The following is a 111,441-nucleotide window of genomic DNA, read 5'->3' on the forward strand; positions in this document are numbered from 1 at the left end:
CCCTTGGCCCACCCCGCCCAACGCCGCTGGTACCTGCCGGTCTTCAGCGTCGCCGCCCTGGTGCTGCTGCCCCTGAGCGTGCTGTTGCTGTCCTGGCAAAGCATCGACGCGCAAATCTGGTCCCACCTGTGGGAAACCCAGATGCCGCGGTTGCTGGGCAACACCCTGACCCTGGTGCTGGGGGTCGGCGTCGGTGTAACCCTGTTGGGGGTCAGCCTCGCCTGGCTCACCAGCCTCTGCGAATTCCCCGGCCGGCGTTGGCTCGACTGGGCGTTGATGCTGCCCTTTGCCATTCCCGCCTATGTGCTGGCTTTCGTGTTTGTGGGCCTGCTGGATTTTTCAGGCCCCGTGCAGACCCTGCTGCGCGAAGGGTTCGGCACCGGCTTGCGTCTGCCACGGGTGCGCTCCACCAGCGGCGTGATCATTGTGCTGGTGCTGGTGTTCTATCCCTACGTGTACCTGTTGGCGCGCAGCGCATTCCTCGCCCAGGGCAAGGGCCTGATGGAGGCGGCACGGGTGCTGGGACAGTCGCCCTTGCAGGCATTCTGGCATGTGGCCCTGCCCATGGCGCGGCCGGCGATAGGGGCCGGGGTGGCGTTGGCACTGATGGAGACCCTGGCGGATTTCGGTGCGGTGTCGGTGTTCAACTTCGATACCTTCACCACCGCTATCTACAAGACCTGGTACGGCTTTTTCAGTCTGTCCAGCGCGGCCCAACTGGCCAGCCTGTTGCTGTTGGTGGTGATGCTGGTGCTGTATGGCGAACGGCGTGCCCGGGGCGCCAGTCGGGCTAGCAATGAACGGCCACGGGGCAAGGCGCTGTACCACTTGCGCGGGTTCAAGGCGGCGGCTGCCACTGCCTGGTGTGGATTGGTGTTTGCCTGTGCCTTTGTCATCCCGATGCTGCAATTGGTCGCCTGGTTCTGGCAGCGCGGCCGGTTCGACCTGGATGAGCGCTATTCGGGCCTGATCGTCCATACCCTTTACCTGGGCGGCATTGCCGCGCTGATCACGGTCAGCGTGGCGCTGGTACTGGCCTTCGCCAACCGCCTGGCGCCGACCCGGGCGATTCGCTCCGGTATCAGCCTGGCCAATGTCGGCTATGCCTTGCCGGGCTCGGTGCTGGCGGTGTCGATCATGCTGGCGTTCAGTTACCTGGACCGTGAGCTGGTGGTACCGCTGTCCGGCTGGCTCGGCGGGGCGGGCAAGCCATTGTTGCTGGGCAGTCTGTCGGCGCTGGTGCTGGCGTATCTGGTGCGCTTTCTGGCCGTGGCCTACGGGCCGCTGGAAAACAGCCTGGCGCGCATCCGGCCTTCGTTGCCGGAAGCAGCGCGTAGTTTGGGCGTGAGTGGGCCGCGACTGTTTTGCAAAGTGTATCTGCCGCTGTTGCTGCCCGGCACCCTGAGTGCAGCACTGCTGGTGTTCGTAGACGTGCTCAAGGAAATGCCCGCAACCCTGCTGATGCGCCCGTTCGGCTGGGACACCCTGGCGGTGCGGATCTTTGAAATGACCAGCGAAGGCGAGTGGGCGCGGGCTTCTCTGCCAGCGTTGACGCTGGTGCTGGTGGGGCTGCTGCCGGTCATCGGGCTGATCCGACGCTCCGCCCGACCAATCGGTTAGGTGCCAGTCCTACGGCTTGCGGCTACAATGCGCGGCATTCGGTGCGGTCCGTCCTTCGGATCGAGTCGCTGTACGTGGCTGCAGGCCTTGTCATTCAAGGTGTCCGGCACGGGCAACGACGCTGCGCACCTTCGCCAAGCCCGGAAGGAGAAACCCATGGGACAGCGTACGCCTCTGTATGACCTGCATCTCGCCCTCGGCGCGAAAATGGTCGATTTTGGCGGTTGGGATATGCCTTTGCACTACGGCTCGCAAGTTGAGGAGCACCATCAGGTGCGGCGCGACTGCGGGGTGTTCGATGTATCTCATATGACCGTGATCGATGTCACCGGCCCCCAGGCCAAGGATTGGCTCCAGCACCTGCTGGCCAATGATGTCGAGCGTTTGCACGGCTGTGGCCGTGCGTTGTACAGCGCCATGCTCAACGAGCAGGGCGGCGTGGTGGACGACATGATCGTCTACCGCACCGAGACCGGATACCGGCTGGTGGTCAACGCCGCCACCCGAGACCAGGACATGGCCTGGATCCAGGCGCAACTTGGCAGCTATCAGGTGCACCTGCATGAGCGGCCCGAGTTGGCCATGCTCGCCATTCAAGGTCCCCACGCCCGGCAGAAGATTGCCGAGTTGGTCACCCAGTCTCGCGGTACCCTGATCCACCAGCTCAAGCCCTTTGAAGGGCATGCCGACGGCGATTGGTTTATCGCACGCACGGGTTACACCGGTGAAGACGGCCTGGAAATTGTCCTGCCTGCCGATCAGGCGCCGGGTTTTTTCAACGATCTGGTCGGTGCGGGGATTTCCCCCATAGGCCTCGGCGCGCGGGACACCCTGCGGCTGGAAGCCGGCATGAACCTGTACGGCCAGGACATCCATCAGAACGTTTCGCCCCTGGCGGCCAACATGGCCTGGAGCATCGCCTGGGAACCTGCCGAGCGCAATTTCATCGGGCGTGCGGCGCTGGAAGCAGAGTTGGCCGCCGGTGTGCAGTTCAAACTGGTCGGGCTGGTACTGGAAGAACGTGGGGTTTTACGTGCTCACCAGGTGGTTCGCATCGCCAATGTTGGCGAAGGGGAGATCACCAGTGGTAGTTTCTCACCTACGCTGAGCAAATCCATTGCCCTGGCGCGTGTACCGACGGCGACTGCCGATCGGGCCGAAGTGGAAATCCGCGGCAAGTGGTACCCGGTTCGAGTGGTCAAACCGACCTTCGTGCGCCATGGCAAAACCTTGATCTAACTATTTCCGGCAGGCCAATGGCTGCTGACATTTCTTCTTGAGGACACAGACTATGAGCGATATCCCTGCCGACCTGCGTTTTGCCGAAAGTCACGAATGGGCCCGTCTGGAAGCTGACGGTACGGTGACCGTCGGGATCTCCGACCATGCTCAGGAAGCTTTGGGTGATGTGGTGTTTGTTGAGTTGGCCGAAGTCGGCGCTACGTTTGAAGCCGAAGGCCAGGCGGGTGTGGTTGAGTCGGTGAAGGCTGCTTCGGATATCTACGCCCCGGTTGCCGGTGAAGTGATTGCCGTCAACGAGGAGCTGGGTGGCAGCCCTGAGCTGCTGAACTCCGACCCTTACGGCGCGTGGATCTTCAAGCTCAAGCCAAGCAACCCGGCTGATCTGGAAAAACTGCTGGATGCGGCTGGCTACAAAGCCGCCATCGGCGAGTAACCGCAAGACCCATGTGGGAGGGAGCAAGCTCCCTCCCACATTCAATCGTCGTGAGCCGTGAGTGTTCAGTTCGCTTTCAGGACTGCCTTTACCGCCGCCACCGACCGCTCCACATCTGTCTCTGTCATCGCCGTGAACATCGGCAACGACACGATCAAACGTCCAACCTTTTCCGCTACCGGGAACATCCCTTCCTTGAACCCCTGTGCCCGATAAAGGCTCAGCAGGTGAATCGGCGGGTAGTGATAGCCAATGCCAACACCCTGTGCCTGCATTTTCTCCATGAAGGTTGCGCGGGCCGGCAGGCCATCGTGACGCTCCGGCAGCACCAACTGGAACAGGTGCCAGTTGCTGTTTTCGAAGTCGGCCGGCGGCAGTTGCGCGCCGTACTTTTCCTCGAAATCGCTGCCGAAACACTTGAAGTAGTGCCGGGCCAGGTGCTGGCGATGGGCGGTGATCTTCTCGATCTGGGCAAACTGCCCCAGGCCGATGGCTGCTGCGATGTCGGTCATGTTGAACTTGCCGCCCAGTACATCCACGTCCAGGCCGTCGAAGCCGGTGCGGGTGACGCCCTGCAGGCGGTATTTTTCCGCCAGGCGGGCTTCTTCGGCATTGTTCAACACCAGGCAACCGCCCTCGGAAGAGGTGATGTTCTTGTTGGCCTGGAAGCTGAACGATACAAAGTCCCCGGTGGAACCGATGCGTTCGCCATCCCAGCTGGAGCCCAGGGCCTGGGCGGCGTCTTCGACGATGCGCAGGTTGTACTTGTTGGCCAGTGCGTACAGCATCGGCATGTCCAGGGGCAGGCCGGCCAGGTACACCGGGATGATCGCCTTGGTGCGCGGGGTGATTGCGGCTTCCACCTGGGCCAGGTCGATATTGCGGGTGACCGGGTCGATGTCGGCGAACACCGGCGTGGCACCTACTTCCAGGATCACGTTGGCTGTTGCGACCCAGGAGATTGGTGTGGTGATGACTTCATCGCCGGGCCCGATACCGGCGATACGCAAGGCGATCTCCATGGTGCAAGTGCCCGAGTTGAAGGTGCGCACCGGCCGGCCGCCAAAGTATTCCGACAGCTGTGCTTCGAACGCCTGCACTTTCGGCCCGCTGGTGATCCAGCCCGAGCGCAGTACATCGCCGACCGCCGAGATGGTGGCTTCATCGATGGTAGGTTTGGAGAACGGCAGAAAGGGCTGTTGGCTCATGACGACGAAGGCATCCGTTTCAGATTGGCGATGAGTAAGCGAGGGTTCAGTCCCGGCATGGTGGCACGGTTAGACTGAATATAGCCTGTCGCCTGTGAATGAATCGTCATGCCACGGACACGGAAGTGCCGCTTGAACGGCGGCATTTCCTGTTGCCGGTCAGAAGTACACACGGGTTTCAAAGAACACACTCTGCTCCTTGAGCTTGCCCTTGAGCTGTTCATCACGAGCGTTTATCCGGTTGGTGAAGGTGTTGTAGCCGGTCTCGATACGGCCCATGTCCACGTAGCGCCAACCTGTGCCAAAGGAAATGCGGTCGTTGACCTTGGCATCCAGGCCCAAGCCTACGCTGTAGGCAAAATTATATTGGCGGTGGCTGGCAAAGCGACGGGTGTCATTGCTCTGAAAACCCTCGGCATCAATTTGTGCGACGCCCATCCCCGCCATGCCGTAGAACGACAGCCAATGGGTGAGCGGTATGTTTTTATAGCCGTTGACCATCACGCGCTGACTGTCCGCTTCAAGACGGTTGACGTTGGCATTGAAGGGCGACCAGAAGGAGTCGAAGGTCGAGCTGCCGGAGAGGGTGTATTCCCCTTCCGCGCGCCAGCCATTGGCGAAGGCATAACCTACTGCGTAGGATCCGGTGAATGTTTTAGTGCTATCAGGCGCTTCCACTCGTTCGGTGACGCGCGGGCTGGTCAACAGTGCACTGGATAGATTCTGGCGTGCACTGTTAAATTTTGCCGAGCCGTACCAGGCCTCTGCCTGTGCATAAGGCGTTGCAATAGCAGTGAGGAACAGAAAGGAAGATAGTTTTCGCATGGTTATCGATTCACTGAGGGGAAGGGTGGAATCGATAGCTTGTCGCCGGGTGAGCGCAGTGATCGAGAGGACTTCTCCTGTTCAATCGTCAACTCATCAGTCTTTGCTGTAGGAAGAAAAGCGGCACAAAAAAGCCGCTCCCAGGGAGCGGCTGTTTTAACCGGCGGTTTTACTCGGCGGCGATAGCGTTTTTCGCCAGGATAGCGTTGGCCAGCTCCATATCCGTGGCCTGCAGGCCAGGGTTGTCGGCGCGGACTTTCTGCATGGCGGCTTCCAGGTACGGGCCGCGGATACCGCCATCGCTGGCAACGAAGCTGCCTGCGTCGTCTTGTGCGGCAACCACCAGCTTGTGGTCCTTGAAGGTCAGGTAGGTCGAGCCGGTAGTGGCGCCCGACGAGATGACATTGCGCCAGAAACTGTCGGCCATGGCTGAACCGACAGGAAGGGAAAGCACAGCGAGGGTAGCGACAGCATATTTAAGACGCATGATGGGTGACTCCGGGTGGGTGATCTGTACCGTTTGATTGCAGTTAGCCCAGCCGAGTTCCATCACTGACTAAACAGTTTCTACCTTCAAGATCACGCCATCCAGGCCCACCACACGCACTTGAGCGCCTACTGGGCTGTCAGGCCCGGTCACCATCCAGACGCCATCACCGACTTTTACCTTGCCCCGACCCTCCACAATCGCCTGATGCACCACGAACACACGGCCGATCAGCTCCGAGCCACGCTCGTTGAGCCCCGGCTGGTCACTGGCTTTGGCGCTGCTGCGCTGGCGTTTCCACCAGTACACCGCCGTCAGTATCGACAGCACAGCGAACAGCAACAGTTGCCACTCCAGCCCGAGCGGCGGCACCAGAAACTTGATCACGCCCACGGCTGCCGCAGCTATGCCCATCCACAGCAGGTAGCCACCGGCGCCGAATACTTCAAGAATCAATAGCACTGTACCCAGTGCGAGCCAATCCCAGAACGAAAGATGCTGCAGGAAATCCCACATGGCGATCGCCTCAGGCTTTCTTGTTGTCGAAGGTTGCCTTGACGATTTCGCCGATGCCGCCGACAGCGCCGATCACCTGGCTGGCTTCCAGCGGCATCAGGATCACTTTGCTGTTATTGGCCGACGCCAATTTGCCAAGGGCATCGATGTATTTCTGCGCGACGAAGTAGTTGATGGCCTGTACGTTGCCGGTGGCAATCGCTTCGGAAACCACCTGGGTCGCGCGGGCCTCAGCCTCTGCCTGACGCTCACGGGCTTCAGACTCCAGGAACGCGGCCTGGCGTCCACCTTCGGCTTCAAGAATCTGTGCCTGCTTCTTGCCTTCGGCCGTCAGGATCGCCGACGCCCGCAGACCTTCGGCTTCCAGGATCTGTGCGCGCTTGATCCGCTCGGCTTTCATCTGGCCGGACATGGCGGCCATCAGGTCGGCGGGCGGGCTGATGTCCTTGATTTCGATCCGGGTGATCTTGATGCCCCACGGCGCCGTGGCTTCATCGACGGTGCGCAGCAGTTTTTCGTTGATGCCGTCGCGCTGGCTGAGCATGGCATCCAGCTCCATGGAGCCGAGCACGGTACGGATATTGGTTTGCAGCAGGTTGCGGATAGCGTGTTCGAGGTTGTTGACCTCGTAGGCGGCCTGGGCGGTATTGACCACCTGGAAGAAGCACACGGCGTCGATCTGCACGGTGGCGTTGTCGGCGGTGATGACTTCCTGGGGCGGGATATCCAGCACGCTTTCCATCACGTTGATCTTGCGGCCGATGCGGTCCATGACCGGGATGATGATGTTCAGACCCGGCTTGAGGGTGTTGGTGTACCGGCCGAAGCGCTCGACGGTCCACTGATAGCCCTGGGGTACCACCTTGAAGCCCATGAACAGGATGGCGATGGCCAGGCCCACGAAAAGAAGCAGTACGGTTCCGATCTGCATAGCGATTCCCTATCTGTTGGTGTCAGTTAAACGACGTTCGGCGGATTGTAACGGTCTTGTCACCGATAAGGACGGTTTCAGCACGGGGTAATCAACGCATTTGTTACCGAATCCCCAGGCGTCACTCGCAATACCTCGGCCATTGTGGTCAGCCCCGCCTTGACTTTACCCACGCCGGCCATGCGCAGGCCGCACATGCCTTGCGCCACCGCCTCCCTGCGCAGGGACTGCGCGTCGGCGCCTGGCGTGATCAGCGCCTTGAGCGAGTCATTCAGCACCATGATCTCGTAGACCCCGGCGCGCCCGCGAAACCCGCTGTTTCGGCATTCTGCACACCCTACCGCTTCGTGAGCATCGCCCGCCACCCGCTTGCAATGAGGGCACAGCAAGCGCACCAAGCGCTGCGCCATTACGCCCAATAACGTGGCCTTGATCAAATAATGAGCAATGCCCAGTTCCTGCAAGCGGCTGATGGCGCTGGGCGCATCGTTGGTGTGCAGCGTCGAGAGCACCAAATGCCCGGTCAATGCGGCCTGGATCGCCATCTCGGCGGTTTCCTGGTCGCGGATCTCGCCGATCATGATGATGTCCGGGTCCTGGCGAAGCAGGGCTCGGATGCCGTTGGCGAACGTCAGGTCGATATTGGGCTGTACCTGCATTTGGTTAAACGCCGGCTCGACCATCTCGATCGGGTCTTCCACGGTGCAAAGATTAACCTCCCGGGTCGCCAAGTGTTTGAGCGTGGTGTAGAGGGTGCTGGTCTTGCCTGAACCGGTAGGCCCCGTGACCAGGATGATGCCGTTGGTGTGGCGCGTCATGTCGTGCCATCGCTGCTGGTCCTCGGCCGACAAGCCCAGCTCGTCAAAGTCCTTGAGCAGCACCTGCGGGTCGAAAATCCGCATCACCAGTTTCTCGCCAAAGGCGGTGGGCAAGGTCGACAGCCGCAACTCGACTTCTGTGCCGGCAGGGCTTTTGGTCTTGACCCGACCATCCTGGGGTTTGCGTTTTTCCGCCACGTTCATCCGCCCGAGGCTTTTCAGGCGGCTGACCACCGCCATCGTCACTTGGGGTGGAAATTGATAGACGTCGTGCAGCAGCCCATCAATGCGAAAGCGCACGCGTCCTTGCTCACGGCACGGCTCGATATGAATATCACTGGCCCGCTGGGCGAACGCGTATTGCAACAGCCAGTCGACGATATTGACGATATGCGCGTCGTTGGCGTCCGGCTCCTGGTCGCTGGCGCCGAGGTTGAGCAACTCGACGTTGCCAGGCCCCGCCACCTTTTGATCCGCACCGCTGACGGACTTCGCCAGCCGGTAGAATTCGCTGATACAACGCTGAATGTCCTGGGGGTTGGCAACCACGCGCCTGATCGAGCGCTGGAGCACTTGTGCCAGTCCCGATTCCCAGCTGGTGACATGGGGCTGGGCGCTGGCAACGGTGACGGTCTGCGCGTCCACGGCTACCGCAAGGATGGCGTGGCATTGGGCAAACGCGTGGGACATCAGCGGCACGACCGTTGCGACATCGATCTTCAGCGGGTCGATACGCCAATAAGGTTGCCCCACATGTTGGGCAAGCCACTGGGTCAGGGTTTCCAGGGAAGGCCCATGGGCGGCGATGCACTCCAACGGATGCTGGGCGTTGCCGGCGGGCAGCGCTGATAAGCGCTTCGCGATGTCGGGAGCAATCACCCCTCCCTCGACCAGCGCCGGGAGCAACTGATGCAGTTCCAATCGGTGATCAGCAGGCATGAAGGTGTTCCTGGGTAGCCTCGGACGACATTTCAGGCTAGCCAGCCGCCGAATATCTTCCTCCCAGCGTATGTTGCAGGCCTTTACCGAGCTGCTGCCGCCACGGCCGCAGGCCCCACGGAATCAGCGCGCCACACATGCAGCGTGCACACGCTGATCAGGTTTCGAATCTTTTCGGCGATCACTTGGGCGCGATGCCAGCTCAGGCTATCCATCACGATATCGATGTTCAGCAGGTCTTCCTGGCGGCTCACGTTGACCTGGCTCGGTGTCAGGAACTGCAACGCAAAATAGTTGAGTACCCGACACAACACATCGGGCTCCGCCTCGGCGACGATCCGGTAATGCGCCTGGCAATGGGCGCTGCTGGCAGCCCACGCATCGACGCGGGTCATGGGGTAGGTGGTTTCGACGGCATGCATGCTGACTCTCCAGATTCGACTGGAGAAATTTTTACATTCGCTTCGGGAGATTTCTTATCTAAGATGAGCCTGATTTGCGTTTTATTGAATCAATCAATTCATAAAGTCCATACATAAAGGTATTTTTATGCACAGCGAATTGGACGTCTACGACCGCCGCATCCTGGCCCTGCTGCAAGAGGACGCCTCGCTGTCCAGCGCGCAGATCGCCGAACAGGTCGGACTGTCCCAGTCGCCGTGCTGGCGACGCATCCAGCGGCTCAAGGAGGAAGGAGTGATTCGCGGCCAGGTCACTCTGCTGGATCGCAAGAAGATCGGCCTGAATACGCAGATCTTTGCCGAGGTCAAACTCAACGCCCACGGCCGATCCAACTTCACCGAGTTCACCGACGCGATTCGTGGGTTTCCGGAAGTGCTGGAGTGCTATGTGCTGATGGGGGCGGTGGATTTTCTGCTGCGCATCGTGACGTCGGACATTGAGGCGTACGAGCGGTTTTTCTTCGAGAAGTTATCGATGGTGCCGGGGATTCAGGAGGTCAACTCGATCGTGGCGCTGTCCGAGATCAAGTCGACCACCAGCCTGCCAGTATTGCGCTGACAGGATCGGCCTCATCGGGGGCTAGGCCCCCGATGGCGATATTACAGGCGCAGCAGGGTCTTCCAGGCACGGTTCTGATACACCGCAATCGCCTGATGCATGCGCGCATCCAGCGACTCGTCGGTGATCGGCTGGTTGGCCAGTTGCGCCAGCTTGTTCAGCTCGCCGTACAAACGATCCAGTTCCGCAATGTCCACCACGTTACGCGCATGGTGCAGCCAGGCCTGGATGCGTTCGATGCGCGGCAGTTGCTCGGCCAGGTCTTCCGGTTGCTGCTGGTAGCGCGGCAGTTGCAGGGCGACGGCATCGTCGGCCAGCAGGCGCGGCAGCCAGTTGGTGATTTGCGCGGCGCCCTGGCGGTTACCGCGCACGTTGCGGTCGGCAGTCCAGGTGCGGGCCATCAGCCAGCGTGACATGCTCAGCGAGAACAAGCCCCAGCGCACGTCGTCCAATTCTTCGGCAAACTGCTCGGGTGCGGCTTTGCGGATGTCTTCGTCGTCGTCACCGGCCTGGACCAGCGGGCGCCAGTCTTCCAGCAGTGCATCGAGTGCGCTGCGCAGTTCGCTGGTGGATTGACGCGGCGCGGCCTGGCCGAGGCTGCCGATCAGGGCGCGCAGTTCGCCGAGGTTGTCGACCCAGTCCTGCAGCAGACGCCAGTGGCCATTGAAGCGGTATTGCTCGGCCAGGCGCTGGCTGCTGCCGAGCAGGTGCCACATGATTGCGGCGAAGGCGTCGTCCAGCGGCATTTCGGCGTGGATCTGCGGCGCCGGCAGGCTCAGGGAGTAGCTGCTGGCGTCGTACAGGCGGTAGCCGCGCTCGGCCTTGCTGATGTCACACGGCATCAGTGCGAGGGTGGCGGCCAGCTCGGCGGCCAACTCCAGCAGCGCAGCCGGCTCGCCTTCGCGCAGTTCCAGTTCCAGCTCGCAGATTTCTTCTTTCTGCTTACCCACGACCACATGGCCCAGGTCCAGGGCGGCTTCGATCACCACCTTGGCCTTGCCACGGCCCCAGGCGATTTCGGCGCGCTCGCGCACGAAGTCGGTGGTGAAGATCGGCTTGAGGGTCTTTTTGTCCAGATCGGCCAGTTGCTCGGGCCAGCAGTCGCCGTCGAGTTTCTTCACGTCGAGCTTGGACTTGGGCAGGTCCCAGTTGTACTCATTGCGTTCCGATAGGCCGGCGACGCTTTGGCCACGGGTCTTGAGGGTCTGGATAATGTCGTCACCGTCCTTGCGCAGGCGCAGGGCGACTTTGGCCTGGGCCAGGTCACGCTCGGGGGTGTCGAAGTACTGGTTCATCAACTCACGGCGTTCCCAGCCACTTTTGTTGCGTTTTTTCAGTAGCGGGTGCTCACGCAGCGCGGCGAGTGTTTCGCGGCTGACGCGGAGCTTGATTTCGGTTTCTTTCTGCATGGCCGGAAAATCCAGGATCGGGAGCGCAGCCGGGGAAAAGAGTGGCTGCCAAGGTCGTGCAGTGTACAGGACTGAGCCCGGCAACGCGCCGCAACGGTTTATTGTCTCGTGCAGATGCCTCTATAGTGGGGCTCATCCGGGAAGTAGGGAGACCGCGTATGCCGTTACCGTCCATGAAAGAGCAGTTCGCCGCGCTGATTGCCGCGCCTTCGGTGAGTTGCACCCAAGTGTCTCTCGACCAGACCAACCGCCCGGTGATCGATTTGCTCGCCGGTTGGTTGGGCGACCTGGGGTTCTCCATTGACATCCAACCGGTCAGCCCCGGCAAATTCAACCTGCTGGCCAGCTTTGGCACAGGCCCCGGCGGCCTGGTATTGGCCGGCCATAGCGACACCGTTCCTTATGACGCTGCGTTGTGGAAGACCGATCCGCTCAAGCTGACGGAAGTCGACGGCCGCTGGGTAGGATTGGGCAGTTGCGACATGAAGGGTTTTTTCGCGCTGGCGATTGAAGCGGTGTTGCCGTTGCTGGACCAACCGTTCAAGCAACCGTTGCTGATCCTCGCCACCTGCGATGAAGAAAGCTCCATGTCCGGTGCCCGGGCATTGGCCGAAGCCGGGCGCCCGTTGGGCCGCGCGGCGGTGATCGGTGAACCGACCGGCCTCAAGCCGATCCGCCTGCACAAAGGCGTGATGATGGAGCGTATCGACATTCTGGGCCAAAGCGGCCATTCGTCGGACCCAAGCCTGGGACACAGCGCCCTGGAAGCCATGCATGACGCCATCGGCGAGCTGCGCGGCCTGCGCCTGGCCTGGCAGCGCGAGTACCGCAACCCGCAATTCAGCGTGCCGCAACCGACCATGAACTTCGGCTGTATCCATGGTGGCGACAACCCCAACCGTATCTGCGGCCAGTGCTCCCTGGAATTCGACCTGCGGCCCTTGCCGGGCATGGATCCCGAAGTGCTGCGTGCGGCTATCCGGCAAAAGCTCGGACCCCTGGCCGAGCGCCATAAGGTCAAGATCGACTACGCGCCGTTATTCCCCGCAGTGCCGCCGTTCGAGCAGGTCGAAGACGCCGAGTTGGTGCGGGTCGCGGAACGATTGACCGGGCATCGTGCCGAAGCAGTAGCGTTCGGCACCGAAGCGCCTTATCTTCAGCGCCTTGGTTGTGAAACCCTGGTGCTCGGCCCTGGCGACATCGCCTGTGCCCATCAACCGGGCGAGTACCTCGAAATGTCACGCTTGACGCCTACAGTGCGTCTATTGCGGGAACTGATCGAACATTACTGCCTGAAACCTGCGTAAATTAACCCCTGTCCATTCGTACATAAGGAGAGCGAGCGTGTCGCCAAGCCTGTTCCGACGATAACCATCAGCCCGCTGTGCGTTTTCACGACTCATCCTTTTTCGGCTGCTTCTTATTACAGGCCCAGGTTCCATGCCCGACTACGTTAATTGGCTTCGTCACGCTTCGCCCTACATCAACGCCCACCGCGACTGCACCTTTGTGGTCATGTTGCCCGGCGACGGTGTGGATCATCCGAACTTCGGCAATATCGTCCACGACCTGGTGCTGCTTCACAGCCTGGGCGTGCGCCTGGTGCTGGTGCACGGTTCGCGTCCACAGATCGAAGCGCGCCTTGAAGCGCGCGGCCTGGTCCCGACTTACCATGAAGGCATGCGCATCACCGATGCCGCGACGCTGGAGTGTGTGATCGACGCGGTCGGCCACCTGCGTATCGCCATCGAAGCGCGCCTGTCGATGGACATGGCCTCGTCGCCGATGCAGGGCTCGCGCCTGCGGGTGGCCAGCGGCAACCTGGTGACGGCGCGGCCTATCGGTGTGCTTGAAGGCGTGGATTACCACCACACCGGCGAAGTGCGCCGGGTCGATCGCAAGGGCATCAATCGCCTGCTGGATGAGCGCTCCATTGTGCTGCTGTCGCCCCTGGGCTATTCGCCGACGGGGGAGATCTTCAACCTGGCCTGCGAAGACGTCGCCACCCGCGCCGCCATCGACCTGGGGGCGGACAAGCTGCTGCTGTTCGGCGCTGATCTCGGCCTGATCGATGAAAATGGCCGCCTCGTCCGCGAACTGCGCCCGCAACAAGTACCGGCACACCTGCAACGCCTGGGCAGCAGCAACTACCAGTCCGAATTGCTCGATGCGGCGGCCGAGGCCTGTCGTGGCGGGGTAGGGCGCAGCCACATCGTCAGCTACGCCGAAGACGGCGCCTTGCTCACCGAACTGTTCACCCGCGATGGCGGCGGCACGCTGGTAGCCCAGGAGCAATTCGAACGGGTGCGCGAGGCGGCGATTGAAGACGTCGGCGGCTTGCTCGACCTGATCAGCCCCCTGGAAGAACAGGGCATCCTGGTGCGCCGTTCGCGGGAAGTGCTCGAGCGTGAGATCGAGCAGTTCAGCGTGGTGGAGCGCGAAGGCATGATCATCGCGTGTGCGGCGTTGTATCAGATCGCCGATTCGGACGCGGGTGAACTGGCTTGCCTGGCGGTGAACCCGGAGTACCGCCACGGCGGGCGGGGTGACGAGCTGCTGGAGCGTATCGAAACCCGTGCCCGGGCCCAGGGGTTGAAGACGCTGTTCGTACTTACCACGCGGACTGCCCACTGGTTCCGTGAGCGTGGCTTCGTGCCGAGCAGCGTGGATCGCCTGCCATCGGCACGGGCCTCGCTGTACAACTACCAGCGCAACTCGAAGATTTTCGAGAAGGCCTTGTAGAGCCCTACCCCCAAGTCACCGGGCAGGCTCGTGCAAGAGCCTGCCGTCACGCACGACTAAAGTTTAAGCATTCTTGATCTGACGCCGATAACAGGTGGGCGGCTATGGATAGAGTGTGGACGCTCGCAACACCTGAACCTTCGAATGGGCGGCTTGGACAGCAAAAGAAACGATTAGTGACACAAAAACTGTAACAAATTGACGGGAGGATGTGCCTTTGGCCATGATGGCGTCGCCTTTTTGATCGTGGGTGACGTATGCAACAGCGCGGCCACACTAATCGATCTAAAAAAGCTCTAACAAATACCCTTTAGGAATTAGCTTGTGTGGCGAGTGGTCTATGCTGGCCTGCCCACGTCACGGAAAGTCTTATTCCTGAATCGTATGAAAAAGAATGAAATAATTCTTTTTGGGTGTATGAAAAACTCATTACCCTGCAGGGGCCAAATCAACGGTGGTTAGACGAAGGTAGTAGACACACAAGGTTACGATTGACTTGTCAGTCACTATCCGGTGCTAATCGCGCATCTGTGGATCGAGGGCGTCAGACCCGAGACCAAAGAAATACAAAAATTAGAAACGAGAGGAGCGGTACATGAAGAAGTCCACCTTGGCACTGTCTGTAGCTTTGGGCGTAATCGCTCAGCAAGCAGGCGCTGCCGGTTTCATCGAAGACAGTAAAGTAACACTGGGTCTGCGTAACTTTTACATCAACACCGACAACCGTGACTCGGCCGCCGGCACGGCAGCCAACAAGCGCGCTGGTGTTCAGAGCAAGCAAGAAGAATGGGGCCAAGGCTTTGACCTGCGCTTCATCTCCGGTTACACCCAAGGCACTGTAGGCTTCGGTCTTGACGCTATCGGCCTGCTGGGCGTTCGTCTGGATTCCGGCGGCGGCACCAACGGCGCTACTGCCTCGTCCTACGGCGGCACTGTGTTCCCGAGCAAGTCCAATGGCGAAGCTGTTGATAACTACTCGAGCCTGGGCCTGACTGCCAAAGCCAAGATCTCCCAGACCGAACTGAAGCTGGGTACCCTGCAGCCTAAGCTGCCGGTTATCGTGACCAACGACGGTCGTCTGCTGCCGCAGACTTTCCAAGGTGGCCAGATCACTACCAACGACATCAAAGACCTGACGCTGGTTGCCGGTCAGATCGAAAAAGCCAAGGGTCGTAACTCCAGCAACGTCGACAACCTGTCGATCTCGGGTGCCAACTCCCGTGGCGCCAACTGGCGTGACAGCAACAAGTTCTACTACGCCGGTGGTGACTACAAGATCACCAAGGACCTGACTGCCCAGTACTACTACGGCAACCTGGAAGACTTCTACAAGCAGCACTTCCTGGGTCTGACCCACAACTGGGCCATCGGTCCAGGCGTATTGAAGTCTGACTTGCGTTATTTCCACAGCACCGATGACGGTAAGAACGGCAACGAGTCGGCTTACTTCTCCTCGGGCAACTACAGCGGCGTCAACTCCGGTCGCGGCAAGGTGGATAACAACCTGTACAGCGGCCTGTTCCTGTATACCTTGGGCGGCCACACCTTCGGTGGTGGTTACCAGGTCAGCAACGGTAGCAGCGACTTCCCTTGGTTGAACCAGGGCGACGGTTCGTCGGCTTACCTGACCACTGACATGCAGATCGCTAAGTTCGCCCGTGCCGGCGAACGTACCTGGCAAGCTCGCTACGCTTATGACTTCGCCAAGGTTGGCGTGCCTGGCTTGACCGCTGGTGTTGTGTACCTCAAGGGTACTGACATCGACACCGTCAACGGTAGCCGTGCCGAGTTCACCGGCCAGTCCGAGTGGGAGCGCGATATCACTGTTGCCTACGTAGTGCCAGAAGGCCTGTTCAAAAACGTCGGCGTCGCCTGGAAAAACGCTATGTGGCGCAACGATGTCGCTGCCGCGCGCGATCAAGACGAAAACCGTGTAATCGTCAGCTACACCTACGCATTCAAGTAACTGCGTAAAACCTTGCCCGGCGCACGCCGGGCAAGGTGTCTTGCTTTTCAAGTCGGGCTAAACCCCCCGCAAGCCCTTCCTGAACCCCTCTTTGTACAGCGTCTTAAGGCCTTCTCGAACCTTGGAACCGATGGTGCGCCTCCCCATTTCCCACGTCCAATGAACACATTTTTAATATTCCTTTATCGTCTAGATAAATCGATATTTATTCTTTTTAAATAATCCGCAATCCATGCACAGTGGGCTCCATAAGCACTCACCAGGAGCCACACCATGAGCCTAAGACTGGGCGATATCGCCCCCGACTTCGAACAGGATTCCAGCGCCGGCAAGATTCGTTTCCACGAATGGCTGGGCGACAGCTGGGGTGTGTTGTTTTCCCACCCGGCGGACTTTACCCCGGTGTGCACCACGGAGCTGGGCTTCACCGCCAAGCTCAAGGACGAGTTCGCCAAGCGAGGCGTCAAGGCCATTGCCCTGTCGGTGGACCCGGTGGACTCGCACCACAAGTGGATCGAGGACATCAACGAAACCCAGGCCACCATCGTCAACTTCCCGATCCTGGCTGACGCCGACCGCAAGGTTTCGGACCTCTACGACCTGATCCACCCGAACGCCAGTGACACCCTCACCGTGCGTTCCTTGTTCGTGATCGACCCGAACAAGAAGATCCGCCTGACCATCACCTACCCGGCCAGCACCGGCCGTAACTTCCACGAAATCCTGCGGGTCATCGACTCGCTGCAACTGACCGACAACTACAAAGTCGCCACCCCCGCCAACTGGCAGGACGGTGATGAAGTGGTGATCGTGCCGTCGCTCAAGGATGAGGAAGAAATCAAGAAGCGCTTTCCGAAGGGGTATCGGGCGGTGAAGCCGTATTTGCGGCTTACTCCACAGCCTAATCGTTGAAACTGAATCACAGCAGGGGTTTTCAGGCCGTTTCTACGGCCTTTTTTTTATAAATCTCATATGCATTTAAAGAATAAACAAATGAAAAAATAAGATTTATAGATATATGAATCTGCTGATAAGGTCTGTTCCATCTTGGCGCCATCGCCACACAGCGAACCGCCGGCACTTGCTCAAGGAATTCCTGCATGTTGGTCGTAACACTTGGAGGCAGTCCCAGCCAGCGTTCCCGCTCCGGGGTCTTGCTGGAAAAAACCCGTCAGTGGTTGCAAGACAAAGGCGTTGAAGTGGTGAGTTACCAGATACGGGACTTCCCGGCTGAAGACTTGCTGCATGCACGCTTCGACAGCCCCAAGGTCATTGACCTGCTGCAACAGGTGGCTAACGCGGATGGCCTGGTGATCGCCACGCCGGTGTACAAGGCTTCGTTCTCCGGGGCGTTGAAAACCGTGCTCGACCTGCTGCCCGAGCGCGCCCTGGCCCACAAGGTTGTGCTGCCGATGGCGACCGGCGGCAGCATCGCCCACATGCTGGCGGTGGATTACGCCCTGAAGCCGGTATTGTCGGCCCTCAAAGCCCAGGAGCTGCTCCACGGCATCTTTGCCGAAGACAGCCAGATCGCCTACGGCGAAGGCAGTGCCCAGGCACAACTGGTACCGGTCCTCGAACACCGTTTGCACGAGGCCCTGGAGACGCTTTATGGCGCCATGGCCCGTCGCCCGAAACCGCTGGACCCGCATGTGTTGAATGAACGTTTGTTGAGTGCTCGCTGGAGCATTTAAGTCAGCCTCACCGTTATAGAGATGTACTCACCTTACTCAGCCGCCAACGGCCAAGCAGGTGCAGCCAACCCCCTCATCGCATTATTTGGAGAGAGCGCCATGCGCACTGTCATCTTGCGTCGTGGTCTGGTCGCACTGTTTGCTGCGGCTGTGTCCTTCGGCGCCATTGTTCAGGCTCAAGCTGCCGAGACCCTGCGGATCGGTTACCAGAAATACGGCACCCTGGTGCTGCTCAAGGCCAAGGGTACCCTGGAAAAACGCCTGGCCGCCCAAGGTGTGCAGGTGCAATGGACCGAGTTTCCCGGCGGTCCGCAACTGCTCGAAGGCCTGAACGTGGGTTCCATCGACTTCGGTGTCACCGGCGAAACCCCGCCGGTCTTCGCCCAGGCCGCCGGTGCCGACCTGCTCTACGTGGCCTACGAACCGCCAGCGCCCACCAGTGAAGCGATCCTGGTGCCGAAAGACTCGACGATCAAATCGGTGGCCGAGCTCAAGGGCAAGAAAGTCGTGCTCAACAAAGGCTCCAACGTGCACTACCTGCTGGTGCGTGCCCTGGAAGACGCCGGCCTGAAATACACCGACGTGCAGACCGTGTTCCTGCCGCCCGCCGATGCCCGTGCCGCCTTCGAGCGTGGCAGTGTGGATGCGTGGGTGATCTGGGACCCGTACCAGGCCGCCGCCGAGACGCAACTGCAAGCGCGCACCCTGCGTGACGGCACCGGCATCGCCGACAACCACCAGTTCTACCTGGCCACCAAGCCGTACGCCGAAAAACACCCTGAAGTGGTCAAGGCGCTGATCGAAGAAGTGCGCGCGGTGGGCGAGTGGTCCAAGGCCAACCCCCAGGAAGTGACCGAACAGGTCGCGCCGCTGCTGGGCCTGCCGGCAGACATCACCCTGACCTCGGTAAAACGCCAGGGCTACGGCGCGCTGTTCCTGACCCCGGACGTGGTGGCGGCCCAGCAGAAAATCGCCGACAGCTTCTACCAACTCAAATTGATCCCCAAGCCCTTGAACATCAAGGACGTGATCTGGACGCCACCGGCTGCCGTGGCTAAAGCGCCGTAATCCGATTTCTTCAGGAGACAACTCCATGAGCCTCACTATTTTCTGGTTCCTGCCTACCCACGGCGACGGCCATTACCTTGGCACCGCCGAAGGCGCTCGCGCCGTTGATCACGGTTATCTGCAGCAAGTGGCCCAGGCCGCTGACCGCCTGGGATTCGGCGGGGTGCTGATCCCCACCGGTCGCTCCTGCGAAGACTCGTGGCTGGTGGCCGCCTCGCTGATCCCGGTGACCCAGCGTTTGAAATTCCTTGTCGCGCTGCGCCCCGGGATCATTTCCCCGACGGTGGCCGCGCGCCAGGCCGCGACCCTGGATCGCCTGTCCGGCGGCCGTGCGTTGTTCAACCTGGTAACCGGTGGTGACCCGGAAGAGCTGGCCGGCGATGGCTTGTTCCTCAGTCACGAGGAGCGTTATCAGGCTTCGGTGGAATTCACCCGCATCTGGCGTCGTGTGCTGGAAGGCGAAACCGTGGATTACGACGGCGAGCACATCAGCGTCAAAGGCGCCAAGTTGCTCTACCCGCCGATCCAGCAACCGCGCCCGCCGCTGTACTTCGGCGGTTCCTCCGAAGCGGCCCAGGACCTCGCCGCCGAACAAGTGGAGATGGTGCTGACCTGGGGCGAGCCACCGGCCGCGGTCGCCGAGAAGATCGAGCAGGTGCGGGCCAAGGCGGCGAAACTCGGGCGCACCGTGCGCTTCGGCATTCGTCTGCATGTGATCGTGCGCGAAACCAACGAAGAAGCCTGGAAAGCCGCCGACAAACTGATCTCCCATCTCGACGACGACACCATCGCCCGTGCCCAGGCTTCCCTGGCGCGCTTCGATTCCGTCGGCCAGCAGCGCATGGCGGCCTTGCATGGCGGCAACCGCGACAACCTGGAAGTCAGCCCCAACCTGTGGGCCGGCGTCGGCCTGGTGCGTGGCGGTGCGGGCACCGCGCTGGTGGGCGATGGCCCGACGGTTGCAGAACGGGTCAAGGAGTACGCCGCGCTGGGCATCGACACCTTTATCTTCTCCGGTTATCCACACCTGGAAGAGTCCTATCGGGTCGCCGAGCTGCTGTTCCCGCACCTGGATATCGAACGTCCGGAGTTGCCGAAAAGCGCCGGTTACGTGAGCCCGTTCGGTGAGATGGTCGCCAACGACATCCTTCCCAAAGCTGCGTCACAGAGCTGAGGCGGCGCCATGACTTTTGAAAAATTGAGCCATCGCGTGGCGCCCTGGGTGCTGCCGATTCTATTGCTGGCGGTGTGGCAGTTGTCGGTGTCGGCGGGCTGGTTGTCGACACGCATCCTGCCGGCGCCCAGTGCGGTGATTGAGGCTGGGGTCAACCTGGTGCGCAGCGGCGAAATCTGGACGCACCTGGCCATCAGTGGCTGGCGTGCCGGCCTGGGCTTTGTGATCGGTGGCAGCATCGGCCTGGCGCTGGGGTTTATCACCGGCCTGTCGACGTGGGGCGAACGCCTGCTGGACAGCTCGGTGCAGATGATCCGCAACGTGCCGCACCTGGCGCTGATTCCGCTGGTGATCCTATGGTTTGGCATCGACGAGACCGCGAAGATTTTCCTGGTCGCCCTCGGCACGCTGTTCCCGATCTACCTCAACACCTACCACGGCATCCGCAACGTCGACCCGGCGCTGGTAGAAATGTCGCGCAGCTATGGCTTGTCCGGTTTCAGCCTGTTCTGGCAAGTGATCCTGCCGGGCGCGCTGCCATCGATCCTGGTGGGCGTGCGCTTTGCCCTGGGCTTTATGTGGCTGACGCTGATCGTGGCGGAAACCATCTCTGCCAGCTCCGGCATTGGTTACCTGGCGATGAACGCCCGCGAATTCCTGCAAACCGACGTGGTGGTGTTGGCCATCGTGATGTACGCGATTCTCGGCAAACTGGCCGACCTGGCTGCGCGTGGCCTGGAGCGGGTTTGGCTGCGCTGGCATCCGGCGTATCAAGTGAATAAAGGCGGTGCGGCATGACGGCTCAACAACCTCCGCGCCTGCTCAAGGGGATCCCCCTGGCGGTGCGCAAATTGCGCAAATCCTTTGGCGCACGGGAAGTGCTCAAAGAGATTGACCTGCACATTCCGGCGGGCCAGTTCGTCGCCGTGGTGGGTCGCAGCGGTTGCGGCAAAAGTACCTTGCTGCGTCTGCTGGCCGGTCTGGACAAGGCCAGCGGCGGCGAGCTGCTGGCCGGTTCCGCACCGCTGAGCGAAGCGATTGAAGACACGCGGCTGATGTTCCAGGAAGCACGTTTGCTGCCCTGGAAAAAGATCATCGACAACGTGGGCCTGGGCCTTAAAGGCAACTGGCGTCCCAAGGCGCTGGAGGCCCTGGAAGCGGTCGGCCTGGCCGAGCGCGCCGATGAATGGCCGGCGGCGTTGTCCGGTGGCCAGAAACAACGTGTTGCCCTGGCCCGCGCGCTGATCCACCAACCGCGCCTGCTGTTGCTCGACGAGCCGCTGGGCGCACTGGATGCCCTGACCCGCATCGAGATGCAGCAACTGATCGAAAACCTGTGGCAGAAGCACGGTTTCACCGTGTTGCTGGTCACTCATGACGTCAGCGAAGCCGTGGCGATTGCCGACCGGGTGATCCTGATCGAAGACGGCGAAATCGGCCTCGACCTGATCGTCGACCTGCCGCGCCCACGGGCCCGAGGTTCACATCGCCTGGCGGCGTTGGAAGCCGAAGTGCTCAACCGTGTGCTGTCGTTGCCCGGCACACCGCCGGAACCCGAACCTGTTTCACCGCTGCCTACGCAACTGCGTTGGGCTCAATAACTCATAGAGGAACACCATCATGACTATCAAAGCCATCAACGTGCGTAACCAGTTCAAAGGCACCATCAAGGAAATCGTGGTCGGCGACGTGCTGTCGGAAATCGATGTGCAGACCGCCTCCGGTATCGTCACTTCCGTGATCACCACGCGCTCCGTCAAAGAGCTGGAGCTGGTGATTGGCAGTGAAGTGATTGCCTTTGTGAAGTCGACTGAGGTGTCGATCGCCAAGTTGTGATTTGCGTCACTCTTGAGGCCGTCATCGGGGGCTTGCCCCCGATGAGGCCAGTCCGGCCAGCACAAAACTCAGCGCTTGGGCAGGTAAGCCGGCAAATACAGCCCCACATACGCATCAAAAACCCGCATCCCTTCCTCCGCCATACGCGGCGTAATCAGCCCATGCTGATGCACCGAACGCGCATACACGCGATCACTCAATTCCAACGCCAGCGCAAACACATCCACATCGGTTGGCAAACTCGGCACTTCAAAGTGGCGGTCGAACACCTCCAGCATCAAATCCCCCAACTCCAGATCATGCTGGCGGTCCGCCTGGGTCACTTCGGTCAGCCCGTGCTGGGCCAGGATCAACTGGCGCGCGGCGGCGTCGTTGCTGTAGATGGTCAGCATGCGCTGTTCGACGATGTAGGACAGGTCGCGCCAATGCTTGAGTGAAACATGCTCGATGGGGGCCTGGATGGCGCAGCGGAAGGCTGCATGTATATCGGCGGTCAGTGCCTCCAGCAGCGCCGGCACACTGGCGAAAAAGTGATACACCGACGACGGCGGAATCTGCGCGCGCTCGGCCACGCTGTAGATCGACAAACTCGCCACGCCTTCGGCGGCCAGCAAGGTGCGGGCGGCATCGAGAATCGCGTCGATCCGTGCCTGGCTGCGGGCGCGGGGTTTGCGAGGGGCGGCGGGGCGGGTGGGCATGGAAGTCTCCTACAAGGCAGCGGGCATTGTACGCAGAGCCTGGGGATGATCCATACCGCTTGTTGTGGTGAGCGGGCTTGCCCCGCGCTGGGCTGCGAAGCGGCCCCAATAAAAACGCCGCATTCTGACAGGCAGAATGCGGCGTCTGGTTTTAGGGCGGCTTCGCCACCCAGCGCGGGACAAGCCCGCTCACCACAGCAAGCCCGCTCACCACATTTAATGCAGCCGCCGGTTAAACGGTATGCAGGTACCAGTTGTACTCAAGGTCGGAGATGGAGTGTTCGAACTCTTCCAGCTCACTTTCCTTACAGGCGACGAAGATATCGATGTATTTAGGATCGATGTACTTGGCCATCACCTCGCTGTCGTCCAACTCGCGCAGGGCATCGCGCAGGTTGTTCGGCAGGCTCTGTTCGTTCTGCTCGTAGCTGTTGCCTTCCACGGGTGCGCCCGGTTCGATCTTGTTGGTCAGGCCGTGGTGCACGCCTGCCAGGACCGAAGCCATCAGCAGGTAAGGGTTGGCGTCGGCACCGGCCACACGGTGTTCGATACGTACGGCGTCGGACGAGCCGGTCGGTACGCGAATCGCCACGGTGCGGTTGTCCAGGCCCCAGCACGGCGAGTTCGGCACGTAGAACTGTGCGCCGAAACGACGGTAGGAGTTGACGTTAGGGCACAGGAACGCCATTTGGGCGGGTAGGGTCTCGAGCACACCGCCGATCGCGTGACGCAATGCGGCGTTCTGCTCGGGATCCTCGCTGGCAAAGATGTTCTTGCCGTCCTTGTCCAGGATCGAGATGTGTACGTGCAAACCGTTGCCAGCCTGGCCTGGGTAAGGCTTGGCCATGAAGGTGGTGTCCATCTCATGGTCGTAGGCGATGTTCTTGATCAGGCGCTTGAGCAACACTGCGTAGTCGCAGGCCTTGATCGGGTCGGCCACGTGGTGCAGGTTCACTTCGAACTGCGCCGGGGCACTTTCCTTGACGATGGCGTCGGCCGGGATGCCTTGCTCTTTGGCACCTTCCAGGATGTCCTGGAGGCAATCGACGTATTCGTCGAGGTCGTCGATCAGGTAGACCTGTGTCGAGTGCGGGCGTTTGCCGGAGATCGGCGAGCGGGGCGGTTGTGGGCGGCCGTTCACGTTCTCCTGGTCGATCAGGTAGAACTCAAGCTCGAAGGCGGCGCAGATGGTCAGACCGAGGTCGTCAAACTTGCTTACAACTTGGCGGAGCACTTCGCGCGGATCGGCGAAGAAAGGTTCACCTTCAAGTTCGTGCATGGTCATCAGCAATTGCGCGGTAGGGCGCTTTTGCCAAGGTTCATTGCACAGGGTGTCAGGGATCGGATAACAGATTCGGTCAGCATCACCGATGTCCAGGCCCAGGCCGGTGCTTTCCACCGTCGAGCCATTGATATCCAGGGCAAATAAAGAGGCAGGCAGGTTAATGCCCTTCTCGTAAACCTTGTGGAGGCTGGTGCGTTCGATGCGCTTACCGCGCACCACACCATTCATATCCGCAATTAGAAGGTCTACGTACAGAACCTCAGGATGATCCTTAAGGAACGCGTTCGCTTCGTTAAGCTGAACGGCACGCGGGGGTACCGACATGATGCAACACCTTTGTTGTTAAAAATATCAATCATTGATCTTTTCTGGTTTCAGTCAACCCGAACGGCATGCCGAAGTCAAGCGAGGCCTTTTTTGCCCTAAAAAAGCGCCGTGACCGCACTTTTGGGGCTTTTTGGGGCGGTTTTTTCGGTTTGACCGGCTTGGGACTCGCAGGCTTGAGCGGGCCGTGTTGTATTTTTTACGGGGGTGTTGTGTAAAAAAATGAACAAGGCTAAGCTCGATTCAAACCCATAACAGCAATAATACCGGGGTGCTTCATGTCTCGCCTGCCGCCACTCGGCGTCTCAGCCTGCTTCAGCCAGGCTTTGTCCGCAGTCCGTTCGTCCCGCGTGAATGCCCACGCACCGGCCAATATTCTTGACGGCCCATCCGCTCTCTTTTTTGCCTCCTCGACTGTCACTGACCGGCTCCCCTCTGCGCGGCCGCTCATGATTCTGCACGACTTTGGCTTGAGGAATGCAACGCTGCAGCAAATGGCAGGTAAGCTCCTACCCTGAACGAAAAAACGACGCGGATGCTGCGTCAACCAACGCCTGGCCTTTAATGGATGCCAGGAAACCCAGCCCAGAGGCATTTATGAGTAACAACCTCGACCAGCTCACCGATTGGTTGAAAGACCACAAGATCACAGAAGTCGAATGCATGATTGGCGACCTGACCGGTATCACCCGGGGCAAGATCTCGCCGACCAACAAGTTCATCGCCGAAAAAGGCATGCGCCTGCCCGAGAGCGTTCTGTTGCAGACCGTGACCGGCGACTATGTCGAAGACGACATCTATTACGAATTGCTCGACCCGGCAGACATCGACATGATCTGCCGCCCCGACAAGAACGCGGTGTTCCTGGTGCCCTGGGCCATCGAGCCGACCGCCCAGGTGATCCACGACACCTACGACAAGCAAGGCAACCCGATCGAGCTGTCGCCGCGCAACGTGCTCAAGAAAGTCCTCAAGCTCTACGCCGACAAAGGCTGGCAGCCCATCGTGGCGCCGGAGATGGAGTTCTACCTGACCAAACGCTGCGAAGACCCGGACTTCCCGCTGCAACCGCCGATCGGTCGGTCCGGGCGCCCGGAGACCGGCCGCCAATCCTTCTCTATAGAAGCCGCCAACGAATTCGACCCGCTGTTCGAAGACGTCTACGACTGGTGCGAGCTGCAGGAGCTGGACCTCGACACCCTGATCCATGAAGACGGCACGGCGCAGATGGAAATCAACTTCCGTCACGGCGATGCCCTGTCCCTGGCCGACCAGATCCTGGTATTCAAGCGCACCATGCGTGAAGCCGCGCTCAAGCACGACGTGGCGGCCACCTTCATGGCCAAGCCGATGACCGGCGAGCCCGGCAGCGCCATGCACCTGCACCAGAGCATCATCGACATCGCCACCGGCAAGAACGTCTTCTCCAATGAAGACGGGACCATGAGCCAGCTGTTCCTCAACCACATTGGCGGCCTGCAGAAGTTCATCCCTGAGTTGCTGCCGCTGTTTGCCCCCAACGTGAACTCGTTCCGTCGCTTCCTGCCGGACACCTCGGCGCCGGTGAACGTGGAGTGGGGCGAAGAAAACCGCACCGTCGGCCTGCGCGTACCGGATGCCGGCCCGCAGAACCGTCGCGTGGAAAACCGCCTGCCGGGCGCCGACGCCAACCCGTACTTGGCGATTGCCGCCAGCCTGCTGTGTGGCTACATCGGCATGGTCGAAGGCCATAACCCCAGCGCCCCGGTAGTGGGTCGTGGTTACGAGCGCCGCAACCTGCGCCTGCCGTTGACCATCGAAGACGCCCTGGAGCGCATGGAAAACAGCAAGACCATCGAGAAATACCTGGGTCAGAAATTCATCACAGGCTACGTCGCGGTCAAGCGGGCCGAGCATGAAAACTTCAAGCGCGTGATCAGTTCGTGGGAGCGGGAATTCCTGCTCTTCGCCGTCTGATGCGCCGGGCGCACGGGGCAACCCGCGCGCCCTTCACTGAAAAGTCTAGGAGATTGGTATGTCCAGCAACAACCCGCAAACCCGTGAATGGCAAGCCTTGAGCAGTGATCACCACCTGGCGCCGTTCAGCGACTTCAAGCAATTGAAAGAGAAAGGCCCACGGATCATCACCAAAGCCCACGGCGTTTACCTGTGGGACAGCGAAGGCAACAAGATCCTCGACGGCATGGCCGGCCTGTGGTGCGTGGCGATCGGTTACGGTCGCGATGAACTGGCCGACGCCGCCGCCAGGCAAATGAAAGAACTGCCGTACTACAACCTGTTCTTCCAGACCGCTCACCCGCCGGTGCTGGAGCTGGCCAAGGCGATTTCCGACATCGCGCCTGCCGGCATGAACCACGTGTTCTTCACCGGCTCCGGCTCCGAAGGCAACGACACTATGTTGCGCATGGTCCGCCACTATTGGGCGATCAAGGGCCAGCCGAACAAGAAAACCATCATCAGCCGCAAGAATGGCTACCACGGCTCCACCGTGGCTGGCGCCAGCCTGGGCGGCATGACCTATATGCATGAACAGGGCGACTTGCCGATCCCGGGCATCGTCCATATCGCCCAGCCGTACTGGTTCGGCGAAGGCGGCGACATGAGCCCCGAAGAGTTCGGGGTCTGGGCCGCCAACCAACTGGAAGAGAAGATCCTGGAACTGGGTGTGGACAACGTCGGTGCCTTTATTGCCGAGCCGATCCAGGGCGCCGGTGGCGTGATCGTGCCGCCGGACAGCTACTGGCCGCGCATCAAGGAAATCCTCGCCAAGTACGACATCCTGTTTGTGGCCGACGAAGTGATTTGCGGTTTCGGCCGTACCGGTGAGTGGTTCGGTAGCGATTTCTACGACCTCAAGCCCCACATGATGACCATCGCCAAGGGCCTGACCTCGGGCTACATCCCCATGGGTGGCCTGATCGTGCGCGACGACGTGGTGGCCGTGCTCAACGAAGGCGGTGATTTCAACCACGGTTTCACCTACTCCGGTCACCCGGTGGCCGCGGCCGTGGCCCTGGAAAACATCCGCATCATGCGCGATGAAACAATCGTTAACCGCGTCCACGACGAAACGGCACCGTATTTGCAGAAACGTCTGCGGGAGCTGGCGGATCACCCGTTGGTGGGTGAGGTGCGCGGTGTCGGCATGCTCGGTGCAATTGAGCTGGTTCAGGACAAGGCGACGCGCAAGCGTTACGAGGGCCGTGGTGTCGGCATGATCTGCCGAACCTTCTGCTTCGAGAATGGCCTGATCATGCGCGCCGTGGGCGACACCATGATCATTTCACCGCCTCTGGTGATCAGCAAGGCTGAAATCGACGAGCTGGTGACCAAGGCTCGTCATTGCCTGGACCTGACTTTGGCGGCATTGCAGGGCTAAGTGCTAGGCTCAGTGCGCAGCGCACTGGGCAGTTATAAATGTGGGGGGCTTTGGTTGAAAGCCGGCCCCTGAACTTGCCAGACTGTCGCCCTGTTTTGTTGCCCTCTGCAAGGGCCGCGAAACGAAAAAAGAACGTGGCCCAAAAAAGAAAAAATTGGAGCATCACCAAATGAAGGCATTAGGTTTGAAGAACGCTGGCAAGACCCTCCTTGCCTTGTCCCTGATGGGCGCAATGGCGGGCGCGGTCCAGGCAGACGATAAAGTGCTGCACGTCTACAACTGGTCCGACTACATTGCACCGGACACCATCGCCAACTTTGAAAAAGAGTCGGGCATCAAGGTGGTGTACGACGTTTTTGACAGCAACGAGACACTTGAAGCCAAGCTGCTGGCAGGCAAGTCCGGCTACGACATCGTCGTACCGTCGAACAACTTCCTCGCCAAGCAGATCAAGGCCGGTGTCTACCAGGAGCTGGACAAGTCCAAGCTGCCCAATTACGGCAACCTGAACACCTCCCTGCTTAAAGCCGTGTCGGTCAGCGACCCGGACAACAAGCACGCTTTCCCGTACATGTGGGGTTCGATCGGCATCGGCTACAACCCGGACAAGGTCAAGGCCGCGCTGGGCGTGGACAAGATCGATTCGTGGGACGTGCTGCTCAAGCCTGAAAACATCGCCAAGCTCAAAAGCTGCGGCGTGAGCTTCCTCGACTCGCCGACCGAAATGCTGCCGATCGCGCTGCATTACCTGGGCCTGCCAACCGACAGCCAGAAGAAGGCAGACCTCAAGCAAGCCGAAGACCTGTTCCTGAAAATCCGTCCTTCGATTGGCTACTTCCACTCGTCCAAGTACATCTCCGACCTGGCCAACGGCAACATCTGCGTCGCCGTGGGTTACTCGGGTGACATCCAGCAGGCCAAGTCCCGCGCGGCTGAAGCCGGTGGCAAGGTGAAAGTTGCCTACGACATTCCGAAAGAAGGCGCCGGTAGCTTCTTCGACATGGTCGCCATCCCTAAAGATGCCGAAAACGTCGACGCCGCTTATAAGTTCATGAACTACCTGCTCAAGCCGGAAGTCATGGCTTCGATCACCAACAGCGTGCGTTTCCCGAACGGTAACGAGAAGGCCACCGCACTGGTCGACAAAGACATCACCAATGACCCGGGCATCTACCCGCCAGCGGATGTGCAAGCCAAGCTCTACGCCATTGCGGACTTGCCGGCTGCCACCCAGCGTGAAATGACACGCAGCTGGACCAAGATCAAATCCGGTAAATAAACCGGCCTTCATTAACCACCGCGCGCCCCGCGGTGGTTAATGAAACAAATAAATGACAGAAAGTTTTGCCGGATCGGTTTATCGAGGGTAAGTTGCGCGCCGGTTTTGTTGCCGGGCAACAACTTTGGGCCCAACTATTTAAGAGGACCTCCACTTGCCAATTTCTTTGTTTCGCCAAGCCTTGCTGGTAGGTGCAGGTCTCACGCTGGCTGTCAGCGTGCAGGCCGCACCGACCGTGCATATTTATAACTGGTCGGATTACATCGGTCCCGACACCCTGGCCAACTTCGAAAAGGCCACCGGCATCAAACCCGTGTATGACGTGTTTGATTCCAACGAAACCCTGGAAGGCAAGTTACTGGCCGGGCGTACCGGCTATGACGTGGTAGTGCCGTCCAACCACTTCCTTGGCAAGCAGATCAAGGCCGGGGCGTTCCAGAAACTCGATAAGTCGCTGCTGACTCATTACGCCAACCTGGACCCTGTGCTGCTCAAGCGCCTGGAGAAGAACGACCCGGGTAACCAGTACGCCGTGCCGTACCTGTGGGGTACCAACGGCATCGGTTACAACGTCGACAAAGTGAAGGAAGTGCTGGGTGTCGACAAGATCGACTCCTGGGCCGTGCTGTTCGAACCGGAAAACATGAAGAAGCTGGCCACCTGTGGTGTGTCGTTCATGGACTCGGCGGATGAAATGCTGCCGGCGGTGCTCAACTACATGGGCCTGGACCCTAACAGCACCAACCCTGAAGACTACAAGAAGGCCGAGGAAAAGCTGCTCAAAGTGCGGCCCTACGTGACCTATTTCCATTCTTCCAAATACATCTCGGACCTGGCCAACGGCAACATCTGCGTGGCCGCCGGGTTCTCCGGCGACGTGTTCCAGGCCAAGGCTCGCGCAAGCGAAGCGGGCAAAGGCGTGAACATCGCCTACGCAATTCCGAAGGAAGGCGGCAACCTGTGGTTTGACGTGCTGGCGATTCCCAAGGACGCCACCAACATCAAGGAAGCCCACGCCTTCATCAACTATTTACTGCAATCTGAGGTGATCGCCCAGGTCAGTGACACCGTCGGTTACGCCAACCCTAACCCAGGGGCGGACAAACTGATGGAGCAATCGATACGCACCGACGAAGCGGTTTACCCACCGCAGGCGGTTCTCGACCGGACATTCGTCAACTTCGAGCTACCCCCGAAAGTGCAACGTTTAATGACCCGTAGTTGGACCAAGGTCAAGACGGGCAAGTAAGGCTCAAACTATCCAAGGTTCGCCCGCCTCGGGCGAACTGCACTCTTTTTTTTGGGAGTTTCGTAAATGGCAGTTGCCTCCGGCGCCTATAAGAAAGCCCTCGAGGGCGACCAGACACCGAAAAAGGTGCTGGTCAAAATCGACCGGGTCACGAAGAAGTTCGACGAGACGATTGCCGTGGACGATGTGTCCCTGGAAATCAAGAAAGGCGAGATCTTCGCCTTGCTCGGCGGTTCGGGTTCGGGCAAGTCCACCCTGCTGCGCATGCTCGCAGGCTTCGAGCGCCCGACAGAAGGTCGGATTTACCTCGACGGCGTGGACATCACCGATATGCCGCCCTACGAGCGGCCGATCAACATGATGTTCCAGTCCTACGCCTTGTTCCCACACATGACCGTGGCGCAGAACATTGCGTTCGGCCTGCAACAGGACAAGATCCCCAAGGCCGAAGTCGATGCCCGCGTGGCCGAAATGCTCAAGCTGGTCCAGATGAGCCAGTACGCCAAGCGCAAGCCGCACCAGTTGTCCGGTGGCCAGCGTCAGCGGGTGGCGCTGGCCCGCTCCCTGGCCAAGCGCCCGAAACTGCTGCTGCTCGATGAGCCCATGGGCGCCCTCGACAAGAAGCTGCGTTCGCAGATGCAACTGGAACTGGTGGAGATCATCGAGCGCGTCGGCGTGACCTGCGTGATGGTGACGCACGACCAGGAAGAGGCCATGACCATGGCCGAGCGCATCGCGATCATGCACCTGGGCTGGATCGCCCAGATCGGCAGCCCGATCGACATCTACGAGACGCCGACCAGCCGCCTGGTGTGCGAATTCATCGGTAACGTCAACATCTTCGACACCCAGGTGGTGGATGACGCCGAAGGTCACGCGGTGCTCAAGTGCCCGGACCTGGACCGTGACATCTACGTGGGCTACGGCATCGCCACCTCGGTGGAAGACAAGTCGGTGACCTACGCCATCCGCCCGGAAAAACTGCTGGTCACCACCGAAATGCCGACCTGCGAACACAACTGGTCCAGCGGCAAGGTGCACGACATCGCCTACCTGGGCGGCCACTCGGTGTTCTACGTCGAGCTGCCAAGCGGCAAGCTGGTGCAGTCCTTCGTCGCCAACGCCGAACGCCGTGGCCAGCGCCCAACCTGGGGTGACCAGGTGTACGTGTGGTGGGAAGACGATAGCGGCGTGGTACTGCGCACATGAACATGAAGAAGCTCAAGCGGCGCTTGCACCGCATCGTCCCCAGCGGCAAGCAGGTGGTCATCGGGATTCCGTTCCTGTGGCTGTTCCTGTTTTTCGCCCTGCCGTTCTTCATCGTCCTGAAAATCAGCTTCGCCGAAGCCGACGTGGCGATCCCGCCGTACACCGAGATCTACACCTACGTCGAGCAGAAGCTGCAGGTGGTGCTGAACCTGGCCAACTACAGTTTGCTGGCAGGTGATGAGCTGTACATCGCGGCTTACCTGGGCTCGCTGAAGATGGCGTTCTTCAGCACACTGTTGTGCCTGCTGATCGGCTATCCGATGGCCTATGCCATTGCCACCGCGCGCAAAGAGATGCAGACCGTGCTGGTGCTGCTGATCATGATGCCGACCTGGACCGCGATCCTGATCCGCGTGTATGCGTGGATGGGCATCCTCAGCAACAACGGCCTGCTCAATGGCTTCCTGATGTCCATGGGGCTGATCAACGAACCGCTGCAGATCCTCAACACCAACATCGCGGTGTATATCGGCGTGGTCTATTCGTACCTGCCGTTCATGATCCTGCCGCTGTACGCCAACCTGGTGAAGCATGACCAGAGCCTGCTGGAAGCCGCATCGGACCTGGGTTCGAGCACCTTCAACAGCTTCTGGAAAATCACCGTGCCGCTGTCCAAGAACGGCATCATCGCCGGCTGCATGCTGGTGTTTATCCCGGTGGTGGGCGAGTTCGTGATCCCGGAACTGCTCGGCGGCCCGGAAACCCTGATGATCGGTAAAGTGTTGTGGCAAGAATTCTTCAACAACCGTGACTGGCCGGTGGCGTCTGCCCTGGCGGTGGTGATGCTGGCGATCCTGATCGTGCCCATCATTCTGTTTAACCGCAGCCAAGCCAAAGAGATGGAGGGCAAGATATGAAGCGCGTCAGTTTCTCAAGCTTCATGCTGGTGGCGGGGTTGTTGTTCATCTACCTGCCGATGCTGATCCTGGTGATCTACTCGTTCAACGAATCCAAGCTGGTGACGGTGTGGGGCGGTTGGTCGATCAAGTGGTACGTGGGCCTGCTGGACAACACCCAGTTGATGGGCTCGGTGGCACGTTCCCTGGAAATCGCCTGCTACACGGCGGTGGCCGCCGTGGCGCTGGGTACGTTGGCGGCGTTTGTGCTGACGCGCATCAGCCAGTTCAAGGGCCGCACGCTGTTCGGCGGCCTGGTGACCGCGCCGTTGGTGATGCCGGAAGTGATCACCGGTCTGTCGCTGCTGCTGCTGTTCGTGGCCATGGCGCAGATGATCGGCTGGCCCCAGGAGCGTGGCATCGTCACCATCTGGATCGCCCACACCACGTTCTGTGCCGCTTATGTGGCGGTGGTGGTATCGGCGCGCCTGCGTGAGCTGGACCTGTCGATCGAAGAAGCGGCGATGGACCTGGGTGCACGGCCGTGGAAGGTGTTCTTCCTGATCACCATCCCGATGATCGCGCCGTCGCTGGCGGCGGGCGGCATGATGTCGTTCGCACTGTCCCTGGATGACCTGGTACTGGCCAGCTTCGTCTCGGGACCGGGTTCGACGACGTTGCCGATGGAAGTGTTCTCGGCCGTGCGCCTTGGGGTTAAACCCGAGATCAACGCCGTGGCCAGCCTGATTCTGCTGGCAGTGTCGTTGGTGACCTTCCTGGTGTGGTTCTTCAGCCGGCGTGCCGAAGAGATGCGCAAGAAGGCCATCCAGCAGGCGATTGAAGAAGCCGCCGCCGATGGCTGGCAGCAGCCGGACAAGCGTCGGGCTCCAGCGCCGGTCTAAATGTGGGAGGGGGCTTGCTCCCGATGGCGGTGGGTCAGTCAATAGATGCAGTGACTGACACTCAGCTATCGGGGGCAAGCCCTTCCCACATTTGATCGCATTTCAACTCCGCTACGCCAACCACGGCGACTTGCGAATCACCTCGACAAAATTCATTGGCTTGAACCCCGGTTCCTGATCCACCAGCACATCGGTCTTCACGTTGCCGAACGTGGTCTGCGGGCGATGGCGCAAGCCGTCGGCAAACGCGCAGATGATGCACTCCTTGAACCCTTCACCGCGTGGATGCGCATGCACCACGGCTTCGCGCTGCACGCTGCTGAACGCGGCGTAGTCCATGCCCAGCACGTCCATTTCCACACCGGCGGTCACCAGTGCCACGGTCGGGCGCAGGTGTTGCGGCACGCCCGGCGTGGTGTGCAGGGCGATGGACAGCCACACCTGTTCGATATCGTCGTCGCTCAGCCCGTAAGGCTTGAGGAAGGCCGCGGCGGCGTTGGCGCCGTCCACTTCGAAGCGCTGGTCATCACTGCGATGGCCTGCCACCAGGCCCAGGTCATGGAACATGGCGCCGACGTAGAGCAGCTCCGGGTTGTAGGCCAGTTGCTTGCGCTCACCGCTCAATGCGCCGAACAGGAACACCCGGCGGGAGTGGTGGTAGAGCAGGTCGGATTCGATGTCGCGGATGTAGTCGGTGGTGGCTTTGGCCAGGGCGCTGTCCGGGATCTTGATACCGGCGATGGTGGTGGTCATGGTGGTTCTCCTCTGGAAAGCAGTCAGTTTGGTCGCTGGTCGGTGCAGCGAACATCGCGGTGAGGGCGCGATCCCGGCCAATGTGCCGACACATCGTGCCAAGCAGAAATCGACTAGGGTGTAGCGGGCGATATCACTCTGGAAGCCTGCGAAAATCCCAGTGTGGGAGGGGGCTTGCTCCCGATTGCTGAGTACCAGGCACTGCATCTGCTGACTGATACAGCGCCATCGGGAGCAAACCCCCTCCCACAGGGTTTGCATTTTATTCCGCTAGAAAAAGGTGTCTGTGAGCATGCACAAGACCGTCGCGATCCTGATCTTCCCCGGCGTCCAGTCACTGGATGTGACCGGTCCCATGGACGTGTTCTACGAGGCCAACCGCTTTCTGGTGCCCGAAGATCATTACCAGTTGGAAGTGATAGGTTTAGGCCACGGCACGATGGCGGCTTCCAATGGCCTGTCACTCCAGGCCCATAATCATTACAGCGAAGCCCTGCAGGCCTATGACCTGCTGCTGGTCGCGGGCGGCCCGCAGTTACCCTTCGAGGACTTCGGCGCTCCGTTCGATGATTGGCTGCGTGGCGCCACCGCCCGGGCGCGACGGTTTGGCTCAATCTGCAACGGGGCCTTCATGCTGGCGCGCGCCGGATTGCTGGACGGAAAAACCGTCACCACCCATTGGAACGACGCCGCCGACCTGGCGCGTCTGTGCCCCTCGGCCCAGATCGAAGCCGACCGCCTCTACGTACAGGATGGCAATCTCTACACCTCGGCGGGCGTCACGGCAGGCATCGACCTGTCGCTGTACCTGCTGGCCCAGGACCACGGCCCGGAAGTGGCGTTGAGCGTGGCCAAGCGCCTGGTGGTGTTCACCCAGCGCTCGGGTGGGCAGTCGCAGTTCAGCCCGTTCCTCACGCCCCACGCCGAAACCACCTCGGCGGTGGCGCTGGTGCAGTTATACGTATTGGCGAACCTGACGGGTGACCTGACCATCGCCGACCTGGCCAAGGCCGCCAACATGAGCGCGCGCAACTTCTCCCGGGTGTTTGCCCGTGAGGCGAGGATTACGCCAGCGGAGTTTGTCGAACGGGCGCGGGTGGATGCGGCGCGGGTGATGCTCGAAAGCACGCATGCGCCGCTGAAGACCGTGGCCTACCAATGCGGGTTTCGCGATGCCCAGCACATGCGCAGCGTGTTCAACCGCCGGCTGGGCGTGACGCCGCAACAGTTCCGGCTCAATTTTGCGGCACCGGTCTAAGCCCCTTCCACAGGTTGACCGATTTCCAAGGGGCTATCGCGCCGGCAGCAGTTTCAGCGTGCTGCGGGTATTGGCCGTGACTTCCTCATCACTGAAATGCGCCTGCTCGTAACCCCCTTCGATATAGGTCTCGGCCTGGTCGCCATAGTGCTTGTCGAACGGCACGCCGCTTTGCCCCACCGGATTGATGGTGAGGGCGTGGGCCACGTCGGCAAAGTCGATCAGGCGGCGAGTGGACGGGCCGTAGGTCACTGGCCACGGCGCGGGGCCGATGACGGCCGACTGGTTGTTCGGCACTTCGTGGGTGCCGGGTGCCGGGAACGGGCCGACGTTGACGATCAGGTCCAAGGGTTTCTGTGAGCCCAGCGGATGACCGTGGGTCAGGGTATGAGCCTTGCCCCACTGCCATTGCGTCGGGTCATCGCCGAAGGTGGTCTTGAGGTGCGCGAGGCTGTTGTCCCAGGCCCGCTTGACGGTGTCGGCGCGCTTGCCGTCCCACCAGGGCGAGGCCGGGTCGGCAGCCAGGCGGGGCAGGGCGGCGTCGATCACGCGGGTGGTGAGTAGGGTCTTGAACATCCCGTCACCCAGCTTCGGGTGGAAGGCCGCGTCGGCGAGGTTGAACAGGAACTGGTTGAACAGCGTGGCGCTGGTGGAATCCAGTGGGTAGTCACCCTTCCAGCTGGCAAGCTGTTCCACCAGCTTCAACTGTGCCGGGTCCGTGACCACCTCACGCAGCACCGGTAACAGAGGCGCCAGCAGGCGCGGGCCGAAGGCGGTGGTGGTGCCCAGTTGCAGGGCCTGGCTGTTGATCACATCCCACTTCACGCTCTTGTCGCTCAACTGCGCGTTCAACTGCTGGCCACGGTCGGCGAGGTTGTAATAACCGGGGATTTCCATGCCGGTGGGCGACACCGGCTGGGCATTGGCCGAGACCACATAGCCACGCGCCGGGTTTTCTTCCTGGGGGTTGGCGCTGAAGGGGTAGAAGCCCAGCTTGTCGGCTTCGGCGGTGCTGCCGTCGAGGATAAACCCTGGGTTGGCACCTGCCGGGCGAATCGGCAACTGTGCCGCCGCCCACCAGCCGATATCGCCCCTGGCATTGGCCCACACGATATTCAGCCCCGGTGCCGACACTTTGGACGCCGCCGTACGGGCCTTGGCCAACGTGTCGGCGCGGTTGAGCTGGTAGAAACCTTCGAGGATCGGGTTCTGGGTGTCGAGGAACGCCCACCACATGGCAATTGGCGTCTTGCCGCCGTTGTCGCCGAGCACGTCATTGACGATCGGGCCGTGGGGTGACTGGCGCAGGGTGAGGCTGACCGGTGCCTGGCCTTTTACGGCGATCTGTTGCTCGCTGCGGGTCATGTCGACCCACTGGCCGTGGTACCAGACCTGGTTGGCGTTGTCCGGGTTGACCTTTTCGGCGATCAGGTCGAGGTCGTCGTTCTGGAACATGGTCAGGCTCCAGCCGAAATCCAGGTTGTGCCCCAGGAACGCCACGGGTACCAGCGCGTTGTGATAGCCATACAGCTCGAAGCCCGGCGCCGACAGCTGCGCCTCGTACCACACCGACGGCACCGAGAAGCGAATATGCGGGTCACCCGCCAGCAGCGGTTTGCCGCTCTTGGTGCGACTGCCACTGATGGCCCAGGCGTTGCTGCCCTCGAATTGCGGCAAGCCGTTGTCGGCCAACGCCTGCTCGCTCAGGGCGGCGAGGGCGCCGAGGGTTTTCCAGTCACTGTCGGCCAGGTTGAGGGCGCCCTTGGGTTGCCAGTCGAGGTCGAAGACGTTCAGGTAGTCGCTGCCCAGTTGGTCGCGGACGTAAGTCAGCAAGGGCTCGGTACGAAACGCAGCGGCAAAGCTGTAGGCCATGTACCCGGCGACGCTGATGGTGTCCTCGGCGGTAAACGCGCGCCTGGGGATGCCCAGTACGTCGAACTCCATCGGGCGGGCGTGGCTGTCCTGATACTGGTTGATCCCGTCCAGATAGGCTTGCAGGGCCTTCCAGTGCGCCGACTCATGGTCCTGCTGGGCCACGTAGGTGGCGGCGCGGTCACGAATGCGCAGGCTGCGGAACAACTTGTCGGTCTCCAGCAGCTTCGGTCCGAGCACCTCGGCCAGTTCGCCACGGGCCAGGCGGCGCATGATCTCCATCTGGAACAGGCGGTCCTGGGCATGCACGTAGCCCAGGGCGCGATACAGGTCGGTCTCGTTCTCGGCGCGAATATGCGGCACGCCACGGTCGTCGTAGCGCACGGTGACCGAGCCTTGCAGGTTGGCCAGTTCAACCGTGCCCTGGCGGGTGGGTTGCTTGCTGTAGACGTACCAGCCCGCACCGAGGCCGATCAGCACCAGCAGAACCGCAAGAACCTGCAGGACGCGCTTCATGAACATTCCTTACCAAGAGTGGGGTGGCGGGCTACTCATCTTTCGACCACGAACAATAGCAGCCCACCGCCAGGGTGTGCGTGGCGTTCACGTCTCGGCCGGCTTCAAGGGCTTTCAGGATCGGCTCGATAAAACTGTTATTGGAATTACACGTCAGCCCTTCGCTGTAGGGCCCGAAATACGCGAGCTTGCCGGTGCGGTCCCAGATGCCCACGGCGGGGCTGGCCGGCACCTCGCCGGCGCCGGGCAGGGCGGTGAGGGTTTTCATCTTGCGCAGGTTATCGGGCAACTGGCCGTGGCTGCCGGCTTTTTGCAGGGCATAGAACTCGACGCCCTGGGGCGCGTACTGCTCGATCAATTCGCCCAGGTGTTGCTGGTTGCCGACATTGCACGGGCAAGCCGGATCCCAGAAGTGCACCAGGCGGATCGGCCCGGGGCCTGCGAGTTCGGCGGGCAGTTGCAGGGCATCGCCGGAAAACACTGCCGTGTGTTCACTGAAAGCGCGCAGGTAGCGGCCCTGGAACCAGTCATACGCCGCCCACAGCACGCCGGCGCAGATGATCAGGATCAGGCTGGCGAACAGGGCGTTACGGTAAGGCTGTCGCATTCGGATCTATCCTCGCAGGTCGCGTAGCTTGCCATGCTTGTCCTGACAGATGAATATCGCAGCTCGATATTCATCTTCGCCGCAAGTCTGGAAGCCTTTATGCCTGTGACCTTTGACCCTGATCACCTTCGCGAAAGCCTGCGGCCCCTGGTGGATGCGCAACCGCTTTCAGCCGAAGCACGGGTCTACCAGCGTTTCTACGGACTGGACCTGAGTGCACGCAAAGTGCCGACAGTGAGTCGGCTGGGGCGTTTCGAGGTGGCTGGGTTCGAGGTGGTCGCCCAGGTGTGGTGGCCGCCCGTGCCGGTGGCGACGATGTTTATGTTCCACGGCTTCTACGACCATATGGGCCTGTATCGCCACGTGGTGGACTGGGCCCTGGACCAGGGCTTTGTGGTAATCGCCTGCGATTTGCCGGGCCATGGCTTATCCAGCGGCGCGCGCGCCAGCATCGATGATTTTGCCGTGTACCAGGATGTGGTGCAGGCACTGTTCGCCCAGGCCCAAGCGCTGCAATTGCCGCAGCCCTGGCACTTGTTCGGGCAAAGCACCGGCGGCGCGGTGGTGGTGGATCACTTGCTCAATCGGGGGGCCGACAGCCCCGCCCAGGGCAAGACCTTCCTGCTCTCACCGCTGGTGCGGCCGCGTGCGTGGGGATGGTCACAGGTCAGCTATTACCTGCTGCGCCCGTTCGTCAAAGGCATCGCCCGGCGTTTCAGCGAGAACACTCACGACCCGGCGTTCAAGCCGTTCCTGGAAGCCGACCCGCTGCAACCCCGCCAACTGCCCACCGCCTGGGTAGGTGCCCTGGCGCGCTGGATCAAACGCATCGAAGCCGCCCCGCGCAGCCCTCGGCGGCCGGTGATTGTGCAGGGTGAGGAAGACATGACGGTGGATTGGCAGCACAACTTGCAGGTGCTGCGGGGCAAGTTCGACCAGCCCGAGGTGTTGATGCTGCCGCGCGGCCGGCATCACTTGGCGAATGAGATTCCTGAGATTCGCGAAGAGTACTTCCGGTATTTGACGGACCATCTGAAATAACGCAGTCCAAATGTGGGAGGGGGCAAGCCCCCACATTTTATTACTGCGTCAGGCTTGAAGTGCTCTGGCCGACTGCCAGACCTGCGCGAATCGCCGCCAGCGCCGCCTGGTAATACGCCTTACCTTCCGGTGACTCCGCAAACGTCGCGAACTCTTCCAGCTCCGGGTCGGACAAATCCCGATAGACGTAGAGCAGAGTGTTGTTCAGGTCATTGCCAATCTGTTGCATCAGCCGCTCACGCTGGCCATTCAGCATGCCTTGGGCCTGGCCGCCACCCAGCAGGCCGGGGATCATCTGGCTCAAGCTGTCGGCGGCCACGCCGGCGATCGCCAGGCTCACTTCCGCCCCGGCTTCGCGGGCGGGCAAGGCCTGGGCCAGGTGGCCGATGATCAGGCTGCGAGTGGCGTCAGCCTCGATGTGCGGCAGGCCTTGGGCGTTTTTTGCCAACTGGTCGCGGCGCGTGGCCAGCAACTCGGCCGCAACGACCTTGCGGCCCAGGGGCGATTGGAAAAACGCCAGGGCCGGCGCAGGGTCCGCCAGGTGCTTGCGTAACTGGGCTTCGGCGCGCTGGTCCATGGCCTGGGCGGCAAAGCGCTTGTTGCTGTTGTCCACCAGCGCCTGGTACACCGCCGGCGGCAGGCTGTTACGGTAGCGTTGCTGGGCAGCACTGAGGGCGTCATTGAAATGCGCACGTTGTTCGGCCCAGCCGGCGACCTTGTACAACTGGTCATGGCCGTCTGCCCAGGCGGGCAAAACGCAGAACATCAGCAAGGAAAAAAACAAACGACGCATATGGACTCCTGTCAGTCGGCCACTATTGTCCGTGTCGGGCGTAGGATTTGTCGAGAAGTCCTATCAGTCAGCTGACTAAAGTGTATTCAGACGCTCGGCGGCTCTGTCGGATTCACAGGCGTATGGATACTATGCGCGCCATGCAAATACCCCTCGATCACCCCCTGCTGCAACGCATCGTCGATGACCTGGCCGAAAAAGGCTGGTCGCAGCAGAACGGCTTCCTGCCCCAGGCTCTGACCCTGGAACTGGCGGCTGAGTGCCGTAAACGTGCGGCCGAGGGTGAACTGGCCCCGGCGGCAGTGGGGCGCGGGCCGGCCCAGGAGATTCGCGAGGGTATTCGCGGCGACCATATCCAGTGGCTGGAGGAGGGCGACGCGGCGGTCTGTGACAGCTATATGGCGTTGATGGACACGCTGCGCCTGGCGATGAACCGTGGTTTGTTCCTCGGCCTTGAGGATTTCGAAAGCCACTTCGCGATGTATCCCCCCGGCGCGTTTTACCTCAGGCACCTGGACCGGTTCCGCGACGATGATCGGCGCATGGTTTCGGCGGTGATCTACTTGAACGACGCCTGGTTGCCCGAGCACGGTGGCCAGTTGCGTATGTACCTCAAGGACGGCGTCGAATACGACGTGGTGCCCAGCGGTGGATGCCTGGTGGTGTTCCTGTCGGGCGAAGTGCCCCACGAAGTCATGCCGGCTACGCGCGAGCGCCTGTCTCTCACCGGCTGGTTTCGTCGGCGCGGCAACGAGCCGTTCTAACCATGCAAAAGATTCTGATCAGCCGCTGCCTGCTTGGCCACAAGGTGCGCTACGACGGTGGGGCCAGCGGGCCGTTCGATCAACTGGCGGCGTGGCAGGCTGAAGGGCGCGTGGTTGCGATCTGCCCGGAAGTGTCGGGCGGTCTGCCGACGCCCAGGCCCTCTGCCGAGATTCCAGGTGGGCAGGGCATCGATGTGTGGGAAGGCCGCGCCCAAGTGTTGACGGCCGAGGGCGAAGACTTCAGCGCCGCCTTCCTCGACGGCGCCCGGCAAGCCTTGGCGTTGGTGCAGCGCCATCACATCCGCATCGCCATTCTCAAGGCCAATAGCCCGTCCTGCGGCAACCTGCTGACCTATGACGGTACTTTCACCGGTGTCAAGGTCAGTGGCGAGGGCGTCACGGCGGCGCTGCTCAAGCGCCATGGCGTGCAGGTGTTCAGTGAGCTGGAGTTGCCTGCGGCGGCACTGGCGTTGGCGCGCCTGTAGGGGCCTGGTCCTCGAACCACTTCTGGGACAGTGCCTTTAATCGGCCATCGTCCTTCACCCGCTTCAACGCCCCGTCCAGGCTGGTCTTGAAGGCCGGGTTGCCCTTCTGGAACGGGATCGCCAGTTCAGGCTTGTCGTGATAAGCCTCGCTGAAATCGAACTGATCCTTAAGCTCGGCAGTCATAGCGACATGGTTGATGGCCACATCGTATTTGCCGGTTGAGACCCCCGGCAGCATGTCGGCATCGTCGGTGGTGATAAACGAGGGGCGCACGTCCATTTCCTTTGCCAGCAGTTCACCCAGCTCGACTTCAAAGCCGGTGAGTTTGTCGCCTTCCTTGAAATTGTACGGTGGTGTGTTGGCTTCAAGGGCGATGCGGAGTTCGCCGCGATCGTTTACATCGTCGATCAGTTCGGCATGAGCCAGGGGGCTCAGAAGGGGCAGCAACAGTAACAGGCCAGGCGAAAAGCGCATGGTCACTCCTAAAGAATTCGAATGTGCGAGGCGCCGTTCAGCATCGCTTTGCTATGGTGGTGAGTGCCTTGGACAGCAATTTGTCGCGAAGTTGTCAGAACCCTACAGATTTCATGGAAAAACTGGAGAAGCGAATGAAAGCCCTATTGTCCCGTGCAACCATTGCCAGCCTGCTGCTGGGTGCCTCGATGTTGGCGAATGCCGCCGATGTTCCGCGTACCCCCGCGCCCAAGGGGGCTGAGGTGTTTATCGTCTCGCCCAAGGATGGCGCGACCGTCGACAAAACCTTCACCGTCAAATTCGGCGTCAAGGGCCTGGACCTTGAGCCTATCGACAAGCAAGTACCAAACGCCGGCCACCATCATCTGCTGGTAGACCAGGATGTACAGTCGCTGAAGGCTGATGAGGCCATCCCAGCCACCGCCACGTCGATTCACTTCGGTAAGGCGCAGACTGAAACCGAACTGACCCTGGCTCCAGGCAAGCACACCCTGCAACTGGTCGCAGGCGACAACGTGCATCGCCAATTCGAGCCCACTGTAGCCTCGAAAGTGATCACGGTTAACGTCAAGTAAGATTTGTTCAGACAAAAAAATGGGAGGCCCCTGCGGGTCTCCCATTTTTTGTGCAGCGTGTGCAGCGTTAGAACAACACGCGGCTACGGATAGTGCCGTTGATGTGCTGCAGCTTCTCTTGCGCCAGGTCCGAGTACTCGGCGTCGACGTCGATCACCACGTAGCCGACCTTCTCGTTGGTCTGCAGGAACTGACCGGAGATGTTGATGCCGTTTTCCGCGAACACCTTGTTGATCTCCATCATCACCCCAGGGATGTTCTGGTGGATGTGCAGCAGGCGGTGCTTGCCAGGGTGAGCCGGCAGGGCCACTTCCGGGAAGTTGACGGACGAGACCGAGGTACCGTTGTCGCTGTACTTGACCAGCTTCTCCGACACTTCCAGGCCGATGTTGGCTTGGGCTTCAGCGGTGGAGCCGCCGATGTGCGGGGTCAGGATCACGTTGTCCAGGCCACGCAGCGGGCTTTCGAAGATGTCGTCGTTGGAGCGTGGCTCCACCGGGAACACGTCGATTGCGGCGCCGATCAGGTGCTTGTCCTTGATCGCGTCGGCCAGGGCGTCCAGCTCGACCACGGTGCCCCGTGCAGCGTTGATCAGGATGCCGCCTTTCTTGATGGCGCGGATTTCCTTCTCGCCGATCATCCACTGGGTCTCGGCGGTTTCCGGAACGTGCAGGGTGACGATGTCGGACATGCCCAGCAGCTCGGTCAGGCTCGACACCTGGGTGGCGTTGCCCAATGGCAGCTTGGTCAGGGTGTCGTAGAAGAACACCTGCATGCCGAGGCCTTCGGCCAGTACCGACAGTTGCGTGCCGATCGAGCCGTAACCGACGATACCCAGCTTCTTGCCCCGGATTTCGAAGGAGTTGGCCGCGCTCTTGATCCAGCCGCCACGGTGGCAGGAAGCGTTCTTCTCAGGGATACCGCGCAGCAGCAGGATGGCCTCGGCCAGCACCAGCTCCGCCACGGAACGGGTGTTGGAGTACGGGGCGTTGAACACTGCAATGCCGCGCTCGCGCGCTGCGTCGAGGTCGACCTGGTTGGTGCCGATGCAGAAACAGCCGACCGCCACGAGTTTCTTGGCGTGATCGAAGATCTCTTCGGTCAGCTGAGTACGGGAGCGAATGCCGATAAAGTGCGCGTCGGCGATCTTTTCCTTGAGCTGGGCTTCCGGCAGAGAACTGGTGATGTACTCAATGCTGGAGTACCCGGCGGCCTTCAGTACGTCGACGGCCGATGGGTGGACGCCTTCCAGAAGAAGGAACTTGATCTTGCTCTTATCGAGAGAAGTCTTGCTCATCTGCGTAAACCTGTATCCCGGAGAAAAATGGCAGGGAATCGAATAGCCGGATGTGCCCTGATTCACCAATACTGTTCCCGTTTGACGGCGTCTGTTGCCGTCATGCTGCGTTGCCGCTCCTCCCCATAGCCAGCTATGAGTCGTCGCGGCGCCTTGCCTGACGACAACAGCCACTCGTCAAACAGAAACGTATTGGTAAATCAGGGCACAGAGCTGACCCGGACGGCAGGAAAGCCGTCACCGCAGAAACGCCCTTGGGCTCTGTCCTGCGGGGGCGGTATGCTAGCATACGCGCCCCGCTAAACACCTATTCCTGCGACGTGAAGCGTTCTCAGGATGACCATGAATTGTTCGAGAGTTCTGTCGATGACCCATCCTGCCCTGATTGATGAGCTAAAGACCCTGGTTGAGCCCGGCAAAGTGCTGACCGACGCCGACTCCCTGGAGGCTTACGGCAAGGATTGGACCAAGCACTTCGCGCCCGCGCCGACCGCCATCGTGTTCCCCAAGACCACCGAGCAGGTGCAGGCCATCGTCCGTTGGGCCAATGCGCACAAGGTGGCGCTGGTGCCATCCGGTGGTCGTACCGGCCTGTCGGCTGCTGCCGTGGCGGCCAATGGCGAAGTGGTCGTCTCGTTCGATTATATGAACCAGATCCTCGACGTGAACCTCACCGACCGCACCGCCGTGTGCCAGCCGGGCGTGGTCACCAAGCAATTGCAGAACGTCGCCGAAGAAAAAGGCCTGTACTACCCGGTAGACTTCGCGTCGTCCGGTTCCAGCCAGATTGGCGGCAATATCGGCACCAATGCCGGCGGAATCAAGGTCATTCGCTACGGTATGACCCGCAACTGGGTGGCTGGCATGAAGGTCGTCACCGGCAAGGGTGATGTGCTGGAGCTGAACCGCGATCTGATCAAGAACGCCACCGGCTATGACATGCGCCAACTGTTTATCGGCGCCGAAGGCACCCTGGGCTTTGTGGTCGAAGCCACCATGCGCCTGGACCGTGCGCCGAAAAACCTCACCGCGATGGTGCTCGGCACCACCGATTTCGACTCGATCATGCCGGTGCTGCACGCCTTCCAGGGCAAGCTGGACCTGACCGCCTTCGAGTTCTTCTCCGACAAGGCCTTGGCCAAAGTCCTCGGTCGTGGCGATGTGCCGGCGCCGTTCGAAACCGAGTGCCCGTTCTACGCGCTGCTGGAATTCGAAGCCACCACCGAAGAAGTCGCCAACCACGCCCTGGAAACCTTCGAGCACTGCGTCGAGCAGGGCTGGGTGCTGGACGGCGTGATGAGCCAGAGCGAAACCCAGTTGCATAACCTGTGGAAACTGCGCGAGTACATCTCCGAGACCATTTCCCACTGGACGCCGTACAAGAACGATATTTCGGTCACAGTCTCCAAAGTTCCGGCGTTCTTGAAGGAAATTGACGCTATCGTCGGCGAACACTACCCGGACTTCGAAATTGTCTGGTTCGGCCATATCGGCGACGGCAACCTGCACCTGAACATCCTCAAGCCGGAAAACCTGAGCAAGGATGAGTTCTTCGCCAAGTGCGCCACGGTGAACAAGTGGGTGTTCGAAACCGTTCAGAAGTACAACGGCTCGATCTCCGCCGAACACGGCGTGGGCATGACCAAGCGTGATTACCTGACTTACAGCCGTTCGCCGGTTGAGATCGAATACATGAAAGCAGTGAAGGCGGTGTTCGACCCGAACGGGATCATGAACCCTGGCAAGATTTTCGCGGTTTAACCGCCCCCGAAGGAGTCGTTTCATGAGCTACCAGCACAAGTATGTCGACGGCACCAATATCCACTTTCCTGTCGGTAAAGTGGTGTGTATTGGGCGTAACTACGCCGAACATGCCAAGGAACTGGACAACCCGGTGCCGACCGAGCCGTTGCTGTTCATCAAGCCGGGCAGTTGCGTCGTCCCGCTGGAAGGCGGTTTCAGCATTCCGACCGAGCGCGGTTCGGTGCACTACGAGGCGGAAATCGCGGTGCTGATCGGCAAGCCGCTGTCGAACAAGCCCAGCCGTGAAGAGGTGCTGGACGCCATCTCCGGTTTCGCCCCGGCCCTGGATCTGACCCTGCGCGACAAGCAATCCGAGCTGAAAGCCAAGGGCCTGCCGTGGGAAATCGCCAAGTCCTTCGACGGCGCGGCGGTGATTGCGCCGTTCGTGGTCGGCAGCACCTTCGCGGACGTGACCGATATTGGCATTCGCCTGACCATCAATGGCGAAGTGCGCCAGGACGGCAACAGCGCGAGCATGCTCAACCCGATCGTGCCGATGATCCAGTACATGGCCGGCTGCTTCTCGCTGCAGGCCGGCGACGTGATCCTCACCGGCACCCCGGCCGGCGTGGGCCCATTGAATGTGGGTGATGACCTGGTGTTGGAATTGACCGGCGTGAATCGTTTCGAAAGCAGCGTTCGATAAGCACCTGATGTGGAAGGGGGCTTGCCCTAATGCCAGTCAGTTAAGGCTTTTTGTAGGAGCGAGCTTGCTCGCGAAAAACTCACAGGCGCCGCGTTCATTCAGGAAGCACGCGTTATCGTTGACGTTTTTCGCGAGCAAGCTCGCTCCTACAGGAGGCGATGTACGCTTAACTGACTGGCATTAGGGCTTGCCCCCTTCCACATTGGGTCCGAATCCATCTCGTGCATCGGCTTTTGCATTTTTTTCACACCCCATCCGGATAATCCTCAGCCTCCTGCGCGCGGGTCCATTGATCCTGTGCTATCACCTACCGCTGACTTTCCGGAAAAGCACCCAATGGCCGTGTCCCTGCCTTCCGCCACACCCAAGCCGCGCTCTCGCTTTGCCTTGCGCTGGTATTCCTGGCTATTTCTGGCGGGTGCCATCGTGTACGGCATTTCCTGGGCCATGCATTGGGACGATCGCGGCGTGCTGTGGCTGTTGGAGGGCTTTGAAACGCCCGCCGAGCGCAGCGAAAGTGTGTGGTTGCCTGACTATCACGTTGTCATCGACGCCAAGGTTTTGCCGGGCATGGAGAAAGACGAAGCCTCGGACGTCTCCTATAACCCGCAGACCAAAACCCTGTTTTCCGTCATGGGTAAAAACCCGTTCCTGGTCGAGCTGAGCCTGCAAGGCGATGTATTGCGCAAGATGCCGCTCAATGGCTGGGACAACCCGGAAGGCGTGACCGTGATGGAAAATGGCCTGATGGCCGTGGTCGACGAACGCCAGCACAACCTGACCATCGTCAAGATCGACGCTGCCACCCAGCAATTGAACAAGGCCGACTTCCCGAGCTATGACCTGGGCCCGTCCAAGGATCAGAACAAAGCGTTCGAGGGGCTTACCTGGGACAAGCGCAATCAGCAATTTGTGCTGGGAGAAGAGCGGCCGCCGGCGTTGTTCACCTGGAAAAGCGACGGCAGCCAGACCCTTGTCGGCGATAAACAGAAACTGGCCAGCAAAGAGCTGGACATGCGCAACCTTTCGGCCCTGGCCATCGACCCGCGCACCGGCCATCTGCTGGTGTTATCGGCCGACTCCCACTTGTTGCTGGAGTTGGATGAGAAGGGTGAACAAGTCAGCTTCATGACCCTGCTCGGTGGCTTCAACGGCCTCAAGAACACCATCCCCCGTGCGGAGGGGGTAACGATGGATGAGGACGGCACGCTTTATATGGTCAGTGAGCCAAACCTGTTCTATCGTTTCGAAAAGCAGAAATAACAGACGAATCACGTCGGATATTTCTCTATTAGCGGCATTCGCCAGACACCGGGGCGCGTTTAAGTTTAAATTCAGACAGGCGTGATATTCATTCGCCACTTTTGACTTTGAGCACCGCCCGATGCGTCGATTTGCCCGCCCCAAACCCATTCTTTTTATGCTGGTGTTGATCGCCCTGGTCAGCGCCGGGGCTGTTGCGCAGCATTTTCGCCTGTTCGAGCGCGCCTGGTTCAACTGGCAGGCCTGGCGTCAGCCGGCGGACGAGCGCTCCATCGGCCTGGCGGATTACCGAGTGACCCTTGAAGCCCAGGTTATCGAAGGGCTCGACGACGATGTCTCGGCCCTCACCTACGATCCGGTACGCAAGAGCCTGTTTACCGTCACCAATAAAAACGCCGAGCTGATCGAGCTGTCCCTTGAGGGCAAGATCCTGCGACGCATCCCGTTGGTGGGGTTTGGTGATGCCGAGGCGGTGGAATTTATCAGCGACAACATCTATGTCATCACCGACGAGCGCCAGCAGCGGTTGATCAAGGTGCATGTGGACGACGATACCCAATTCCTCGACGCCGCCGATGCGGAACAGATGACCCTGGGCCTGCATGTCGGGGGCAACAAGGGGTTTGAGGGGTTGGCCTATGACTCGGTGGGCAAGCGCCTGTTCGTGGCCAAGGAACGCGACCCGATGCTGATCTACGAGGTCCACGGCTTTCCCCATTTCAAACCGGAAAAAACCTACTCGGTGCACGTGATCAACAACCCCAAGCGCGATGCCGGGTTGTTTGTACGCGACCTGTCGAGCCTGCAATACGACGAGCGCAGCGGTCATTTGCTGGCGCTGTCGGATGAGTCGTTCCTGGTGCTGGAGCTGGACATCGACGGTCGCCCATTGAGCAGCCTGTCTCTGCTCAATGGACGCCATGGCCTGAAAAAACGGGTGCCCCAGGCCGAAGGAATCGCCATGGATGACGAGGGTACGTTGTACCTGGTCAGCGAGCCGAACCTGTTTTATGTGTTCAAGAAACCCAATCCCTGAGACACATTGGGTTTTGCATCAGGCTTTAAGGGTTTTCACGCCTTCGGAAGTGCCCAGCAGCAGCACATCCGCCGGACGCGCAGCGAACAGGCCATTGGTGACCACGCCGACGATGGCGTTGATCTGGGTCTCAAGCTCCACCGGGTGGGTGATCTGCATATTGAACACGTCGAGGATAATGTTGCCGTTGTCGGTCAACACGCCTTCGCGGTACACCGGATCGCCACCGAGCTTTACCAGTTCGCGGGCTACGTGGCTGCGAGCCATCGGGATGACTTCCACCGGCAGCGGGAACGCGCCGAGCACCGGTACCAGCTTGCTGGCGTCGGCGATGCAGATAAAGGTCTTGGCCACCGCCGCGACGATCTTCTCGCGGGTCAGGGCTGCACCGCCGCCCTTGATCAGGTTCAGGTGTTCGTCGCTTTCATCGGCGCCGTCGACGTAGAACTCCAGGTCGCTCACGGTGTTGAGTTCGTACACCGGAATGCCATGGCCCTTGAGACGCGCGGCGGTGGCTTCGGAACTGGCCACGGCGCCGTCGAATGCGCCTTTGTGCCGGGCCAGCGCATCGATAAAGCAGTTGGCGGTGGAGCCGGTGCCGACACCGACGATGCTCTTGTCGTCGAGTTTGGGAAGGATTAAATCGACGGCGGCCTGGGCCACTGCCTGTTTGAGTTGATCCTGGGTCATGCGGGCTCCGGAACGGGCGGGGAGTTATCGAGGCGCGCGAGTATAACCCAACAAAACCTCCGGATTCGTGTGGTCGCCCGGCCAAACGCTGGGTTAGACTCCTTGGCCCTGCCCAACCCGCCCAGAGATTTCCGCCGATGCTTGAACAGTACGTCAAAAAGATCCTCACCTCGCGCGTCTATGACGTTGCCGTAGAAACCCCGCTGCAGACCGCCCGCCAGCTCTCCGAGCGGTTGGGCAACAAGGTCTGGCTCAAGCGTGAAGACCTGCAGCCGGTGTTCTCGTTCAAGATTCGCGGCGCGTACAACAAGCTGACTCAATTGACGGCTGAAGAGCGTGCACGCGGCGTGGTCACGGCCTCGGCGGGCAACCATGCCCAGGGCCTGGCCCTGGCGGCCAAGGTGCTGGGGGTCAAGGCCACGATCGTGATGCCCAAGACCACTCCGGAGATCAAGGTCGAAGGCGTGCGCTCCCGTGGCGGTAAAGTGGTGCTGCACGGCGATTCCTTCCCGGAAGCCCTGGCCTACTCGCTGAAGCTGGTCGACGAAAAAGGCTACGTCTACATTCACCCCTACGACGATCCGCACACCATTGCCGGGCAGGGTACCGTGGCGATGGAGATCCTGCGCCAGCACCCGGGGCCCCTGGACGCGATTTTCGTACCGGTGGGCGGCGGCGGGCTGATTGCGGGCATTGCGGCGTACGTGAAATACCTGCGCCCGGAGATCAAGATCATCGGCGTCGAACCGGACGACTCCAACTGCCTGCAAGCTGCCATGGCCGCCGGCGAGCGTGTGGTGCTGCCCACCGTGGGTATCTTTGCCGATGGCGTGGCAGTGGCGCAGATCGGCCAGCACACCTTCGACATCTGCAAACACTATGTGGATGAAGTGATCACCGTCAGCACCGATGAAATCTGTGCGGCGATCAAGGACATCTACGACGACACCCGCTCCATCACCGAGCCGGCCGGCGCGCTGGGTGTGGCGGGGATCAAGAAATACGTGGAGACCCGTGGCGTCACCGGCCAGACCCTGGTGGCCATCGACTCCGGCGCCAACGTCAACTTCGACCGCCTGCGCCATGTGGCCGAGCGCGCCGAGCTGGGTGAAGGCCGCGAAGCCATTATTGCCGTGACCATCCCTGAGAAACCGGGCAGCTTCAAGGCGTTCTGCGAGGCGGTGGGCAAGCGCCAGATCACCGAGTTCAACTACCGCTACCACTCCGGCAGCGAAGCGCACATCTTTGTCGGCGTGCAGACCCACCCGGAAAACGACCCGCGCAGTGCGCTGATCGCCAGCCTCACCGGCCAGGGTTTCCCGGTGCTGGACCTGACCGAGAACGAACTGGCCAAGTTGCACATCCGCCATATGGTCGGCGGGCATGCGGCCAAGGTCAGTGATGAAGTGGTGTTCCGTTTCGAATTCCCGGAACGTCCGGGGGCGCTGTTCAACTTTCTTAATAAATTGGGCGGACGCTGGAACATCTCGATGTTCCACTATCGCAACCACGGTGCCGCTGACGGCCGTGTGGTCGCCGGCCTGCAAGTGCCGGCGAACGAGCGCCATCTGGTACCGGCGGCCCTGGAGGCCATTGGCTACCCGTATTGGGATGAAAGCGATAACCCGGCCTACAAACTGTTTCTCGGTTGAGCGACTACGCTGATTGGGGCGGCCTTTAAGGAAAACGACATATGGAAACCCTGACCACCCTCAAAGTTATCCACATCGCCGCCACGGTGTTGCTGCTGCTCAGCGGCCTCGGCCTGGCGCTGTTGGCCTGGCGCAAGCGCAGCGACGGCCCGGCCGTGACTGTGCAACGCCCGTGGGCGTTCGTGTGGTTGCTGATGGGCGTTTGCATGGTCAGCATGCCGTTTACCGGCTGGTGGCTGGTGCACCTGGTCGGCTGGCCGCTGGGGCAGACCTGGATCCTGGGTTCCAGCATCCTCTACACCGTGGCCGCGCTGGCCTGGTTCTGGCTGGTGGCACGGCTTAACCGGCTGCGCAAAGGCGAGGGCGGCAGCTTGAATTTCACCTTGGTGCTGGCGGTGGTAAGCCTGGTGGGGTTTGTGGCGATTGCCGGGCTCATGGGCGCCAAGCCGGTGTGGTGAGCGGGGCAAGCCCGCTCACCACGGTTACTCGCTACGCAGGGTAATCACCGGCCAACCCCGCTTCTCGGCTTCAGCGCGCAGATTCGGATCCGGATCCACCGCCACCGGATGCGTCACCTGCTCCAACAGCGGCAGGTCATTCATCGAGTCGCTGTAGAAGTAACTGTCTTCCAGGCTGTAGCCAGTCTCTTCCAACCACCGATTCAAGCGCGTCACCTTGCCTTCACGAAAACACGGCACATCAGTGCTGCGCCCGGTGTAGCGGCCATTTTCCATCTCGCACTCGGTGGCGATCAGCGTCTCGACGCCCAGGCGTGCGGCAATTGGCGCGGTGACGAAACGGTTGGTGGCGGTGATGATCACCAGCTTGTCGCCAGCGGCGCGGTGCTTGGCCAGCAGTTCAGCAGCCAGGGGCAGCATGATCGGCTCGATGCAGTCGCGCATATAGTCGTTATGCCATTCGTCCAGCTGGGCCATCTCGGTGCGGCCGAGGATGTCCAGGCAGAAGTTCAGGTAGGCGGCGTTGTCCAGCTTGCCGGCCAGGTAGTCCTGGTAGAACTCGTCGTTGCGGGCTTTGTAGGCGACCGCGTCGAGAATCCCCCGTTCGCAGAGGTAATCGCCCCAAGCGTGGTCGCTGTCACCGCCGAGAAGGGTGTTGTCCAAGTCGAATAAAGCCAGGCGCATTGCAGTTACTCGCTGAAAAGTCTGTAAAAAGGCGTCCAGAATACGGTCTTTTCACAAGAGTGCACATAAGGTAAGAAGCCTCGTTGCCGCTGGAACAACCTTTGTGGAACAATGCGGCGACATGCGTTTGCGAGGTTGTTGCCGTGATCGACCCCGATGGTTTCCGTCCTAATGTCGGGATTATTCTTACGAATGATGCCGGACAGGTGCTATGGGCTCGCCGAATCAACCAAGATGCCTGGCAGTTTCCTCAAGGCGGAATCAACCCCGACGAAACCCCTGAAGACGCCTTGTACCGTGAGTTGAACGAAGAAGTCGGCCTTGAGCGTGAAGATGTGCAGATTCTGGCCTGTACCCGGGGCTGGTTGCGCTATCGTTTGCCGCAACGCCTGGTGCGTACCCACAGCCAACCGCTGTGCATCGGCCAGAAGCAGAAATGGTTTCTCCTGCGCCTGATCTCCAACGAGCAGCGGGTGCGGATGGATTTGACCGGTAAGCCGGAGTTCGATGGCTGGCGTTGGGTCAGTTATTGGTACCCGCTGGGCCAGGTGGTGACATTCAAGCGCGAGGTTTATCGTCGCGCTCTCAAAGAGCTTGCCCCGCGCCTTTTAGCGCGCGACTGACGACGGAGTTCGACCCCGAGCCATGCTCAATACGCTGCGCAAGATCGTCCAGGAAGTTAACTCCGCCAAGGATCTCAAGGCGGCGTTGGGGATTATTGTGTTGCGCGTCAAGGAAGCCATGGGCAGCCAGGTCTGCTCGGTTTACCTGCTGGACCCAGAGACCAACCGTTTTGTGCTGATGGCCACCGAGGGCTTGAACAAGCGCTCCATCGGCAAGGTCAGCATGGCGCCCAATGAAGGTCTGGTGGGCTTGGTGGGGACGCGTGAAGAACCCCTGAACCTTGAAAACGCGGCCGATCACCCGCGTTATCGCTACTTTGCCGAAACCGGCGAAGAGCGCTACGCCTCGTTCCTCGGCGCACCGATCATTCACCACCGCCGCGTCGTCGGCGTATTGGTCATCCAGCAAAAAGAACGTCGCCAGTTCGACGAGGGCGAAGAAGCCTTCCTCGTGACCATGAGCGCGCAGCTCGCCGGGGTTATCGCCCACGCCGAAGCCACCGGCTCGATTCGCGGCCTGGGCGGCCAGGGCAAGGGTATCCAGGAAGCCAAGTTCGTCGGTGTACCGGGTTCGCCGGGTGCGGCGGTCGGTACTGCCGTGGTCATGTTGCCGCCGGCCGACCTCGATGTGGTGCCGGACAAGCACGTCGACGACATCGACGCTGAAATCAAACTGTTCAAGACGGCCCTGGAAGGCGTGCGCGCCGACATGCGCAACCTGTCGACCAAGCTGGCCACCCAGTTGCGCCCCGAAGAGCGCGCGCTGTTTGACGTGTACCAGATGATGCTCGACGACGCGTCCCTCGGGAACGAAGTCAAGACCGTGATCAAGACCGGCCAGTGGGCCCAGGGCGCGCTGCGTCAGGTGGTCACCGATCACGTCAACCGTTTCGAATTGATGGACGACGCCTACCTGCGCGAGCGGGCCTCGGATGTGCGCGACCTCGGCCGCCGCCTGCTGGCCTACCTGCAGGAAGACCGCAGCACCAACCTGGTCTACCCCGACAACACCATCCTGATCAGTGAAGAACTGACCGCCACCATGCTCGGCGAAGTGCCCGAAGGCAAGTTGGTGGGCCTGGTCTCGGTCCTGGGTTCGGGTAACTCCCACGTCGCGATCCTGGCCCGGGCCATGGGCATTCCGACGGTGATGGGCCTGGTGGACCTGCCGTACTCCAAGGTCGACGGTATCGACATGATCGTCGATGGGCATCGCGGCGAGGTGTTTACCAACCCCAGCGAAGTCCTGCGCAAGCAATACGCCGAGGTGGTGGAAGAAGAGAAGCAACTGGCGCTCGGGCTCGATTCCTTGCGCGAACTGCCGTGCGTGACCCTCGACGGTCACCGTGTACCGCTGCTGGTCAACACCGGCCTGCTGGCCGATGTGGCGCGCGCGCAACAGCGCGGCGCCGAAGGCGTGGGGCTGTACCGCACCGAAGTGCCGTTCATGATCAACCAGCGTTTCCCGAGTGAGAAGGAGCAGCTGGCGATTTATCGCGAGCAACTGTCCGCCTTCCACCCGTTGCCGGTGACCATGCGCAGCCTGGACATCGGTGGCGACAAGTCACTGTCGTATTTCCCGATCAAGGAAGACAACCCCTTCCTCGGCTGGCGCGGTATTCGCGTTACCCTCGACCACCCTGAAATCTTCCTGGTGCAGACCCGTGCCATGCTCAAGGCCAGCGAAGGCCTGAACAACCTGCGCATCCTGCTGCCGATGATCTCCGGCACCCATGAGCTGGAAGAAGCCTTGCACCTGATCCACCGTGCCTGGGGCGAAGTGCGCGACGAAGGCGCCGACGTACCGATGCCGCCGATTGGCGTGATGATCGAAATCCCGGCGGCGGTGTACCAGGCCAAGGAACTGGCGCGGCAGGTGGACTTCCTGTCCGTGGGCTCCAACGACCTGACCCAGTACCTGCTGGCCGTGGACCGTAACAACCCACGGGTGGCCGACCTCTACGACTACCTGCACCCGGCGGTGCTGCAAGCCCTGCAACACGTGGTGCGCGACGCCCATGCCGAAGGCAAGCCGGTGAGCATCTGCGGTGAAATGGCCGGTGACCCGGCGGCAGCGGTGCTGTTGATGGCGATGGGCTTTGATAGCCTGTCGATGAACGCCACCAACCTGCCGAAGGTGAAGTGGATGCTGCGCCAGGTTGAACTGAGCATGGCCAAGGATCTGCTGGCGGAGTTGATGACCATCGACAACCCGCAGGTTATCCACAGCTCGCTGCAATTGGCGCTGAAAAACCTGGGGCTGACGCGGATGATCAACCCGGCGTCTGCCAAGACCCTTTAATGGCGATACGGGGGGGCGCTGCTGGGTAAGACGGCATCAGCGTCAGAACTTGAGTTCTACCTCTCCGAGCCGCCCACCATGCGGTCCAAAGCTTCGCTCCACCATCCGCCGCGTGCCATCGGCATTCACAATCAACGCCGTGCTCGCCCGTGTCCCATAACTCGGGCTGGCGATAAACACACTCGACAGCAAACTCTCCGTCGCCAACCCCACGCCGGTATCCGGCAGCTCGGCAAACGGTGCAATCTGCGGATCGCTCAGAATCTCCAGTAGCGCTTCGGGCTGGGGATCGTTCAGCAACTCACTCAGCGCGGCTTTGGCCTTAAGCAGTTTCGGCCAAGGTGTATCCAGCCCTGCATTGGATAACCCATACACGCCCGCTTTCAACTGCGTCGGCTCGGTGTGATTGGCGTTGTAATGCCACAACTCTTCCCGCGTCCCCACCAGCAGGTTAAACCCGGCATATTCAATCGAACGGCCGTTAACCTCGGCCAAATACTGGTCAATCGGCAGCGAACCATTGAGAAAACGCGCCACCAGTTCACCGCGGGACTTGCGTGCCGGCGGCTGGTGCGGATCACGGATATTGGTCAGGGCAGCAAAACGCCCATCGGCATTCACGCCCAGCCAGGTGCCGCCCGCTTCCTGATCGCGGCCGGCGTAGACTTCGGGCGCATCCGGCCACTGCGCCAGCGGCAGGCTGGGGCGGGCGTAGAACTCATCACGGTTGGCCGCGACGATCAGCGGCTGGGCATGGCCCGGCCGCCAGGCAAAAACAATCAGGCACATCAGGCGATTCCCGTTTGTGTTTTTTGCCACTCTACCCACACCGGCGGCGGTGTTCCATCGTATCCAGTTGGGTCGCATGCCTTCCATCCGTTAACATGCCGGACCTGGTTTGGGGGCTCCCATGGAATTTCTGCTGTATTTGCTGCTGGGCGCGTGCGCGGGCGTGCTCGCCGGGCTGTTTGGCGTGGGCGGCGGGATCATTATCGTGCCGGTGCTGGTGTTCAGCTTCACCTTGCAGGGCTTCGACCCGCAGGTGCTGACCCACCTGGCCGTGGGCACCTCCCTGGCGACGATCATCTTTACCTCGGTCAATGCCGTGCGTGAGCACCACCGACGTGGCGCGGTGCGTTGGCCGATCTTTGTCTGGATGACCGTGGGCATCCTGCTCGGCGCCGGTTTTGGTGCGCTGACCGCCGAGGCGATTTCCGGCCCCCACTTGCAGAAGATCATCGGCGTATTCGCCCTGATCATCGCCGTGCAACTGGCCCTGGAGGTCAAGCCCAAGGCCAGCCGCACGGTGCCGGGCAAGCTCGGCCTGACTGTGGCCGGTACCCTGATTGGCTGGGCTTCGGCGATTTTCGGCATCGGCGGCGGCTCGCTGACCGTGCCGTTTTTGACCTGGCGCAGCGTGCCGATGCAACAAGCGGTGGCCACCTCGTCCGCCTGTGGCCTGCCGATTGCCTTGGCCAGTGCGTTAAGTTTCATGATTCTGGGCTGGCATGACCCGCTGTTGCCCGCTCATAGTCTAGGGTTCGTGTATTTGCCGGCGCTGCTGGGCATTGCCCTGACCAGCATGGTGTTTGCCCGTTTCGGCGCACGCCTGGCGCACCGGTTGTCGCCGCGCTTGCTCAAGCGGTTGTTCGCCGGCTTGCTGTTTTGTGTCGGTTTGAATTTTTTGCTGTAACGCAGGCTTAATCGCGCCCGGGCATGGTCCGGTTGCCATAACGAATGATTTAACGAGGAGTCGCAATGCTGCCTTACCCGCAGATCGACCCGGTGGCCCTGGCCATCGGTCCGCTGAAAATCCACTGGTACGGGTTGATGTACCTGATCGGCATCGGCGGTGCATGGCTGCTGGCCTCCCGGCGCCTGAACCGTTTCGACCCGACCTGGACCAAGGAGAAGCTCTCCGACATGGTGTTCTGGTTGTCGATGGGGGTGATCGTCGGCGGGCGCCTGGGGTATGTGCTGTTTTACGATCTCTCGGCCTACATCGCCAACCCGACGCTGATCTTCGAAGTGTGGAAAGGCGGCATGGCATTCCACGGTGGCTTTATCGGCGTAATGATCGCGGCCTGGTGGTTTGGCCGGCGCAACGGCAAGTCGTTCTTCCAACTGATGGACTTCGTCGCGCCGCTGGTACCGATCGGCCTGGGCGCCGGGCGCATCGGCAACTTCATCAACGCCGAGTTGTGGGGCAAGCCGACCGACGTGCCGTGGGCCATGGTGTTCCCGCCGTTCAGCGACCCGGCGCAACTGCCGCGCCATCCGTCGCAGCTGTACCAGTTCGCGTTGGAAGGCGTGGCCCTGTTCCTTATCCTGTACCTCTTTTCGCGCAAACCACGCCCGACCATGGCCGTTTCCGGCATGTTCGCGCTGTTCTACGGGATCTTCCGTTTCATCGTCGAGTTCGTGCGCGTGCCGGATGCCCAGCTGGGGTACCTGGCGTGGGGCTGGCTGACCATGGGACAAGTGCTCAGCATTCCGATGATCCTGGTCGGCCTGGGCCTGCTGTGGTGGGCGTACAATCGCCCGCAACCGCTGAAGCACACCGCGCTTTAAATTCGAATGCCGAGGCCCGCGAGGTCTCGGCTTCAACGATACGGGTAATGACATGAAGCAATATCTCGAACTACTGAACGACGTCGTGACCAATGGCCTGACCAAAGGCGACCGTACCGGCACCGGCACCAAGGCCGTGTTCGCCCGTCAGTATCGGCATAACTTGGCCGACGGCTTCCCGCTGCTGACCACCAAGAAGCTTCACTTCAAAAGCATCGCCAACGAACTGATCTGGATGTTGAGCGGCAACACCAACATCAAGTGGCTGAACGAAAACGGTGTGAAAATCTGGGACGAGTGGGCCACTGAAGACGGTGACCTGGGCCCGGTGTATGGCGAGCAGTGGACCGCCTGGCCGACCAAGGATGGCGGCACGATCAACCAGATCGACTACATGGTGCACACGCTCAAGACCAACCCCAACAGCCGTCGCATCCTGTTCCACGGCTGGAACGTCGAATACCTGCCGGACGAAACCAAAAGCCCCCAGGAAAACGCGCGCAATGGCAAGCAAGCCCTGCCACCGTGCCACCTGCTGTACCAGGCGTTCGTGCATGACGGCCATCTGTCGATGCAGTTGTACATCCGCAGTTCCGACGTATTCCTCGGCCTGCCGTACAACACCGCCGCCCTGGCGCTGCTGACCCATATGCTGGCCCAGCAATGCGACCTGATTCCCCACGAGATCATCGTCACCACCGGCGACACCCACGCCTACAGCAACCATATGGAGCAGATCCGCACCCAGCTGGCGCGCACGCCGAAGAAGCTGCCGGAACTGGTGATCAAGCGTAAGCCGGCGTCGATCTACGATTACAAGTTCGAAGACTTTGAAATCGTGGGCTATGACGCTGATCCAAGCATCAAGGCCGACGTGGCTATCTAAAGGCTGCCTCAGTCTAAGGGTGTGGGCTTGTGTGGGAGGGGGCAAGTCGAATCGTCGCACCGCCCCTCCCACATTTGGTCCGGTTAATGCCCGTGGCTTCTGCCTACGTGTGAGGGCTCGGCCTCGCTGGCGGCTACACCGCCGTTGACCTCCAGTCGCTGCAAAATCCCGCAGTGGTCCCCACCGCCACAGCGTTGGCGCAGGTCCAGCAACTGCTCCTGCAACGCCAGCAGCCCGTCAATCCGCGCTTTTACATGGTGGATATGCTCGTCGATCAACGCATTCACGTTTTCACACTGGTCCTGGGGGCTGTCCCGTAGCCCGAGCAGGCTGCGGATCTCTTCCAGGGTCATGTCGAGGCTGCGGCAGTTGCGGATAAAGATCAGTCGCTCGGTGTGCGCCTGGGTGTACACGCGGTAGTTGGCCTCGGTGCGTGCCGGGGGTGGCAGCAGGCCTTCCTTCTCGTAATAACGGATGGTTTCCACCGGACAATCGGTCAGTTTGGCCAGTTCGCCGATCTTCATTGCAGCAATCTCCAAATGGGTGCTTGACCCTATAGTGGCTACAGGGTCTTTACTTGGCAACAGGCACCTTACGGACGCGACCTGATGAGCGACTCCATTCACACCCCGCACAAACACGACCATGACCATGATCATGGGCCGAAGAAACTCACCCCCGTGCACGATCACGGCCATGGCGGTTCCTGCTGTTCCGGCACGCCTGCGCCTGCGCTGGTGCAGTTGAGCGAGGCGCCCACCGCCGGCTCGCGCCTGAGTACCTTCCGCATCGAAGCCATGGACTGCCCCACCGAGCAGACGCTGATCCAGAACAAACTGGGCAAGCTGGCCGGTGTGCAGCAGCTGGAATTCAACCTGATCAACCGCATCCTCGGCGTCACCCATGACCTGCCGAGTACCGCGCCGATCATCGATGCGATCAAATCCCTGGGTATGCAGGCCGATCCGATCGTGGAGGGCACCCCGGCCGCCGAGCCGCCCGCCAAGAAGCATTGGTGGCCGCTGGCGTTGTCCGGTGTGGGGGCGTTGGGCGCCGAAGTACTGCACTTCACCAACGCCGCGCCCACTTGGGTGATTGCGCTGGTAGCGCTGGTGTCGATCCTCAGCGGCGGCCTCACCACCTACAAGAAGGGCTGGATTGCCCTGAAAAACCTCAACCTGAACATCAACGCGTTGATGAGTATCGCGGTCACTGGCGCGGTCCTGATCGGCCAGTGGCCGGAAGCGGCCATGGTGATGTTCCTGTTTACCGTGGCCGAGCTGATCGAAGCCAAGTCCCTGGACCGTGCGCGCAATGCCATCAGTGGCTTGATGCAGATGACACCGGAACAGGCCACGGTTCGGCAGGCTGATGGAAGCTGGGTTGAAATGGAGGTCAAAAGCATTGAGCTGGACGCAATCGTGCGGGTAAAACCCGGCGAGCGTATCGGCCTTGACGGTGAAGTCACCGCCGGCCAGTCCACCATCGACCAGGCGCCGATCACCGGTGAAAGCCTGCCGATTGAAAAGACCGTCGGCGATAAGGTCTTCGCCGGCACCATCAACCAGGCCGGTTCCCTGGAGTACAAGGTCACGGCGGCTGCCAACAACTCCACCCTGGCCCGCATTATCCATGCGGTGGAGCAGGCCCAGGGCGCGCGGGCACCGACCCAGCGGTTCGTCGACAGCTTCTCGAAAATCTACACCCCGGCCGTGTTTCTGTTCGCCTTGGGCGTGGCCGTAATCCCGCCGCTGTTCATGGCCGGCGCCTGGTTCGACTGGATCTACCGCGCCCTGGTGCTGCTGGTGGTGGCGTGCCCGTGCGCCCTGGTGATCTCTACCCCGGTAACCATTGTCAGCGGCCTGGCGGCTGCGGCACGCAAAGGCATCCTGATCAAGGGCGGTGTGTACCTGGAGGGTGGCTATAAGCTTGACTACCTGGCCCTAGACAAGACCGGCACCATCACCCACGGCAAGCCGGTGCAAACCGATTACCTGGCGCTGTTCACCACTGTCGAAGACAGCGCCCCGGCCCTGGCTGCCAGTTTGGCCGGGCGTTCCGACCACCCGGTGTCCCTGGCAATCGCCAATGCGGCGGTGGATAAAAACCTGCCGGTGCACGTTGTGGATAACTTCGAAGCCCTGGCCGGTCGCGGCGTGCGCGGCGATATTAATGGCCAGACCTATCACTTGGGCAACCACCGCCTGGTGGAAGACCTCGGCCTGTGTTCGCCGGAGTTGGAAGAAAAGCTGTTCGCCCTGGAAAAACAGGGCAAGTCCGTGGTGCTGTTGCTCGATAAGTCCGGCCCGCTGGCGCTGTTCGCCGTGGCCGACACAGTCAAGGACAGCAGCCGCGAAGCCATCCAGCAACTGCATGAGCTGGGCATCAAGACCCTGATGCTCACCGGCGACAACACCCACACCGCCCAGGCGATTGCGGCCCAGGTCGGCATCGATCAGGCCCAGGGCGACCTGTTGCCCACCGACAAGCTGCACGCCATCGAAACCCTCTACGGCCAAGGCCACCGGGTGGGCATGGTCGGCGACGGCATCAACGACGCCCCGGCCCTGGCGCGCGCCGAGATTGGCTTTGCCATGGCCGCAGCAGGTACCGACACCGCTATCGAGACGGCCGATGTGGCCTTGATGGACGATGATTTGCGCAAGATTCCGGCATTCATTCGTTTGTCGCGGCAAACGTCGAGTATCCTCAAGCAGAACATCACCCTGGCCCTGGTGATCAAGGCGATCTTCCTGGTGGTCACGTTCCTGGGCATGGCGACCATGTGGATGGCAGTGTTCGCCGACATGGGCGTGGCCCTGCTGGTGGTGTTCAATGGCCTGCGCCTGTTGCGCAAATAGAGGATGAGAGGGTGGTGTGCTGAGTGCCGAGTTGAAGGCGTTTTTTATGGTCGCCCGCCTGGGCAGCATCACCCAGGCGGCGAAAAAACTCGGCCTGAGCCAGCCCACCGTTACCACCCAGATTCGCAACCTGGAAAGCCAGTACGGCGTCGAGCTGTTCTACCGTGGCGGGCGCCGCCTCACCGTCAGCGACGAGGGCGCGCGCCTGCTGCCGATGGTCAAGACGCTGCTGCAGCAGGAAGCGGACATCGAGTTTTTCCTGCGCAACAGCGGCCAGGTCCAGGGCGCACTGAGGATTGCCGCGACGGCGCCGTACTACATCCTCGACCTGGTCAAAGCCTTTCGCGAACGCCTGCCGCAGGTGGAGGTATCGGTGGAAATCGGCAACTCCCAGCAGGTACTCGAAGCGCTGGACGATTACCGCGTCGATGTCGCTGCATCCTCGCAGTTGCTCGAAGACCCGCGCCTGATCCGCCGTGTATTGGGCACCGACCCGTTGGTGCTGGCGGTACACCGCAACCATCCACTGGCCAAGCTCGACCATGTACCCCTCAGTGCGTTGGCGGGGCATACGCTGTTGATGCGTGAAGCCGGCTCCACCACGCGGCGGCTTACGGAAGAGATGCTGCAAGGTGCGGGCGTCAGTTACGGGCCGCTGCTGGAAATCGGCAGCCGTGAATCTATCCGCGAAGCGGTGCTGCGCAATATCGGCATCAGCATCATCGCCCGCCAGGAAGTGCCCCATGACCCGCAGCTGAAGGTGCTGACCCTCGAGCATGCGCCGCAGATTCCCGAGTACCTGTACTGCCTCAAGGAAAGAAAAGGCGCTCGTCTGCCGGCGGCGTTTCTGGGGTTGGCGCAGGAAATGTCGCCGATCTAAAGCCTTGTAGTGGCTTTGGGGACCAATCGGGGGCAAGCCCCCTCCCACAGGTGCCCGCATTTCCATGTTGGAACTCGGTCAAGTGTGGGAGGGGGCTTGCTCCCGATTGCGGTAGACCAGGCAGCCCACCGCCAAGCGTCCTACACAAATCTGCGAATACCACTATCGCCGCCTTTTGCCTTCCTGCCACAAGAGCGACGCATTGCCTGCCTAGCATGGCCTTCATCAGTTTGATGAGGTGCCACCATGAACACAGCCCTGACCCAACCCGGCGCGCCGATGAACGTGCGCGGTATCCAGAAACGCTTCGGCGCCTTTACGGCGTTGGACAATGTGTCCCTGGACGTGGCTGCCGGCGAGCTGGTGTGCCTGCTCGGCCCTTCCGGTTGCGGCAAGACCACGTTGCTGCGCTGCATTGCCGGCCTGGAACGCCAGGACAGCGGCGAACTTTACCTGGGTGACCGCGATGTTTCCCTGCTGCCGCCCCAGGCTCGCGACTACGGCATTCTGTTCCAGTCCTACGCGCTGTTTCCCAATCTCACCGTCGAAGCGAACATCGGCTACGGCCTCACCGGCAGCGGTCGCGATGAAGTGCGCCAGCGTGTCGGACAGATGCTTGAACTGGTGGGGCTACTTGGCAGTGAAAAGAAGTACCCCGGCCAACTCTCCGGCGGCCAACAGCAGCGGGTCGCCCTGGCCCGTGCGCTGGCACCGGCGCCGTCATTGCTGTTGCTGGATGAGCCGATGTCGGCCCTCGACGCCCGCGTGCGCGAACACCTGTGCACCGAGCTGCGCCAGCTGCAACGGCGCCTGGGTATCACCACCCTGATGGTCACCCACAACCAGGACGAAGCCATGTTGATGGCCGACCGCATTGCCGTGATGAACAACGGCAAGGTCGAGCAATACGCTACGCCCCAGGAAATCTACGACCGCCCGGCCACGCCGTTTGTGGCGGAGTTTGTCGGCCAGGGCAATTGGCTGCCGTTCAGTCGCAACAGTGCCAGCCATGCCCAGGTCGGCGGGATGAACATGCGCCTGGCCGAGGATGCCGGCGTGGCCAGGTCCGGCCGGTTGTTCTGCCGCCCGGAAGCGATCAGCGTCAACCCGTCGGTGCATGAGGAGAACCTGTTCCCGGCCAAGGTCCGCGAGATCACTTTCCTCGGCAACCGCTGCCGCATGAGCTTTGAGTTGGAGCAACTGCCCGGCCATCCGCTGCTTGCCGAACTGGCCCCGGAAGCCATGCCGCGCCTGGGCGCCCAGGACATCTGGGTAGCCTTGCCGCCGCGCAGCCTGCAGGTGTTTGCCTGAGATGGCCGCTGTCTTGACTCTGGCGCGTCAAGCGTCACGCGCCGAAACCGGCGACCGTATTTTCGTGGTCGGCGGCAAACTGCTCTGGCTAGTGCTGCTGGGCATCGCCGTATTGCTGCCACTGCTGGCGATCTTCTGGCGCGGTTTCAGCAGCGAGACCGGGCAGGGCGGTGGCCTGGTCGCCGCACGGGAGTTGCTCACCAGCGCCAACTTCCACTGGCTGCTGGGCAATAGCCTGAAAGTCTCCCTCAGCGTGGCGGCCATTGTCGTACCGCTGGCCTACCTGTTTGCCTACGCCCTGCAACGCACGTTGATTCCCGGCAAGGCCATCTGGCGAGGCCTGTCGCTGCTTCCGCTGATGGCACCGTCGATGCTGCCGGGGATTGCACTGGTCTACCTGTTCGGTAACCAGGGCCTGTTGCGCGGGCTGCTCTCGGACAACATCTACGGCTTCTGGGGCATTGTCCTCGGTGAAGTGATCTACACCTTCCCACATGCCCTGATGATTTTGCTGTCGGCGCTGTCCCTGGCCGATGCGCGCTTGTTCGACGCGGCCTCGAGCATGGGCGCCAGCCCTGCGCGGGCGTTCCGCAGCATCACCTGGCCGGCCACGCGCCAGGCGGTGTTTGCTGCGTTCTGCCTGGTGTTCACCTTGACCATTACGGATTTCGGCGTGCCCGTGGTGGTGGGCGGGGATTACCAGGTGCTGGCGCTGGAAGCCTACAAGGCGGTGGTCGGCCAGCAACAGTTCGGTCGCGGTGCGTTGATCGGCATGGTGTTGCTGCTGCCGGCGCTGTTCAGCTTTGGCGTCGACGCCTGGTTGCGCCGTCGCCACGGCGATGCCATGAGTGGCCGCGCCCAGGTCTTCCAGCCGGCGCCGTCGCGCCTGAGGGATAGCGCCTATCTGCTTATCGTGCTGCTCATCAGTGCCGTGTTGCTGCTGGTGTTCGGCATGGCGGTGTACTCCTCGCTGGTGAAGTTCTGGCCGTACAACCTGTCGCTGTCGCTCAGCCACTACCAGTTCGAAGACACGGCCGGCGGCGGTTGGCTGGCCTATCGCAACAGCTTGACCCTGGCGTTGTGCACGGCGTTGATCGGCAGCGTATTGATCTTCACCGGCGCCTACCTGATGGAAAAGACCAAGGGCCAGAAGGGCCTGAACCTGGCGCTGCGCATGCTCAGCTTTGTGCCGATGGCCGTGCCTGGGTTGGTGTTGGGCCTGGGCTACGTGTTCTTTTTCAACCTGAGTGGCAACCCGCTGCATCTGTTCTACGGCACCATGACCCTGCTGGTGGTGTGCACCATTGCTCACTACCTGACCACCGCACAGATGACCGCCACCACCGCGTTGCGCCAGCTGGACGCCGAGTTCGAAGCGGCGGCGCTGTCGCTCAAGGCGCCGCTGTATCGCCATTACTTGAAAGTCACGGTACCGATTTGCCTGCCGGCACTGCTGGACATCGTGCGCTACCTGTTTGTGTCGGCGATGACCACCGTGTCCGCCGCGATCTTCCTCTACAGCCCCGACACCATTCTCGCCGCCGTCGCCGTGTTGAACATGGACGACGCCGGCAATGTGGGCGGCGCGGCGGCCATGTCGACCCTGATCCTGTTCACCTCAGGCAGCGTTTCGCTGCTGCTGGCGTGGGCTTCACGTGGCGCCTTGCGCCGCTCCCAAGCCTGGCGCCAGACCGCGCCCGGCCAATAACCATCCCTGAAGGAGGTGCTCCATGTTCAAGCCCCTGGCGCTGGTCGCTGCCGTACTCACTGCATTCAGCCTGAATGCCTTCGCCAAGACCGAGTTGACCGTGTACACGGCCCTTGAAGCCGAGCAGTTGAAGACCTACAAAAAAGCCTTCGAGCAGGCCAACCCCGACGTCGAGATCAAATGGGTCCGCGACTCCACCGGCATCATCACCGCCAAGCTGCTGGCCGAAAAAGACCGCCCGCAGGCCGATGTGGTCTGGGGACTGGCCGCGTCGAGCCTGGCGATCCTCGATCAGCAGGGCATGCTGGACAATTACGCCCCCAAGGACCTGGACAAGATCGGCAAGAATTACCGTGACGCCGCCAACCCACCGGCCTGGGTCGGCATGGATGTGTGGGCCGCGACCATTTGCTTCAACACGGTCGAAGCCGAGAAACAGGGCCTGACCAAGCCGGTGAGCTGGCAAGACCTGACCAAGCCCGAGTACAAGGGCAAGATCGTGATGCCCAACCCGGCCTCGTCCGGCACCGGCTTCCTGGATGTGAGCGCGTGGCTGCAAACCTTCGGCGAGAAGCAGGGCTGGCAGTACATGGACGACTTGCACCAGAACATCGGCCAGTACGTTCACTCCGGTTCCAAGCCGTGCAAGCTGGCGGCTTCCGGTGAGTTCCCGATTGGTATTTCCTTTGAGTATCCGGCCGTGCAGCTGAAGCGCCAGGGTGCGCCGCTGGACATCATCCTGCCGAAGGAAGGCCTGGGCTGGGACATCGAAGCCACCGCCGTGATCAAGGGCACCGCCCATGCGGACGCCGCCAGAAAGCTCGCTGACTTCTCCGCCAGTACAGCGGCAATGGACCTGTACAAGGACAACTTCGCCGTGCTCGCCCAGCCGGGGATCGCCAAGCCGCAGACCGAATTGCCGGCCGACTACGAGCAGCGGTTGATCAAGAACGACTTCGGCTGGGCCTCGAAAAACCGCGACAGCATCCTGGCTGAGTGGCGTAAGCGCTATGACGGCAAGTCGGAAAAACAATAATTTTCACCTCTACCTGTAGGAGCGAGCTTGCTCGCGAAGAGCGAATAGACGGCGCGGATAACCTGAAGCGCTGCCTTATCGTTGACATTCTTCGCGAGCAAGCTCGCTCCTACAGAGGGTTGCATATTCCATGACAGATTTACTGATCATCGGTGCCGGCATCCTCGGCCTGTCCCACGCCTACGCCGCCGCCAGGCGCGGGCTCAAGGTCAAGGTGTTCGAGCGCAGCGCCACGCCCCTGGGCGCCTCGGTACGCAACTTCGGTCAGGCCCTGGTCACCGGGCAGCCGCCGGGGCCGATGCTTGACCTGGCGCGGCAAAGCCGTGATATCTGGGGGCAATGGGCTCGGGTTGCCGGCCTGCAGCTCAAGCGCAACGGCTCGTACCTGTTCGCCCGAACCGAAGCCGAAGAGCATCTGCTGGAAGCCTTCTGCGCCGGCCGCGCGCGTGAACACGGCTATAACGTCGACCTGTTGCAAGGCGCGGCCTTGAAGGATCTGTATGGCGGCCAGTTCCGCCATCACCGCGCCGCGCTGCATGGCCGGGACGACCAGCAACTGTATTCGCGCGAGGCGATACCGGCGCTGATCCACTACCTGAGCCAGCAACTGGGTGTGGAATTTTACTTCTCCACCCTGGTGCGCGATGTCGAACCGGGCCAGGTGCACAGCACGGCGGGCAGCTTTCGTGGCGAGCAGGTCATCGTCTGTTCCGGCCACGATTATCAAACCCTGTTGGCCGAGGCCATCGCCGAACTCAACCCGCAGATCTGCCGCCTGCAAATGCTGCGCGCCCGGCCTGCACTCAACCTCAACCTGCAACACGCCTTGCTCACCGGCCTCAGTTGCGTGCACTACGGCGCTTTTGCCGACCTGCCTGAAGCCGCGCCGGTACAGGCGCAGATCCTGCGCGAGGCGCCGCACCTGCATGCACACGGGATTCACCTGCTGATCAGCCCGACGCCCCATGGCGAACTGATCATCGGCGACTCCCACGACTACGGCAGCGATGCCTCGCCGTTCAATGCCGAACAGGTGGATGACTGGATGATCGAGTTGGCCGAACAGACCTTGGGTTGCAAGATCCAGGTGATGGAACGCTGGCAGGGCGTCTACGGCGCCAGGGGCCCGGCGCCGTTTTCATTTGTGCAGGCCGCACCTGGCGTGAGCGCTGCCTTGATGCACACCGGTGTGGGCATGAGCGTGGGGCCGGCGATGGCCGAGCGCAATATCACAACCCTGTGGGGGCCGGCGTGATGAGCCCGGAACAGGCGATTGCCACAATCTTCGCTTTGTACGAGCAGCACGGCGCGGCGGATTACATCGGCGAGCCGGTGTCGCAGATCGAGCACATGTCCCAGGCCGCGCAGTTGGCCATGGCCGAAGGCTTCGATGATGAAGTGGTGCTGGCGGCGTTTTTCCACGATATCGGCCATCTCTGTGGCCAGGGTGGCGAGAACATGGGCGGTTATGGCGTGGTCAGCCATGAGCGGTTGGGCGCGGATTATTTGCGCCGTGCAGGCTTCAGTGAGCGCCTGGCCAGGCTGGTGGAGTACCACGTCCAGGCCAAGCGCTACCTGACGTTCAGCCGGCCGGACTACTACGCATGCTTGAGCGAGGCGAGCCGCCGCACCCTGGGTTACCAGGGCGGCGTGATGACGGCCGAGGAGGCTCGGGCGTTTGAGCAAGACCCGCTGTGTCAGGTCAGCCTGCGCCTGCGCCACTGGGACGAACAGGCCAAGGCAATGCACGTGCCGGTGCTCGACCTGGAAGTGCTCAAGGCCAAGGCCCGGCAGCTGCTGGCGGCTTAAGTCTCGTCGAGGCGCTGGGCCAGGGCTTCGACCTGCTCCTGGCGTTCGGCCTGGCTCAGTCTGGCCTGGGGGTTGAGGGACGACCATTGCGGGTGGGCGCGGGCCTTGTGCAACGCGTCCGGCAATTTGCCTTCGCGCCAGGTCTTGTCCTGGGGCGTATCGACCTTGATGCTGTGCATCGCCGCATGGCCGCGCAGGTTCAGGGCCTTGAGCAACTGGCGCTGGCGCAGGGCGAGCAGGCGCAGCACGCTGTCGTCCACGGTCAGCTCGCGTTGGCCCTTGATCTTGCCCAGCAGGCGGCTGCCGTAGCTGCGGGCGGTCTGCAACGCGCCACCGGCGATGGCGCCCGCCAGGGCGGCGGCGCCGAGGGTCAGCCCGCCGACCAGCAGGTCCACCCCGGCTCCGGCCGCTGCGCCTGCAGCGATGCCACCGCCGACGCGCACGCCGAGTTGCTTGAGGGTTTCCGGGTTGAACAGGTCATCACCCCAGCGGCCGTCGAGCAACGGCAAGTCGCTGGCGGCGGCGTCCTGGGCACGAAAGCCGAACAGCTTGAGCAAGGCCTCCACGCATTTTTGTTCGCGCTGACGCACCGCCTTGCGCAAATCGCTGATGGCTTGTTGCTCATCTTCAGTCACCACGCTGCGTCGGCACGCGGCGCAGTCGATCAGCAATTCGGCAATCAACCGCGCGGCGCTCTGTTGACGGGCCTGGCGTTGGGCTTCCTGGTCGAGGATCAGGCGCTGCAACTGCGGCCGGGCGTTTTCCAGCAGCAGGGCGAGGCTTTCATACAAGCGACGTTCGCCGTCTTCCGGCGGCGCGACGCTGTCGAAACGCACCAGCGCATGCAGGCCCAGGCGTGCCAGGGCTTCGCGCCAGTCCGGCTCGCGGTGGTCGCTGCTGCTGACGAAGTTGAGCACCGGCAGCAACGGTTTACCGCAACTGGCCAGCACTTGCAGCTCATCACGGTACTTGGCCAGCACCGGTTCGCGAGCGTCGATCACATACAGGCCGGCGTCCGAGGCCAGCAGTTGGCGCAGCACCTTGGCTTCCTGTTCGAAACGCTGGCGGGCTTCGCTGCCTTCCAGGAACCGCGCCAGGCGGGCTGGGCCGTCCAAGCGTTCGCCGGGGCGATCCAGGCGTTCCAAGTAGTCGAGCAGGGCGATGGCATCTTCCAGGCCGGGTGTGTCGTACAGCTCCAGCAAGGCTTCGCCGTCGACCGACAAGCGCGCGCCTTCGACATGCCGCGTGGTGCTGGGGCGATGGGAGACTTCACCGAACCCGACGTCACGGGTGAGGGTGCGCAGCAACGAGGTCTTGCCGACGTTGGTGTGGCCGACCACGGCGAGTTTCAGTGGCTTAGTCATGACCGGTCTCCAGCCAGTTCAACGGCGCACAGTCGGCGAACGGCAGCTCCAGTTGTTGCAGCGCGCTGTGCCAGTCGCCCAGGCGCTCGGCATCCAGCGCCTGGCCGGGCGGGGCTTGCAGCAGCCAGACACGGGTGGCGGCGGCGCTGCGTGCGAGTTCGGCGATCAGCGCCAGGCTGCCGCGGTCCGGCGAGCGGCGCGGGTCGCAGGCGATGGCCAGGCGCGCGGGCGGGAAGCGGCTGAGTTGCTCCAGGAGCTTGTTGCGCGATTCGCGGCTGTCGAGGATGCCGGCGTGCTTCACATTAGCCGGCAGCTTGGGTGGCCAGGGGTGCTGATCGTCCAGTTCGATGGCGACGAGCAAGGCGCCGTCGCTGTCCAGCTCACTGACGCCGCCGGTGACGGGGTGCAGTTGTTCCGGCGCGGCGTCGTTGACGCCAAGGCGCTCGCTGCTGGGCATCAGGCGTTCGCGCAGTGGGCTGTAGCCGGGCAGGTTGAGGTCCAGGCGCAAGGCGGCGCGCCCGCGTTTCCAGCGCCACAGGCACAGCAGTGCGAGGATCAATCTTGGCAGCAGGCCGTAGACCAGCAATACCCCGACCAACCAGGCGGCCCACGCCTGGCGGGCGCTTTCGATGTTCAGGGCGGAATCGCCGCTGGCGCGGATCATCTCGACGGTCGGTACGTTGAAGCCCAGCAGGGCGGGCAGGGTGCCGAGGGCCTGGGTCACGGCGACGAAGGTGTCGGCGCCGAGGATAGTGGTTTCCCACACAAAGCCGTAACGGCGGGTGGCGAGCAGCGTCAGCAGAATCACCAGCGCACTGAGCAGCGCCAGCAACCACAGGCTGTTGACCAGCACACCGACCGCCCAGCGATTGAGTTTCTGCCGTTGCAGCAACAGCAGCAACGCCGGGGCCAGTTGGGCGGCCTTGGCATCGCGCGCAAGTTTTTCACTGAGCCACAACCACAAGCGCCCGAGGCTGGCGCTGTGCTCGCCGGCAAACAACAGCCCCAACGCCCAGCTCAACAGCAGGATCAGGTTCAGGCCGAGCAGGCTGCCCAGGGCCCAGAACACATTCACCGGGGTCAAGCCGTTGCCCAGCGCAGCAAAGGCCAGCCCCGCGCCGCTGATGACGGCCACCACCGCCAGCAGCACCAGCGCCAGGCGTGCGCCTTGCAGCCAGCGCGTGAGGGCGGCGGTCAGGCCATTGCGCTCGGCCAGGTGCAGGGCGCGCTGCTGGATGCGCGTCGGCAGGTCGCCGCCCGCCGTGCGCGCGAGGCGATTGGCTTCCTGGTCTTCCAGGGGGCCGGCGTGTTCTTCACGCAGGCGCACGGTTTCCGTCAGCCAGAGTTTGTGCAGGGGGGTCAGTGCGGTCACGCGTCTTCCTGTCGTGCAAGTGAGCTTGGAGCATAACCGCTGGTTCGTGGCTCTGGTATTCTCGTCGCCATGAAAAAAACTCTCCCTTTAAGCCTGATCGCAGCCCTCGGTGAAAACCGCGTGATCGGCGTCGACAACAGCATGCCCTGGCATTTGCCGGGGGATTTCAAATATTTCAAGGCCACCACGCTCGGCAAGCCGATCATCATGGGGCGCAAGACCTGGGACTCCCTGGGCCGACCGCTGCCGGGGCGCTTGAACATTGTGGTCAGCCGTCAGACCGACCTGGCGCTGGAAGGTGCGGAAGTTTTTCCGTCACTCGATGCCGCCGTGGCGCGGGCTGAAGCCTGGGCGCTGGAGCAGGGCGCGGATGAGCTGATGCTGATCGGCGGTGCGCAGTTGTATGCGCAGGGGCTGGAACAGGCGGATCGCCTGTACCTGACGCGCGTGGCGCTGAGCCCGGAGGGGGATGCGTGGTTTCCGGTGTTTGATGCGAGCCAGTGGAAGTTGGTGTCGAACGTCGAGAATCCGGCGGAAGGGGACAAGCCGGCGTACAGCTTTGAGGTTTGGGAAAAGGCCTGACTGGCACCAGATTAGTCAGACTTGCAAAAGAAGCCTCGATGCGTCACTGTAATGACCAATGTCTTTACAGTGAGGGCTGCCCCATGGCTTCTATCAACGTACGTATCGACGACGATCTTAAGGCTCGTGCTTATCACGAGCTGGAAAAGCTCGGCGTCACCCCATCGGAATTAATGCGTCAAGCCTTGCAGTACGTGGCAGAGCGCGGTCAGTTACCTTTCAAGCCTGTCCTCATGACTGAAGATGATGAGGCATTGTTGGCAACCGTTCGGGAGCGGCTGGCTGCGCCTCAGCGGGTGAAGGTCTCACTGGATGACCTATGAGCTGGATTTCGATACACGGGCTTTGAAGGAATGGCACAAACTGGGCGATACCGTTCGTCAACAGTTTAAAAAGAAGCTGGTTGAGATCCTGATCAATCCACGTATTGAAGCCAGCCGTCTGCATGGCTTGCCCGATTGCTACAAAATCAAGCTGCGCAGCAGTGGCTATCGGTTGGTGTATCAAGTCATTGACCAGGAGATCACGGTGCTTGTCGTGGCTGTCAATAAGCGTGAGCGTGATGAGGTTTACCGAAAGGCTGCTGATCGTTCGAGCTAGCAGGGACTGAGGTCCCTGCTAGCTTATTCCGTCAGGCCTGCGCCAACGCCCCATGCTCATCCGCATCCAACAACGCTTTATCCGTCTGCCCCATGATCTGGCTGGTAATTGCCCCCGCCGTCATCGAACCATTCACGTTCAGCGCCGTACGGCCCATGTCGATCAGCGGCTCCACGGAAATCAGCAGCGCCACCAGTGACACCGGCAAGCCCATGGCCGGGAGCACGATCAACGCGGCAAAGGTCGCGCCGCCGCCCACGCCCGCCACACCGGCCGAACTCAGGGTCACAATCGCTACCAGAGTCGCGATCCACAGCGGGTCCAGCGGGTTGATGCCCACGGTCGGCGCCACCATCACCGCCAACATGGCAGGGTAGAGGCCGGCGCAGCCGTTCTGGCCGATGGTCGCGCCAAACGAGGCGGCGAAGCCGGCGATGGATTGCGGGATGCCCAGGCGGCGGGTCTGCGCTTCAATGCTCAGCGGGATGGCCGCCGCGCTGGAGCGGCTGGTGAAGGCAAAGGTCAGTACCGGCCAGACCTTGCGGAAGAAGCGCAGCGGGTTGATCCCGGCCAACGACAGCAACAGGCCGTGCACCACGAACATCAGGCCCAGGGCCAGGTACGACACCACCACAAAACTGCCGAGCTTGATGATGTCCTGCAGGTTGGAACCGGCGACCACCTTGGTCATCAGCGCCAGCACACCGTACGGCGTCAGCTTCATCACCAGGCGCACCAGGCGCATCACCCAGGCTTGCAGGGTGTCGATGGCGTTGAGCACCTTCTGGCCTTTTTCCACGTCATCCTTGAGCAGTTGCAACGCGGCAACCCCGAGGAAGGCGGCGAAAATCACCACGCTGATGATCGACGTCGGCTTGGCCCGGGCCAGGTCGGCGAACGGGTTGGCCGGCACGAACGAGAGCAGCAACTGCGGGATATTCAGGTCGGCGACCTTGCCGGCGTAATCGCTCTGGATCACTTGCAGACGTGCCATTTCCTGGGTACCGGCCACCAGGCCTTCGGCGGTGAGGCCGAACAGGTTGGTCAGGCCGATACCGATCAGCGCTGCAATCGCGGTGGTGAACAGCAGCGTACCGATGGTCAGGAAGCTGATCTTGCCCAGGGACGAGGCGTTATGCAGGCGCGCCACGGCACTGAGGATCGAAGCGAATACCAGCGGTATCACGATCATTTGCAACAGTTGCACGTAGCCGTTGCCGACCAGGTCGAACCAGCCGATGGAGGCTTTGAGCACGGGGTTGCCGTCGCCGTAAATGGCGTGCAAGGCCGTACCGAACGCTACGCCGAGGACCAGGGCGAACAGGACCTTCTTGGCGAGGCTCCAGTGGGTGCGACGGGTTTGTGCCAGGCCCAGCAACAGGGCCACGAACACCAGCAAGTTGAGAATCAGGGGCAGATTCATTGAAGCTCCGTTGAGAAGGCAGCCAATCGCGTGAGCCCGCGATTGCGAACCGGAAATCCTAACAGCTTGAAATATATTGATTTAATACCGATATGGAATGGCAGCTGTCGTTTTCGGAATAAGGCTTTGACGCTCTGGCGTATGCCCGTGACGGAATCAGGACGCACACCGTCGTGCTCGCGTTGGGAACTGTCACAGGGATTTGTTAGCGTCCATGTCTTTCACTCAGGGAGACAACGCCTATGAAGCTCGCGCCGAAATTACTAGCCGCCGCATTCTGCCTCGGACTCGCCAGCCAGGCGTTCGCCGCAACCGAGTTGAAACATTGGCCGGCACCCGCCGCCAAACAACTGAACGAGATGATCGCCGCCAACGCCAACAAGGGTAACTTTGCGGTGTTCGACATGGACAACACCAGCTACCGCTACGACCTCGAAGAATCCCTGCTGCCCTACATGGAAAACAAGGGCCTGATCACCCGCGACAGCCTCGACCCGTCGCTCAAGCTGATGCCGTTCAAAGACACCGCCGACCATAAGGAAAGTCTGTTCAGTTACTACTACCGCCTTTGCGAAGTCGACGACATGGTTTGCTACCCGTGGGTTGCGCAGGTGTTTTCCGGCTTTACCCTCAAGGAACTCAAGGTCCAGGTGGATGAACTGATGGCCTCCGGCAAACCGGTGCCGGTCAGCTATTTTGAAGGCGACGTGGTCAAGCAGTCCGAGGTACAACCGCCGAAGGTCTTCACCGGCCAGGCCGAGCTGTACAACAAGCTGATGGAAAACGGCATCGAGGTGTACGTGATGACCGCCGCGTCGGAAGAACTGGTGCGCATGGTCGCCGCCGATCCGAAGTACGGCTACAACGTCAAACCCGAGAATGTCATCGGCGTGACGACCTTGCTCAAGGACCGCAACACCGGCGAACTGACCACCGCACGTAAACAGATCGCCGCCGGCAAATACGACGAAAAAGCCAACCTCGGCCTGGAACTGACCCCCTACCTGTGGACCCCGGCGACCTGGATGGCCGGCAAGCACGCGGCGATCCTCACCTACATCGACGAATGGAAAAAACCGGTAATCGTCGGCGGCGATACGCCGACCAGCGACGGCTACATGCTGTTCCACGATGTGGACGTGGCCAAGGGCGGCATCCACCTGTGGATCAACCGCAAGGACAAATACATGACCCAACTCAACGGCATGATCGCCAAGCATGCAGCGGCGCAAGCCAAGGAAGGGTTGCCGGTGACGGCGGACAAGAACTGGGTGATCGTCAAGCCTGACGAGATTCAGTAACACCGAGTCGCCTGCATCCCAGGCAAGCCAGCTCCCACATTTTTAAGGTGTTCACACATCAAAAGGTGGGAGGGGGCTTGCCCCCGATGGCTGTCTGAATAGCACTACAAAACCCAGCCTAAAATAGATATCAATTGCGAACCAATCTCATCCTCTGCTAGCGTGCGCACTTCCTGAACCCTCCGTTCTTCTCAAGGTAGTGCTGTGCCCTCCTGGAATTCGCAGATCGCGCGCCTGTTCGCGGAGCAGAAGAAAGCCCTCGAAGCCTTCGTCACTCGCCGCACCGGCAGCGCCCAGGTGGCCGCCGACCTGACTCAGGAGTCGTTCCTGCGCCTGGCTCGCATGGACTGCGGCGAAAAGATCGACAACCTCCCAGCCTTCCTCTTCACCATCGCCAGCAACCTGGTGCGCGATCACCAGCGCCAGGCCATCCGCCGTGAGCGCCTGGACGCCGGCGAGCCCAGCGAAGAGCTGCCGTGCAGCAATCCGGGTGCCGACGAGCAATTAGCCGCCTACCAACAGGAACAACTGATGCAGGATGCGATCCTGGCGTTGCCCCCAGCGACTCGGCAGATCTTCCTGCTTTATCATGTCGACGAACTTTCCTATCGCGAGATTGGCGAACGTCTATCGATCACGGCACGCAGTGTGGAATACCAACTGCGTCGCGCCTTGATTGAATGCCGCGCGTACATCAAGACGCGGCTTGCCTGCGATGAACAAGGATGTCGCTCATGACCGCCACCTCCACTGCCGACGTGTTGTTCGACGAAGCGTCCGGCTGGTATTTCCGCCTGCAGGCCGAGGACGTGACGCCGGCCGACATGGACGCCTTTGCCGCCTGGCTGGGGCAAGGTCCGGCCCAGGATGACGCCTGGCGGGAAGTGCAGGCGATGCTCGGCGGCCTGCGCGAACCTGCGCGGGTGATTCGCCGCGCCGAACAGGCCGCCTGGCGCAAACCGGCGCGAGCCTGGCAGCGCTGGGCGTGTGCTGCGGCGGTGTTGTTGGCCGTGGGGCTTACCGTGCAGAGCACGCCATGGCCCGATCGCCTGCGCGCGGACTACGCCACCGGCACCGGCGAGTCGCGCAGCATCGAACTGGCCGACGGCTCGCACCTGCAACTCAACACCGACAGCGCGGTGCAGATCCGCTTGAGCGGGGGCGAACGGCAAATCCGTTTGCTGCGTGGCGAAGGCTTTTTCGACGTCACCAAGGATCCGACACGGCCCTTCGTGGTGCAGTCCGGCGACGGCTGGGTGAAGGTGGTCGGGACGCAGTTCAGCGTTGCGCGGCGCGATGCGCAGACGCGGGTGCAGGTGGCGCAGGGCAAGGTGCAGGTCAGTGCCGGCAGTGGTGAGCCGGTGTACCTGGAGCCAGGGCGGGCCGTGGAATATCAAGGCCAGCGCCTGGCCGAGGTGCATGCTTTCGACCCGGCCAGCGGCTTTGCCTGGCGCCAACGGCAACTGGTGTTCCGCCAGCAGCCGCTGTCGGAAGTGGTGAGCGAGTTGAATCGCTATTGGCCCGGCAAGACTCTGGTGCTAGGTGATGCGCTGCGCAACCGCGTGGTGTCGGGTGTGTTTGAAATCGACAAACCCGAAGCCGTGATCAAAGCGCTGGAGTACACCCTCAACCTGCGTGCCGAGCACTACACCCCGTATTTACTGGTGTTGCGCGAAGGCAAGGCATCGTAATCGCAACTTTTTGAAAAAACTTTCAGGGTTTCTCCCCAGGCACTCGTCCTTGATCACTGAGGCGTAAATAGTAAGCACTCTCAAGTAGTGCGGCGCCGATCACAGACTTTTTGCACCGGGGAGCACCATCCATGGCACATCGATTCGCCGCACGGTCCTTGTTGGCACTGGCCATTTCCATGGCCTGTGGCACTGCGCCGCTGTATTTGCAGGCCGCCGAAACCACCCAGGCCCAGACCTACCGTTTCGATATTGCAGGGCAAAGCCTGGACGGTGCGCTGGCGGCGTTTTCGGCGGTGACGCGAGTTCAGGTGCTGGTGTCGGGTGAGTTGACCCAGGGCGTGCTGTCGCCGGGTGTCAAAGGCAACCTCGGCCAGCGCGAAGCCTTGGGGCAACTGCTCGGCGGTACCGGGCTGAGTGCGGCGTTTATCAACGCGGACACCGTGACCCTGGAAAAGCGCATGGACACAGGCGCAGCCATCGAAGTCGGCGCCACCACCATCAGCGCCGAACACCTGGGCGTGACCACTGAAGGCAGCGGTTCCTACACCACGGGCGCCGTGACCCTGGGCAAGGGCGAGCAAAAGCTCAAGGACATCCCGCAATCGGTCAGCGTCATGACCCGCAAGCAGATGGATGACCAGAACACCACCAAGCTCTCCGAGGTGGTCAAGCGCACGCCCGGCCTGACCGCGACCAAATCTCCCGGCCCCGGCATGTTCATCTTCTCCCGTGGTTTTGAAGTCGGCACCCTGCAATACGACGGTGTGGGCATCCCGCGTAATACCTACACGCTGGGCAGCTACCTCACCGAGAACATGGCGATCTACGACCGCGTCGAAACCCTGCGCGGCCCGGCCGCCTTGCTGCAAGGCGCCAACAGCCCCGGCGGCACGATGAACCTGGTGCGCAAGCGCGGTCAGCAGGCGCCGACCGTGACCATCACCGCCAAGGCGGGCTCATGGGACCATTACGGTACCCAAGTGGATGCTGGCGGCCCGCTGAACGCCGAAGGCACGTTGCGCGGCCGTTTTGTGGCTGACTACGACACTACGGATTCGTTTGTCGATTACGTCGGTGGCTGGAATCAGACAGTCTACGGCGCCGTGGACTACGACTTCAGCCCCGACACCACCGTCGGCGTCGGCATCAGCAACCAGAAAGGCCACTCGCGCCCCAACTTCATGTCGCTGCCGCGTTACGCCGATGGCAGCGATATCGGTCTGTCGCGCTCGACCTTCGTTGGCGCCAGTTGGAACCGTAATGTCAACAACCAGACCCAGGTGTTTGCCGATATCGAGCATCGCTTCAACGAGGACTGGAAGGTGAAAGCGGCGCTGGTGGCAATGGACGAGCACAACGACGCAACCTACCAGGCGACATGGGACACCGTCCCTGTAGGCGGCGGCACTGTGCCCTACGTGGACTGGATCACCGACTTCAATACCAAGAGCCGCGGCGCCGATGTGTATGTAAACGGCAAGTTCGAGGGGCTGGGTTTGCAGCAGGAGATGGTGCTGGGTGCCAACTATTCCAAACTCACCACCAATGACCAGTGGGCTCGGGCGTCAAATCCCGGTGCGGATATCTTCAACATCGACCACAACCGCCCGCAGCGCGACGCATCGCAATTGTTCAGGGACGGCGCTGCCTCCAAGAGCTGGTATGACATCCGTCAGAAGGGCATCTATGGCACCTGGCGCGTAAAAGTCCTGGACCCGCTGACCCTGATCGTCGGTGCACGCACCAGTTGGTATGACTATTCATACATAGGCCAGGGCGGGTTTGGCGGTGTGTATAACGCAGCCGAGAAAAGCACCACGCAAACCACCGGCAAGGTCACGCCGTATGCAGGCCTGGTCTACGCCCTGAATGATCAATGGTCGGCCTATGCCAGCTATGCCGATGCCTTTGAGCCGCAAACCAACCTGACCACCTCCGGCTCGTTGCTCAAACCTATCGAAGGCAAAAACTACGAACTGGGCATCAAGGGCGAGTTGGCCGAGGGTCGCCTCAACACCTCGTTTGCCATCTTCCGTTACGACCAGGAAAACCGTGGCGTCCAGGACCTGCAAGGGCCGATGAACTGCAATGGTTGGTACTGCTCGGTCGCCTCGGGCAAAGTCCGCAGCCAAGGCTTTGAAGCTACCTTGAGCGGTGAAGTGCTGCCAGGCCTGCAACTGGCCTCCAGTTACACCTACAACACCACAAAATTCCTCAAGGACGACACCTACGAAGGCAAGATCTTCAGCACCTGGACCCCCAAGCACCTGCTCAAGGTCTGGGGCGATTACCAACTGCCGGGTGACTGGCAGAAGTTCAGTGTCGGCGCCGGCGTGACCGCGCAAAGCAGCACCGAAGCCTACGACCGCACCTTCAGCGTGCCGGGCAATGCGCTGTGGGATTCACGGGTGGCTTACAAGATCAATCAGGAATTCACCGTGGCGGCGAACCTGTACAACCTGTTCGACAAGAAGTATTACATCCCGGCCTACAACGCGAACTGGGGCAGCAACTACTACGGCGATCCGCGTAATGTGATGTTTACGATGACCTACACACCGCAGTTCTGATTACATCCGGATATAAAAATGCCCCGCATTTAGCGGGGCATTTTCATGTGTGGCGGTTAGCCCTTACAGCCCATCCAGCATCGCCTTGTTACGTACCGCACCCTTGTCGGCACTGGTCGCCAACAGGGCATAGGCCTTCAACGCGGTCGTGACCTTGCGCGGACGCTTCTCCACCGGCTTCCAACCTTTCTTGTCCTGCTCGACCCGGCGTGCCGCCAGCTCTTCGTCACTGATCAACAGGTTGATCGAGCGGTTCGGAATGTCGATCAGGACCTTGTCGCCGTCCTGCACCAGGCCAATCGCACCGCCGGCAGCGGCTTCAGGTGACGCGTGGCCGATGGACAGGCCCGAGGTGCCGCCGGAGAAACGGCCGTCGGTGAGCAGGGCGCAGGCTTTGCCCAGGCCTTTGGATTTCAGGTACGACGTCGGGTAGAGCATCTCTTGCATACCCGGGCCGCCTTTCGGGCCTTCGTAGCGGATGATCACGATGTCGCCTTCCTTGACTTCGTCGGCAAGGATGCCGCGAACCGAGCTGTCCTGGCTTTCGTAGATCTTGGCGCGACCTTCGAAGACGTGGATGGATTCATCCACACCGGCGGTTTTCACCACGCAACCGTCGAGGGCGATGTTGCCGTACAGCACGGCCAGGCCGCCTTCTTTGGAGTAGGCGTGTTCGACACTGCGGATGCAGCCGTTTTCACGGTCGGCGTCCAGGGTGTCCCAACGGGTCGACTGGCTGAACGCGGTCTGGGTCGGGATACCGGCCGGGCCAGCCTTGAAGAAGGTGTGCACGGCTTCGTCGTCAGTCAGGGTGATGTCCCACTTGGCGATGCCTTCGGCCAGGGATTTGCTGTGCACGGTCGGCAGGTCGGTGTGCAGCAGGCCGCCACGGGCCAGGGAGCCTAAGATCGAGAAGATCCCGCCGGCGCGGTGCACGTCTTCCATGTGGTACTTCTGGATGTTTGGTGCGACCTTGCACAGTTGCGGCACATGGCGGGACAGACGGTCGATGTCGCGCAGGTCGAAATCGATCTCGGCTTCCTGGGCCGCAGCCAGCAAGTGCAGGATGGTGTTGGTGGAACCGCCCATGGCGATGTCCAGGGTCATGGCGTTTTCGAACGCCTTGAAGTTGGCGATATTGCGCGGCAATACCGACTCATCGTTCTCGCCGTAGTAGCGCTTGCACAGCTCTACGATGGTGCGGCCGGCCTGCAGGAACAACTGCTCGCGGTCGCTGTGAGTGGCCAATGTGGAACCGTTGCCCGGCAAGGCCAGGCCCAAGGCTTCCACCAGGCAGTTCATCGAGTTGGCGGTGAACATGCCGGAGCACGAACCGCAGGTCGGGCACGCGCTGCGCTCGTATTCCGCAACCTTCTCGTCAGAAGCGCTGGAATCGGCGGCGATTACCATGGCATCAACCAGGTCGAGGCCGTGGGAGGCGAGTTTGGTCTTGCCGGCTTCCATCGGCCCGCCGGAAACGAAGATCACCGGGATGTTCAGGCGCAAGGCAGCCATCAACATGCCGGGGGTGATCTTGTCGCAGTTGGAGATGCACACAATGGCGTCGGCGCAGTGGGCGTTGACCATGTACTCCACGGAGTCAGCGATGATCTCGCGGCTCGGCAGGGAATACAGCATGCCGTCATGGCCCATGGCGATGCCGTCGTCCACGGCGATGGTGTTGAATTCTTTAGCCACGCCACCGGCGCGTTCGATCTCGCGGGCGACCAGTTGGCCCAGGTCCTTGAGGTGGACATGGCCAGGCACGAACTGGGTGAACGAGTTGGCAATCGCGATGATCGGCTTTTTGAAGTCGTCATCTTTCATCCCCGTGGCACGCCACAGTGCGCGCGCGCCGGCCATGTTGCGGCCGTGGGTGGATGTTTTCGAGCGGTAATCAGGCATTGGAGCACTCCGGGCGGCTAATCAGGTACTAAAGGGGAGTGAGCTTCTAATTGACGACTGGAACACTCAGAAAATGGCCGTGTGTCCGGAAGTTGCCACTCGCATCGCGGGATCGCCGCTTGCTTGGGCCTCGAGCTCATAAACCCGCCGGGGGATGACTGGCGATGAATAGGGCCGATTCTACACCGCTGGCGGCTGGAGGGAATGGGCGTATGTGTATTGGCGGGTTCAACCGACGTTCAGCAATTCCAGGCGACGTGAAATCAACGAATTCAACACGAGGGCCGCTGTACTCAGCAGCAAAAAAGCTAATGCCAGGGTCATCTGCGGGTTATCTGTATTCATGTTGATCAATGCGCTAATCAATCCACCCAGTATAAAAATTAAAGTGTTCCCAGCCGACGCCGCGGTGCCTGCATTTTCCGGAAACACGTCCATAGCTTTAGAGGTAGCGATGGGCCGACAAATGGTAGTTCCGGTGGTGCAGACGATCATTGGGATTAATACTGTCATCGTTGAAAGCTCAAAAGTGCTGGAAAAAAAGAGCATCAATAGCCCAGAACAAAAAATCAGGGCCAAACCGAGCACGATTTGAACCTTGGGCGCCAGCCTATTAGCGAGTATGCGAGCTACGATGCCGCCAGCAATATAGGCCGCGCCGTAAAGTAGCAAGGTTAGTGAGAATTCATAAGTGGATAGCTGCAACTGATCCATGAAGATGAGCGGTGATATGACGATGAATGAAAAGTGGCAGGCGAAAGCAATTGCTGCAATTAGCCAGTAACCGACGAAGCTGCGGTTGCTGAGTACCCGTTGATAAGCGCAGAAAATATCTTCCTTTGGATGAAAGTTTACATGATGATTGTCTAGTAAAAAATACGCTTTTGACAAAACGCCAAGGGCCAATACGATAAAAAGAAAAAAGCTGCCAGGCCAGTCAAAAAGCTGTTGCAGTACACTACCAAGTAGCGGAGATATTGAAATAAAAATGCCACTCGCCGTGATCATCAGGATTCTCAGCTGGTCCCTTTCTTTACCTTCAAACATATCCTGAACCAACGCCTGTGACAGCACGAAGCAGCCGCAACCGATGGCTTGGACCATTCTAAATATCAGAAACCACATATATTCGGTCGAGAATACGCAACCGGTGGCACCTACAATGGATACAACCATCCCGCCAATCAACAACCCCTTGCGCCCTACGATATCTGAGAGTGGTCCGATTAAAAGTTGTGATAGGGAGATACCGATAGCAAAAAGGCTAATAGAGAACGCAATATCCGAAGGTTTATTTTGAAAGTGTTCAGCCAGTGCGGGGAAAGAAGGGAGTAAAACATCTAGAGGGAAAACACCAAGTAACACCATGGTCATTAATAGCACGATCGCCGACCTTTGTCTTTTTTTGTTACCGTTAGCGGTACGTGTCTTATTCATCTATAAGCCCCACATTTGAGAACAGCTGGCGAATATCAGTTCGTTTAAAAAAACCTGCTTTTTTCAATGCTTGAAATGTGGTGCTGGCACCTTCGCGAGCGCGAAGAATATGGGCGTGCGGGTCAGCCATCATGGTCAGGACTTGATCGACAGTGGTCTCACTTAATTGCACGCTTCGTAAACTCAATTCGAGCCATTTCTTATCCGTCTCAAAGAAAATAAGGATAATATCTAAGAGCTGTTTGGCAGATAGAATTCGTTGCTCGTCACTCATCTGAATCCACAAATAATGAAAGACTTCGCTAAAATATCGACTGTGTCGGGCCTCGTCAGCGAGGTGATCTTTGAGCATCTCCTGAACGCAGCAGACCAAGTTTTTTTGATAAACATCACGTAGATCTTTTGCAATGATGGTTTCCGATACGAAACCAATTAGAAGCCACGTGATCGACTTCTGCTTATTCGGGGTGGTATCGATTAGCTGATTGAGTTTTGTTATTCGTCTGTGGATAGTTGATTGAGTTGCCATATCATAAAATTTACTGACTTGTTCGGCAAGCTGATAGGAGAATAGCGCGTGATAACCTTCGTCAGTGTAAAGCTGCAGTGCCGCTGTTTTCATACGAGAAGGTATCGTAAATTCAAGCTCGTCATGAATTATTATTTCTACGGAGCGATTAACGATCTGGTGTTCAAGTAGTGTTGTGTAGTTTAGGAAGTTTACTAAGTGATTGGCGCAGAGACGCTTAGTGATGGCTTTGTCGGCTAATTTGACTTCCGGATGTTTAAGATAGGGAAGTAGGGCGGGAGGAAACCAATCTCTTGACTCCAGCTGTTTTTCTAAATCTTGAGGTAACTTGTATTGGTAATCGCTGGTTCTTACTGATGCGCGGGTGTTCCAGTCTCCAAGAGTGAAGCTGGCTTTCCACAGATCAGAGTCGATGAGCGGCTCAACCATAATTCCTACCCTCGGTTGTTTAGCAGCGATTTTAGTTCCCTGCATATCACTTGTCCGTCACTTTTACCGCACCCGACAAAAAATAAAACTTGTTCAGGATTGTTTTCTTCAAATCCTAATAAGGATTCAACTTGATTGTCTGTAAGTGCGCCCGTTAACCAAGTGCTCAGTCCCATCGCTGTCGCGACCAGTTGGTAGGTTTGTGAAATATGTCCCGCTTCGACATAAGCCATTCGATAAGCTCGTGAGTGCTCGTATTTCCACCAGAGTTTGTCAAATCGACAAGTGATGAAGAGACCTGCCGGGAGTTCGTTAATGAAGTGCTGTCCTGAAAGCACTTGCCCCAATGCCGTTTTCAGTTGCGTATTGACGGTGCTTAGAGTGTGCTCGGATGCGTTATAAGCGTAAATGCCCGGCTTCAACCCATCTATATTTTTAGCGTAAAGGAAACCTTCACACGCGTTTAATCCCCCACCGGAAGGGCTGCTCCTTCGGGCTTCGAGTCCTTTTGCAATACTTTCATCAACATTGTTTGCTCGTTCGTTTAAGTGTCCTAAGCATAAGTAAAGAATTGTACTTATGGTTTGCAGGGCAACGGATTCGCCTGTGAATGTACGGCAGGTTTTTCGGGTGAGCAATGCACTTTGAAGTGAATTCTCTGAAAGGTTAATAGGTGCTGGTAAGCGAATTAATGGAGTGTCAGCTTTTTGTTTGTGTATTCGGTCTGGAGGGGGAGGTGTTGATAATGTTTTTGCACAATGGTCTAAGTAGATGCTCGCCCATTCGTCTGCGTTTTCGGGCATTTGATCGCAAGGTATGTTTTTGGTGCCAATATGGAAAATTTTTGATAACTCATCCCAGCCCCAATTAATTGGCGTAGAAGGTGTGTCTGTCAAAATTTCGGCTTCTAATAGCTGAGTGTCTATTGGGTTTGAATTGTCGAAGATTTTTGGATCGTTTATCAGTTTGGTGAGTCGTACTGAGTATTCTAGATTGAGCTCATATTGTTTGTGATTTTTATAGTTCCAAACTATCGCTGTAGGTGTTTTGGGGAGTATAAATATATAAGGGTTTATCTGCATTGCACTGCCTCCGTGCGGAGCGGAAAAAACGCTGGGTAGCCGGCACTCCCCAGCGTTTTAGTTGCTTAGCGGGCTTTCAGTACTACCAAGAAAGCCAAGTTGGCGATGTGGGAAGTTTCCAGTTTGATATTTTTCATTTTGGATCTCCTTATTTTCAACTTTATATTTAATTAAAGCGTCGCCGTCATCGGTGACAATTGAATAATAGGATTTAATGAAGAAATTTCAAGAAAAAACGCGTAGGAATATTCGAGTTTTTTTGTCGGATTGGTACTACGAAGTGACGTGGGGTAGTTATTCTATGCTTAATAGGCAGTCGGTAAAATACGGTCGGGCGGAATGGCTTAGATGTAATGAAATCATGGGAGATCCATTTTGGATCCCCCCTTCAGATGTTAATCAGCTATTAGGCAACAACCGGCACGTAATGCTCTTGATATACCGCGTCTCGACAATCGCCGGATGCACCGGATGATCCGGGCCCTGGCCGCCACGTTCCAGCATCTGGATATTGCGGTCCAGATGGCGGGCGCTGGTCAGCAGGATGTTCTGCAGGTCGTCTTCCGGCAGGTGCATGGAGCACGAGGCGCTGACCAGGATGCCGTCCTTGCTGAGCAGGCGCATGGCTTGCTCGTTGAGGCGGCGGTAGGCGCCTTCGCCGTTTTTCATGTCTTTTTTGCGTTTGATGAAGGCCGGTGGGTCGGCGACGATCACGTCGAAGCGTTCTTCGCTGGCTTTCAATTCTTTGAGCGCTTCAAAGACGTCGCCTTCGATGCAGGTCATCTTCTCGGCAAAGCCGTTCAGCGCGGCGTTGCGCTCTACGCCGTCGAGGGCGAAGGCGGAGGCGTCGACGCAGAACACTTCACTGGCGCCGAAGGCTGCCGCTTGCACGCCCCAGCCGCCGATGTAGCTGTACAGGTCCAGTACTCGCTTGCCCTTGGCATACGGGGCCAGGCGGGCGCGGTTCATGCGGTGGTCGTAGAACCAGCCGGTTTTCTGGCCCTGGATCACCGGGGCTTCGAATTTCACGCCGTTTTCTTCCAGCGCCACCCACTCCGGCACCAGGCCGAACACGGTTTCGACGTAGCGGTTGAGGCCTTCGGCGTCGCGCGCGGCGGAGTCGTTCTTGAACAGGATGCCGCTCGGCTTGAGCACTTGGGTCAGGGCGGCGATCACGTCGTCTTTATGGGCTTCCATGGTCGCCGAGGCGATCTGAACTACCAGGATATCGCCGAAACGGTCGACCACCAGGCCCGGCAGCAGGTCGGAATCGCCGTAGACCAGGCGGTAGAACGGCTTGTCGAACAGGCGATCACGCAGGGACAGGGCGACGTTGATGCGGTGCACCAGCAGCGACTTGTCCAGTGGCAACTTGATGTCGCGCGACAGCAGGCGTGCGCAGATCAGGTTGTTCGGGCTCATGGCCACGATGCCCAGGGTCTTGCCGCCGGCCGCTTCCAGGATGGCCTGGTCGCCCGCCTGGAAGCCGTGCAGAGGGGTGGCGGCCACGTCGATTTCGTTGCTGTAGACCCACAGGTGGCCGTTGCGCAAACGACGATCGGCGTTGGCTTTGAGACGCAGGCTTGGCAGGGACATGACTGTCGCTCCGGAAAAAAGAGCGGGAGTATACCTTGTTATGTAGGAAATGGCCGGGCTGCCGGATGTGCGGGGAGGTGTCAGCCGGGGGGAGATAAGGGTTAGAATCCCCACCTAGCCCAGAGTGTGTACTTATGTCCCAAGAGCTTTCCGCCGAACAGATCCAGCAGGCCCTCCAAGGCATCAGCGTGCCGCCCCAGCCGCAAATCATGGTGGATTTGCAGATGGAGCAGTACATGCCCGACCCGGACCTGGAAGTGATCGCGCGGTTGATCTCCCAGGACCCGGGCCTCTCCGGCGCGCTGCTGAAGATCGTCAACTCGTCCTATTACGGCCTGAGCAACAAGATCGCCTCGATCCAGCGCGCGGTGAACCTGCTGGGCAGCCGCTCGATCATCAACCTGATCAACGCCCTGTCGATCAGGGGCGAGATGAGCGACGACACCATCGTCACCCTCAACCGCTTCTGGGACACCGCCCAGGACGTGGCCATGACCTGCCTCACCCTGGCCAAGCGCACCGGCGCCCAGGCGGTGGACGAGGCCTATGCCCTGGGGCTGTTCCACGACTGCGGCGTGCCGCTGATGCTCAAGCGTTTCCCCAACTACATGACGGTGCTCGAAGAGGCCTACGCCAATGCCGGCCCCGACTGCCGCGTGGTCGACACCGAAAACAATGCGTTCAACACCAACCATGCGGTGGTCGGCTACTACACCGCCAAGTCCTGGCGCCTGCCGGAGCATGTGACCGACGCCATCGCCAACCACCACAATGCCCTGGCGATCTTCAGCGATGAGACGTCGCGCAATCCTCAGTTGAAGAACCTGCTGGCGATCCTGAAGATGGCCGAGCACATCTGCTCGTCCTGCCGCGTGCTGGGCAACCAGTCGGTGGACCATGAGTGGAATGCCATCGGCCACCTGGTGCTGGACTACGTGGGCCTGTCGGACTACGACTTCGAAAGCCTGAAGTTGTCGATCCGCGAACTGGGCGCGCACTGATCCCCCCTTCACGAGGTACACATGCCCGAGTTACCAGAAGTCGAAACCACCCGGCGTGGGATTGCGCCGCACCTGGAAGGCCAGCGGGTCAGTCGCGTGGTGGTGCGTGAGCGGCGCCTGCGCTGGCCGATCCCGGAAGACCTGGATGTGCGCCTGTCCGGCCAGCGCATCGTGCTGGTGGAGCGGCGGGCCAAGTACCTGTTGATCAATGCCGAAGTGGGCACCTTGATCAGCCATCTGGGCATGTCGGGCAACTTGCGCCTGGTCGAGGTCGGCATGCCGGCGGCCAAGCATGAACATGTGGATATCGAGTTGGAGTCCGGCCTGGCCCTGCGCTACACCGACCCTCGGCGTTTCGGCGCGATGCTCTGGAGCCAGGACCCGCATAACCACGAGTTGCTGTTGCGCCTGGGGCCGGAGCCGTTGACCGAGCTGTTTGACGGTGAGCGGTTGTTCCAGCTGTCCCGCGGCAAGTCGATGGCGGTGAAGCCGTTCATCATGGACAACGCGGTGGTGGTGGGCGTGGGCAATATCTATGCGACTGAAGCGTTGTTTGCGGCGGGGATTGATCCGCGTCGCGCGGCCGGCGGTATTTCACGCGGGCGTTATGTGAAGCTGGCGATCGAGATCAAGCGCATTCTGGCGGCGGCGATCGAGCGTGGCGGCACCACGTTGCGCGACTTTATCGGGGGGGATGGGCAGCCAGGGTATTTCCAGCAGGAATTGTTCGTCTACGGCCGCGGTGGCGAGGCGTGCAAGGTCTGCGGGACTGAGCTGCGCAATGTGGTGCTGGGGCAGCGGGCGAGTGTGTTTTGCCCCAGGTGCCAGAGCTGATTGCTGTGTGAGGGCTGATATCGCTATCGGGAGCAAGCCCCCTCCCACATTTTGAACGTATTCACAAATCAAGTGGGAGAGGGCTTGCCCCCGATGAGGCCCTGAAGGACTTCAGGCCTTACCGGTAATCTTCCGGTACTTCTCCATCAACTGCTCTTCCGACTCCGGATGAGCTTCATCCAGCGGAATGCAATCGACCGGGCATACCTGCTGACACTGCGGCTCGTCGTAGTGACCGACGCACTGGGTGCACAGGTTGGGGTCGATCACGTAGATCTCTTCGCCCTGGGAGATGGCGGCGTTCGGGCACTCGGGTTCGCAGACGTCGCAATTGATGCAATCGTCGGTGATGATCAAGGACATGGAAACTCCTGCCAGGGCTGTCAGCCAAGGCATCTGAAAACTAATGCGCGCAATTGTGCCGCATTGGCGCCCGCAGTGCGAGCCGTGGTGAGCGAGGCAAGCCCGCTCACCACATTACTTCTTGAAGCGCAGCGTCAGCGCATCAGCCACGGCCGGATGCACGAACTTGGTGATATCCCCGCCCAAAGCGGCAATTTCACGGACCAACGTCGAGGAAATGAACGAATAACGTTCCGACGGCGTGAGGAACAGGCTTTCCACGTCCGGCGCCAGTTGGCGGTTCATGTTGGCCAGCTGGAATTCGTATTCGAAGTCCGACACCGCGCGCAGGCCACGCAGGAACACATTGGCGTTCTGCTCTTTGGCGAAATGCGCGAGCAACGTGGAAAAGCCCACCACTTCCACGTTGGGCAGGTGCTTGGTGACCTCACGCGCCAGCTCCACGCGCTGTTCCAGGGGGAACAGCGGGTTTTTCTTGGGGCTGGCCGCGACTGCGATGATCACATGGTCGAACAAACGAGAGGCGCGTTCGACCAGATCGCCATGGCCTTTGGTAATCGGGTCGAAGGTACCTGGGTACAACACTCGGTTCATCGCGTCGTCCTGGCGGAGTCCGTTGGGGAACCGGATGGTATCGCAGCCATCCCGGTCGGCCAAGTCAACTTATGCATAAGAAAGCCGTATAGACACCGCGAATGGCGTGTTTTTTCACGCTGTTTTCAGACGTTCGGCCAAGGCTGTCGCCAGTTGAGCGGTTAATCCGTACACCGATAATTGCGGGTTGGCCCCAATACTGGTGGGGAATAACGAACCGTCGTGGATCGACAGGTTGCGCAATTGGTGATGCCGGCCAAGGCTGTCAGCCACCGCGTTTTTGGGATCTTCGCCCATGGCACAGCCGCCCATCACATGGGCGCTGCCCAGGGTTGTCCGGTGCAATTCCAGATTCAAACCCTCAATGACGCTGCGTGCCTCGGCCAAGGTGTTCACGAACCGTGCGTCATGGTGCATGGGCTTGACCGATTTGGCGCCCGCCGCGAACTGGATTTCGGCCATGCTGTGGAAGGCCCGGCGCAGGCCGTCCCAGGCATAGGGTGAGACCTGATAGTCGAGCACCGGCGTACCGTCACCGCGTAAGTCCACGCTGCCGCCCTGGCTGTCGGGGTGAAAGCCGTCACGCAACAGCGCGAGCATGGCGTGGGTATGGGGCAGTTGGCCCATGTCCAGGGCGTTCTGCGTGCCATAGCCGCCGAACAAGGTGCTGGCCAATGCTGGATGCAAGGGCGGCGCTTCAAGCTTGTAGGACATTTTGCCGGTGGTGCCGTCCTGCCACTGGAAATGGTCGGAGTAGATCGACTGCGGCGCGCCGTAGAACGGGTTGATCACCTCGTCGAACAATGCGGCGGAGAAGTTCACCAAGTGCAAAAAGGTCCGCTTGCCCAGCCGCGAATGCGGGTCGGGGGCACCCGAGCGCATCAGCAGCGCCGGGCTGTTGATGCCGCCGCCCGACAGCACGTAATGCTTGGCCTTCACACTGATCCTGCGCCCGGTAGGCGCCACACAGCGCGCGTCCATCGCCACACATTCCAGGCTGCTGATGGTGTCGCCGCTGTATTTGAGCTGCTCGGCGCGCGCCAGGTAGAGCAGTTCACCGCCTTTTTCCAGGGTGGACGGAATGGTGGTCACCAGCATCGACTGCTTGGCGTTGACCGGGCAGCCCATGCCGCAATAACCCAGGTTGAAGCAGCCACGGACGTTGCGCGGGATCACATGCCAGCTGTAGCCGAGCTTTTCGCAGCCTTTGCGGATCACATCATTGTTGGCATTCGGGGGGATGGCCCACGGTGCGATGCCCAGGCGCTGCTCCATCTTTTCGAACCACGGTGCCATCTCTGCACTGCTGTGGCCTTTTACCGCGTACTCGCTGGCCCAATGGCTGAGGGTGGCGTCCGGGGTGCGGAAGCTGGAGGTCCAGTTGATCAGCGTGGTACCGCCCACCGCGCGGCCTTGCAGGATGGTGATGGCGCCGTCCTTGCTCATGCGGCCGATACCTTCCTGATACAGGCTGGCGTAGGCCTCGTCCTCCAGCAGCTTGAAGTCGCTGCTGGTCTTGAGCGGGCCTTCTTCGATCAACAGCACTTTGTAGCCGGCGGCGCTGAGGATCTCGGCAGTGGTGCCGCCACCGGCGCCGCTGCCGATGATGGCCACGTCGGCCTCCAGGGTCAGGTCGCTGTCGAGGGCGGCGCCATTGTGGGTTTTCCAGCCGCGGGCCAGGCCGTCGCGGAACAGATCGGGTACGGGCATCAGGGTCGTCTCTTGTTTTTATTGTGAGGGATGCAAATCAGATCTTCGGCGGGCCGGGGTAGCCGCAATGCGCCCAGGCGGCGGGCCGGAAGTACCAGGCCATGATCACCAGCTTGAGCAGCGAGCCCTGGCCCATGCGCAGCAGGTTCAGGTAGCTGTTTTCCCAGCGGTGCAGGAAGTTGCGGATCTGCTCCGCGCTGGCGTTTTCCCAGCTGCCCCAGATGCCGGTCAACGGGCCACGCGTAATGCCCATGCCGAGCACATCGAACAGCTGCTGGGTGAGCTTGAACATCTCCGGCGACAGGTGCTGCAGGCTGTAGTCGAGTTTTTTCAGCGTGTCTTCAATCCCGGCGACCACGTCCTGGGCGCTGGCCACGCCTTCGAGCAGCACCGGGATCACCGCGCGCAGAAACGGCAGGTCACTGCTGCGCAACATGGCAAAGCCGCTGGCCGGGGTGCTGCTGGAGCAGCCGCTGAGGCTGGCGCCCAATCCGGCCGTGGCCAGGAAGGCGCTGGCACACAGACCGATTTTCAAGACGCCGCGCCGTGATAGCGCGGGTGAATCCGTGAGGCTAGGGTTCATTTTTATTGTTATCCCGTGGGTGGCGGTGTCAGCGGACAAACAACTTCTGGATCAGTTTCTGGATCGATTTGCCGTAGGGCGGGTAGATCAATTTCGCCGCGTTCAGGCGCTGTTTCACCAGCACGCCCTTGGCCTTGCTGAACGTCAGGAACCCTTCATGGCCGTGGTAGTGGCCCATGCCCGACGGGCCGATGCCGCCAAAGGGCATGTCGTCCTGGGCCACGTGCAGGAGGGTGTCGTTCAGGCAGACACCGCCGGAATGGGTCTCATGGAGGACCCGGTCCTGCTCGCGCTTGTTGTAGCCGAAGTAATACAGGGCCAGCGGGCGAGGGCGCTGGTTGATGTAGGCAAAGGCTTGGTCGATGCCGCGATAAGGCACGATCGGCAGCACCGGGCCGAAGATTTCGTCCTGCATCACGGTCATGTCATCGCTGACATTCAGCAGCAGGCTATGGGCCATGCGCCGTGCCTGGCCCTGGTCGTACAGCCGGATCAGGGTGGCGCCCTTGTCGGTGGCGTCCTTGACGTAGGCATTGAGCCGGGCCAATTGACGCTCATTGATGATGGCGGTGTAGTCCGGGTTGTCGGCCAGCGTCGGATAAAACCCGCGAACCGCCTTGCTGTAGGCCTCGACGAAACCCTCCACGCGGTCCTCCGGCACCAGCACGTAGTCCGGGGCCACGCAGGTTTGCCCGGCGTTCAAGGCTTTGCCGAAGGCGATGCGTTCGGCGGCGTCCTTGAGCGGTACGTCGGCGGAGACAATGGCCGGCGACTTGCCGCCCAGTTCCAGGGTGACTGGCGTGAGGTGTTCGGCAGCGGCGCGCATCACGTGCTTGCCAATACTGGTCGCGCCGGTAAACAGCAGGTGATCGAAGCGCAGCTTGGAAAACGCCATGCCCACCTCGGCCTCGCCGAGCACCACGCACACCAGGTCCTCGGGGAAAACCCTCGCCAGTAACGCCTTGAGCAGTTCGCCGGTAGCGGGCGTGGATTCGCTGAGCTTGAGCATCACCCGGTTGCCTGCCGCCAACGCACCGACCAGTGGGCCGATGGCCAGGTACAGCGGGTAGTTCCACGGCACGATCACGCCGACCACGCCCAGGGGTTGGTAAATGACTTTGGCTGACGCGGGTTGGAAGGCCAGGCCTACAGCGCGGCGGGAAGGTTTCATCCAGCCTTTTAGGTGTTTGCTGGCGTAGTGAATGCCATGCAGGCTGGGCATCAGTTCGGCGAACAGGGTTTCGTCGGCGCTGCGCTGGCTGAAATCCTGGCTGATCGCATGGATCAGTGCCTGGCGCTCGTCACTGAGCACATCCCGCAAGGCCTTGAGCCACTGCTGGCGCTGTGCAGCTGGCGGCATCGGGTTGGCGGCGTAGGCGCGGCGTTGGGCGTCGAACAGGTCCTGGAGTTGATCCAGCGCCTGGGCATCTTGCAGGTAGGCAACGTTGGCAGACATGGCGCAGCACCGATTGTTATTGGTCTGCGTGGATTTTTAGAGTCATTACTCTAAATTGTCAAATAACATTGCAGCAACATGCAGATTTATCCTGGCAAGGATAGGCCGTAAGATGCCCTATCACGTGTACAGAAGCTGATTCCCCTATGGCACCACGAGTAAAGACCAGCGAGCGTATTGTGCAAACCAGCCTGGAGCTTTTTAACCAGCAGGGCGAGCGCAGTATCAGCACCAACCATATCGCCGCCCATATGGAAATTTCGCCGGGCAACCTGTACTACCACTTCCCCAACAAGCAAGCGATCATCTCCGTGCTGTTTCGCGAATATGAAGCGTTGGTGGACAGTTTCCTGCGTCCGCCCCAGGGGCGTGCAATGGTCGTGGAGGACAAGCGCTTTTATCTCCAGGCCGTACTGGCCGGCATGTGGCGCTACCGTTTTCTGCACCGCGACCTTGAACACCTGCTGGAGAGCGACCCGGACCTGGCCACCGGCTATCGGCGTTTTTCCCAGCGTTGCCTGATCCAGGGCGGCGCCATCTACCAGGGGTTTGTCGATGCAGGCATCCTGAACATGGACCCGGTGCAAACCGAAGCCCTGACCCTCAATGCCTGGATCATCCTCACCTCCTGGGTGCGTTTCCTGTGCACCACCAATGAAAATTCCGCCCACCTGAGCGCCGAAGCCATCAAGCGCGGGGTGTATCAGGTGCTGGTGCTGGAGGCGGGCTTTGTCACGCCCCGGGCAAAAGAGGCGGTGGATGCATTGTTCAAAGAATTTTACGTGCCGTTGAACCAGGCACTGGAAGAAGTGAAGTAGGACCTTTCCCGAATCTGTTCACAGGAGTCCATCATGCCGCTTGCCCAACTGATCAGCCCCCAGCAATTGGCCGAGCGCCAGACGTCGGCGGGGTTGGTGATCCTGGATTGCCGTTTTGCCTTGGAAGACCCGGATTACGGGCGTTGCAGCTACGCTGAAGGGCATATCGACGGTGCGCAATATGCCGACCTGGAGCGCCATCTCAGCGGGCCGGTGATCAAAGGTGTGACCGGTCGTCACCCGTTACCGGCGGCGGGCACCTTCGCCGAGCAACTGCGGGCATGGGGTATCCATGCTGACACCGATATCGTGCTGTATGACGACGGCCCTGGCGCTTATGCGGCTCGTGCCTGGTGGCTGCTGGCCTGGCTGGGCAAGCGTGACGGTGTGTTTATCCTGGACGGCGGCCTCAAGGCCTGGCATGCCGCGGGTTTCCCGTTGAGCCTGGATGCGCCGGTAATCGAGCGTGGGACTTTCGATGGCACGCCGGACAATCACTTGCTGCTGGATGCCGAACATCTGCAAAAACGCCTGGGCCAACCCGGCCTGACCCTGATCGATGCCCGCGCCCAAGCGCGTTTTCGCGGCGAGGTGGAGCCTATCGACCCCATTGCCGGGCATATCCCCGGTGCGCAATGTGCGGCGTTCAACGAAAACCTGGGCAGTGACGGGCGTTTCCTCCCGGCCGAGCAACTCAAGCAGCGCTTCGCCGCGCAGTTGCAGGGGCGCTCGCCGGAGGAACTGGTGGCGTATTGCGGCTCGGGCGTGACGGCCTGCCACAACCTGTTCGCCCTGAGCCTGGCGGGTTACCCGTTGGGCAAGTTGTATGCGGGGTCGTGGAGCGAGTGGATTACCGATCCGACGCGGGCAATCGCTACGGGGGACTGAGTTCCCGGTCGTGTAAACCCAATCCGAATGTGGGAGGGGCCTGCCCCTCTCACATGTTTAACCGTGTCGTGCCAATAACCATTGCGGTATGCGCCGCTCTAGGTAGTAGCCTGGGCGTTTCAGCGAGCCATCGACGAAGCCCACGTGCCCGCCCTTGGCCGTCAGCTCAAACTCGGTGCACGCCGACAGCTCACTGGCCTCGGGCAAGCTGTGGGCAAACACGAACGGGTCGTCGGCCGCCTGGATAATCAGCGTCGGTGTGCGGATCGCGCCCAGGTAGTAGCGACTCGACGCGCGACGGTAATAGTCCTCGGCACTCAAGAACCCATGCAGCGGCGCGGTGACCCGGCCGTCGAAGTCCCAGAAGGTGCGCATCTTCTCCAGCGAGCCAAGCGCTTCCAGGGTTTTCAGCCCGTCCGCGCGGCCATCCTGTAAAAAACGGCTTTGTTTGACGCGGATATACGCGAGCATTTCACTCATGAAGTGCTTTTGATAAATCCGCGAGAAACCTATCCCGATCCGGTCTGCACACTGGTCCAGGCGAAATGGCACCGACACCGCCGCTGCGCCTTGCAGCCCGGACGCCTCGCCGGTTTCCCCCAGGTGCTTGAGCAGCACATTGCCCCCCAGCGAATAACCCACCGCATACAGCGGCGCCAACGGCCGCTTGGCGCGCAGGTGCGCAATCGCGGCGGCGAGGTCTTCGCTGGCGCCGGAGTGATAGCTGCGCGCCAGCAGGTTGGGCTCGCCCGAACAGCCGCGCCAGTTCAAGGCCGCACTGGCCCAGCCGTGGGCGCCGAGGACTTTTTGCAGGCCGGCCACATAGGGGGAATTGGATGAGCCGGTCAGCCCATGCAGCACCAGCACCAACGGCGCCTGCGCGTCATGGGGGCCATGCCAGTCGAGGTCGAGAAAGTCGCCGTCTTTCAGCCACAGGCGTTCGCGTTGGCGTTCGATATGGGTAGTCGGGCGCCACAGCGGCCCCCACAGGGTTTGCAGGTGAGGGTTGCCGAGGCCGAAGGCGGGGGTGAACAGGTCGGAGGACGGTGTCATGACACTCTCAGTTTTGAGCTGACTCACTGTCTGTGGTGAGCGGGCTTGCTCACCACAGATTTTAAGCGACGCTTTCGACCAATCGATGCCACAGCGCGTAATACACACGACCGGATTTCTGCTCCCGGTGCAGGCGCCAGGCGCCCGGCAAACCCAGGGTAGACGGCGCGGTCTCGCTTTCAGTGTAGATCCACGCGTCCGGTGCCAGCCATTGGCGCTCTTCGAGCAAGGCGCACACGGTCGGCAACAGGTTCTGGTTGAACGGTGGGTCGAGGAACACCACGTCGTAGGCACTGGGCGCCTGGGTTTCCAGGTAGCGCAGGGCGTCGGCGGTCTGCACCTGGCCATTGGTGCAGCGCAGGGTGCCCAGGTGTTCCTTGAGGCTGGACACCGCGACATTGCTGGCATCCAGCGCCTGGGCCTGGGCCGCGCCACGGGACAGCGCCTCCAGGAACAGCGCGCCACTGCCGGCGAACGGGTCCAGCACCTTGGCGCCGGCAATGTACGGCGCCAGCCAGTTGAACAGGGTTTCACGTACGCGGTCCGGCGTCGGGCGCAGGCCCACGACGTCGGGGAAGCTCAGCTTGCGGCTGCCCCATTCGCCGCCAATGATGCGCAGCTGGCCCACACCGTTATGCACGTTGTGGACAGGTTTTTTCGGGCGAGATGAACTGGCCATTAATGCTCCGGAACCCCGAGCGGCTGCTCGGCAGGTTTATCAGTGGGGGGCGGTAGTGGCTTTTGCGCAGTCGTTGGGCCGGCGGTCACGATGACCATCTTGTCGGCGCTCAAGTGTTTGTTCAAGGCCGCCTTGACCTGCTCTACGGTCAGGGCCTGGGATTGTTTCATGAAATCTTCCAGATAGCTCAGCGGCAGGTTGTAGAAACCCATGGCGCCCAGTTGCCCGACGATATCGGCGTTGCTGGCGGTGGACAGCGGGAAGCTGCCGGCCAGCTCGCGCTTGGCGTCATCCAGTTCCTTTTGCGTCGGACCGGTCTTGAGGTAGTCGGCCAGCACGTCTTCGACCAGGCGCAGGGTGCCGCCGCTCATTTCGGCGCGGGTCTGCAGGTTGATCATGAACGGGCCACGCACTTGCATCGGCGAGAAACCGGAGTAAACACCGTAGGTCAGGCCGCGTTTTTCGCGCACTTCGCTCATCAAACGGGTGCCGAAGCCGCCGCCGCCGAGGATCTGGTTGCCCAGGGACAGGGCTGCGTAGTCCGGGTCGGCGCGGTCGATACCCAATTGGGCGAACAGCAGGTGAGTCTGTTTGGACGGGAACTCGATATGGCTCAGGCCGGCCTTGGGCTCGGTTGGCTGGGCGATTTTCGCCATGGCCGGGCCCTTGGGCAGCGAAGCGGACACTTTGGCCGTCATCGCTTCGGCTTCGGCGCGGGTCAAGTCACCGACCACGGCAATCACCGCATTACCCGCCGCATAAGCCTTGGCGTGGAACGCCTGCAGCTGCGCGAGGGTAATCTTCGGAACGCTTTGCGGCGTGCCTTCGCTCGGGTGAGCGTAGGGGTGATCGCCGTACAGGCGCTTGAACAGCTCCAGGCTCGCCAGCTTGCCGGGGTTCTGCTTCTGGTATTCAAAGCCGGCGAGGATCTGGTTCTTGATCCGCGCCAGGGAGTCGGCGGGGAAGGTCGGCTTGCCGATCACCTCGTCAAACAGCGCCAGGGCGGCGTCGCGTTTAGCGCTGTCGCTCAGGCTGCGCAGGGACACCAGCGCCATATCGCGATAAGCGCCATTGCCAAAGTCGGCGCCCAGGCCTTCAAAACCACTGGCAATCTGGCTCACATCCTTGCCCGGTACACCTTCGTTGAGCATGGCGTTGGTCATCAGCGCCAGGCCCGGCACGTTGCCGTCCTGGCTGCTGCCGGCGGCGAACAGGATGCGCATGTCGAACATCGGCAACTCATGGGCCTCGACGAACAGCACCTTGGCGCCTTCGGCGGTGGTCCAGGTTTGCACGTCGAGCTTGCGGTTGGTCGGCGCCTTGCCGTCCAGCTCCGCCAGGGATTGCAGTTTGTTGGCCGATTGAGCCTTATCCAGCGCCTGGCTGGCAACGGACTCACTCGGGCGCAGGAAATACACGGCGCTCGCCGCGACCAGGGTCACGGCGATCAGGCCCGGCAGGATCAGGCGGCTGCTTTTGCGATCACTCATGAGCGGTCTCCTCAGGCAAAACATGGGCGACGCTCAGACGTTCGCGGGTGAAATAGGTGCGCGCGGCCTTCTGGATATCTTCCGGGGTCACGCTTTGCAGGTCGGCCAGTTCGGTGTCCATGAGTTTCCAGGACAGGCCCACGGTTTCCAGGGAGCCAATGGCCGTGGCCTGGCTGGTGATGGAATCGCGTTGGTACACCAGGCCGGCGATGACCTGGGCACGGATGCGTTCCAGTTCTTCGGCGGTCGGTGGCTTGGCCTTCAGCTCTTCCAGCAGGCGCCACAGGCCGGCTTCGGCTTGGGCAACGGTCTTTTTCTTCTGCTGGTTCGGGGTGGCCGAAAGGGTGAACAGGCTGTCGCCCCGGGTGTAGGCGTCGTAGTTGGTGGACGCGGCGGATACCAGCTCTTCGCCACGCTCCAGTTGCTCGGAGATCCGTGCGCTGTAGCCACCGTCCAGCAGGGCCGAGATCAGGCGCAGGGCCTGGACCGAACGCTTGTCTTCGGCGGTGGCCAGGCCAGGTACGTTGAAGCCCAGGATCACGCTCGGCAATTGGGTCTGCACATGCATCGTCAGCAGGCGCTCGCCGGGCTCGGCCAGCTCCATCGGAATCTTGGCGGGCGGTACGTCACGCTTGGGGATCGGGCCGAAGTAGCGCTGGGCGAGGTTTTTTACCTCGTCCGGGGTGACGTCGCCGACCACCACCAACGTGGCGTTGTTCGGTACATACCAGGACTGGTACCAGTGGCGCAGCTCCTCGACCTTCATGCGGTCGAGGTCGGCCATCCAGCCGATGGTCGGGGTGTGATAGCCGCTGGCCGGGAAGGCCATCGCCTTGAAGCGCTCGAAGGCCTTGGACATGGGATTGTCGTCGGTGCGCAGGCGGCGTTCTTCCTTGATCACCTCGATTTCGCGGCTGAACTCGTCGGCCGGCAGGCGCAGGCTGGCCATGCGGTCGGCTTCCAGCTCAAAGGCAACGCCCAGGCGGTCACGGGCCAGCACCTGGTAGTAGGCGGTGTAGTCATCACTGGTGAAGGCGTTTTCTTCGGCGCCCAGGTCACGCAGGATCAGCGAGGCTTCGCCGGGGCCGACCTTGGCGCTGCCCTTGAACATCATGTGCTCCAGGGCGTGGGACAAACCGGTCTGGCCCGGGGTTTCGTAGCTCGAACCGACCTTGTACCAGACCTGGGAAACCACCACCGGCGCGCGATGGTCTTCGCGCACGACCACCTTGAGGCCGTTATCCAGGGTGAATTCATGGGTGGGTTGTGGGTCGGCAGCCAAGGCTGAAAGGGGCAGACAAACTGTGCTGAACAGCAGGCCTGCGGCGTGGCGGGCTAGAGCATTCATTCGTTTTTAAACCTGTTGGGCTGCCCGCTTGGTCTTAGCGTCGGCGGGCGAGGAGGTTAGGGCGTGTCATTCATCATTACCAGTGCCGCGCCGGAGCCTGCTAGTGTGCAGGGCAAGGCGCGAGGAGCGCAGTTTGGTTTTTCCAAATAAGCTCCGAGTAACGCAGCCCTGCACACTAGCAGGCCCGGCCCTTCGGGTTGTGCCTAAAAGTCAGCCAGGCTGCGTTGCAGGCCTTGGCAAGGAAAAGACATTCCCAGCGGCCTGCGCCTTGCCTGGCTGGCTTTTAGGCGACAACGCGGCACTGGTAATGATGAATGACACGCCCTAGGATACTGATCCGACCTAGGGACGGCCACTATGGCTGTCTTGTTAAGGCCCTATTTAGGCCTTACAAAATGTTGCGCATGAACGAGCTGGCTAAAAAACAGTCTGTTACGCATCGAATTTTATTTACCGATGTGCCCCTCGGCGCGTCGCTACCTTGAGATAGCCGTCTCCATGTTTGGTTCCAACGACGACAAGAAGACCCCAGCTGCGGCTGGCGAGAAGAAAGGCCTGTTCGGATGGCTGCGCAAAAAGCCGCAGGAAACCGTCGCTGAACAGCCACAGGTTCAAGCTGAGCCGATCCCCGAGCCTATAGTAGAAGCCGAGCCCGTTGCCGAAGCGCCGGCGCCGGTGGTGTTGCCGATGGCTGAGCCGGTGTTGCAGCCGGTGGCCGAGGTGGAGCCTGAGCCCGAACACAAGCCGTGGCCTGAGCTGCCGGTGCCCGAAGAGCCTGTGGCGCTGGTTGAAGATGTGCAGGCCGAGCATGTGGTGCCGCCGATTCCGGTGACCGTTGAGCCGCAGCCGGTCGTTGTCGAAGCGCCCGCCCCCGTGCCTGCGCTAGTGGAGCCGGTGGTTGCCGCTCCCGCCGTCATCGAACCGCCCGTCGCCTCCACCGAAACCAGCAAGACCGGCTTCTTCGCCCGCCTCAAGCAAGGCCTGAGCAAGACCAGCGCCAGCATCGGCGAAGGCATGGCCAGCCTGTTCCTCGGCAAGAAAGTCATCGACGATGAGCTGCTGGAAGACATCGAAACCCGCCTGCTGACCGCTGACGTGGGCGTCGAAGCCACCGCTGTGATCATCCAGAGCCTGACCCAGAAGGTCGCGCGCAAGCAGCTGACCGATGCCGACGCCCTCTACAAATCCTTGCAGGCCGAGCTGGCTGCGATGCTCAAACCCGTGGAAGCACCGTTGGTGATCACCCCGAACAAGCCGTTCGTGATCCTGGTCGTGGGTGTCAACGGGGCCGGCAAGACCACCACCATCGGCAAACTGGCCAAGAAGCTGCAGTCGGAAGGCAAGAAAGTCATGCTCGCCGCCGGTGACACCTTCCGCGCCGCTGCCGTCGAGCAATTGCAGGTCTGGGGGGAGCGCAACAAGATCCCGGTCATCGCCCAGCACACCGGTGCCGATTCCGCCTCGGTGATCTTCGACGCCGTGCAAGCCGCCAAGGCTCGTAACATCGACGTGCTGATCGCGGATACCGCCGGTCGCCTGCACACCAAAGACAACCTGATGGAAGAGCTGAAGAAAGTCCGCCGCGTGATCGGCAAGCTCGACGCAGACGCCCCGCACGAGGTGTTGCTGGTGCTGGACGCCGGTACCGGCCAGAACGCTATCAGCCAGGCCAAGCAATTCAACCAGACGGTCCAACTGACCGGCCTGGCCTTGACTAAGCTCGACGGCACGGCCAAAGGTGGCGTGATCTTCGCCCTGGCCAAGCAGTTCGGGTTGCCGATTCGTTATATCGGCGTCGGTGAAGGCATCGACGACCTGCGCACCTTTGAAGCCGAACCCTTTGTCCAGGCACTGTTTGCCGAGCGGGAGCGTTCATGATTCGATTCGAACAGGTCGGTAAACGCTATGCCAACGGGCATGTGGGCTTGCATGAGCTGAGCTTTCGAGTGCGTCGCGGCGAGTTCTTGTTTGTCACCGGTCACTCGGGGGCCGGCAAGAGTACGCTGTTGCGCCTGCTGCTGGCCATGGAGCGTCCGACCACGGGCAAGTTGCTGCTGGCGGGCCAGGACCTGGCCACCATCAGCAATGCGCAGATCCCGTTCCTGCGCCGCCAGATCGGCGTGGTGTTCCAGAACCACCAGTTGCTGTTCGATCGCACGGTGTTCAACAACATTGCCCTGCCGTTGCAGATTCTTGGGTTGTCCAAGGCCGAAATCGTCAAGCGCGTGGATTCGGCTCTGGAGCGCGTGGCGCTGTCGGACAAGACCGACCTCTACCCCGGCGACCTGTCCACCGGCCAGCAACAGCGCGTCGGCATTGCCCGCGCCATCGTCCATCGCCCGGCCTTGCTGCTGGCGGACGAACCCACCGGTAACCTCGACCCGCGCCTGGCGGCCGAGATCATGGGCGTATTCGAAGACATCAACCGTCTGGGCACCAGCGTACTGATCGCCAGCCATGACCTGGCGCTGATCGCCCGCATGCGCCATCGCATGCTGACCCTGCAACGCGGTCGCCTGATCGGTGACGGGGAGGCTGGCGTATGAGTGCAACACGTAGCCCCAAGGTTTCCGAGCGCGTGGCGCCGAAACCGGCTGATCCGCAGCCGAAAAAGAAAAAACACGACGACGATGACGGCCCGGACTTCAGTACCCTGCTGCGCGCCTGGATCGAAAGCCATCGCGCCAGCCTGCTGGACAGCCTGCGTCGCCTGGGCAAGCAGCCGATCGGCAGCTTTTTTACCTGCCTGGTGATGGCCGTGGCCCTGAGCCTGCCGATGGGCTTGTCGCTGCTGCTTAATAATGTCGAGCGCCTGGGCGGTTCCTGGCAGCGTGCGGCACAGATTTCCCTATACCTGAACCTGGATGCCAGCACCAAGGAAGGCGAAGCACTACGGGACGATATCAAGAACATGCCGGGCGTCGCGGACGCCGAGTACGTCAGCCGCGACCAGGCCCTTGAGGAGTTCCAGCAACAGTCCGGCCTGGGCGAGGCGCTGAAAGAGCTGCCGCAGAACCCGCTGCCGGGCGTGGTGCTGGTGACGCCGAATGAAGTCGACAAGGCGGGCCTTGAAGCCCTGCGACAAAAACTCGCAGAGATGCCGAAGGTGCAACAGGCGCAACTTGATCTAGTCTGGGTGGAGCGCCTGGCGGCGATCCTCAAGCTGGGCGACCGCTTTGTATTCGGCCTGACGGTGCTATTGGTGTCTGCATTACTTTTGGTGATAGGTAATACCATTCGTCTTCATATTGAAAACCGTCGCACCGAGATAGAAGTGATTAAACTGGTCGGCGGCACGGACAGCTATGTGCGTCGGCCTTTTCTGTACATGGGCGCGCTTTATGGCCTGGGTGCGGGGATTTTGTCCTGGGGCGTGCTGGCATTCGGCCTGAACTGGCTGAACGACGCGGTTGTCGGGCTTGCCGGCTTGTACGGCAGCGATTTTGCCCTGGCCGGGGTGCCGGTTGCCGATGGTCTGTCGCTCTTGCTTGGCGCGGTATTGTTGGGTTATATCGGTGCCTGGATTGCGGTCGCACGGCATTTACGCGAGCTGGCACCGAAGTAGTTAATGTCAGGGTAATGTGGTTTCGTTTGTATTGACCGTATCAGTGGTTTAGGGAACTTGTCCTACGGTTCCCGGTCAATTTTCGCAGTGCTGAACTGCACGAGTTATGTGAGTCGGAGGTTTTTTCGTATGACCACTTCTTTGCAACCTGCTTATGCCTTGGTCCCGGGTGCGAACCTGGAAGCCTATGTGCACACGGTCAACAGCATTCCATTGCTGACGCCCGAGCAGGAGCGTGAACTGGCCGAGAGTCTCTACTATGAGCAGGATTTGGGGGCGGCTCGGCAGATGGTGCTCGCCCACCTGCGTTTTGTCGTACATATCGCCCGTAGCTATAGCGGCTACGGCCTGGCCCAGGCTGACCTGATCCAGGAAGGCAACGTCGGCCTGATGAAGGCTGTAAAGCGCTTCAACCCTGAGATGGGCGTGCGCCTGGTGTCGTTTGCCGTGCACTGGATCAAGGCGGAAATCCACGAGTTCATCCTGCGCAACTGGCGCATCGTGAAAGTCGCGACCACCAAGGCCCAGCGCAAGCTGTTCTTCAACCTGCGCAGCCAGAAAAAACGCCTGGCGTGGCTGAACAACGAGGAAGTCCACCGCGTGGCCGAAAGCCTCGGCGTTGAGCCCCGTGAAGTGCGCGAGATGGAAAGCCGCCTGACCGGCCATGACATGGCCTTCGACCCGGCCGCCGAAGCGGACGACGACAGCGCTTTCCAATCGCCGGCCAATTACCTGGAAGACCACCGGTACGACCCGGCGCGTCAACTGGAAGACGCCGACTGGAGCGACAACTCCAACCACAACCTGCACGAAGCGCTGGAAGTGCTGGACGACCGCAGCCGTGACATCCTCTACCAGCGCTGGCTGGCGGAAGAAAAAGCCACGCTGCACGACCTGGCACAGAAGTACAACGTGTCGGCCGAGCGCATTCGCCAGCTTGAGAAAAGCGCGATGAACAAGCTGAAGTTGTCGATCGCCGCCTGAACATGTGGGAGGGGGTAAGCCCCTCCCACATTTGTTTTGTGTTGTATCAGTCGGACCAAGGCGCTTTGCGGGAATTGTTCAGTTCCACCAGGTAACCCTCTCCGCCCAGCTGGCTCATCTGCTGGCGAATCCAGGCTGCCCGTCGCGCCACATACGCGGTCGGATGGCTGGCACTCCACACCCGTGGATTAGGCAACACCGCCGCCAGGTAGCTGGCCTGCTGCCGGGATAACCCCTTGGCACTCACGCCAAAGTGATGTCGCGCCGCCGCTTGCGCGCCAAACACGCCTTCATCCCATTCCACGCTGTTGAGGTACACCTCAAGAATCCGCTGCTTGGGCCACAACACCTCGATCAGCCCGGTAAACCAGGCTTCCAGGCCTTTGCGCAAATAACTGCGACCCGCCCACAGGAACAGGTTTTTCGACACCTGCTGGCTCAGCGTGCTCGCGCCCCGGATCGAACCGCCGCGCTCGTTGTGCAGGAGCGCTGCCTGGATCGCGCCGAAATCAAAGCCCCAATGCTGCGGGAAGCGTTGGTCTTCACCGGCCATCACCGCCACTTTCAGGTCGTCGGAGAGCTCGTCCCACGGCACCCAGGTGCGTTGCAGGTCAATGGGTTCGCCGTCGAACCAGGATTCGACCTTTCGCTCCACCATCAGCGCGGTGAAGGGCGGCGGGACGACACGGAACAGCAGCACCAGCAGAACACTGCCGATGGCAAACCATTTCACGACGTTGAGAAGGCGTTTGAAGAGGACACGCAGCATAGAGATGGCTTGGCCGAACCCGTTGAGCGGGCCATTATACAGACCCTGTCCAATGAGTCTGACTGGAGTTCCTCATGCTGCGTAGCTTTCTGATGCTGGCTGCCTTTTTCGGCTTCACCGGTGTCGCCCTCGGTGCGTTCGCCGCCCATGGCCTGAAAAGCCGCCTCAGCGCCGAGTACCTGGCGATCTTTCACACCGGCGTGACTTATCAGTTGGTGCACACCCTGGCGCTGTTCGGCGTGGCGTTGCTGGCCGCGCACCTGCCGGGCCGGCTGGTAACGTGGGCTGGCATCTCGTTCGTAGTCGGGATCCTGTTGTTCTCCGGCAGCTTGTATGTGCTGACCATGACCGGCATCAGCAAGCTCGGCATCATCACGCCGTTCGGGGGCCTGGCCTTCCTGTCTGGCTGGTTCCTGTTGGGGCTGGCAGCATGGCGCTTGCAACTGTGACCGCTTGACGCTTGAAGCTGACCTTCAGGTCCCAATCGCGCTAGAATGCTGGCCCCTAAAAACGATGGCGGCCCCTGGCATGCGCATTCAGTTGAACGGCGAATCCCTTGAACTGCCCGACGGTGAAACCGTTGCGGCCCTGCTGACCCGCCTGGACCTGACCGGGCGTCGCGTCGCAGTGGAACTCAACCTGGATATCGTCCCGCGTAGCCAGCACGCCGAGACCACGCTCACCGAGGGTGACCAGGTCGAGGTGGTCCACGCCATCGGCGGCGGCTAGTCCCGCGCGTTTATGTAGCCCCGGATTCTGCAGAACCTCACCCCATTTCGAGGATTTCCCATGAGCATCGTTCGCAACGACAAGCCCTTCGTCCTGGCCGGTCGTACCTACCAGTCCCGTCTGCTGGTCGGCACCGGCAAGTACCGCGACATGGAAGAAACCCGCCAGGCCATCGAAGCCTCGGGCGCCGAGATCGTGACCTTCGCCGTGCGCCGCACCAACCTCGGCCAGATCGAGGGCGAGCCGAACCTGCTCGACGTGCTGTCGCCGGATCGCTACACCTTCCTGCCGAACACCGCCGGTTGCTACGACGCTATCGAAGCCGTGCGTACCTGCCGCCTGGCCCGTGAACTGCTCGACGGCCACAACCTGGTCAAGCTGGAAGTGCTGGCTGACCAGAAAACCCTGTTCCCCAACGTGATCGAAACCCTCAAGGCCGCAGAAACCCTGGTCAAGGAAGGTTTTGACGTGATGGTCTACACCAGCGATGACCCGATCATCGCCCGCCAACTGGCCGAAATCGGCTGTATCGCCGTGATGCCGCTGGCCGGCCTGATCGGTTCCGGGCTGGGTATCTGCAATCCGTACAACCTGCAGATAATCCTCGAAGAAGCCAAGATCCCGGTCTTGGTGGACGCCGGTGTCGGTACCGCCTCCGACGCCACCATCGCCATGGAACTGGGCTGTGACGCGGTGCTGATGAACTCGGCCATCGCCCACGCCCAGCACCCGGTGCTGATGGCCGAAGCCATGAAACACGCCATCGTCGCCGGCCGCCTGGCCTACCTTGCCGGGCGCATGCCAAAAAAACTCTACGCCAGCGCCTCTTCGCCGCTGGATGGTCTGATCAAGTAAGAGCCATTGATGACTGAATCAAACGAAACGCCGAACACCGTGGAAGAAGGCGACGAGTCCAAGCACCGCCGCATCAAGAGTTTTGTGATGCGCGCCGGCCGCATGACCGAGGGCCAGCAAAAGGGCCTGGAGCAAGGTACGCCGCTGTTCGTCCTGCCCCTGGCCGATGCGCCGGTGGACTATGACCAGGTGTTCGGCCGTTCGGCCCCGCGTTCCCTGGAAATCGGTTTCGGCATGGGCCACTCCCTGCTGGAAATGGCCGCAGCCTCGCCGGAACAGGATTTCATCGGTGTGGAAGTCCACCGCCCAGGTGTCGGTGCGCTGCTTAATGGCGTGCTGACACAAGGCCTGACCAACCTGCGGGTCTATGACTGCGACGCGATCGAAGTGCTCAACCGATGCATCGCCGACAACAGCCTCGACCGCCTGATGCTGTTCTTCCCCGACCCATGGCACAAGAGCCGTCACCACAAGCGCCGCATCGTCCAGGCCTCCTTCGCGGAACTGGTGCGCAGCAAGCTGAAAGTCGGCGGTGTCCTGCATATGGCTACCGACTGGGAACCCTATGCCGAATACATGCTGGAAGTGATGGACGTTGCCCCTGGCTACCGCAACCTGGCGCAAGACGGCAAATGCGTGCCACGCCCGGCCGAACGCCCGATCACCAAGTTCGAGCGGCGTGGTGAGCGGCTGGGGCATGGGGTTTGGGATTTGAAGTTCGAGAAAGTCGACTGACAAGTCCCTGGCTTGGAATGCAGTAAAAAATGTGGGAGCGGGCTTGCCCCCTCCCACAGTTGTTTTGTGTTGGATTTGAGGTCAGCGGCGATCGGCGACGACGCCAATCAACACCAGCACCACCACCAGCACCGGCGCCAGGCTGTAGTTATTGAACTGGCTCAATCCCCGCACAATCCACGGCGTGGCGTAGATCAGCGCCGCACCGCTGCCGATCATGCACAGCAGGGCCATCAACGGTACGCGCAACGCGCCGGCAACGCTGCCCAGGCGTGCTTCGACCCAGCCCTTGATGTCGGCGCCAAACAGCACCAGCAAACAGCCCACAAGGGCCAGGGAGATTTCCGACAGGTTGCTGCGGCTCCAGCGGGATACCGTGGCGAGCAGGTCGAGTACCAGATCCATTCGATTTCCTTAGAGCGATCAGCTCAAAAACTTCTGCAACAGGTCATTGAGAAAGAGTTGCCCGCGATCGGTGGCCGCCAGGCGTGACGGTTCGACCTGCATTAAGCCACTTTGTTCTGCCTCGCGCCGCGCCTCGTCGAGGCTCGCCAGGTCGAGGCCGGTGCGTTCGGCGTAGAGCGTGGCGTCGACGCCCTCGGTGAGGCGCAGGGCGTTCATCAGGAACTCGAACGGCAACTCTTCGTTGGTCAGCTCCTTCGCCCCGGCCTGGAAGCTTTTGGCCGGGTTGAGGTAGTCCTTCGGCGCGCGGGTCTTCCAGGTGCGCACAATGCGCCCGTCCGGATGGCTGAGCTTGCCGTGGGCGCCGGCGCCGATGCCGATAAAGTCGCCGAAACTCCAGTAGTTGAGGTTATGCCGCGCCGGGCGCCCGGGCTGGGCGTAGGCCGACACTTCGTATTGTGCGTAACCGTGTTCGGCCAGCAGCGCCTGGCCCGCTTCCTGGATGTCCCACAGGGTATCGTCTTCCGGTAGCGCGGGCGGCTGGTTCCAGAACACGGTGTTGGGTTCCAGGGTCAACTGGTACCAGGACAGGTGTGTGGGTTTGAGCGCGATGGCCTGGCGCAGGTCGCTCAACGCATCGTCCAGGGACTGATCGGGCAAGCCGTGCATCAGGTCCAGGTTGAAGTTGTCGAACCCGGCCTGGCGCGCCATCCCGGCGGCGCGTACGGCTTCGTCGCCGTTGTGGATGCGGCCCAGGGCCTCAAGCTTTTCCTGCTGGAAGCTCTGGATGCCGATGGACAGCCGGTTGATCCCCAGCGCGCGGTAGGCGACGAACTTCTCTTGCTCGAACGTGCCGGGGTTGGCTTCCAGGGTGATCTCGATGTCGCCGGCAAACGGGATGCGTGCTTCCACGCCTTTGAGCAATCGGCCCAGCGCCGCAGCGCTGAACAGGCTTGGCGTGCCGCCGCCGAAGAAGATCGAACTCAGTTCGCGCCCATACACCGCGTGCAGGTCCTGATCGAGGTCGGCCAGCAAGGCGTCCACATACTCTTCTTCAGGCAGCACCTTGCTGGCGGTGTGGGAGTTGAAGTCGCAGTAAGGGCATTTGCGCACGCACCACGGGATGTGGATGTACAGCGCCAGGGGCGGCAGCACCGGCAGCGCCGCCCGAGGTGTTTGCGCGCCACCGTGGATCAGCGGCTGCGCGGAGGTGTTCCGGGTCATTTCAAGCCCAGGCGCTGGCGCAGCAAATCCATTGCGCGGGCACGGTGGCTGATCTGGTTCTTGTCGGCCGGGCTCAATTCGGCACTGGAGACATTGCGCTCCGGCACCCAGAACAGCGGGTCATAGCCAAAACCGTGCTCACCGCTGGCCGCGTGCAGGATGCGCCCGTGCCACAGGCCTTCGCAGAGGATCGGCAGCGGGTCATCGGCATGCCGCACCAAAGCCAGCACACAGACGAACTGCGCGCCGCGCATCGCGTCCGGCACGTCCTTGAGCGCGTCCAGCAGCTTGGCGTTGTTGGCCGCATCGCCCTTGCCATCGGCATAACGCGCCGAGTAGATACCCGGCGCGCCGCCGAGGAAGTCCACCGCTAGGCCAGAGTCGTCCGCCAGCGCCGGAAGGCCCGAGATGCGTGCGGCATTGCGCGCCTTGAGGATGGCGTTCTCGACGAACGACAGGCCGGTCTCTTCCGGCTCCACCTGGCTGAACTCGCCGATGGAGCGCAGCTGCACGGATTCGCCGAGCATGGCCTGGAGTTCTTTGAGCTTGCCGGCGTTATGGCTGGCCAATACGAGTTGAGTAAGGTTCATCATTCCGCCGGAAACAGTTCCTGGTTGAATTGGAAGCTATGGGCTTTGCCGCCGGTTTCCACATTGATGGTAAACGTCTTGTATTCCCGCTGCGTCACGGAGTACGGCGCGAGGTAATTGATCCCGCCTTTCTCGTCGATTTGCTTGAACGTCAGGATCTCGCTCTTGCCGCCCAGGTCCTTGATGGTGCCTGTCACTTGCGCTGCCACCGGGGTTACGCCCTTGATCACGGTCACATTGATCAAGCCCTTCTCCTTGCTGCGCACCACGCCGACTTTCTGGGCGGTTTCCGGCTGCAGGAAGCTGGAGGTGAAGGTGTTGTAATGAACGGTGATATCACCGAAGTCTTTCTTGCGATTAGCGTCGATAGTGTCCGCCGCCATGGCGCTGGCGCCCAGGCATGCAGTCAGTAGAAAAATAGCCAAGCGACTCATGATCGTCCCTCTTGAAAATGATTAGACGGCAATCTTGTGATCCGTCAGGCCAGGGCTGCTGACCCGATAGATACCAATTTCGCCCAACAGATTGGGCCATAGCTTGCTTGCCCAGCCGTGACGATGCTGTTGATCGACGGCCAGGCGGTTGATCACCTTGGCTTCACGCTCGCCACACAGGGCTTCGAAGTCTTCGAAGGTGCAGAAGTGGATGTTCGGCGTGTTGTACCAGGTGTACGGCAGGAAATCCGAGACTGGCATGCGGCCCTTGGTCGCCAGGTACCAGCGGCAGCGCCAGTGCCCGAAGTTGGGGAAGGTGATAATGCACTGGCGACCCACGCGCAGCATTTCGTCGAGGATGCGGTCCGGGTAGTGCACCGCTTGCAGGGCCTGGGTCATCACCACGATATCGAAGCTGTTGCTGGCGAAGTTGCCCAGGCCCTTGTCCAGGTCCTGCTCGATCACGTTGATGCCCTTGGCCACGCACTGGGCGATGTTGTCCGGGTCGTTTTCCAGGCCGTAGCCGGTGACTTGCTTGTTGTCGCGCAGCCAGCTCAGCAGTTCGCCATCGCCGCAGCCCAGGTCGAGCACGCGGCTGCCGGCGGGGATCCAGTCTTGGATGATGTCCAGGTCGGCTCTCATGGCGTTCTCACAAAGTAATGCGGTTCATGTAGTTGCTGAAAGCCTGGAGGTAGCGCGGGATCGGAATCAGGAAGGCGTCATGGCCTTGCGGTGCATCGATCTCCAGGTAGCAGACGTCTTTCTTGGCCGCCATCAGCGCATCCACCAGCTCTCGGGAGCGAGCCGGCGAGAAGCGCCAGTCGGTGGTAAACGACATGACGCAGAACTTGGCCGTGGCGCCCTCGAAGGTTTTCGCCAGGTCATCGTCGTGGTTGGCTGCCGGGTCGAAGTAGTCCAGGGCCTTGGTCATCAGCAGGTAGGTGTTGGCGTCGAAACGCCCGGAGAACTCCTCGCCCTGATAACGCAGGTAGCTTTCCACCTGGAACTCGACGCTGTGAAAGTCGTAGTTGAGCTTCTCGCTCTTGAGGCCACGGCCGAATTTCTCGCCCATGGAGTCATCGGACAGGTAGGTGATGTGCCCGACCATTCGCGCCAGCATCAAGCCGCGCTTGGGGATCACACCGGCTTCCTGGAACGAACCGCCGTGGAACTCGGGATCGGTGAGGATGGCCTGGCGCGCCACTTCGTTGAAGGCGATGTTCTGCGCCGACAATTTGGGCGCCGAGGCGATGGCCAGGCAATGGCGCACGCGATCCGGATACGTGATGGTCCATTGCAGGGCCTGCATGCCGCCCAGGCTGCCGCCGATCACCGCGGCCCATTGCCGGATACCCAGCAGGTCGGCGAGGCGCGCCTGGCTGTGCACCCAGTCTTCCACAGTGAGTACGGGGAAGTCGGCGCCGAACGGCCTGCCGGTTTCCGGGTTGAGGCTGCTGGGGCCGGTGGAGCCATTGCAGCCGCCGAGGTTGTTCAGGCTGACGACAAAGAACTTGTTGGTGTCGATGGGCTTGCCGGGGCCGATGCAACTGTCCCACCAGCCAGGCTTGCGCTCGTCAACGCTGTGGAAACCAGCGGCGTGATGATGACCGGAGAGGGCGTGGCAGATCAGCACGGCATTGCTCGCCGTGGCGTTCAGTTGGCCGTAGGTTTCATAAATCAGGTCATAGGCAGGCAGCGAACGACCACAGGCCAGGGCCAGTGGTTCGCTGAAGTGCGCCACTTGGGGCACGACCAGTCCAACAGAATCGGGGGGGAAGGCAGTTGGCATCGACCCTGCTCTCGTTTAAATGAGGCGTAAGTCTAAAGACCGATGCACCCAGCGGCAAGCAAAGGCCAAATGTGGGAGGGAGCAAGTCGAATCGTCGCCCCGCCCCTCCTGCATTTGCTCCGCCTGTCAGATCAGTCCGAACAGTTCCTTGGGCATGTTCGCGAAGTCAGCCAGGTACGGGATGCCCCAGCCTTGTATCAGCTGGATCGCGATAAACGCGAAGATCGGCGAAATATCCAGGCCGCCCAGGTTGGGCACCCAGCGGCGGAACGGCGCGAGCACCGGCTCGGTGATCTGAGACACCAGCTCGGCACCTGGGCTGCGGCTACCCGGCGCGACCCAGGACAGGATCACGCTGATGATCATCGACCAGAAGATGATCTTCAAAAACAACGAGAAGATCCCGATCAGTGCCCATGGCAACAGCAGCACGGTGTAAGGCAGGTAGCCCTTGAGCATCAAGACCAGCACGAACAGCAGGATCTGCAGCAGCAGCGCCAGCACCAGCGACGACATGTCCAGGCCGAACATGCTCGGGACCACTCGACGCAGGGGCTTGAGCAGCGGTTGGGTGGCCTTCACCACGAATTGGCACAGCGGGTTGTAGAAGTTCGCCCGCACCAGTTGCAGGATAAAACGCATCAGCACGATCAGCAGGTACAGGCTGCCCAAGGTCTGGATGATGAAGATGACGGCGTCATTGAGTCCAAGCATCATTTATTCCTTTGTAGGGGGACGACTATTTGCCCAGCTGCTCGGCCATTTCAGCCGAACGATGTGCTGCGGCACCCAGTGCTTTTTCCACCAGGGCTTCAAAGCCCCCGGCCTGGAACGATTCGATGGCAGCCTGCGTGGTGCCG

General features: G+C 60.9%; 109 protein-coding genes (1 of these 109 only partly in view). 63 read left to right on the forward strand and 46 right to left on the reverse strand.

What is annotated here, in order from left to right:
* The first annotated feature begins 3 nt into the window (after positions 1-3).
* The 3 genes from Q8X51_RS09730 to gcvH all read left to right on the forward strand — a co-directional run bounded on the left by Q8X51_RS09730 (position 4) and on the right by gcvH (position 3,295).
* Positions 4-1,620, forward strand: coding sequence for an ABC transporter permease (locus Q8X51_RS09730; RefSeq protein ID WP_065926642.1), 1,617 nt, complete (start codon positions 4-6; stop codon positions 1,618-1,620).
* A gap of 156 nt (positions 1,621-1,776) precedes the next feature.
* The gene (gene gcvT / locus Q8X51_RS09735; RefSeq protein WP_137211696.1) at positions 1,777-2,859 is read left to right on the forward strand and encodes a glycine cleavage system aminomethyltransferase GcvT; all 1,083 of its coding nucleotides are present in this window, start codon (positions 1,777-1,779) and stop codon (positions 2,857-2,859) included.
* A 52-nt stretch (positions 2,860-2,911) separates the two neighbouring features.
* Entirely contained in the window at positions 2,912-3,295 is a 384-nt protein-coding gene (gene gcvH, locus Q8X51_RS09740) for a glycine cleavage system protein GcvH (RefSeq protein WP_065926640.1), read from the forward strand.
* Positions 3,296-3,360: 65 nt separating this feature from the next.
* Here the strand turns inward: gcvH and Q8X51_RS09745 are convergent, their stop codons facing one another.
* The 7 genes from Q8X51_RS09745 to Q8X51_RS09775 all read right to left on the reverse strand — a co-directional run bounded on the left by Q8X51_RS09745 (position 3,361) and on the right by Q8X51_RS09775 (position 9,441).
* Positions 3,361-4,503 carry a DegT/DnrJ/EryC1/StrS family aminotransferase gene (locus Q8X51_RS09745; protein ID WP_330215145.1) on the reverse strand — a complete coding sequence of 381 codons (1,143 nt, stop codon included), beginning with the start codon at positions 4,501-4,503 and terminating at the stop codon, positions 3,361-3,363.
* A 159-nt stretch (positions 4,504-4,662) separates the two neighbouring features.
* A complete protein-coding gene (locus tag Q8X51_RS09750) occupies positions 4,663-5,334 on the reverse strand; it encodes an outer membrane protein (RefSeq protein ID WP_083381389.1) in 672 nt (223 codons plus the stop codon).
* A gap of 163 nt (positions 5,335-5,497) precedes the next feature.
* Positions 5,498-5,815, reverse strand: a complete 318-nt coding sequence (locus Q8X51_RS09755; protein ID WP_027608386.1) for a DUF2388 domain-containing protein — start codon at positions 5,813-5,815, stop codon at positions 5,498-5,500.
* A gap of 69 nt (positions 5,816-5,884) precedes the next feature.
* Positions 5,885-6,331 (reverse strand): NfeD family protein, encoded by a 447-nt coding sequence (locus tag Q8X51_RS09760; protein WP_027608387.1) that lies wholly within the window; start codon positions 6,329-6,331, stop codon positions 5,885-5,887.
* Between the two features lie 10 nt (positions 6,332-6,341).
* The gene (locus Q8X51_RS09765) at positions 6,342-7,262 is read right to left on the reverse strand and encodes an SPFH domain-containing protein (protein WP_027608388.1); all 921 of its coding nucleotides are present in this window, start codon (positions 7,260-7,262) and stop codon (positions 6,342-6,344) included.
* Positions 7,263-7,339: 77 nt separating this feature from the next.
* Positions 7,340-9,019 (reverse strand): GspE/PulE family protein, encoded by a 1,680-nt coding sequence (locus Q8X51_RS09770; RefSeq protein ID WP_407693694.1) that lies wholly within the window; start codon positions 9,017-9,019, stop codon positions 7,340-7,342.
* A gap of 83 nt (positions 9,020-9,102) precedes the next feature.
* Positions 9,103-9,441: a hypothetical protein gene (locus Q8X51_RS09775; RefSeq protein WP_115485533.1), complete on the reverse strand. Its 339-nt coding sequence runs from the start codon at positions 9,439-9,441 to the stop codon at positions 9,103-9,105.
* Between the two features lie 127 nt (positions 9,442-9,568).
* Between Q8X51_RS09775 and Q8X51_RS09780 the strand changes: the two genes are divergently transcribed.
* Complete coding sequence (locus tag Q8X51_RS09780) at positions 9,569-10,039, forward strand: Lrp/AsnC family transcriptional regulator (RefSeq protein ID WP_033897555.1); 471 nt, start codon at positions 9,569-9,571, stop codon at positions 10,037-10,039.
* 41 nt (positions 10,040-10,080) lie between these two features.
* Here Q8X51_RS09780 and Q8X51_RS09785 read toward each other — a convergent pair whose 3' ends face one another.
* Entirely contained in the window at positions 10,081-11,448 is a 1,368-nt protein-coding gene (locus Q8X51_RS09785) for a CYTH domain-containing protein (protein WP_407693693.1), read from the reverse strand.
* Between the two features lie 158 nt (positions 11,449-11,606).
* Between Q8X51_RS09785 and argE the strand changes: the two genes are divergently transcribed.
* The 10 genes from argE to Q8X51_RS09835 all read left to right on the forward strand — a co-directional run bounded on the left by argE (position 11,607) and on the right by Q8X51_RS09835 (position 21,928).
* Complete coding sequence (gene argE, locus Q8X51_RS09790) at positions 11,607-12,755, forward strand: acetylornithine deacetylase (RefSeq protein WP_065926634.1); 1,149 nt, start codon at positions 11,607-11,609, stop codon at positions 12,753-12,755.
* A gap of 133 nt (positions 12,756-12,888) precedes the next feature.
* Positions 12,889-14,190: an amino-acid N-acetyltransferase gene (argA, locus tag Q8X51_RS09795; RefSeq protein WP_027608393.1), complete on the forward strand. Its 1,302-nt coding sequence runs from the start codon at positions 12,889-12,891 to the stop codon at positions 14,188-14,190.
* A 595-nt stretch (positions 14,191-14,785) separates the two neighbouring features.
* Positions 14,786-16,156, forward strand: coding sequence for an OprD family porin (locus tag Q8X51_RS09800; RefSeq protein WP_407693692.1), 1,371 nt, complete (start codon positions 14,786-14,788; stop codon positions 16,154-16,156).
* Between the two features lie 273 nt (positions 16,157-16,429).
* Complete coding sequence (locus Q8X51_RS09805) at positions 16,430-17,068, forward strand: peroxiredoxin (protein ID WP_065926631.1); 639 nt, start codon at positions 16,430-16,432, stop codon at positions 17,066-17,068.
* 188 nt (positions 17,069-17,256) lie between these two features.
* A complete protein-coding gene (gene ssuE / locus Q8X51_RS09810) occupies positions 17,257-17,850 on the forward strand; it encodes an NADPH-dependent FMN reductase (protein WP_027608396.1) in 594 nt (197 codons plus the stop codon).
* A 99-nt stretch (positions 17,851-17,949) separates the two neighbouring features.
* A complete protein-coding gene (locus Q8X51_RS09815) occupies positions 17,950-18,918 on the forward strand; it encodes a sulfonate ABC transporter substrate-binding protein (protein ID WP_407693691.1) in 969 nt (322 codons plus the stop codon).
* Positions 18,919-18,943: 25 nt separating this feature from the next.
* A complete protein-coding gene (gene ssuD, locus Q8X51_RS09820; protein ID WP_027608398.1) occupies positions 18,944-20,092 on the forward strand; it encodes an FMNH2-dependent alkanesulfonate monooxygenase in 1,149 nt (382 codons plus the stop codon).
* 9 nt (positions 20,093-20,101) lie between these two features.
* A complete protein-coding gene (gene ssuC / locus Q8X51_RS09825; RefSeq protein WP_065924365.1) occupies positions 20,102-20,890 on the forward strand; it encodes an aliphatic sulfonate ABC transporter permease SsuC in 789 nt (262 codons plus the stop codon).
* On the forward strand, positions 20,887-21,693 hold the full coding sequence (gene ssuB / locus Q8X51_RS09830) for an aliphatic sulfonates ABC transporter ATP-binding protein (RefSeq protein WP_159937716.1): 807 nt from the start codon (positions 20,887-20,889) through the stop codon (positions 21,691-21,693). Before ssuC ends, ssuB begins: the two co-directional genes overlap by 4 nt.
* Before the next feature lie 19 nt (positions 21,694-21,712).
* Positions 21,713-21,928, forward strand: coding sequence for a TOBE domain-containing protein (locus tag Q8X51_RS09835; protein WP_003176783.1), 216 nt, complete (start codon positions 21,713-21,715; stop codon positions 21,926-21,928).
* Between the two features lie 68 nt (positions 21,929-21,996).
* Here Q8X51_RS09835 and Q8X51_RS09840 read toward each other — a convergent pair whose 3' ends face one another.
* The gene (locus Q8X51_RS09840) at positions 21,997-22,626 is read right to left on the reverse strand and encodes a TetR/AcrR family transcriptional regulator (RefSeq protein ID WP_074847910.1); all 630 of its coding nucleotides are present in this window, start codon (positions 22,624-22,626) and stop codon (positions 21,997-21,999) included.
* A gap of 232 nt (positions 22,627-22,858) precedes the next feature.
* Positions 22,859-24,235, reverse strand: coding sequence for a glutamine synthetase family protein (locus Q8X51_RS09845; RefSeq protein WP_003213894.1), 1,377 nt, complete (start codon positions 24,233-24,235; stop codon positions 22,859-22,861).
* 597 nt (positions 24,236-24,832) lie between these two features.
* Between Q8X51_RS09845 and Q8X51_RS09850 the strand changes: the two genes are divergently transcribed.
* The 7 genes from Q8X51_RS09850 (at position 24,833) to Q8X51_RS09880 (ending at position 33,149) form a co-directional block, all read left to right on the forward strand.
* Entirely contained in the window at positions 24,833-26,191 is a 1,359-nt protein-coding gene (locus tag Q8X51_RS09850) for a glutamine synthetase family protein (protein WP_407693690.1), read from the forward strand.
* Between the two features lie 58 nt (positions 26,192-26,249).
* Positions 26,250-27,614 (forward strand): aspartate aminotransferase family protein, encoded by a 1,365-nt coding sequence (locus tag Q8X51_RS09855; RefSeq protein WP_065924362.1) that lies wholly within the window; start codon positions 26,250-26,252, stop codon positions 27,612-27,614.
* A gap of 184 nt (positions 27,615-27,798) precedes the next feature.
* Positions 27,799-28,893, forward strand: a complete 1,095-nt coding sequence (locus Q8X51_RS09860; RefSeq protein WP_065948787.1) for a polyamine ABC transporter substrate-binding protein — start codon at positions 27,799-27,801, stop codon at positions 28,891-28,893.
* 154 nt (positions 28,894-29,047) lie between these two features.
* Positions 29,048-30,142, forward strand: a complete 1,095-nt coding sequence (locus Q8X51_RS09865) for a polyamine ABC transporter substrate-binding protein (RefSeq protein ID WP_027608404.1) — start codon at positions 29,048-29,050, stop codon at positions 30,140-30,142.
* A gap of 66 nt (positions 30,143-30,208) precedes the next feature.
* Complete coding sequence (locus tag Q8X51_RS09870; protein WP_027608405.1) at positions 30,209-31,351, forward strand: ABC transporter ATP-binding protein; 1,143 nt, start codon at positions 30,209-30,211, stop codon at positions 31,349-31,351.
* Positions 31,348-32,268, forward strand: a complete 921-nt coding sequence (locus tag Q8X51_RS09875) for an ABC transporter permease subunit (RefSeq protein WP_027608406.1) — start codon at positions 31,348-31,350, stop codon at positions 32,266-32,268. The genes Q8X51_RS09870 and Q8X51_RS09875 overlap by 4 nt, the downstream gene beginning before the upstream one ends.
* Positions 32,265-33,149: an ABC transporter permease subunit gene (locus Q8X51_RS09880; RefSeq protein ID WP_015886412.1), complete on the forward strand. Its 885-nt coding sequence runs from the start codon at positions 32,265-32,267 to the stop codon at positions 33,147-33,149. Before Q8X51_RS09875 ends, Q8X51_RS09880 begins: the two co-directional genes overlap by 4 nt.
* 111 nt (positions 33,150-33,260) lie before the next feature.
* Here the strand turns inward: Q8X51_RS09880 and Q8X51_RS09885 are convergent, their stop codons facing one another.
* On the reverse strand, positions 33,261-33,902 hold the full coding sequence (locus Q8X51_RS09885) for an HD domain-containing protein (RefSeq protein ID WP_065924361.1): 642 nt from the start codon (positions 33,900-33,902) through the stop codon (positions 33,261-33,263).
* A 292-nt stretch (positions 33,903-34,194) separates the two neighbouring features.
* On the opposite strand from Q8X51_RS09885, the gene Q8X51_RS09890 reads away from it, so the two are divergent.
* Entirely contained in the window at positions 34,195-35,160 is a 966-nt protein-coding gene (locus Q8X51_RS09890) for a GlxA family transcriptional regulator (protein WP_065948772.1), read from the forward strand.
* Between the two features lie 33 nt (positions 35,161-35,193).
* On the opposite strand, the gene Q8X51_RS09895 is transcribed toward Q8X51_RS09890, so the two are convergent.
* Together Q8X51_RS09895 and Q8X51_RS09900 are read right to left on the reverse strand one after the other, a co-directional pair.
* Positions 35,194-37,548 carry a penicillin acylase family protein gene (locus Q8X51_RS09895; protein WP_407693689.1) on the reverse strand — a complete coding sequence of 785 codons (2,355 nt, stop codon included), beginning with the start codon at positions 37,546-37,548 and terminating at the stop codon, positions 35,194-35,196.
* A 31-nt stretch (positions 37,549-37,579) separates the two neighbouring features.
* Positions 37,580-38,155, reverse strand: coding sequence for a DUF6436 domain-containing protein (locus Q8X51_RS09900; protein WP_407693688.1), 576 nt, complete (start codon positions 38,153-38,155; stop codon positions 37,580-37,582).
* A 99-nt stretch (positions 38,156-38,254) separates the two neighbouring features.
* On the opposite strand from Q8X51_RS09900, the gene Q8X51_RS09905 reads away from it, so the two are divergent.
* Positions 38,255-39,196, forward strand: a complete 942-nt coding sequence (locus Q8X51_RS09905) for an alpha/beta hydrolase (RefSeq protein ID WP_065924357.1) — start codon at positions 38,255-38,257, stop codon at positions 39,194-39,196.
* 40 nt (positions 39,197-39,236) lie between these two features.
* Here Q8X51_RS09905 and Q8X51_RS09910 read toward each other — a convergent pair whose 3' ends face one another.
* The gene (locus Q8X51_RS09910; RefSeq protein ID WP_027608412.1) at positions 39,237-39,989 is read right to left on the reverse strand and encodes a DUF2059 domain-containing protein; all 753 of its coding nucleotides are present in this window, start codon (positions 39,987-39,989) and stop codon (positions 39,237-39,239) included.
* 131 nt (positions 39,990-40,120) lie between these two features.
* On the opposite strand from Q8X51_RS09910, the gene Q8X51_RS09915 reads away from it, so the two are divergent.
* Both Q8X51_RS09915 and Q8X51_RS09920 read left to right on the forward strand, forming a co-directional pair.
* Positions 40,121-40,753, forward strand: coding sequence for a 2OG-Fe(II) oxygenase (locus Q8X51_RS09915; RefSeq protein WP_065924356.1), 633 nt, complete (start codon positions 40,121-40,123; stop codon positions 40,751-40,753).
* Positions 40,754-40,755: 2 nt separating this feature from the next.
* A complete protein-coding gene (locus Q8X51_RS09920) occupies positions 40,756-41,238 on the forward strand; it encodes a DUF523 domain-containing protein (protein WP_027608414.1) in 483 nt (160 codons plus the stop codon).
* On the opposite strand, the gene Q8X51_RS09925 is transcribed toward Q8X51_RS09920, so the two are convergent.
* Entirely contained in the window at positions 41,189-41,713 is a 525-nt protein-coding gene (locus Q8X51_RS09925; RefSeq protein ID WP_051429424.1) for a transporter substrate-binding domain-containing protein, read from the reverse strand. The two genes, Q8X51_RS09920 and Q8X51_RS09925, sit on opposite strands and share 50 nt — an antisense overlap.
* A gap of 134 nt (positions 41,714-41,847) precedes the next feature.
* On the opposite strand from Q8X51_RS09925, the gene Q8X51_RS09930 reads away from it, so the two are divergent.
* Positions 41,848-42,288 carry a DUF4399 domain-containing protein gene (locus Q8X51_RS09930; protein ID WP_027608415.1) on the forward strand — a complete coding sequence of 147 codons (441 nt, stop codon included), beginning with the start codon at positions 41,848-41,850 and terminating at the stop codon, positions 42,286-42,288.
* A 67-nt stretch (positions 42,289-42,355) separates the two neighbouring features.
* Here the strand turns inward: Q8X51_RS09930 and serA are convergent, their stop codons facing one another.
* Entirely contained in the window at positions 42,356-43,585 is a 1,230-nt protein-coding gene (gene serA, locus Q8X51_RS09935) for a phosphoglycerate dehydrogenase (protein WP_027608416.1), read from the reverse strand.
* A 366-nt stretch (positions 43,586-43,951) separates the two neighbouring features.
* Between serA and Q8X51_RS09940 the strand changes: the two genes are divergently transcribed.
* The 4 genes from Q8X51_RS09940 (at position 43,952) to Q8X51_RS09955 (ending at position 48,333) form a co-directional block, all read left to right on the forward strand.
* Complete coding sequence (locus tag Q8X51_RS09940) at positions 43,952-45,346, forward strand: FAD-binding oxidoreductase (protein ID WP_065948776.1); 1,395 nt, start codon at positions 43,952-43,954, stop codon at positions 45,344-45,346.
* A 22-nt stretch (positions 45,347-45,368) separates the two neighbouring features.
* Positions 45,369-46,034: a fumarylacetoacetate hydrolase family protein gene (locus Q8X51_RS09945; RefSeq protein ID WP_027608418.1), complete on the forward strand. Its 666-nt coding sequence runs from the start codon at positions 45,369-45,371 to the stop codon at positions 46,032-46,034.
* A gap of 336 nt (positions 46,035-46,370) precedes the next feature.
* A complete protein-coding gene (locus tag Q8X51_RS09950) occupies positions 46,371-47,297 on the forward strand; it encodes an SdiA-regulated domain-containing protein (RefSeq protein ID WP_065938078.1) in 927 nt (308 codons plus the stop codon).
* 121 nt (positions 47,298-47,418) lie between these two features.
* The gene (locus tag Q8X51_RS09955; protein ID WP_027608420.1) at positions 47,419-48,333 is read left to right on the forward strand and encodes an SdiA-regulated domain-containing protein; all 915 of its coding nucleotides are present in this window, start codon (positions 47,419-47,421) and stop codon (positions 48,331-48,333) included.
* An 18-nt stretch (positions 48,334-48,351) separates the two neighbouring features.
* Here the strand turns inward: Q8X51_RS09955 and rpiA are convergent, their stop codons facing one another.
* Positions 48,352-49,023, reverse strand: a complete 672-nt coding sequence (gene rpiA / locus Q8X51_RS09960) for a ribose-5-phosphate isomerase RpiA (RefSeq protein WP_065924352.1) — start codon at positions 49,021-49,023, stop codon at positions 48,352-48,354.
* A 137-nt stretch (positions 49,024-49,160) separates the two neighbouring features.
* Here rpiA and ilvA point away from each other — a divergent pair, with 137 nt between their 5' ends.
* Together ilvA and Q8X51_RS09970 are read left to right on the forward strand one after the other, a co-directional pair.
* Positions 49,161-50,675: a threonine ammonia-lyase, biosynthetic gene (gene ilvA, locus Q8X51_RS09965; protein WP_141607549.1), complete on the forward strand. Its 1,515-nt coding sequence runs from the start codon at positions 49,161-49,163 to the stop codon at positions 50,673-50,675.
* A gap of 41 nt (positions 50,676-50,716) precedes the next feature.
* The gene (locus Q8X51_RS09970; protein ID WP_407693687.1) at positions 50,717-51,133 is read left to right on the forward strand and encodes a DUF2269 family protein; all 417 of its coding nucleotides are present in this window, start codon (positions 50,717-50,719) and stop codon (positions 51,131-51,133) included.
* A gap of 24 nt (positions 51,134-51,157) precedes the next feature.
* On the opposite strand, the gene Q8X51_RS09975 is transcribed toward Q8X51_RS09970, so the two are convergent.
* Positions 51,158-51,817, reverse strand: a complete 660-nt coding sequence (locus Q8X51_RS09975) for an HAD family hydrolase (RefSeq protein ID WP_065924349.1) — start codon at positions 51,815-51,817, stop codon at positions 51,158-51,160.
* A gap of 143 nt (positions 51,818-51,960) precedes the next feature.
* Between Q8X51_RS09975 and Q8X51_RS09980 the strand changes: the two genes are divergently transcribed.
* Together Q8X51_RS09980 and ptsP are read left to right on the forward strand one after the other, a co-directional pair.
* A complete protein-coding gene (locus tag Q8X51_RS09980; protein WP_003176750.1) occupies positions 51,961-52,440 on the forward strand; it encodes an RNA pyrophosphohydrolase in 480 nt (159 codons plus the stop codon).
* Positions 52,441-52,462: 22 nt separating this feature from the next.
* Positions 52,463-54,742 carry a phosphoenolpyruvate--protein phosphotransferase gene (ptsP, locus tag Q8X51_RS09985; protein ID WP_027608425.1) on the forward strand — a complete coding sequence of 760 codons (2,280 nt, stop codon included), beginning with the start codon at positions 52,463-52,465 and terminating at the stop codon, positions 54,740-54,742.
* Between the two features lie 42 nt (positions 54,743-54,784).
* On the opposite strand, the gene Q8X51_RS09990 is transcribed toward ptsP, so the two are convergent.
* Positions 54,785-55,531, reverse strand: coding sequence for an NRDE family protein (locus Q8X51_RS09990; RefSeq protein ID WP_065948781.1), 747 nt, complete (start codon positions 55,529-55,531; stop codon positions 54,785-54,787).
* Positions 55,532-55,652: 121 nt separating this feature from the next.
* Here Q8X51_RS09990 and Q8X51_RS09995 point away from each other — a divergent pair, with 121 nt between their 5' ends.
* The 3 genes from Q8X51_RS09995 to Q8X51_RS10005 all read left to right on the forward strand — a co-directional run bounded on the left by Q8X51_RS09995 (position 55,653) and on the right by Q8X51_RS10005 (position 58,199).
* Complete coding sequence (locus tag Q8X51_RS09995; protein ID WP_137212344.1) at positions 55,653-56,435, forward strand: sulfite exporter TauE/SafE family protein; 783 nt, start codon at positions 55,653-55,655, stop codon at positions 56,433-56,435.
* Between the two features lie 65 nt (positions 56,436-56,500).
* Positions 56,501-57,313, forward strand: a complete 813-nt coding sequence (lgt, locus tag Q8X51_RS10000; RefSeq protein ID WP_065924346.1) for a prolipoprotein diacylglyceryl transferase — start codon at positions 56,501-56,503, stop codon at positions 57,311-57,313.
* 52 nt (positions 57,314-57,365) lie between these two features.
* Entirely contained in the window at positions 57,366-58,199 is an 834-nt protein-coding gene (locus Q8X51_RS10005; RefSeq protein WP_015886389.1) for a thymidylate synthase, read from the forward strand.
* Between the two features lie 83 nt (positions 58,200-58,282).
* Here Q8X51_RS10005 and cadR read toward each other — a convergent pair whose 3' ends face one another.
* Complete coding sequence (gene cadR / locus Q8X51_RS10010) at positions 58,283-58,723, reverse strand: Cd(II)/Pb(II)-responsive transcriptional regulator (RefSeq protein ID WP_027606134.1); 441 nt, start codon at positions 58,721-58,723, stop codon at positions 58,283-58,285.
* A gap of 84 nt (positions 58,724-58,807) precedes the next feature.
* Here cadR and Q8X51_RS10015 point away from each other — a divergent pair, with 84 nt between their 5' ends.
* The 7 genes from Q8X51_RS10015 (at position 58,808) to Q8X51_RS10045 (ending at position 67,804) form a co-directional block, all read left to right on the forward strand.
* Complete coding sequence (locus Q8X51_RS10015; RefSeq protein ID WP_323146214.1) at positions 58,808-61,060, forward strand: heavy metal translocating P-type ATPase; 2,253 nt, start codon at positions 58,808-58,810, stop codon at positions 61,058-61,060.
* Positions 61,061-61,076: 16 nt separating this feature from the next.
* Complete coding sequence (locus Q8X51_RS10020; protein ID WP_027606132.1) at positions 61,077-61,940, forward strand: LysR family transcriptional regulator; 864 nt, start codon at positions 61,077-61,079, stop codon at positions 61,938-61,940.
* Positions 61,941-62,186: 246 nt separating this feature from the next.
* Positions 62,187-63,251 carry a putative 2-aminoethylphosphonate ABC transporter ATP-binding protein gene (locus Q8X51_RS10025; RefSeq protein WP_330215133.1) on the forward strand — a complete coding sequence of 355 codons (1,065 nt, stop codon included), beginning with the start codon at positions 62,187-62,189 and terminating at the stop codon, positions 63,249-63,251.
* Position 63,252: 1 nt separating this feature from the next.
* The gene (locus Q8X51_RS10030; protein WP_407693686.1) at positions 63,253-64,959 is read left to right on the forward strand and encodes a putative 2-aminoethylphosphonate ABC transporter permease subunit; all 1,707 of its coding nucleotides are present in this window, start codon (positions 63,253-63,255) and stop codon (positions 64,957-64,959) included.
* A gap of 22 nt (positions 64,960-64,981) precedes the next feature.
* Entirely contained in the window at positions 64,982-65,995 is a 1,014-nt protein-coding gene (locus Q8X51_RS10035; protein ID WP_074847855.1) for a putative 2-aminoethylphosphonate ABC transporter substrate-binding protein, read from the forward strand.
* A 130-nt stretch (positions 65,996-66,125) separates the two neighbouring features.
* Complete coding sequence (locus Q8X51_RS10040; RefSeq protein ID WP_065948785.1) at positions 66,126-67,250, forward strand: TIGR03364 family FAD-dependent oxidoreductase; 1,125 nt, start codon at positions 66,126-66,128, stop codon at positions 67,248-67,250.
* A complete protein-coding gene (locus Q8X51_RS10045; RefSeq protein ID WP_065924339.1) occupies positions 67,250-67,804 on the forward strand; it encodes a phosphonate degradation HD-domain oxygenase in 555 nt (184 codons plus the stop codon). Before Q8X51_RS10040 ends, Q8X51_RS10045 begins: the two co-directional genes overlap by 1 nt.
* On the opposite strand, the gene Q8X51_RS10050 is transcribed toward Q8X51_RS10045, so the two are convergent.
* Complete coding sequence (locus Q8X51_RS10050; RefSeq protein ID WP_137212351.1) at positions 67,801-69,168, reverse strand: DUF3482 domain-containing protein; 1,368 nt, start codon at positions 69,166-69,168, stop codon at positions 67,801-67,803. The genes Q8X51_RS10045 and Q8X51_RS10050 overlap by 4 nt on opposite strands.
* Positions 69,161-70,540 carry a DUF2868 domain-containing protein gene (locus tag Q8X51_RS10055; protein ID WP_407693685.1) on the reverse strand — a complete coding sequence of 460 codons (1,380 nt, stop codon included), beginning with the start codon at positions 70,538-70,540 and terminating at the stop codon, positions 69,161-69,163. The genes Q8X51_RS10050 and Q8X51_RS10055 overlap by 8 nt, the downstream gene beginning before the upstream one ends.
* Positions 70,541-70,609: 69 nt before the next feature.
* Between Q8X51_RS10055 and Q8X51_RS10060 the strand changes: the two genes are divergently transcribed.
* The 3 genes from Q8X51_RS10060 (at position 70,610) to Q8X51_RS10070 (ending at position 71,722) form a co-directional block, all read left to right on the forward strand.
* A complete protein-coding gene (locus Q8X51_RS10060) occupies positions 70,610-71,122 on the forward strand; it encodes a dihydrofolate reductase (protein WP_137212352.1) in 513 nt (170 codons plus the stop codon).
* 83 nt (positions 71,123-71,205) lie between these two features.
* The gene (locus Q8X51_RS10065; RefSeq protein WP_033897026.1) at positions 71,206-71,445 is read left to right on the forward strand and encodes a type II toxin-antitoxin system RelB/DinJ family antitoxin; all 240 of its coding nucleotides are present in this window, start codon (positions 71,206-71,208) and stop codon (positions 71,443-71,445) included.
* A complete protein-coding gene (locus Q8X51_RS10070; protein WP_065923875.1) occupies positions 71,435-71,722 on the forward strand; it encodes a type II toxin-antitoxin system RelE family toxin in 288 nt (95 codons plus the stop codon). Before Q8X51_RS10065 ends, Q8X51_RS10070 begins: the two co-directional genes overlap by 11 nt.
* Before the next feature lie 31 nt (positions 71,723-71,753).
* Here Q8X51_RS10070 and Q8X51_RS10075 read toward each other — a convergent pair whose 3' ends face one another.
* A complete protein-coding gene (locus Q8X51_RS10075) occupies positions 71,754-73,145 on the reverse strand; it encodes an L-cystine transporter (protein WP_065923874.1) in 1,392 nt (463 codons plus the stop codon).
* Between the two features lie 242 nt (positions 73,146-73,387).
* Here Q8X51_RS10075 and Q8X51_RS10080 point away from each other — a divergent pair, with 242 nt between their 5' ends.
* The 4 genes from Q8X51_RS10080 to Q8X51_RS10095 all read left to right on the forward strand — a co-directional run bounded on the left by Q8X51_RS10080 (position 73,388) and on the right by Q8X51_RS10095 (position 78,710).
* On the forward strand, positions 73,388-74,446 hold the full coding sequence (locus tag Q8X51_RS10080; RefSeq protein ID WP_027606122.1) for a hypothetical protein: 1,059 nt from the start codon (positions 73,388-73,390) through the stop codon (positions 74,444-74,446).
* 204 nt (positions 74,447-74,650) lie between these two features.
* Positions 74,651-75,184, forward strand: a complete 534-nt coding sequence (locus Q8X51_RS10085; RefSeq protein ID WP_065923872.1) for an RNA polymerase sigma factor — start codon at positions 74,651-74,653, stop codon at positions 75,182-75,184.
* A complete protein-coding gene (locus Q8X51_RS10090) occupies positions 75,181-76,137 on the forward strand; it encodes a FecR family protein (protein WP_315872716.1) in 957 nt (318 codons plus the stop codon). Before Q8X51_RS10085 ends, Q8X51_RS10090 begins: the two co-directional genes overlap by 4 nt.
* A gap of 131 nt (positions 76,138-76,268) precedes the next feature.
* The gene (locus tag Q8X51_RS10095; protein ID WP_407693684.1) at positions 76,269-78,710 is read left to right on the forward strand and encodes a TonB-dependent siderophore receptor; all 2,442 of its coding nucleotides are present in this window, start codon (positions 76,269-76,271) and stop codon (positions 78,708-78,710) included.
* A 63-nt stretch (positions 78,711-78,773) separates the two neighbouring features.
* Here the strand turns inward: Q8X51_RS10095 and ilvD are convergent, their stop codons facing one another.
* The 5 genes from ilvD to Q8X51_RS10120 all read right to left on the reverse strand — a co-directional run bounded on the left by ilvD (position 78,774) and on the right by Q8X51_RS10120 (position 85,688).
* Positions 78,774-80,615, reverse strand: coding sequence for a dihydroxy-acid dehydratase (gene ilvD / locus Q8X51_RS10100; RefSeq protein WP_027606118.1), 1,842 nt, complete (start codon positions 80,613-80,615; stop codon positions 78,774-78,776).
* 228 nt (positions 80,616-80,843) lie between these two features.
* Positions 80,844-82,052: a multidrug effflux MFS transporter gene (locus tag Q8X51_RS10105; protein ID WP_315335321.1), complete on the reverse strand. Its 1,209-nt coding sequence runs from the start codon at positions 82,050-82,052 to the stop codon at positions 80,844-80,846.
* Positions 82,045-83,010, reverse strand: a complete 966-nt coding sequence (locus Q8X51_RS10110; protein WP_315335414.1) for a diiron oxygenase — start codon at positions 83,008-83,010, stop codon at positions 82,045-82,047. Before Q8X51_RS10110 ends, Q8X51_RS10105 begins: the two co-directional genes overlap by 8 nt.
* A 5-nt stretch (positions 83,011-83,015) precedes the next feature.
* Positions 83,016-84,092 carry a SagB family peptide dehydrogenase gene (locus tag Q8X51_RS10115; protein WP_407693683.1) on the reverse strand — a complete coding sequence of 359 codons (1,077 nt, stop codon included), beginning with the start codon at positions 84,090-84,092 and terminating at the stop codon, positions 83,016-83,018.
* Positions 84,093-84,491: 399 nt separating this feature from the next.
* The gene (locus Q8X51_RS10120) at positions 84,492-85,688 is read right to left on the reverse strand and encodes a class I SAM-dependent rRNA methyltransferase (protein ID WP_407693682.1); all 1,197 of its coding nucleotides are present in this window, start codon (positions 85,686-85,688) and stop codon (positions 84,492-84,494) included.
* A gap of 188 nt (positions 85,689-85,876) precedes the next feature.
* Here Q8X51_RS10120 and Q8X51_RS10125 point away from each other — a divergent pair, with 188 nt between their 5' ends.
* Together Q8X51_RS10125 and mutM are read left to right on the forward strand one after the other, a co-directional pair.
* Entirely contained in the window at positions 85,877-86,689 is an 813-nt protein-coding gene (locus tag Q8X51_RS10125; RefSeq protein ID WP_169898796.1) for an HDOD domain-containing protein, read from the forward strand.
* A gap of 21 nt (positions 86,690-86,710) precedes the next feature.
* A complete protein-coding gene (mutM, locus tag Q8X51_RS10130; RefSeq protein WP_053127956.1) occupies positions 86,711-87,523 on the forward strand; it encodes a bifunctional DNA-formamidopyrimidine glycosylase/DNA-(apurinic or apyrimidinic site) lyase in 813 nt (270 codons plus the stop codon).
* Between the two features lie 111 nt (positions 87,524-87,634).
* Here the strand turns inward: mutM and Q8X51_RS10135 are convergent, their stop codons facing one another.
* The 5 genes from Q8X51_RS10135 to Q8X51_RS10155 all read right to left on the reverse strand — a co-directional run bounded on the left by Q8X51_RS10135 (position 87,635) and on the right by Q8X51_RS10155 (position 92,229).
* Positions 87,635-87,886, reverse strand: coding sequence for a YfhL family 4Fe-4S dicluster ferredoxin (locus tag Q8X51_RS10135; RefSeq protein ID WP_008364838.1), 252 nt, complete (start codon positions 87,884-87,886; stop codon positions 87,635-87,637).
* Between the two features lie 114 nt (positions 87,887-88,000).
* Positions 88,001-88,480, reverse strand: a complete 480-nt coding sequence (gene coaD, locus Q8X51_RS10140) for a pantetheine-phosphate adenylyltransferase (protein WP_003176711.1) — start codon at positions 88,478-88,480, stop codon at positions 88,001-88,003.
* Between the two features lie 114 nt (positions 88,481-88,594).
* A complete protein-coding gene (locus Q8X51_RS10145) occupies positions 88,595-90,190 on the reverse strand; it encodes a GMC family oxidoreductase (protein ID WP_065923865.1) in 1,596 nt (531 codons plus the stop codon).
* 37 nt (positions 90,191-90,227) lie between these two features.
* Positions 90,228-90,773, reverse strand: coding sequence for a twin-arginine translocation pathway signal protein (locus tag Q8X51_RS10150; protein ID WP_065923864.1), 546 nt, complete (start codon positions 90,771-90,773; stop codon positions 90,228-90,230).
* Positions 90,774-90,801: 28 nt separating this feature from the next.
* Entirely contained in the window at positions 90,802-92,229 is a 1,428-nt protein-coding gene (locus tag Q8X51_RS10155; protein WP_065923863.1) for a coniferyl aldehyde dehydrogenase, read from the reverse strand.
* A gap of 146 nt (positions 92,230-92,375) precedes the next feature.
* On the opposite strand from Q8X51_RS10155, the gene Q8X51_RS10160 reads away from it, so the two are divergent.
* Positions 92,376-93,047: a TetR/AcrR family transcriptional regulator gene (locus Q8X51_RS10160; protein WP_407693681.1), complete on the forward strand. Its 672-nt coding sequence runs from the start codon at positions 92,376-92,378 to the stop codon at positions 93,045-93,047.
* Positions 93,048-93,080: 33 nt separating this feature from the next.
* Positions 93,081-93,935, forward strand: coding sequence for a sulfurtransferase (locus tag Q8X51_RS10165; protein ID WP_137212357.1), 855 nt, complete (start codon positions 93,081-93,083; stop codon positions 93,933-93,935).
* A 57-nt stretch (positions 93,936-93,992) separates the two neighbouring features.
* Here Q8X51_RS10165 and Q8X51_RS10170 read toward each other — a convergent pair whose 3' ends face one another.
* The 4 genes from Q8X51_RS10170 to Q8X51_RS10185 form a co-directional block, all read right to left on the reverse strand.
* Positions 93,993-94,988, reverse strand: a complete 996-nt coding sequence (locus Q8X51_RS10170) for a hydrolase (RefSeq protein WP_407693680.1) — start codon at positions 94,986-94,988, stop codon at positions 93,993-93,995.
* 61 nt (positions 94,989-95,049) lie between these two features.
* Positions 95,050-95,667, reverse strand: a complete 618-nt coding sequence (rsmD, locus tag Q8X51_RS10175) for a 16S rRNA (guanine(966)-N(2))-methyltransferase RsmD (RefSeq protein ID WP_027606107.1) — start codon at positions 95,665-95,667, stop codon at positions 95,050-95,052.
* Positions 95,667-97,157, reverse strand: a complete 1,491-nt coding sequence (locus Q8X51_RS10180; RefSeq protein WP_323146206.1) for a M16 family metallopeptidase — start codon at positions 97,155-97,157, stop codon at positions 95,667-95,669. Before Q8X51_RS10180 ends, rsmD begins: the two co-directional genes overlap by 1 nt.
* Complete coding sequence (locus tag Q8X51_RS10185; RefSeq protein WP_065923859.1) at positions 97,150-98,505, reverse strand: M16 family metallopeptidase; 1,356 nt, start codon at positions 98,503-98,505, stop codon at positions 97,150-97,152. The genes Q8X51_RS10180 and Q8X51_RS10185 overlap by 8 nt, the downstream gene beginning before the upstream one ends.
* A 498-nt stretch (positions 98,506-99,003) precedes the next feature.
* Here Q8X51_RS10185 and ftsY point away from each other — a divergent pair, with 498 nt between their 5' ends.
* From ftsY to rpoH, 4 genes are all read left to right on the forward strand, one after another.
* Complete coding sequence (ftsY, locus tag Q8X51_RS10190) at positions 99,004-100,383, forward strand: signal recognition particle-docking protein FtsY (protein ID WP_315872711.1); 1,380 nt, start codon at positions 99,004-99,006, stop codon at positions 100,381-100,383.
* Complete coding sequence (gene ftsE, locus Q8X51_RS10195; RefSeq protein WP_003213784.1) at positions 100,380-101,051, forward strand: cell division ATP-binding protein FtsE; 672 nt, start codon at positions 100,380-100,382, stop codon at positions 101,049-101,051. Before ftsY ends, ftsE begins: the two co-directional genes overlap by 4 nt.
* Positions 101,048-102,070 (forward strand): permease-like cell division protein FtsX, encoded by a 1,023-nt coding sequence (gene ftsX / locus Q8X51_RS10200; protein WP_065923857.1) that lies wholly within the window; start codon positions 101,048-101,050, stop codon positions 102,068-102,070. Before ftsE ends, ftsX begins: the two co-directional genes overlap by 4 nt.
* 129 nt (positions 102,071-102,199) lie before the next feature.
* Positions 102,200-103,054 carry an RNA polymerase sigma factor RpoH gene (gene rpoH / locus Q8X51_RS10205; RefSeq protein ID WP_003176698.1) on the forward strand — a complete coding sequence of 285 codons (855 nt, stop codon included), beginning with the start codon at positions 102,200-102,202 and terminating at the stop codon, positions 103,052-103,054.
* Between the two features lie 46 nt (positions 103,055-103,100).
* On the opposite strand, the gene mtgA is transcribed toward rpoH, so the two are convergent.
* A complete protein-coding gene (gene mtgA, locus Q8X51_RS10210; RefSeq protein ID WP_065923856.1) occupies positions 103,101-103,823 on the reverse strand; it encodes a monofunctional biosynthetic peptidoglycan transglycosylase in 723 nt (240 codons plus the stop codon).
* Positions 103,824-103,897: 74 nt separating this feature from the next.
* Here mtgA and Q8X51_RS10215 point away from each other — a divergent pair, with 74 nt between their 5' ends.
* From Q8X51_RS10215 to trmB, 4 genes are all read left to right on the forward strand, one after another.
* Complete coding sequence (locus tag Q8X51_RS10215) at positions 103,898-104,272, forward strand: DUF423 domain-containing protein (RefSeq protein ID WP_065923855.1); 375 nt, start codon at positions 103,898-103,900, stop codon at positions 104,270-104,272.
* Between the two features lie 79 nt (positions 104,273-104,351).
* Entirely contained in the window at positions 104,352-104,552 is a 201-nt protein-coding gene (gene thiS / locus Q8X51_RS10220; protein WP_049711100.1) for a sulfur carrier protein ThiS, read from the forward strand.
* A 60-nt stretch (positions 104,553-104,612) separates the two neighbouring features.
* Complete coding sequence (locus tag Q8X51_RS10225) at positions 104,613-105,407, forward strand: thiazole synthase (RefSeq protein WP_065946518.1); 795 nt, start codon at positions 104,613-104,615, stop codon at positions 105,405-105,407.
* Positions 105,408-105,416: 9 nt separating this feature from the next.
* The gene (gene trmB / locus Q8X51_RS10230) at positions 105,417-106,142 is read left to right on the forward strand and encodes a tRNA (guanosine(46)-N7)-methyltransferase TrmB (RefSeq protein ID WP_065946517.1); all 726 of its coding nucleotides are present in this window, start codon (positions 105,417-105,419) and stop codon (positions 106,140-106,142) included.
* Positions 106,143-106,223: 81 nt separating this feature from the next.
* Here trmB and Q8X51_RS10235 read toward each other — a convergent pair whose 3' ends face one another.
* The 8 genes from Q8X51_RS10235 to proC all read right to left on the reverse strand — a co-directional run.
* Entirely contained in the window at positions 106,224-106,547 is a 324-nt protein-coding gene (locus Q8X51_RS10235; RefSeq protein WP_010207241.1) for a DUF3392 domain-containing protein, read from the reverse strand.
* An 18-nt stretch (positions 106,548-106,565) separates the two neighbouring features.
* On the reverse strand, positions 106,566-107,768 hold the full coding sequence (gene hemW / locus Q8X51_RS10240) for a radical SAM family heme chaperone HemW (RefSeq protein ID WP_074847824.1): 1,203 nt from the start codon (positions 107,766-107,768) through the stop codon (positions 106,566-106,568).
* Positions 107,765-108,361, reverse strand: a complete 597-nt coding sequence (gene rdgB / locus Q8X51_RS10245; protein ID WP_027606096.1) for an RdgB/HAM1 family non-canonical purine NTP pyrophosphatase — start codon at positions 108,359-108,361, stop codon at positions 107,765-107,767. Before rdgB ends, hemW begins: the two co-directional genes overlap by 4 nt.
* Positions 108,358-108,792 carry a DUF4426 domain-containing protein gene (locus tag Q8X51_RS10250; protein WP_027606095.1) on the reverse strand — a complete coding sequence of 145 codons (435 nt, stop codon included), beginning with the start codon at positions 108,790-108,792 and terminating at the stop codon, positions 108,358-108,360. Before Q8X51_RS10250 ends, rdgB begins: the two co-directional genes overlap by 4 nt.
* Positions 108,793-108,813: 21 nt before the next feature.
* Positions 108,814-109,434, reverse strand: coding sequence for a methionine biosynthesis protein MetW (gene metW / locus Q8X51_RS10255; protein ID WP_017735309.1), 621 nt, complete (start codon positions 109,432-109,434; stop codon positions 108,814-108,816).
* A gap of 7 nt (positions 109,435-109,441) precedes the next feature.
* Positions 109,442-110,581 carry a homoserine O-succinyltransferase MetX gene (metX, locus tag Q8X51_RS10260; protein ID WP_027606094.1) on the reverse strand — a complete coding sequence of 380 codons (1,140 nt, stop codon included), beginning with the start codon at positions 110,579-110,581 and terminating at the stop codon, positions 109,442-109,444.
* A 126-nt stretch (positions 110,582-110,707) separates the two neighbouring features.
* Positions 110,708-111,295, reverse strand: a complete 588-nt coding sequence (locus Q8X51_RS10265; RefSeq protein WP_065923851.1) for a YggT family protein — start codon at positions 111,293-111,295, stop codon at positions 110,708-110,710.
* Between the two features lie 25 nt (positions 111,296-111,320).
* Positions 111,321-111,441 carry the 3' end of a pyrroline-5-carboxylate reductase gene (proC, locus tag Q8X51_RS10270; protein WP_027606092.1) on the reverse strand. The gene runs 698 nt beyond the window's last position, so only the last 121 of its 819 coding nucleotides appear in the window; its start codon lies off the right edge, out of view — the gene reads right to left on this strand; the stop codon is at positions 111,321-111,323.

Origin of the sequence: Pseudomonas sp. Yb2C2, from assembly GCF_052112325.1 — a bacterium.
In the GTDB taxonomy this organism is placed as follows: domain Bacteria; phylum Pseudomonadota; class Gammaproteobacteria; order Pseudomonadales; family Pseudomonadaceae; genus Aquipseudomonas; species Aquipseudomonas marginalis.

What these genes read in the sequence shown, in the direction of transcription:
- mutM (WP_053127956.1), top strand. Translation starts at nt 86,711, where the DNA reads ATGCCCGAGTTACCAGAAGTCGAAACCACCCGGCGTGGGATTGCGCCG.
- gcvT (WP_137211696.1), top strand. Translation starts at nt 1,777, where the DNA reads ATGGGACAGCGTACGCCTCTGTATGACCTGCATCTCGCCCTCGGCGCG.
- Q8X51_RS10030 (WP_407693686.1), top strand. Translation starts at nt 63,253, where the DNA reads ATGGCCGCTGTCTTGACTCTGGCGCGTCAAGCGTCACGCGCCGAAACC.
- Q8X51_RS09990 (WP_065948781.1), bottom strand. Translation starts at nt 55,531, where the DNA reads ATGTGCCTGATTGTTTTTGCCTGGCGGCCGGGCCATGCCCAGCCGCTG.
- Q8X51_RS09760 (WP_027608387.1), bottom strand. Translation starts at nt 6,331, where the DNA reads ATGTGGGATTTCCTGCAGCATCTTTCGTTCTGGGATTGGCTCGCACTG.
- Q8X51_RS10145 (WP_065923865.1), bottom strand. Translation starts at nt 90,190, where the DNA reads ATGCCCGTACCCGATCTGTTCCGCGACGGCCTGGCCCGCGGCTGGAAA.
- Q8X51_RS09880 (WP_015886412.1), top strand. Translation starts at nt 32,265, where the DNA reads ATGAAGCGCGTCAGTTTCTCAAGCTTCATGCTGGTGGCGGGGTTGTTG.
- Q8X51_RS09875 (WP_027608406.1), top strand. Translation starts at nt 31,348, where the DNA reads ATGAACATGAAGAAGCTCAAGCGGCGCTTGCACCGCATCGTCCCCAGC.
- Q8X51_RS10250 (WP_027606095.1), bottom strand. Translation starts at nt 108,792, where the DNA reads ATGAGTCGCTTGGCTATTTTTCTACTGACTGCATGCCTGGGCGCCAGC.
- Q8X51_RS09840 (WP_074847910.1), bottom strand. Translation starts at nt 22,626, where the DNA reads ATGCCCACCCGCCCCGCCGCCCCTCGCAAACCCCGCGCCCGCAGCCAG.
- Q8X51_RS09945 (WP_027608418.1), top strand. Translation starts at nt 45,369, where the DNA reads ATGAGCTACCAGCACAAGTATGTCGACGGCACCAATATCCACTTTCCT.
- Q8X51_RS10235 (WP_010207241.1), bottom strand. Translation starts at nt 106,547, where the DNA reads ATGGATCTGGTACTCGACCTGCTCGCCACGGTATCCCGCTGGAGCCGC.
- argE (WP_065926634.1), top strand. Translation starts at nt 11,607, where the DNA reads ATGCCGTTACCGTCCATGAAAGAGCAGTTCGCCGCGCTGATTGCCGCG.
- ptsP (WP_027608425.1), top strand. Translation starts at nt 52,463, where the DNA reads ATGCTCAATACGCTGCGCAAGATCGTCCAGGAAGTTAACTCCGCCAAG.
- Q8X51_RS10070 (WP_065923875.1), top strand. Translation starts at nt 71,435, where the DNA reads ATGACCTATGAGCTGGATTTCGATACACGGGCTTTGAAGGAATGGCAC.
- Q8X51_RS10035 (WP_074847855.1), top strand. Translation starts at nt 64,982, where the DNA reads ATGTTCAAGCCCCTGGCGCTGGTCGCTGCCGTACTCACTGCATTCAGC.
- Q8X51_RS09925 (WP_051429424.1), bottom strand. Translation starts at nt 41,713, where the DNA reads ATGCGCTTTTCGCCTGGCCTGTTACTGTTGCTGCCCCTTCTGAGCCCC.
- Q8X51_RS10120 (WP_407693682.1), bottom strand. Translation starts at nt 85,688, where the DNA reads ATGTCCCTGCCAAGCCTGCGTCTCAAAGCCAACGCCGATCGTCGTTTG.
- Q8X51_RS10265 (WP_065923851.1), bottom strand. Translation starts at nt 111,295, where the DNA reads ATGCTTGGACTCAATGACGCCGTCATCTTCATCATCCAGACCTTGGGC.
- argA (WP_027608393.1), top strand. Translation starts at nt 12,889, where the DNA reads ATGCCCGACTACGTTAATTGGCTTCGTCACGCTTCGCCCTACATCAAC.
- Q8X51_RS09885 (WP_065924361.1), bottom strand. Translation starts at nt 33,902, where the DNA reads ATGACCACCACCATCGCCGGTATCAAGATCCCGGACAGCGCCCTGGCC.
- Q8X51_RS09765 (WP_027608388.1), bottom strand. Translation starts at nt 7,262, where the DNA reads ATGCAGATCGGAACCGTACTGCTTCTTTTCGTGGGCCTGGCCATCGCC.
- Q8X51_RS10155 (WP_065923863.1), bottom strand. Translation starts at nt 92,229, where the DNA reads ATGTCTGCCAACGTTGCCTACCTGCAAGATGCCCAGGCGCTGGATCAA.
- coaD (WP_003176711.1), bottom strand. Translation starts at nt 88,480, where the DNA reads ATGAACCGAGTGTTGTACCCAGGTACCTTCGACCCGATTACCAAAGGC.
- Q8X51_RS10065 (WP_033897026.1), top strand. Translation starts at nt 71,206, where the DNA reads ATGGCTTCTATCAACGTACGTATCGACGACGATCTTAAGGCTCGTGCT.
- ssuB (WP_159937716.1), top strand. Translation starts at nt 20,887, where the DNA reads ATGACGGCTCAACAACCTCCGCGCCTGCTCAAGGGGATCCCCCTGGCG.
- ssuE (WP_027608396.1), top strand. Translation starts at nt 17,257, where the DNA reads ATGTTGGTCGTAACACTTGGAGGCAGTCCCAGCCAGCGTTCCCGCTCC.
- ftsX (WP_065923857.1), top strand. Translation starts at nt 101,048, where the DNA reads ATGAGTGCAACACGTAGCCCCAAGGTTTCCGAGCGCGTGGCGCCGAAA.
- Q8X51_RS10005 (WP_015886389.1), top strand. Translation starts at nt 57,366, where the DNA reads ATGAAGCAATATCTCGAACTACTGAACGACGTCGTGACCAATGGCCTG.
- Q8X51_RS09930 (WP_027608415.1), top strand. Translation starts at nt 41,848, where the DNA reads ATGAAAGCCCTATTGTCCCGTGCAACCATTGCCAGCCTGCTGCTGGGT.
- Q8X51_RS09755 (WP_027608386.1), bottom strand. Translation starts at nt 5,815, where the DNA reads ATGCGTCTTAAATATGCTGTCGCTACCCTCGCTGTGCTTTCCCTTCCT.
- Q8X51_RS09780 (WP_033897555.1), top strand. Translation starts at nt 9,569, where the DNA reads ATGCACAGCGAATTGGACGTCTACGACCGCCGCATCCTGGCCCTGCTG.
- Q8X51_RS10225 (WP_065946518.1), top strand. Translation starts at nt 104,613, where the DNA reads ATGAGCATCGTTCGCAACGACAAGCCCTTCGTCCTGGCCGGTCGTACC.
- Q8X51_RS10080 (WP_027606122.1), top strand. Translation starts at nt 73,388, where the DNA reads ATGAAGCTCGCGCCGAAATTACTAGCCGCCGCATTCTGCCTCGGACTC.
- Q8X51_RS09995 (WP_137212344.1), top strand. Translation starts at nt 55,653, where the DNA reads ATGGAATTTCTGCTGTATTTGCTGCTGGGCGCGTGCGCGGGCGTGCTC.
- Q8X51_RS09845 (WP_003213894.1), bottom strand. Translation starts at nt 24,235, where the DNA reads ATGTCGGTACCCCCGCGTGCCGTTCAGCTTAACGAAGCGAACGCGTTC.
- Q8X51_RS09890 (WP_065948772.1), top strand. Translation starts at nt 34,195, where the DNA reads ATGCACAAGACCGTCGCGATCCTGATCTTCCCCGGCGTCCAGTCACTG.
- Q8X51_RS09870 (WP_027608405.1), top strand. Translation starts at nt 30,209, where the DNA reads ATGGCAGTTGCCTCCGGCGCCTATAAGAAAGCCCTCGAGGGCGACCAG.
- Q8X51_RS10215 (WP_065923855.1), top strand. Translation starts at nt 103,898, where the DNA reads ATGCTGCGTAGCTTTCTGATGCTGGCTGCCTTTTTCGGCTTCACCGGT.
- ftsY (WP_315872711.1), top strand. Translation starts at nt 99,004, where the DNA reads ATGTTTGGTTCCAACGACGACAAGAAGACCCCAGCTGCGGCTGGCGAG.
- Q8X51_RS09915 (WP_065924356.1), top strand. Translation starts at nt 40,121, where the DNA reads ATGCGCGCCATGCAAATACCCCTCGATCACCCCCTGCTGCAACGCATC.
- Q8X51_RS09745 (WP_330215145.1), bottom strand. Translation starts at nt 4,503, where the DNA reads ATGAGCCAACAGCCCTTTCTGCCGTTCTCCAAACCTACCATCGATGAA.
- gcvH (WP_065926640.1), top strand. Translation starts at nt 2,912, where the DNA reads ATGAGCGATATCCCTGCCGACCTGCGTTTTGCCGAAAGTCACGAATGG.
- Q8X51_RS09920 (WP_027608414.1), top strand. Translation starts at nt 40,756, where the DNA reads ATGCAAAAGATTCTGATCAGCCGCTGCCTGCTTGGCCACAAGGTGCGC.
- Q8X51_RS10135 (WP_008364838.1), bottom strand. Translation starts at nt 87,886, where the DNA reads ATGTCCTTGATCATCACCGACGATTGCATCAATTGCGACGTCTGCGAA.
- rdgB (WP_027606096.1), bottom strand. Translation starts at nt 108,361, where the DNA reads ATGATGAACCTTACTCAACTCGTATTGGCCAGCCATAACGCCGGCAAG.
- cadR (WP_027606134.1), bottom strand. Translation starts at nt 58,723, where the DNA reads ATGAAGATCGGCGAACTGGCCAAACTGACCGATTGTCCGGTGGAAACC.
- ssuC (WP_065924365.1), top strand. Translation starts at nt 20,102, where the DNA reads ATGACTTTTGAAAAATTGAGCCATCGCGTGGCGCCCTGGGTGCTGCCG.
- serA (WP_027608416.1), bottom strand. Translation starts at nt 43,585, where the DNA reads ATGAGCAAGACTTCTCTCGATAAGAGCAAGATCAAGTTCCTTCTTCTG.
- metX (WP_027606094.1), bottom strand. Translation starts at nt 110,581, where the DNA reads ATGCCAACTGCCTTCCCCCCCGATTCTGTTGGACTGGTCGTGCCCCAA.
- mtgA (WP_065923856.1), bottom strand. Translation starts at nt 103,823, where the DNA reads ATGCTGCGTGTCCTCTTCAAACGCCTTCTCAACGTCGTGAAATGGTTT.
- Q8X51_RS10160 (WP_407693681.1), top strand. Translation starts at nt 92,376, where the DNA reads ATGGCACCACGAGTAAAGACCAGCGAGCGTATTGTGCAAACCAGCCTG.
- Q8X51_RS10105 (WP_315335321.1), bottom strand. Translation starts at nt 82,052, where the DNA reads ATGAATAAGACACGTACCGCTAACGGTAACAAAAAAAGACAAAGGTCG.
- Q8X51_RS09955 (WP_027608420.1), top strand. Translation starts at nt 47,419, where the DNA reads ATGCGTCGATTTGCCCGCCCCAAACCCATTCTTTTTATGCTGGTGTTG.
- Q8X51_RS10040 (WP_065948785.1), top strand. Translation starts at nt 66,126, where the DNA reads ATGACAGATTTACTGATCATCGGTGCCGGCATCCTCGGCCTGTCCCAC.
- Q8X51_RS10170 (WP_407693680.1), bottom strand. Translation starts at nt 94,988, where the DNA reads ATGACACCGTCCTCCGACCTGTTCACCCCCGCCTTCGGCCTCGGCAAC.
- Q8X51_RS09855 (WP_065924362.1), top strand. Translation starts at nt 26,250, where the DNA reads ATGTCCAGCAACAACCCGCAAACCCGTGAATGGCAAGCCTTGAGCAGT.
- Q8X51_RS09785 (WP_407693693.1), bottom strand. Translation starts at nt 11,448, where the DNA reads ATGCAGAAAGAAACCGAAATCAAGCTCCGCGTCAGCCGCGAAACACTC.
- Q8X51_RS10060 (WP_137212352.1), top strand. Translation starts at nt 70,610, where the DNA reads ATGAAAAAAACTCTCCCTTTAAGCCTGATCGCAGCCCTCGGTGAAAAC.
- Q8X51_RS10015 (WP_323146214.1), top strand. Translation starts at nt 58,808, where the DNA reads ATGAGCGACTCCATTCACACCCCGCACAAACACGACCATGACCATGAT.
- Q8X51_RS09950 (WP_065938078.1), top strand. Translation starts at nt 46,371, where the DNA reads ATGGCCGTGTCCCTGCCTTCCGCCACACCCAAGCCGCGCTCTCGCTTT.
- rpoH (WP_003176698.1), top strand. Translation starts at nt 102,200, where the DNA reads ATGACCACTTCTTTGCAACCTGCTTATGCCTTGGTCCCGGGTGCGAAC.
- ilvD (WP_027606118.1), bottom strand. Translation starts at nt 80,615, where the DNA reads ATGCCTGATTACCGCTCGAAAACATCCACCCACGGCCGCAACATGGCC.
- Q8X51_RS10180 (WP_323146206.1), bottom strand. Translation starts at nt 97,157, where the DNA reads ATGAGTGATCGCAAAAGCAGCCGCCTGATCCTGCCGGGCCTGATCGCC.
- rsmD (WP_027606107.1), bottom strand. Translation starts at nt 95,667, where the DNA reads ATGGCCAGTTCATCTCGCCCGAAAAAACCTGTCCACAACGTGCATAAC.
- Q8X51_RS10150 (WP_065923864.1), bottom strand. Translation starts at nt 90,773, where the DNA reads ATGAACCCTAGCCTCACGGATTCACCCGCGCTATCACGGCGCGGCGTC.
- Q8X51_RS09815 (WP_407693691.1), top strand. Translation starts at nt 17,950, where the DNA reads ATGCGCACTGTCATCTTGCGTCGTGGTCTGGTCGCACTGTTTGCTGCG.
- Q8X51_RS10045 (WP_065924339.1), top strand. Translation starts at nt 67,250, where the DNA reads ATGAGCCCGGAACAGGCGATTGCCACAATCTTCGCTTTGTACGAGCAG.
- Q8X51_RS10090 (WP_315872716.1), top strand. Translation starts at nt 75,181, where the DNA reads ATGACCGCCACCTCCACTGCCGACGTGTTGTTCGACGAAGCGTCCGGC.
- Q8X51_RS09835 (WP_003176783.1), top strand. Translation starts at nt 21,713, where the DNA reads ATGACTATCAAAGCCATCAACGTGCGTAACCAGTTCAAAGGCACCATC.
- Q8X51_RS10075 (WP_065923874.1), bottom strand. Translation starts at nt 73,145, where the DNA reads ATGAATCTGCCCCTGATTCTCAACTTGCTGGTGTTCGTGGCCCTGTTG.
- lgt (WP_065924346.1), top strand. Translation starts at nt 56,501, where the DNA reads ATGCTGCCTTACCCGCAGATCGACCCGGTGGCCCTGGCCATCGGTCCG.
- trmB (WP_065946517.1), top strand. Translation starts at nt 105,417, where the DNA reads ATGACTGAATCAAACGAAACGCCGAACACCGTGGAAGAAGGCGACGAG.
- Q8X51_RS09895 (WP_407693689.1), bottom strand. Translation starts at nt 37,548, where the DNA reads ATGAAGCGCGTCCTGCAGGTTCTTGCGGTTCTGCTGGTGCTGATCGGC.
- Q8X51_RS09850 (WP_407693690.1), top strand. Translation starts at nt 24,833, where the DNA reads ATGAGTAACAACCTCGACCAGCTCACCGATTGGTTGAAAGACCACAAG.
- ftsE (WP_003213784.1), top strand. Translation starts at nt 100,380, where the DNA reads ATGATTCGATTCGAACAGGTCGGTAAACGCTATGCCAACGGGCATGTG.
- rpiA (WP_065924352.1), bottom strand. Translation starts at nt 49,023, where the DNA reads ATGACCCAGGATCAACTCAAACAGGCAGTGGCCCAGGCCGCCGTCGAT.
- metW (WP_017735309.1), bottom strand. Translation starts at nt 109,434, where the DNA reads ATGAGAGCCGACCTGGACATCATCCAAGACTGGATCCCCGCCGGCAGC.
- Q8X51_RS10095 (WP_407693684.1), top strand. Translation starts at nt 76,269, where the DNA reads ATGGCACATCGATTCGCCGCACGGTCCTTGTTGGCACTGGCCATTTCC.
- Q8X51_RS10050 (WP_137212351.1), bottom strand. Translation starts at nt 69,168, where the DNA reads ATGACTAAGCCACTGAAACTCGCCGTGGTCGGCCACACCAACGTCGGC.
- Q8X51_RS09775 (WP_115485533.1), bottom strand. Translation starts at nt 9,441, where the DNA reads ATGCATGCCGTCGAAACCACCTACCCCATGACCCGCGTCGATGCGTGG.
- Q8X51_RS09800 (WP_407693692.1), top strand. Translation starts at nt 14,786, where the DNA reads ATGAAGAAGTCCACCTTGGCACTGTCTGTAGCTTTGGGCGTAATCGCT.
- Q8X51_RS09900 (WP_407693688.1), bottom strand. Translation starts at nt 38,155, where the DNA reads ATGCGACAGCCTTACCGTAACGCCCTGTTCGCCAGCCTGATCCTGATC.
- hemW (WP_074847824.1), bottom strand. Translation starts at nt 107,768, where the DNA reads ATGACCCGGAACACCTCCGCGCAGCCGCTGATCCACGGTGGCGCGCAA.
- thiS (WP_049711100.1), top strand. Translation starts at nt 104,352, where the DNA reads ATGCGCATTCAGTTGAACGGCGAATCCCTTGAACTGCCCGACGGTGAA.
- Q8X51_RS10185 (WP_065923859.1), bottom strand. Translation starts at nt 98,505, where the DNA reads ATGAATGCTCTAGCCCGCCACGCCGCAGGCCTGCTGTTCAGCACAGTT.
- Q8X51_RS10110 (WP_315335414.1), bottom strand. Translation starts at nt 83,010, where the DNA reads ATGGTTGAGCCGCTCATCGACTCTGATCTGTGGAAAGCCAGCTTCACT.
- Q8X51_RS09940 (WP_065948776.1), top strand. Translation starts at nt 43,952, where the DNA reads ATGACCCATCCTGCCCTGATTGATGAGCTAAAGACCCTGGTTGAGCCC.
- Q8X51_RS09975 (WP_065924349.1), bottom strand. Translation starts at nt 51,817, where the DNA reads ATGCGCCTGGCTTTATTCGACTTGGACAACACCCTTCTCGGCGGTGAC.
- Q8X51_RS10115 (WP_407693683.1), bottom strand. Translation starts at nt 84,092, where the DNA reads ATGCAGATAAACCCTTATATATTTATACTCCCCAAAACACCTACAGCG.
- Q8X51_RS10165 (WP_137212357.1), top strand. Translation starts at nt 93,081, where the DNA reads ATGCCGCTTGCCCAACTGATCAGCCCCCAGCAATTGGCCGAGCGCCAG.
- Q8X51_RS09970 (WP_407693687.1), top strand. Translation starts at nt 50,717, where the DNA reads ATGGAAACCCTGACCACCCTCAAAGTTATCCACATCGCCGCCACGGTG.
- ilvA (WP_141607549.1), top strand. Translation starts at nt 49,161, where the DNA reads ATGCTTGAACAGTACGTCAAAAAGATCCTCACCTCGCGCGTCTATGAC.
- Q8X51_RS09770 (WP_407693694.1), bottom strand. Translation starts at nt 9,019, where the DNA reads ATGCCTGCTGATCACCGATTGGAACTGCATCAGTTGCTCCCGGCGCTG.
- Q8X51_RS10025 (WP_330215133.1), top strand. Translation starts at nt 62,187, where the DNA reads ATGAACACAGCCCTGACCCAACCCGGCGCGCCGATGAACGTGCGCGGT.
- ssuD (WP_027608398.1), top strand. Translation starts at nt 18,944, where the DNA reads ATGAGCCTCACTATTTTCTGGTTCCTGCCTACCCACGGCGACGGCCAT.
- Q8X51_RS09910 (WP_027608412.1), bottom strand. Translation starts at nt 39,989, where the DNA reads ATGCGTCGTTTGTTTTTTTCCTTGCTGATGTTCTGCGTTTTGCCCGCC.
- Q8X51_RS09805 (WP_065926631.1), top strand. Translation starts at nt 16,430, where the DNA reads ATGAGCCTAAGACTGGGCGATATCGCCCCCGACTTCGAACAGGATTCC.
- Q8X51_RS09905 (WP_065924357.1), top strand. Translation starts at nt 38,255, where the DNA reads ATGCCTGTGACCTTTGACCCTGATCACCTTCGCGAAAGCCTGCGGCCC.